General features: G+C 40.2%; 106 protein-coding genes, 2 tRNA genes and 1 riboswitch (1 of these 109 running past the window's edge). Of the genes, 60 read left to right on the plus strand and 48 right to left on the minus strand.

Annotated features, from left to right (window positions below; translation table 11 throughout):
• The first annotated feature begins 386 nt into the window (after positions 1-386).
• The 5 genes from V6C71_22175 to V6C71_22195 all read left to right on the plus strand — a co-directional run bounded on the left by V6C71_22175 (position 387) and on the right by V6C71_22195 (position 3916).
• Positions 387-566, plus strand: a complete 180-nt coding sequence (locus V6C71_22175) for a hypothetical protein (GenBank protein HEY9771166.1) — start codon at positions 387-389, stop codon at positions 564-566.
• A gap of 21 nt (positions 567-587) precedes the next feature.
• Complete coding sequence (locus V6C71_22180; GenBank protein HEY9771167.1) at positions 588-1304, plus strand: AraC family transcriptional regulator; 717 nt, start codon at positions 588-590, stop codon at positions 1302-1304.
• 293 nt (positions 1305-1597) lie between these two features.
• Positions 1598-1999 carry a Rid family hydrolase gene (locus V6C71_22185; GenBank protein HEY9771168.1) on the plus strand — a complete coding sequence of 134 codons (402 nt, stop codon included), beginning with the start codon at positions 1598-1600 and terminating at the stop codon, positions 1997-1999.
• 306 nt (positions 2000-2305) lie between these two features.
• The gene (locus V6C71_22190; protein ID HEY9771169.1) at positions 2306-2860 is read left to right on the plus strand and encodes a hypothetical protein; all 555 of its coding nucleotides are present in this window, start codon (positions 2306-2308) and stop codon (positions 2858-2860) included.
• A gap of 222 nt (positions 2861-3082) precedes the next feature.
• The gene (locus V6C71_22195; GenBank protein ID HEY9771170.1) at positions 3083-3916 is read left to right on the plus strand and encodes a hypothetical protein; all 834 of its coding nucleotides are present in this window, start codon (positions 3083-3085) and stop codon (positions 3914-3916) included.
• A 226-nt stretch (positions 3917-4142) separates the two neighbouring features.
• Here V6C71_22195 and V6C71_22200 read toward each other — a convergent pair.
• Together V6C71_22200 and V6C71_22205 are read right to left on the minus strand one after the other, a co-directional pair.
• Positions 4143-4215, minus strand: a tRNA-Arg gene (locus tag V6C71_22200).
• Positions 4216-4366: 151 nt separating this feature from the next.
• On the minus strand, positions 4367-4750 hold the full coding sequence (locus tag V6C71_22205) for a phage holin family protein (protein HEY9771171.1): 384 nt from the start codon (positions 4748-4750) through the stop codon (positions 4367-4369).
• Positions 4751-4999: 249 nt separating this feature from the next.
• On the opposite strand from V6C71_22205, the gene V6C71_22210 reads away from it, so the two are divergent.
• Complete coding sequence (locus V6C71_22210) at positions 5000-5179, plus strand: YqaE/Pmp3 family membrane protein (GenBank protein ID HEY9771172.1); 180 nt, start codon at positions 5000-5002, stop codon at positions 5177-5179.
• A 103-nt stretch (positions 5180-5282) separates the two neighbouring features.
• Here V6C71_22210 and V6C71_22215 read toward each other — a convergent pair whose 3' ends face one another.
• On the minus strand, positions 5283-5987 hold the full coding sequence (locus tag V6C71_22215; GenBank protein HEY9771173.1) for a M15 family metallopeptidase: 705 nt from the start codon (positions 5985-5987) through the stop codon (positions 5283-5285).
• 231 nt (positions 5988-6218) lie between these two features.
• On the opposite strand from V6C71_22215, the gene V6C71_22220 reads away from it, so the two are divergent.
• Positions 6219-9218 carry a plasmid replication protein, CyRepA1 family gene (locus V6C71_22220; GenBank protein ID HEY9771174.1) on the plus strand — a complete coding sequence of 1000 codons (3000 nt, stop codon included), beginning with the start codon at positions 6219-6221 and terminating at the stop codon, positions 9216-9218.
• A gap of 144 nt (positions 9219-9362) precedes the next feature.
• Positions 9363-9575 carry a hypothetical protein gene (locus V6C71_22225; GenBank protein ID HEY9771175.1) on the plus strand — a complete coding sequence of 71 codons (213 nt, stop codon included), beginning with the start codon at positions 9363-9365 and terminating at the stop codon, positions 9573-9575.
• Between the two features lie 200 nt (positions 9576-9775).
• Here the strand turns inward: V6C71_22225 and V6C71_22230 are convergent, their stop codons facing one another.
• The 3 genes from V6C71_22230 to V6C71_22240 are packed head-to-tail and all read right to left on the minus strand — an operon-like array spanning position 9776 to position 12840.
• The gene (locus V6C71_22230) at positions 9776-10327 is read right to left on the minus strand and encodes a cupredoxin domain-containing protein (protein ID HEY9771176.1); all 552 of its coding nucleotides are present in this window, start codon (positions 10325-10327) and stop codon (positions 9776-9778) included.
• A 5-nt stretch (positions 10328-10332) separates the two neighbouring features.
• Complete coding sequence (locus V6C71_22235; GenBank protein HEY9771177.1) at positions 10333-12618, minus strand: heavy metal translocating P-type ATPase; 2286 nt, start codon at positions 12616-12618, stop codon at positions 10333-10335.
• 24 nt (positions 12619-12642) lie between these two features.
• Entirely contained in the window at positions 12643-12840 is a 198-nt protein-coding gene (locus V6C71_22240) for a heavy-metal-associated domain-containing protein (GenBank protein ID HEY9771178.1), read from the minus strand.
• Between the two features lie 543 nt (positions 12841-13383).
• Here V6C71_22240 and V6C71_22245 point away from each other — a divergent pair.
• The 4 genes from V6C71_22245 to tkt all read left to right on the plus strand — a co-directional run bounded on the left by V6C71_22245 (position 13384) and on the right by tkt (position 18358).
• Entirely contained in the window at positions 13384-13962 is a 579-nt protein-coding gene (locus V6C71_22245; protein HEY9771179.1) for a hypothetical protein, read from the plus strand.
• A gap of 334 nt (positions 13963-14296) precedes the next feature.
• A complete protein-coding gene (acpP, locus tag V6C71_22250; protein HEY9771180.1) occupies positions 14297-14542 on the plus strand; it encodes an acyl carrier protein in 246 nt (81 codons plus the stop codon).
• Between the two features lie 230 nt (positions 14543-14772).
• Complete coding sequence (gene fabF, locus V6C71_22255) at positions 14773-16023, plus strand: beta-ketoacyl-ACP synthase II (protein HEY9771181.1); 1251 nt, start codon at positions 14773-14775, stop codon at positions 16021-16023.
• Positions 16024-16330: 307 nt separating this feature from the next.
• Positions 16331-18358: a transketolase gene (gene tkt, locus V6C71_22260; GenBank protein HEY9771182.1), complete on the plus strand. Its 2028-nt coding sequence runs from the start codon at positions 16331-16333 to the stop codon at positions 18356-18358.
• A 132-nt stretch (positions 18359-18490) separates the two neighbouring features.
• Here the strand turns inward: tkt and V6C71_22265 are convergent, their stop codons facing one another.
• Positions 18491-19567, minus strand: a complete 1077-nt coding sequence (locus V6C71_22265) for a saccharopine dehydrogenase NADP-binding domain-containing protein (GenBank protein ID HEY9771183.1) — start codon at positions 19565-19567, stop codon at positions 18491-18493.
• Positions 19568-19643: 76 nt separating this feature from the next.
• Between V6C71_22265 and V6C71_22270 the strand changes: the two genes are divergently transcribed.
• Together V6C71_22270 and V6C71_22275 are read left to right on the plus strand one after the other, a co-directional pair.
• Complete coding sequence (locus V6C71_22270; protein ID HEY9771184.1) at positions 19644-20567, plus strand: glycosyltransferase family 2 protein; 924 nt, start codon at positions 19644-19646, stop codon at positions 20565-20567.
• A gap of 98 nt (positions 20568-20665) precedes the next feature.
• Positions 20666-21601, plus strand: a complete 936-nt coding sequence (locus tag V6C71_22275) for a glutathione S-transferase family protein (protein ID HEY9771185.1) — start codon at positions 20666-20668, stop codon at positions 21599-21601.
• Positions 21602-21821: 220 nt separating this feature from the next.
• On the opposite strand, the gene V6C71_22280 is transcribed toward V6C71_22275, so the two are convergent.
• The 3 genes from V6C71_22280 to V6C71_22290 all read right to left on the minus strand — a co-directional run bounded on the left by V6C71_22280 (position 21822) and on the right by V6C71_22290 (position 23655).
• Entirely contained in the window at positions 21822-22091 is a 270-nt protein-coding gene (locus V6C71_22280; protein ID HEY9771186.1) for an orange carotenoid protein N-terminal domain-containing protein, read from the minus strand.
• A 264-nt stretch (positions 22092-22355) separates the two neighbouring features.
• The gene (locus tag V6C71_22285) at positions 22356-22910 is read right to left on the minus strand and encodes a type 1 glutamine amidotransferase domain-containing protein (protein ID HEY9771187.1); all 555 of its coding nucleotides are present in this window, start codon (positions 22908-22910) and stop codon (positions 22356-22358) included.
• Between the two features lie 208 nt (positions 22911-23118).
• Positions 23119-23655, minus strand: a complete 537-nt coding sequence (locus V6C71_22290) for a DUF6658 family protein (GenBank protein HEY9771188.1) — start codon at positions 23653-23655, stop codon at positions 23119-23121.
• Between the two features lie 360 nt (positions 23656-24015).
• On the opposite strand from V6C71_22290, the gene V6C71_22295 reads away from it, so the two are divergent.
• Positions 24016-24165 carry a hypothetical protein gene (locus V6C71_22295; GenBank protein ID HEY9771189.1) on the plus strand — a complete coding sequence of 50 codons (150 nt, stop codon included), beginning with the start codon at positions 24016-24018 and terminating at the stop codon, positions 24163-24165.
• A gap of 116 nt (positions 24166-24281) precedes the next feature.
• Here the strand turns inward: V6C71_22295 and V6C71_22300 are convergent, their stop codons facing one another.
• From V6C71_22300 to V6C71_22310, 3 genes are all read right to left on the minus strand, one after another.
• Complete coding sequence (locus V6C71_22300; GenBank protein HEY9771190.1) at positions 24282-24980, minus strand: Crp/Fnr family transcriptional regulator; 699 nt, start codon at positions 24978-24980, stop codon at positions 24282-24284.
• A gap of 575 nt (positions 24981-25555) precedes the next feature.
• Positions 25556-25942 (minus strand): response regulator, encoded by a 387-nt coding sequence (locus tag V6C71_22305; protein ID HEY9771191.1) that lies wholly within the window; start codon positions 25940-25942, stop codon positions 25556-25558.
• A gap of 448 nt (positions 25943-26390) precedes the next feature.
• Positions 26391-27860: a carotenoid oxygenase family protein gene (locus tag V6C71_22310; GenBank protein HEY9771192.1), complete on the minus strand. Its 1470-nt coding sequence runs from the start codon at positions 27858-27860 to the stop codon at positions 26391-26393.
• Positions 27861-28398: 538 nt separating this feature from the next.
• Between V6C71_22310 and V6C71_22315 the strand changes: the two genes are divergently transcribed.
• The 5 genes from V6C71_22315 (at position 28399) to V6C71_22335 (ending at position 34599) form a co-directional block, all read left to right on the plus strand.
• Positions 28399-29271: an SDR family oxidoreductase gene (locus V6C71_22315; protein HEY9771193.1), complete on the plus strand. Its 873-nt coding sequence runs from the start codon at positions 28399-28401 to the stop codon at positions 29269-29271.
• 14 nt (positions 29272-29285) lie between these two features.
• Entirely contained in the window at positions 29286-32021 is a 2736-nt protein-coding gene (locus V6C71_22320; GenBank protein HEY9771194.1) for a UPF0182 family protein, read from the plus strand.
• 18 nt (positions 32022-32039) lie between these two features.
• Positions 32040-32864, plus strand: coding sequence for an alpha/beta hydrolase (locus V6C71_22325; GenBank protein ID HEY9771195.1), 825 nt, complete (start codon positions 32040-32042; stop codon positions 32862-32864).
• On the plus strand, positions 32848-33273 hold the full coding sequence (locus tag V6C71_22330; protein HEY9771196.1) for a hypothetical protein: 426 nt from the start codon (positions 32848-32850) through the stop codon (positions 33271-33273). The genes V6C71_22325 and V6C71_22330 overlap by 17 nt, the downstream gene beginning before the upstream one ends.
• A gap of 129 nt (positions 33274-33402) precedes the next feature.
• Positions 33403-34599, plus strand: a complete 1197-nt coding sequence (locus V6C71_22335) for a sensor histidine kinase (GenBank protein ID HEY9771197.1) — start codon at positions 33403-33405, stop codon at positions 34597-34599.
• A 352-nt stretch (positions 34600-34951) separates the two neighbouring features.
• Here V6C71_22335 and V6C71_22340 read toward each other — a convergent pair whose 3' ends face one another.
• Positions 34952-35587 (minus strand): transposase, encoded by a 636-nt coding sequence (locus V6C71_22340; GenBank protein ID HEY9771198.1) that lies wholly within the window; start codon positions 35585-35587, stop codon positions 34952-34954.
• A 7-nt stretch (positions 35588-35594) separates the two neighbouring features.
• The gene (locus V6C71_22345; GenBank protein ID HEY9771199.1) at positions 35595-35978 is read right to left on the minus strand and encodes a helix-turn-helix domain-containing protein; all 384 of its coding nucleotides are present in this window, start codon (positions 35976-35978) and stop codon (positions 35595-35597) included.
• Between V6C71_22345 and tnpA the strand changes: the two genes are divergently transcribed.
• Positions 35977-36447: an IS200/IS605 family transposase gene (tnpA, locus tag V6C71_22350; protein HEY9771200.1), complete on the plus strand. Its 471-nt coding sequence runs from the start codon at positions 35977-35979 to the stop codon at positions 36445-36447. The two genes, V6C71_22345 and tnpA, sit on opposite strands and share 2 nt — an antisense overlap.
• 60 nt (positions 36448-36507) lie before the next feature.
• On the plus strand, positions 36508-37311 hold the full coding sequence (locus V6C71_22355) for a DUF6544 family protein (protein HEY9771201.1): 804 nt from the start codon (positions 36508-36510) through the stop codon (positions 37309-37311).
• A 102-nt stretch (positions 37312-37413) separates the two neighbouring features.
• On the opposite strand, the gene V6C71_22360 is transcribed toward V6C71_22355, so the two are convergent.
• Positions 37414-38244 carry a carbohydrate ABC transporter permease gene (locus tag V6C71_22360; GenBank protein ID HEY9771202.1) on the minus strand — a complete coding sequence of 277 codons (831 nt, stop codon included), beginning with the start codon at positions 38242-38244 and terminating at the stop codon, positions 37414-37416.
• A gap of 178 nt (positions 38245-38422) precedes the next feature.
• Between V6C71_22360 and trpS the strand changes: the two genes are divergently transcribed.
• From trpS to V6C71_22385, 5 genes are all read left to right on the plus strand, one after another.
• Positions 38423-39433 (plus strand): tryptophan--tRNA ligase, encoded by a 1011-nt coding sequence (gene trpS / locus V6C71_22365; protein HEY9771203.1) that lies wholly within the window; start codon positions 38423-38425, stop codon positions 39431-39433.
• Positions 39434-39484: 51 nt separating this feature from the next.
• The gene (locus V6C71_22370; GenBank protein HEY9771204.1) at positions 39485-40393 is read left to right on the plus strand and encodes a methylenetetrahydrofolate reductase; all 909 of its coding nucleotides are present in this window, start codon (positions 39485-39487) and stop codon (positions 40391-40393) included.
• 329 nt (positions 40394-40722) lie between these two features.
• Complete coding sequence (locus tag V6C71_22375; GenBank protein HEY9771205.1) at positions 40723-44106, plus strand: GAF domain-containing protein; 3384 nt, start codon at positions 40723-40725, stop codon at positions 44104-44106.
• Between the two features lie 243 nt (positions 44107-44349).
• Positions 44350-44952 carry a DUF4126 domain-containing protein gene (locus tag V6C71_22380; GenBank protein HEY9771206.1) on the plus strand — a complete coding sequence of 201 codons (603 nt, stop codon included), beginning with the start codon at positions 44350-44352 and terminating at the stop codon, positions 44950-44952.
• A 171-nt stretch (positions 44953-45123) separates the two neighbouring features.
• Positions 45124-45939, plus strand: a complete 816-nt coding sequence (locus V6C71_22385; GenBank protein HEY9771207.1) for an SDR family NAD(P)-dependent oxidoreductase — start codon at positions 45124-45126, stop codon at positions 45937-45939.
• A 25-nt stretch (positions 45940-45964) separates the two neighbouring features.
• Here the strand turns inward: V6C71_22385 and V6C71_22390 are convergent, their stop codons facing one another.
• Entirely contained in the window at positions 45965-47056 is a 1092-nt protein-coding gene (locus V6C71_22390; GenBank protein HEY9771208.1) for a mechanosensitive ion channel family protein, read from the minus strand.
• Positions 47057-47323: 267 nt separating this feature from the next.
• Between V6C71_22390 and V6C71_22395 the strand changes: the two genes are divergently transcribed.
• The gene (locus tag V6C71_22395; GenBank protein ID HEY9771209.1) at positions 47324-48406 is read left to right on the plus strand and encodes an AI-2E family transporter; all 1083 of its coding nucleotides are present in this window, start codon (positions 47324-47326) and stop codon (positions 48404-48406) included.
• 94 nt (positions 48407-48500) lie between these two features.
• Here the strand turns inward: V6C71_22395 and V6C71_22400 are convergent, their stop codons facing one another.
• From V6C71_22400 to V6C71_22410, 3 genes are read right to left on the minus strand one after another with little or no spacing between them, the layout of a single operon-like run.
• Positions 48501-49478 (minus strand): alpha/beta hydrolase, encoded by a 978-nt coding sequence (locus V6C71_22400; protein HEY9771210.1) that lies wholly within the window; start codon positions 49476-49478, stop codon positions 48501-48503.
• Positions 49479-49535: 57 nt separating this feature from the next.
• Entirely contained in the window at positions 49536-50102 is a 567-nt protein-coding gene (locus V6C71_22405; GenBank protein ID HEY9771211.1) for an HPF/RaiA family ribosome-associated protein, read from the minus strand.
• A 14-nt stretch (positions 50103-50116) separates the two neighbouring features.
• A complete protein-coding gene (locus V6C71_22410) occupies positions 50117-50470 on the minus strand; it encodes a hypothetical protein (GenBank protein HEY9771212.1) in 354 nt (117 codons plus the stop codon).
• 219 nt (positions 50471-50689) lie between these two features.
• Here V6C71_22410 and V6C71_22415 point away from each other — a divergent pair, with 219 nt between their 5' ends.
• Positions 50690-51472 (plus strand): DUF1206 domain-containing protein, encoded by a 783-nt coding sequence (locus tag V6C71_22415; protein ID HEY9771213.1) that lies wholly within the window; start codon positions 50690-50692, stop codon positions 51470-51472.
• A 28-nt stretch (positions 51473-51500) separates the two neighbouring features.
• Here V6C71_22415 and V6C71_22420 read toward each other — a convergent pair whose 3' ends face one another.
• The 3 genes from V6C71_22420 to V6C71_22430 all read right to left on the minus strand — a co-directional run bounded on the left by V6C71_22420 (position 51501) and on the right by V6C71_22430 (position 53153).
• Complete coding sequence (locus tag V6C71_22420) at positions 51501-51890, minus strand: TIGR02588 family protein (protein ID HEY9771214.1); 390 nt, start codon at positions 51888-51890, stop codon at positions 51501-51503.
• A 39-nt stretch (positions 51891-51929) separates the two neighbouring features.
• Positions 51930-52844 (minus strand): TIGR02587 family membrane protein, encoded by a 915-nt coding sequence (locus V6C71_22425; GenBank protein ID HEY9771215.1) that lies wholly within the window; start codon positions 52842-52844, stop codon positions 51930-51932.
• A gap of 105 nt (positions 52845-52949) precedes the next feature.
• Positions 52950-53153, minus strand: a complete 204-nt coding sequence (locus tag V6C71_22430) for a hypothetical protein (GenBank protein HEY9771216.1) — start codon at positions 53151-53153, stop codon at positions 52950-52952.
• Between the two features lie 320 nt (positions 53154-53473).
• On the opposite strand from V6C71_22430, the gene V6C71_22435 reads away from it, so the two are divergent.
• On the plus strand, positions 53474-54415 hold the full coding sequence (locus V6C71_22435) for a DUF2382 domain-containing protein (protein HEY9771217.1): 942 nt from the start codon (positions 53474-53476) through the stop codon (positions 54413-54415).
• Positions 54416-54499: 84 nt separating this feature from the next.
• Positions 54500-55381, plus strand: a complete 882-nt coding sequence (locus V6C71_22440) for a DUF2382 domain-containing protein (protein ID HEY9771218.1) — start codon at positions 54500-54502, stop codon at positions 55379-55381.
• A gap of 103 nt (positions 55382-55484) precedes the next feature.
• Here the strand turns inward: V6C71_22440 and V6C71_22445 are convergent, their stop codons facing one another.
• From V6C71_22445 to V6C71_22465, 5 genes are all read right to left on the minus strand, one after another.
• Positions 55485-56372, minus strand: a complete 888-nt coding sequence (locus tag V6C71_22445) for a sigma-70 family RNA polymerase sigma factor (GenBank protein HEY9771219.1) — start codon at positions 56370-56372, stop codon at positions 55485-55487.
• Between the two features lie 654 nt (positions 56373-57026).
• The gene (locus V6C71_22450; GenBank protein HEY9771220.1) at positions 57027-57836 is read right to left on the minus strand and encodes a glucose 1-dehydrogenase; all 810 of its coding nucleotides are present in this window, start codon (positions 57834-57836) and stop codon (positions 57027-57029) included.
• 243 nt (positions 57837-58079) lie between these two features.
• Entirely contained in the window at positions 58080-58304 is a 225-nt protein-coding gene (locus V6C71_22455) for a hypothetical protein (GenBank protein HEY9771221.1), read from the minus strand.
• A gap of 309 nt (positions 58305-58613) precedes the next feature.
• Entirely contained in the window at positions 58614-59783 is a 1170-nt protein-coding gene (locus tag V6C71_22460; protein ID HEY9771222.1) for a hypothetical protein, read from the minus strand.
• 298 nt (positions 59784-60081) lie between these two features.
• On the minus strand, positions 60082-60954 hold the full coding sequence (locus V6C71_22465) for a DUF2267 domain-containing protein (protein ID HEY9771223.1): 873 nt from the start codon (positions 60952-60954) through the stop codon (positions 60082-60084).
• A 647-nt stretch (positions 60955-61601) separates the two neighbouring features.
• On the opposite strand from V6C71_22465, the gene V6C71_22470 reads away from it, so the two are divergent.
• Complete coding sequence (locus V6C71_22470) at positions 61602-61874, plus strand: DUF1816 domain-containing protein (GenBank protein HEY9771224.1); 273 nt, start codon at positions 61602-61604, stop codon at positions 61872-61874.
• Here V6C71_22470 and V6C71_22475 read toward each other — a convergent pair.
• Both V6C71_22475 and V6C71_22480 read right to left on the minus strand, forming a co-directional pair.
• Positions 61846-62934: a hypothetical protein gene (locus V6C71_22475; protein HEY9771225.1), complete on the minus strand. Its 1089-nt coding sequence runs from the start codon at positions 62932-62934 to the stop codon at positions 61846-61848. The two genes, V6C71_22470 and V6C71_22475, sit on opposite strands and share 29 nt — an antisense overlap.
• Before the next feature lie 40 nt (positions 62935-62974).
• A complete protein-coding gene (locus tag V6C71_22480) occupies positions 62975-63538 on the minus strand; it encodes an HVA1 family protein (GenBank protein ID HEY9771226.1) in 564 nt (187 codons plus the stop codon).
• Positions 63539-63783: 245 nt separating this feature from the next.
• On the opposite strand from V6C71_22480, the gene V6C71_22485 reads away from it, so the two are divergent.
• Positions 63784-64326, plus strand: a complete 543-nt coding sequence (locus V6C71_22485) for a hypothetical protein (GenBank protein ID HEY9771227.1) — start codon at positions 63784-63786, stop codon at positions 64324-64326.
• A gap of 75 nt (positions 64327-64401) precedes the next feature.
• On the opposite strand, the gene V6C71_22490 is transcribed toward V6C71_22485, so the two are convergent.
• The 4 genes from V6C71_22490 to hisH form a co-directional block, all read right to left on the minus strand.
• Entirely contained in the window at positions 64402-65466 is a 1065-nt protein-coding gene (locus V6C71_22490) for a hybrid sensor histidine kinase/response regulator (protein ID HEY9771228.1), read from the minus strand.
• Between the two features lie 57 nt (positions 65467-65523).
• Positions 65524-66810 carry an ATP-binding protein gene (locus tag V6C71_22495; GenBank protein ID HEY9771229.1) on the minus strand — a complete coding sequence of 429 codons (1287 nt, stop codon included), beginning with the start codon at positions 66808-66810 and terminating at the stop codon, positions 65524-65526.
• A gap of 47 nt (positions 66811-66857) precedes the next feature.
• A complete protein-coding gene (locus V6C71_22500) occupies positions 66858-67289 on the minus strand; it encodes a response regulator (protein HEY9771230.1) in 432 nt (143 codons plus the stop codon).
• A gap of 384 nt (positions 67290-67673) precedes the next feature.
• Positions 67674-68321 (minus strand): imidazole glycerol phosphate synthase subunit HisH, encoded by a 648-nt coding sequence (gene hisH / locus V6C71_22505; protein ID HEY9771231.1) that lies wholly within the window; start codon positions 68319-68321, stop codon positions 67674-67676.
• 358 nt (positions 68322-68679) lie between these two features.
• Between hisH and V6C71_22510 the strand changes: the two genes are divergently transcribed.
• Positions 68680-69078, plus strand: coding sequence for a hypothetical protein (locus tag V6C71_22510; GenBank protein HEY9771232.1), 399 nt, complete (start codon positions 68680-68682; stop codon positions 69076-69078).
• Positions 69079-69108: 30 nt separating this feature from the next.
• On the plus strand, positions 69109-70143 hold the full coding sequence (locus tag V6C71_22515; protein HEY9771233.1) for a folate-binding protein: 1035 nt from the start codon (positions 69109-69111) through the stop codon (positions 70141-70143).
• A gap of 559 nt (positions 70144-70702) precedes the next feature.
• On the opposite strand, the gene V6C71_22520 is transcribed toward V6C71_22515, so the two are convergent.
• Positions 70703-71014, minus strand: coding sequence for a photosystem I reaction center subunit IV (locus V6C71_22520; GenBank protein ID HEY9771234.1), 312 nt, complete (start codon positions 71012-71014; stop codon positions 70703-70705).
• A 283-nt stretch (positions 71015-71297) separates the two neighbouring features.
• Between V6C71_22520 and V6C71_22525 the strand changes: the two genes are divergently transcribed.
• Positions 71298-72245, plus strand: a complete 948-nt coding sequence (locus V6C71_22525) for a cation diffusion facilitator family transporter (GenBank protein HEY9771235.1) — start codon at positions 71298-71300, stop codon at positions 72243-72245.
• A 56-nt stretch (positions 72246-72301) separates the two neighbouring features.
• On the opposite strand, the gene V6C71_22530 is transcribed toward V6C71_22525, so the two are convergent.
• Positions 72302-72451 carry a hypothetical protein gene (locus V6C71_22530; protein ID HEY9771236.1) on the minus strand — a complete coding sequence of 50 codons (150 nt, stop codon included), beginning with the start codon at positions 72449-72451 and terminating at the stop codon, positions 72302-72304.
• Positions 72452-72509: 58 nt separating this feature from the next.
• On the minus strand, positions 72510-72734 hold the full coding sequence (locus V6C71_22535; GenBank protein ID HEY9771237.1) for a hypothetical protein: 225 nt from the start codon (positions 72732-72734) through the stop codon (positions 72510-72512).
• A 985-nt stretch (positions 72735-73719) separates the two neighbouring features.
• Here V6C71_22535 and V6C71_22540 point away from each other — a divergent pair.
• The 10 genes from V6C71_22540 (at position 73720) to V6C71_22585 (ending at position 90153) form a co-directional block, all read left to right on the plus strand.
• Positions 73720-74427 carry a response regulator transcription factor gene (locus tag V6C71_22540; protein HEY9771238.1) on the plus strand — a complete coding sequence of 236 codons (708 nt, stop codon included), beginning with the start codon at positions 73720-73722 and terminating at the stop codon, positions 74425-74427.
• A gap of 6 nt (positions 74428-74433) precedes the next feature.
• Positions 74434-75555: a HAMP domain-containing sensor histidine kinase gene (locus V6C71_22545; GenBank protein HEY9771239.1), complete on the plus strand. Its 1122-nt coding sequence runs from the start codon at positions 74434-74436 to the stop codon at positions 75553-75555.
• Positions 75556-75807: 252 nt separating this feature from the next.
• Entirely contained in the window at positions 75808-76614 is an 807-nt protein-coding gene (locus V6C71_22550; protein ID HEY9771240.1) for a 2OG-Fe(II) oxygenase, read from the plus strand.
• Positions 76615-78068: 1454 nt separating this feature from the next.
• Complete coding sequence (locus V6C71_22555) at positions 78069-79859, plus strand: SLC13 family permease (protein HEY9771241.1); 1791 nt, start codon at positions 78069-78071, stop codon at positions 79857-79859.
• 69 nt (positions 79860-79928) lie between these two features.
• Positions 79929-81968, plus strand: a complete 2040-nt coding sequence (locus V6C71_22560) for a cation:proton antiporter (protein HEY9771242.1) — start codon at positions 79929-79931, stop codon at positions 81966-81968.
• Positions 81969-82063: 95 nt separating this feature from the next.
• Entirely contained in the window at positions 82064-82669 is a 606-nt protein-coding gene (locus tag V6C71_22565) for an exopolysaccharide biosynthesis protein (protein ID HEY9771243.1), read from the plus strand.
• Between the two features lie 18 nt (positions 82670-82687).
• A complete protein-coding gene (locus V6C71_22570; protein HEY9771244.1) occupies positions 82688-85483 on the plus strand; it encodes a cation-translocating P-type ATPase in 2796 nt (931 codons plus the stop codon).
• A 258-nt stretch (positions 85484-85741) separates the two neighbouring features.
• The gene (locus tag V6C71_22575; protein HEY9771245.1) at positions 85742-87145 is read left to right on the plus strand and encodes a hypothetical protein; all 1404 of its coding nucleotides are present in this window, start codon (positions 85742-85744) and stop codon (positions 87143-87145) included.
• A 31-nt stretch (positions 87146-87176) separates the two neighbouring features.
• Entirely contained in the window at positions 87177-87971 is a 795-nt protein-coding gene (locus V6C71_22580; GenBank protein HEY9771246.1) for a transporter, read from the plus strand.
• A gap of 157 nt (positions 87972-88128) precedes the next feature.
• Complete coding sequence (locus V6C71_22585) at positions 88129-90153, plus strand: cation:proton antiporter (GenBank protein HEY9771247.1); 2025 nt, start codon at positions 88129-88131, stop codon at positions 90151-90153.
• Positions 90154-90157: 4 nt separating this feature from the next.
• Here the strand turns inward: V6C71_22585 and V6C71_22590 are convergent, their stop codons facing one another.
• Positions 90158-91657, minus strand: a complete 1500-nt coding sequence (locus V6C71_22590) for a sulfatase (GenBank protein HEY9771248.1) — start codon at positions 91655-91657, stop codon at positions 90158-90160.
• Between the two features lie 1072 nt (positions 91658-92729).
• Here V6C71_22590 and V6C71_22595 point away from each other — a divergent pair.
• From V6C71_22595 to rimK, 9 genes are all read left to right on the plus strand, one after another.
• Positions 92730-94058: a CmpA/NrtA family ABC transporter substrate-binding protein gene (locus V6C71_22595; protein HEY9771249.1), complete on the plus strand. Its 1329-nt coding sequence runs from the start codon at positions 92730-92732 to the stop codon at positions 94056-94058.
• Positions 94059-94135: 77 nt separating this feature from the next.
• Positions 94136-94969, plus strand: coding sequence for a nitrate ABC transporter permease (gene ntrB, locus V6C71_22600; protein HEY9771250.1), 834 nt, complete (start codon positions 94136-94138; stop codon positions 94967-94969).
• 38 nt (positions 94970-95007) lie between these two features.
• Positions 95008-97011, plus strand: a complete 2004-nt coding sequence (locus V6C71_22605; protein HEY9771251.1) for a nitrate ABC transporter ATP-binding protein — start codon at positions 95008-95010, stop codon at positions 97009-97011.
• 89 nt (positions 97012-97100) lie between these two features.
• Positions 97101-97943 (plus strand): nitrate ABC transporter ATP-binding protein, encoded by an 843-nt coding sequence (locus tag V6C71_22610; protein ID HEY9771252.1) that lies wholly within the window; start codon positions 97101-97103, stop codon positions 97941-97943.
• Between the two features lie 139 nt (positions 97944-98082).
• Positions 98083-98226: riboswitch (cyclic di-AMP (ydaO/yuaA leader) on the plus strand.
• A 162-nt stretch (positions 98227-98388) separates the two neighbouring features.
• A complete protein-coding gene (locus V6C71_22615; protein ID HEY9771253.1) occupies positions 98389-98625 on the plus strand; it encodes a hypothetical protein in 237 nt (78 codons plus the stop codon).
• A 118-nt stretch (positions 98626-98743) separates the two neighbouring features.
• A complete protein-coding gene (locus tag V6C71_22620; protein HEY9771254.1) occupies positions 98744-98992 on the plus strand; it encodes a hypothetical protein in 249 nt (82 codons plus the stop codon).
• Positions 98993-99186: 194 nt separating this feature from the next.
• A complete protein-coding gene (locus tag V6C71_22625) occupies positions 99187-100530 on the plus strand; it encodes an ArsB/NhaD family transporter (protein ID HEY9771255.1) in 1344 nt (447 codons plus the stop codon).
• Positions 100531-100778: 248 nt separating this feature from the next.
• Positions 100779-101273 carry a hypothetical protein gene (locus tag V6C71_22630; protein HEY9771256.1) on the plus strand — a complete coding sequence of 165 codons (495 nt, stop codon included), beginning with the start codon at positions 100779-100781 and terminating at the stop codon, positions 101271-101273.
• A 98-nt stretch (positions 101274-101371) separates the two neighbouring features.
• Positions 101372-102373, plus strand: coding sequence for a 30S ribosomal protein S6--L-glutamate ligase (gene rimK, locus V6C71_22635; GenBank protein HEY9771257.1), 1002 nt, complete (start codon positions 101372-101374; stop codon positions 102371-102373).
• Positions 102374-102627: 254 nt separating this feature from the next.
• Here the strand turns inward: rimK and V6C71_22640 are convergent, their stop codons facing one another.
• The 5 genes from V6C71_22640 to V6C71_22660 form a co-directional block, all read right to left on the minus strand.
• Positions 102628-102879: a hypothetical protein gene (locus V6C71_22640; protein HEY9771258.1), complete on the minus strand. Its 252-nt coding sequence runs from the start codon at positions 102877-102879 to the stop codon at positions 102628-102630.
• A tRNA-Val gene (locus V6C71_22645) sits at positions 102846-102919 on the minus strand. The genes V6C71_22640 and V6C71_22645 overlap by 34 nt, the downstream gene beginning before the upstream one ends.
• Before the next feature lie 105 nt (positions 102920-103024).
• The gene (locus V6C71_22650) at positions 103025-104188 is read right to left on the minus strand and encodes an NDP-sugar synthase (GenBank protein ID HEY9771259.1); all 1164 of its coding nucleotides are present in this window, start codon (positions 104186-104188) and stop codon (positions 103025-103027) included.
• Positions 104189-104262: 74 nt separating this feature from the next.
• Entirely contained in the window at positions 104263-105057 is a 795-nt protein-coding gene (locus V6C71_22655; protein ID HEY9771260.1) for a ScpA family protein, read from the minus strand.
• A gap of 67 nt (positions 105058-105124) precedes the next feature.
• Positions 105125-105550 (minus strand): hypothetical protein, encoded by a 426-nt coding sequence (locus tag V6C71_22660; GenBank protein ID HEY9771261.1) that lies wholly within the window; start codon positions 105548-105550, stop codon positions 105125-105127.
• 248 nt (positions 105551-105798) lie between these two features.
• Here V6C71_22660 and pdxH point away from each other — a divergent pair, with 248 nt between their 5' ends.
• Entirely contained in the window at positions 105799-106446 is a 648-nt protein-coding gene (gene pdxH, locus V6C71_22665) for a pyridoxamine 5'-phosphate oxidase (protein HEY9771262.1), read from the plus strand.
• A 47-nt stretch (positions 106447-106493) separates the two neighbouring features.
• Positions 106494-107270, plus strand: coding sequence for an iron export ABC transporter permease subunit FetB (fetB, locus tag V6C71_22670; protein HEY9771263.1), 777 nt, complete (start codon positions 106494-106496; stop codon positions 107268-107270).
• 27 nt (positions 107271-107297) lie between these two features.
• On the opposite strand, the gene V6C71_22675 is transcribed toward fetB, so the two are convergent.
• Positions 107298-108485 (minus strand): amino acid ABC transporter permease, encoded by a 1188-nt coding sequence (locus V6C71_22675; protein HEY9771264.1) that lies wholly within the window; start codon positions 108483-108485, stop codon positions 107298-107300.
• 98 nt (positions 108486-108583) lie between these two features.
• Here V6C71_22675 and tsaB point away from each other — a divergent pair, with 98 nt between their 5' ends.
• Positions 108584-109237, plus strand: coding sequence for a tRNA (adenosine(37)-N6)-threonylcarbamoyltransferase complex dimerization subunit type 1 TsaB (gene tsaB / locus V6C71_22680; GenBank protein HEY9771265.1), 654 nt, complete (start codon positions 108584-108586; stop codon positions 109235-109237).
• 132 nt (positions 109238-109369) lie between these two features.
• Positions 109370-110659: a pitrilysin family protein gene (locus tag V6C71_22685; protein HEY9771266.1), complete on the plus strand. Its 1290-nt coding sequence runs from the start codon at positions 109370-109372 to the stop codon at positions 110657-110659.
• A 37-nt stretch (positions 110660-110696) separates the two neighbouring features.
• On the opposite strand, the gene V6C71_22690 is transcribed toward V6C71_22685, so the two are convergent.
• Both V6C71_22690 and V6C71_22695 read right to left on the minus strand, forming a co-directional pair.
• Positions 110697-111377, minus strand: coding sequence for a rhomboid family intramembrane serine protease (locus V6C71_22690; protein ID HEY9771267.1), 681 nt, complete (start codon positions 111375-111377; stop codon positions 110697-110699).
• Between the two features lie 126 nt (positions 111378-111503).
• Complete coding sequence (locus V6C71_22695; protein HEY9771268.1) at positions 111504-111701, minus strand: DUF751 family protein; 198 nt, start codon at positions 111699-111701, stop codon at positions 111504-111506.
• A 236-nt stretch (positions 111702-111937) separates the two neighbouring features.
• On the opposite strand from V6C71_22695, the gene V6C71_22700 reads away from it, so the two are divergent.
• Positions 111938-113320 (plus strand): HAMP domain-containing sensor histidine kinase, encoded by a 1383-nt coding sequence (locus tag V6C71_22700; GenBank protein ID HEY9771269.1) that lies wholly within the window; start codon positions 111938-111940, stop codon positions 113318-113320.
• A 136-nt stretch (positions 113321-113456) separates the two neighbouring features.
• Here V6C71_22700 and V6C71_22705 read toward each other — a convergent pair whose 3' ends face one another.
• Both V6C71_22705 and V6C71_22710 read right to left on the minus strand, forming a co-directional pair.
• Entirely contained in the window at positions 113457-114656 is a 1200-nt protein-coding gene (locus V6C71_22705; protein ID HEY9771270.1) for a phosphoglycerate kinase, read from the minus strand.
• Between the two features lie 152 nt (positions 114657-114808).
• Positions 114809-115343, minus strand: partial view of an ankyrin repeat domain-containing protein gene (locus tag V6C71_22710; GenBank protein ID HEY9771271.1) — the 3' portion only. It continues 320 nt past the right edge of the window; only the last 535 of its 855 coding nucleotides appear in the window; its start codon lies off the right edge, out of view — the gene reads right to left on this strand; the stop codon is at positions 114809-114811.

The following is a 115343-nucleotide window of genomic DNA, read 5'->3' on the forward strand; positions in this document are numbered from 1 at the left end:
GTTTGAGCGAGAAATAAGAAATTAGTATTCCCATTTCTTATAATGTCGATCGCGATCGTGCGGAGCGAATTTTATTGGAATGTGTAGAACACCACACCGAAAGCATTAACCAAATGAGTCGGGAAGCTTTAATAATTATGCGCGATCGCTATTTTTTACATCCCCATGACTTGATAATCTAAAGTTTACTATCGCATTACTAACAATTGGTTAGAACTTACCGTTCGTTTTGTCGTTAGAGAACGGGCTATTCGCGATCTCAAAGATGCAGTCAGTCGAGATCTTCTTAAAGCCTTTGACAATGCAGAAATTGAAATTGCAACTACTAGATATAATTTTAAACACAACCAATTTAAAAGTAGCATTAAATAAACTAGATAAGCCAAATGCTGAAAACCAAATCTGTGACAGAGAACCTTCTCAAACCAAGCGAACTCAGTCAACGGTTGAAGGGAACTTCAGTGTTATCCAGTCAGCAGATAGGCTGGAATGGAATCTTGGTCGAGCAGTATCAATATTATCCAAGTCCTGGCAAAACAGAAGAAAAAGAAATTCCTGGTCTTTGAGATCACTGGCTAATCTTACCCTTGGGACATCCAAGTCATTTGAGCCAAAAGTCTGATAATCGCTTGCATGAATCTCTCTTTCAAAAGGGAGACAGCCTTTTAGTTCCTGCCAGAAAACCAACCTACTGGCGCTGTCCGGGAAGTCAGTTATCCTCGACAGAACTACATATTCACTTACAGCAGGAGTCGATCGCCAAAGTTGCTAAATCATCTGAAATGCATACAAAGCAGAGCGACCTCGCCAATCATTTTCGCAAGCAAGACTTACAACTTCAACATATCGCCATGCTGTTTTTAGCTGAATTGCAATCGGGTGGCATAATGGGGCGATTATATGTCGAATCCTTAACTCAAGCGTTAGTCATTCATTTGCTGCGACATTATTCTGAGGTGGCACAGAGTGTTACACACCAAAACACACGTTTAACTCATACTCAGTTGCAGCAAGTAATTGACTATATTCACACGAACCTCGATCGCGATTTATCCCTCTCTCAAATTGCCTCAGTTATCAATATCAGTCCGACGTATTTTGCTAGTTTGTTCAAACGTGCTACGGGTACTTCGCCGTACCAATATGTGATTCAACAGCGAGTTGAACGAGCGAAATTGCTATTGTCGAAAACGGATTCGGAGAGCGCCGATATTGCCTTACAAGTAGGTTTCTCCAGTCAAAGCCACTTGACGCAACAGTTTAAGCGATTGACTGGAGTAACCCCAAGACAGGTGCGTCTTTAATCATAAGAATTTGACAAATTATTGTAAGAATCTGAAAGCGTTTAAACATTGGAACTCAGTATATTTGCGATAGATAGAAAATTTAATCGGTTTGGGAATGACTGAGAACCCAACATCGATCGCTTACAGTACCCACTATCTAAAACCAAGAATGGATTATTACCCTAAACTCGACCAGGAAAGCACTATGTCACAAAAACTCTTAGGAAAAGTTACGCTTGTTACTGGCGGCACGTCGTTATGCCTAATTGATTGAGACTTTCAAAAATTTAACGAAGAAAGGAGATGAAGTCATGCAACCGCAATGGATCGAAACCAATCATCACCAAGCTAATTACAAAGCCTTTAATTATGTTCCCGGTGCGATCGCATCTGGCAGATTCGCCTTTATCTCTGGTCAAGTTGGAGTGGAAGAAGATGGCAGCGTGAGTGAGGATGCGGAAACACAGATTGCGCGTGCCTTTGCTAACTTAGGAGAGATCGTTAAGGCAATTCCCGCTAGCCCGCGGGATGTTGTTGACATCACAACCTATCATGTCGGCTTGCAAGAACATTTCTCGCTGGTAAGTACAGAGAAAAAGAAGTTTTTCGGCGATTGGGACCCAGCTTGGACAGCCATCGGTATCACCGAACTGGCTCTTGAAGGGCTGATTCTAGAGATTCGCGTCGTTGTACTTTTGCCGTCTATCGATTAGGCGATCCGATAGTATTGGTCTAGTTTCAAGTTATGTAGTTCGACAGTTCGACATCCTTGCAAGCTCATGATGCCAATTAAGACGCGATCGCGGTACGAAATCTAGGAACAGATATAGGAACAAATATTTGAAGCAGTGCAGCACGCTTTTCTTTTGAGTCATAGCCATTGTCCGCAGCTAATACTTTTAACTACTTGTAATCAATCTCTCTGAAGGGGGAGGAGACTCGATCGATCTCGCGCCATGATTGAAGAAACAATTTAAGTTATTGCAACTTATAAAATTCTTAATTTGGAGACAACAGCGATGGCTGACATGACAAATCTGGCTACAAAGCTTGCCGATCTAAAGCTTATGCAAAACGTTCTGATTGAAAGCGGTCAAAAATTAATGGCAGCTACAAATGACGATACAATCCGCGAACGGTTAGAAAAAATGGTAACTAGCGATCGCGAAAATCTTAGCTCTATCGATGAAGCTATTGCTAAATCTGGTCAGAACGCAGAACCCCGCGATATCACTCAAAAACACGTTGAAAAGATCGCTCAAATGATGGATGGCTCCGAGCTGACGGTGTATGATAAATTCTTTCAGTTTGAGTTGCTCAAACACCAACAGACCATGACTGGCTTAGTAATCCACAAAGTCGCACAAAGTTTAGATGACGAGCTTCAAGATGCAGTGAAATCTTTGAACAAAGTCAACTTTGAGAATCGCGCTCATCAAGAAGTTCTCAAAGGGGTGCTTTATTTTGTCGGAACAAGAGAAATAGCTGGTAAAGAGCCTGACATGGGACTTTGGGGTAGCGTAGAACAAGGCATTGCAGCTCTTAAAGGTGCATTAGGCAGCGCGGCTAGTTAAGCAATTGTGTTTTAAGTACTGCTGTTAGCAAAACAAAGCGATCGCATTTTTATTAAAAGTGCGATCGCTTTTGTCTTAATGATTTAAGACAAAATATTTAAAATTTGCTGCCATTGCTTTTATTGAACTAAACTTAATTACCCCATTCAAAATTAGCCAAAACTGAATTTTCAGTCAATTTTAAGTAATTATAATTACCACTAAATAAGAGGAATAGCCACAGTGAATCTAATTATCAGTCTTTATTTCGGTCTATCAATCTCTTTAATTATTGGTGTCAGTTTTTTACATTTACTTCCCCGTTTAGGTAAGTTAGGAGATCGCATTTCTGATTGGTTTTGTTATGCTCCTGGTATAGATTTAGCCTTAGTCTATTTGATGTTGATGCCGATTACAGTTGGGGCGATCGCTCTAGGATGGCTGGGAGTGGGAACAGCTTTGTTAGCACAATTAAGTACCTTATGGCTGTGGATTATTATTCATGAACTGACTCATCGAGAACAACTGCGTCAGGCGAACATTCACCGTACCTTAGGTGCAATAACAGGTAAATGGCAAAATCATTTAGCCGTCTGGATTACAGCTTTGGCTGTTCCGATTTTTTGGCTAGTTCGTTTGGCTGAAGTAGCTGTTTATCCTTTCCTAACTAAACTAGTTAAGCTACCAAAATACGCTGCAAAAGATTGGGTAAATGTTTCACGACATAAGTTTGAAGGCTTAGTCGGTTACGATTTGATCTGGTGTCTATACTGTGACTGGATGACTGGTGTTTGGTCTTTAGGTACGGAAATGCTACGTAATGTTGAATCCTTTTGGTGTCCAATCCGTTTTTATTCGACTAAAAAATGTGAAAACTGCCAAATTGATTTTCCCGATGTAGCTAATGACTGGGTTGCTGCTGATGGAAAAGTTAAAGATGTCACTGTATTACTAAACTCTAAATACAGTCAAGAACAAAATGAACGATCTTGGTTTGGTCATCCAGGAAGAGAACAAGAACCACAAAATAATGCAGAAGTTGAAATTAAACAGTCAGAGATTACTCCGCCGTCCTAAAGGACGACGCGAAGCTAGTGCTTTAGCATACCGCTCCGCATATAAAACGACGGAGCCTGCTCTGACCGTTGGTAAAAACAACAGCGTTAATTAAGCGCGATCGCTTCTGATTGTTGAAATATACTTCAAATATATTGGTCGTAGCTAATTCTAATAATATTAATAGAAAGAGCCGTAGAGACGATAGTATCATCTACAACCCTTATTTCAATTGGCTTTCATTCTATGAGCGCGGCAGGACTTGAACCTGCGACCTACAGGACCGGAACCTGTTGCTCTATCCGCTGAGCCACGCGCCCTCAACAACCATATAAGCTAATTTATCTAGTTACGGTGCTTCAATAATGATCTTACATTAAGTTCCAAAGCATTGACCTGTTCTTAATGATTTGGAACTTAATTTTTACTGCTAGATACAGCAATACGTATAAAAGTACAGTTGCAAGCGCCTTAATTATTGGTTATTTTATTGCTTGTTGTTAATTTGGGATATTTCTCACCAAAGTAGTTACTAATGAAGGTATTAACGGAAGATAGAATTACAGGAGCAACTAAGAAAGCTAGTAGACCATGAACTTGAAATCCTGGTACGAAGAGAGAAGCTAACCAAAAGCACAAACCATTGATCACTAAGGTAAATGTTCCCAAACTTAAAACATTAATCGGCAAAGATAATACAGATAAAACAGGTTTTACACCGCTATTAAAAAGACCAATAGCTAGCGCAGCTACTATAGCAGCCGGAAAGTTAGCTAAAATGACTCCAGAAAAGATAATATCCACTACCAGAAGACTGAGAGTAGTTGCTAATAAAGTTAAAAGTGTTCCTAGCATTGTTTGTTTTCTCCTGAACTTAAATATGCTGTTGTTTTTATTAAAATGAGATTAACTCCGCTTTTAATAAATAATAGTTATATTATTATTTGTTTGTAGCTAGTTGTGACTCTCTTAAAAGATAGATTTTTAGTTCGATAAACTAAAAAATAGCCTGTATTGTTATATCTCAAGATAGAAGATTTATTTTTAAATACTTGTAAACATAAGCAATGTAATCAAAAATTTATTAAACCCATTGTTATAACCATGAAGCTTTTACAACTAATTACCTGTATTTTATTGCCTCCATTGGGAGTTTTTCTAACTGTGGGTGCTGGTCCTACTTTGCTGATTAATATTTTGTTGACAGTATTGGGTTTTATTCCAGGAATTATTCACGCACTCTGGATTTATTCTAAGCAGGCCGAAGGTAAAGTTAATGTTTAGTAACAACTAACTAAGGAGAAAGATAGTTTATTATTTTGCTCGTGTCTTTCTCTTAGTTAGATTTGCCATTAATAACTGCGAGCAAAGCTAAGAAAATTGTCAGCTAGACCCTACCATAGCGAGCTGTGATTTTAGGCTGTGAATTATTTTGGTTCTTGAGCCAAGCCCACATTTGATCTCCTAATGAGAAATGCCACCACTCTTCAGGATGTCTAATAAAGCCAGTATTGCTCATTATTTTATTTAGCAGTTGACGATTAAAATGATATTGCTGACTATCTCCGTCCTTATTACTCAGGTAGTAGTCAGGTCGCGATCGCTCTGAAAGCTCGTCAATTTCTCCTCCCATGTCCAAGTTTCTGCCCCGTTCGTTAACAATGGTTACGTCAATTGCTGCTCCAGTGCTATGAGGCGGCGGCATTTTTCGATCTAAACTAGGTGCTGCCCAAAGCCGATAAACTTTATTCCACAGATCCTGTCGTTGTTGGGCAGATAGCTGTCGTTCCTGTAGCTCAAGGTCATTTAGAAGCGAATTAAAAGTATAGTTGACCATATAGTGCTGTACCCCCACAGGACGATAAGCATCGTATATTTCAATCTTCCATTGAGGGTAACGTTTTTCTAATAAATATTGTGCTTCTAATAATGCTCGTACAACTCCTTGTCGCAGACAATAGGGAGATTTGTTACCATATTCTGCTCCCAGCTTGACATAAGGATGGGGCAATTTTATGGAAAAATTGTCTAGCGGGATCGCGATCAGACGTTCACCACAATCTTGAATCGGAATTTGATGGTAGGGTTTCATTTAAATTAAATCTTTAAATTAAATAAAAGTCTTTTGGCACAGCCGAAAATCCTTGTTGGTATTTAAAATTTTTACTTACGTTTACCCTAAACGACTACCCTAAAATTCCAGTCAATAAAGGCACTCATTTAATCCAACCCTATATATAGAGTATTTTAAAGAAATACTTGCTTTACTACGCTATAGATAGTGGTATGATACTAATCCCCTAGAAGTAAGTAGTTAGCAGAAATGGATCATATACGGGAATGGAAGGCAAGTGGTGTGGATGAAGAACTAACTCGTCTAAATGTTGTTTCTCTCCAAGGCACTTCTCCCACCGAGTATTTACTTTATTCAGATTCTATACCGAGAAGAAATGACGGTAGAGTTAGCGAAGGATTTCTGCAACGTTATGCCCATACTGATGCAGGAGGATGGTGGTGTTCGGGAATTGATATTCTTAGTGGGAATGAAGATATTTGGGGCTGTTTTAAACCAGATCGACCCCGTAATAGTCAGCATAAACTAATTAAGTATGAGCATCCACCCAAAACCGCTACAGGTGTATTCGCTCTAAAAGTTCCTTTTAGTCTATGGCAAAAAATTGCCGCTCGCGCTGGAGTTGAATTAGCTGTTGAAGATATTGACCGTGAAAGTGTAGATTTAGGTTTTTGGCAGTGGTTACTCGCCCATCGAGAAGTTCCTCTGTGTATTACCGAAGGGGCAAAAAAGGCAGGAGCATTGTTATCTACTGGATATGCAACAATTGCCCTACCAGGAATAAATAATGGTTATCGTACACCCAAAGACGAAGCGGGTAAACGAATTGGCAAGTCTCATTTAATTGCTCAACTTGCTAAATTAGCTACATTTGGGCGAAAAGTATATTTAGTTTTTGACCAAGATTCCCAACCGAACACGATCAAAGCAGTTAATGCAGCGATTCAAAAAACTGGCTACTTATTACAGCAGGCTGGTTGTCAGGTAAAGGTTGTTACCTGGGATGGTTCATTAGGTAAAGGAGTAGACGATCTAATTGCCAATCAAGGTCAAGAATGCTTTGCTCGAGCTTATGATGACGCTTTAGACTTGTCAACTTGGAAAGCAAAGTCTTGGACAAAATTAACCTATCCTACCGATATTGAACTCAATAGTCGTTATCTTCCTGAGTTAAATATTCCCCCAGATACAAAGCTGATTGGGATCAAATCTGCCAAGGGTACAGGGAAAACTAAGTCTCTAACTCAAATTGTCGCACGCGCGATCGCACAGTCGCAAAAAGTTTTGGTAATTGGACATCGAGTGCAGTTAGTTAAGGAATTGTGTCAAAGATTTGGCTTGAACTATGTTACCGAGTCAAGACGCTCCGAGCGCTCCGCTTTGGGCTATGGTCTTTGCATTGATTCGCTTCATAGCTCATCTCAGGCGAAATTTAATCCTGATGAGTGGACAAATAGTCTGGTAATTATTGATGAAGTAGAGCAGGTATTATGGCACGCCTTAAATTCTAATACCTGCAAAGATCGCCGAGTCGAGATTCTCAAATCTTTAAAAACCCTGATGCAGAATGTTTTAGGCAGTCAGGGACAGCTATATGTAGCCGATGCAGATCTCAGCGATATTACACTTGACTACTTGATTTCTTTATCGGGACTAGAGATTAAGCCCTGTATTGTTCAAAACACCTGGCAAAGCGATCGCACTCTGGCTTGGCAAGTCTATAATTATTCAGGTAAAAGTCCGAAAAAACTGGTTAGTAATCTAGAGGCGCATATCCAAAGGGGAGGAAAGCCGTTTATTTGTCTTTCGGCTCAAAAGTTGACGAGCAAATGGAGTACTCAAACTTTAGAAGCTTATTTACAGCAAAAGTTTCCTCAAAAACGGATACTCAGAATTGATTCAGAATCCCTGACCGAACCTCAACATCCTGCCTGTGGCTGTATTTCTAAGTTAGAGCAGGTGCTAGAGCAATTTGATATTGTCTTAGCCAGCCCATCAATCGAGACAGGAATATCGATCGAGCTAAAAAATCACTTTACTTCGGTTTGGGCGATCGCGCAAGGGATTCAGGCAGAGAATGCCGTTCGTCAGACTCTAGCTCGCTTGCGCCATAATGTTCCCAGACATCTATGGTGTGCCAAATATAGCTTTAATAATATTGGCAATGGTGCAACTTCCATTCCTGCCCTGCTTACCTCTAATCAACGCTTTACGCAGTTAAATATCCGTTTATTACAACAGTCAGATTTTGCCTATTTAGATGATTTGGATACAGGTTTTCAAGCCGAATCTTTGCTGTGTTGGGCAAAAATGGCGGTAAGGTTTAATGCAGCAGCAATTAACTACCGAGACTCGATCTTAGCTGGGTTAAAAGCCGAAGGACATCAAATTATTGATGCAGCTAAATATAAACAGTCTCAAATTAAAACCGAGTTCAACACCGATAATTGTCTGGTTGCGGCAATTACCGAAATTAGTAGCCAAAATTATTTAGCAGAATGCGGTGAGATTGCTGCTGTATCTAGTTTAGACGAGCAGCAGTATCAAACTTTAAAAAAACGGTTAATTAAATCTTTGAGCGATCGCCGTCAGCTTCGCAAATACGAACTTCAACAGCGTTATCATCTTTCTATTACTCCTGAGTTAGTCTCTTTAGATGACGAAGGATGGTATCAAAAAATTAGACTACATTATTTTCTGACTATTGGTCGTCCTTATTTAGCAGATCGAGATACTCAAGTTGCCCGCAAGCTAATCGAACAGGGTGATGGTAGTCTATTTTTACCTGACTTCAATAGTTCTCAATTAGGCGCAATTGTCGGGACACTAGAAATTTTAGGGATTCCTGTGCTGCTGCAAGATATAACTAGACAATTGCGCAATACAGATTCTGACTTGCAGTCTCTTGCTGCGATCGCTCATGCTAATCGTCGGGAAATTAAAACAATTCTTAATATTGGCCTTGCCAAAAACTATAGTCCCATAACTATTATTAGCCGACTGCTGGGTAAAATTGGCTGTAAAATTAAGTGCTTGCGATCTGAAAGTCAAAACCAGAAAAGAGTCAGGGTATATCAAATTATCTCTCCAGAAGATGAGCGAGAACAGGTATTTAACCACTGGCTCAATATAGATCGCCAGCGTCCAGGCAATTCTCTATTTTGGTCAGGCGATCGACAAACTAATTCGTCTCAATCCCCACATAATGCTGAAGATCATAATTATCTGCAATTGAGTTTGGATCTTTAATTAAATTTCTCTTGACTAGTCTGCAATCTTTCAGTTAACAGATTCCTAACACTGAAAACTGTAGAATTTAAATTAAATTTGAATCTGTTAGAAAAAGCAGTTAATTGGGAACTATAATTACAATCTCATATTTTATAATCAAAGATGAAAATTCAACCTACAGCAGCTATCGATGGCTATAAACTTTTCGTTCAACATTTGTCCAACAATTTATATCATTTGAACATCGTCGATCCAGATAATAAACTGCATCACTTTGAGGGAATCTACTCCAGTCCAAAAGCCGCCCGTGAACAAGGAAAGTTTGTAATTCAAAACTTTAAGTTTTGGCAAGAAAAATCTCTCAAACACAGTTAATTACAGTTAAGGCAAATCTAATTAAAAATTTCCAATTAGGTTGAAGATCTAGCGTAAATTTAGCTCAAACATTCTTGACCGATTAGCCGTCAGGAAAAGCTAAAACTTCAACCTTTTTTCTCTGGCTCTATATTTATACCCGTTGCTGATACTGAATACTTTTTCAGGGTCAAAGATTTAAGCTTACGATTACAGATTGACTACAGATTATCAAGATTTGAGGCGTTATTTAATTCAGCTTTAACTACACCGCGATACATATTCATTCCACAGGTAAAGATATATTCTCCTGGATTTTCTGGCACAATCTCCACCGAAGTAGTTTGATTTAAGGTTAAATCTAAGGCTTGATTAAAATCTGGTAATAATACCTGTTCTAAACAACTACGAGGATCTTTACGGTAAAAGTTCAATTTAACTGGTTTGCCAGCAGTTACTTCGATTTTGTCGGGTTTATAACCGCCATCCACCACAATGTCTACTTCTTGAATTCCTGATTCCACCCGTGCTTTTTGAGATTTAGTTTTGCTAAACATAAACCACCAGAGTTCTGCACCAATTAAGCCCAAACCACCTAAAGCAACCGCTAGTTTTAAGCTTAGAGGCTGTTCTATTTTCTGAAACTGGCTCTTTTGTTCTCCATTAGAGGCAGGCATTTCTACTTCCATTTGCGCTAATGCGCTACTGATAGTTAAAGTTAGAAAAAATCCCAATCCAGCAAGGCTGCTTAAAATTTTAGTTTTGTTGAACATTTTAATTACGATCGCGATCGCGATGGACTAAAATTTCGTAGACGCAAAGCATTAGTTACCACCGAAACCGAACTAAATGCCATTGCCCCTCCCGCAATAATCGGATTGAGCAACCAGCCAAAGAAAGGAAATAAAATACCTGCTGCGATGGGAATGCCTAAGACGTTGTAAATAAAAGCAAAGAAGAGATTTTGACGAATATTATTAATTGTCGCCTTACTTAACTCGATTGCCGTAATAATGCCCTGTAATTCTCCCGAAATCAAGGTAATGTCACTAGCAGCGATCGCCACATCCGTTCCCGTACCAATAGCAATCCCAACATCTGCTTGAGCAAGTGCGGGGGCATCATTAATGCCGTCTCCCACCATGGCTACAGTTTTACCTTCTTGTTGTAATTCTCTTATCTTGGCAGCCTTTTGTTCGGGGCGTACTTCGGCTTCTACTCGAACTATCCCTACTTGACGAGCGATCGCTTCGGCGGTTTTTTGATTATCTCCCGTCAGCATTACTACTTCTAAATTTAGCTTGCGTAATGTCTTGACTGCTGCGGTAGAAGAAGGTTTTACAGCATCGGCAATCCCCATAATGCCTGCTAGTTCGCCATCGACGGCAATTAAAACTACAGTTTGAGCTTCGGCTGACCAAATATCTTTTTGTTGCTGTACGGTATGGGTTTTGATATCTAATTCAGACATCCAGCGTTGAGTACCAATCTGGACTAAATTATCTGCAACTACACCCTGTACTCCGCTACCGGCGATCGCTTCAAAGTTATCACTTTCTGGGACATCAATGTTTTGCGATTGGGCGTATCTGACAACGGCTTCAGCCAGAGGATGTTCGGAGTTACGTTCTACCGCTGCGACTAAACGCAGTAATTTAAGTTCGGCATCGTTACCAGTAGCTTTAACAGTAGTGTAATTAGTTACGGTAGGTTTTCCTGCGGTAATCGTGCCAGTCTTATCGAGGACAATAGTTTGTAGTTTATGGGCGAGTTCTAAACTCTCTGCACCTTTAATTAAGATACCGTTTTCTGCACCTTTACCCGTACCTACCATAACAGAAGTAGGAGTTGCTAAACCCAAAGCACAAGGACAGGCAATGATTAACACTCCGACTGTAGTAATTAAAGCCAGGGAAACATTACCCATGATCGTAAACCACAGAACAAAAGTCGTAATGGCGATCGCCATTACGACAGGAACAAACCAACCTGTTACTCGATCGGCCAGTCTTTGAATTGGTGCTTTTGAACCTTGGGCATTCTGTACCAGTTGGACTATCTGCGCCAATACTGTATCTGTACCGACTCTGGTAGCTTTGAATTTAAAACTACCTGTTTTATTGATGGTTGCGCCAATTACTTCATCCCCTGGCTGTTTTTTAACAGGTATACTTTCCCCCGTTACCATCGCTTCGTCGATAGTAGAACTGCCGCTGATTATTTCACCATCAACAGGAATCTTTTCTCCAGGGCGCACTAAGATGGTGTCGTCAATCTGCACTTCATTAATCGGTAGATCTATTTCTCTGCCATCCCGAATTACTCTAGCATCTTTAGCCTGTAAGCCCATCAGTTGCCGAATAGCTTCTGAAGTTTGTCCCTTAGCGCGATTCTCAAACCACTGTCCTAAGAGGATTAAAGTAATAACTACGGCTGCGGTTTCGTAATACACTTCTGGCATCAAGCCTTGATTGAGAAAGAAATCTGGAAAGACAGTAGCAAATAATGAATAAAAGTAGGCTGCGCTTGTTCCTAGTGCAATCAGAGTATCCATCGTAGCAGCATGGCGTTTAAAAGCTTTCCACGCACCGATATAGAATCTGTAACCACACCAAAACTGTACGGGGGCGGTCAAAATTAACTGTAGCCAGGGATTATGCAACCAGGCGGGGATAAAGGGCAACTGTAAGCCCGTCATCATCGGTAGCGAACCAAAGATCACAATCAAGCTAATTACACCACCGACAATTATTTTTAGTTTTAAATCGCGAGATTCTTCCTGACGGGCAGCTTTTTCAGCATCATCTTCTCCTGTCACCATTTTTTGTGTTTGCAAAGAATATGACGAGTACCCTGCTTGTTGTACTGCATCTTGGATATCCTCAATGCTAGTTCGGCGAGGATTGAATTTAATCGCAGCTTGTTCGGCACCGAAGTTTACGTTACACTCGGCTACTCCAGGTACATTGCTAATCGCCTCTTCAATACTGCCAGCGCAAGAAGCACAACTCATCCCCCTGAGTTTAAGATTGATGCTTTCTACATTATTTGTAGTTGGATTCATGATTGTTAGGGAAAAAGTGTTTATTTAAGCAGGGGGATAGCCAGCAGCAGCGATTGCTTCTCTGACAGATGATTCCGAGGCTTTGCTTTCTACCGTTACCTGTTTGGTTTTGGGATCGGTTTGTACTTCTGCCGTCGGATCGATTGATTGAATCGCTTTGGTAATAGTTTTGCCACAAGCGGCACAAGCCATATTCGGAACTTTGAGTTGTATAGCCATCATGTTTAATTACTTAGTTTATTTGTTGCTCAATTTAGCTTAAACTCTCTGGTCAACTATAGAGTCAAGTGTTAATTAAATTAAGAAAACAAAAACCCCGAGCGAGCAAAACTAAGAATTAGTCGGTAAACAGGACGGACGCGAAGCTATATGCGAAGCGGTATCCTTTAGGAGTACTTTAGTGAATCATGCACGGGCATATCTTTTAGGAGGACGCTTTTTTAATAATCTTTAAAAGGTACCAGGTTCGACTTTTCAATTAATTTTTGTAAAGTATGATTGCGGTAGGTTTATTTTTCTGGCTTGATAAGAATAGCCAAAAATTATATATCGTGTTTTATAGCTCGTTCTGTTCAAAGGGAGCAAAAAGATAAGCAAAATACGATCGCAGTCTCTCAAAGCGATGAGGATGGTTCAATTTAGCTGTGATAACGCATCAATCAGTTAGCGATCGATCATTAACCATTCGTAGGTGAGAGTATCAATCGTCATTATCTTCATTTAGCATCGATCTTTTAATTTTATTGATAGGAGTAAACCTGACTTATGCAAATGCTCAAAAAGCTGTTTAATTCTAATAGTAAATACTATCTGGAATTAGACGAAATCAAAGAATCAGAGGTAGTACAAACTGCGGTTAAAACTGCCGAAAAAGCTGTTGAAGTTGTCAAGGAAAAAGCATCAGAGGTAGCTAACTCTGAGCCTGTAAAAGAAGCAGTTAAAACTGCTGGGGAAGTTCAGGACAAGCTGTCATCTGGGATAACGGAAGAAAAGCCTGCTGAAACTAAATCAGCTAAGTCAGCAAAACCAAAGGCTACGGCAAAAACCAAATCTAACAAATCTAAGCAAAATGGCAGAGTAGCTGAATCTAGCGAAGAAACCAAAGAAACCAAAAAGACTGCGCCTACCTTAGAAAAAGCGGGTGCATCTTCTTTCGAGCAGCCATTTTGGGTGGCTGCGATGTACAACAATAGTAGTACCACAAATAGCAACGGTAAAGTGGGAGAACAAACCTTTGCTACCGATAATTTGATGCCTACAATGACTAAATATCGTCGTCGTCCTGGCGGTAGTTTGAATCAATTTAAAGCTATGGCAAAACAAGCTAAAAGTCGCAAGGGCTAAATCTGTGACTGTCGCTAAATTCTCTGGGTAAACGGCATCAAGACTGTTCTTAAGCGTTAAAGCAACGCACGTAGACGGAAGAATTATCTTCACAAAGGTAGCCTTCCGTCTTAGTTTTTATAGTTTATAATTTCAAAGCTCAATCCGAATTCGATCTGGGGTCAGGCAATTGTAGATTTGCAATTAACTTTGTCCCCCTTTCAGATAAGATGGGAGTTGCCGCTTTTTATTGAAGCCAGGGTTTAGTTTGATTAGGGAAAAATCCCGTCTAATTTTACTGAACATATATTTTATTTATTTTTGTTGAAACGGGTTACTTAATAGGAAAGAATTAATGAATCAAGAAATTTTTGAAAAGGTAAAAAGTATTGTAGTAGATCAACTAGAAGTTGAAGCAGATAGAGTTACGCCAGAAGCCAGCTTTGCTAACGATTTGGGTGCTGATTCTTTGGATACGGTAGAATTAGTCATGGCTTTAGAAGAAGAATTCGATATTGAGATTCCTGATGAAGCAGCCGAACAAATAGATACAGTTGGTAAAGCAGTCGATCATATTAGTGCTGAAACTGCTGCTGCTTAACTCAATTGATTTTCTAGCTTGAGTTCGGGTTTGCTAGGGCTGCTGAAAATGGTGCCGAACTAATCCTTAAAAAAGCAAATTAAACCAATGACAATTTGCTAACATCACTATTATCACTGACGAGGACAAGTATAGTGAATATAGGGAAAGTGAAGCTGAAAACGCCAAACGGCAGCCTAAAAAATCTCAAACAATAGTAGTGCCATATCAAAAGCGTAAAAAGAGCAAAAATGACAAATAGGCAAAACAAGCGAGTTGTAATTACAGGCTTGGGTGCAATTACTCCCATCGGCAACAATTTGGCCGACTATTGGGATGGTTTATTGCAGGGGCGCAATGGAGTGGGTGCGGTAACTCTATTTGATGCTTCAGAACACGCCTGTAAAATTGCCGCGGAAGTCAAAGAGTTTGACCCTCATCAGTATCTAGATAAAAAAGATGCCAAGCGGATGGATCGTTTTGCTCAGTTTGGCGTGTGCGCCAGCCAGGAGGCGATCGCTGATGCTAAATTCGTCATTGATGAGCTTAATGCCGATCAAGTAGGAGTGCTAATCGGGACAGGAGTTGGTGGTTTGAGGGTAATGGAAACCCAAAACGAAAACCTAATTACTAAAGGACCGAGAAAAGTTAGTCCCTTCACTATTCCGATGATGATCGCCAACATGGCAGCGGGTTTGACGGCAATCCATACAGGAGCTAAAGGTCCTAATTCCTGTACCGTAACCGCCTGTGCAGCAGGTTCTCATGCTATTGGCGATGCTTTTAGACTGATTCAGGGAGGCTATGCCAACGCCATGATCTGTGGTGGTGCAGAAGCAGCGGTAACTCCTCTTTCTTATGCTGGTTTTTGTTCGGCAAAGGCTCTTTCGACTCGTAACGATGACCCCACCCACGCCAGTCGACCCTTCGATCGCGATCGCGATGGATTTGTGATGGGAGAGGGCTCGGGCATTTTATTGCTCGAAGAATTAGAACATGCCTTAGCTCGCGGGGCAAAAATTTACGCTGAAATGGTAGGCTATGGCATGACCTGCGATGCTTACCACATGACTTCTCCCGTACCAGGAGGACAGGGTGCTGCTCAAGCAATTGAATTAGCTCTAGCAGATGGCAATTTTAGTCCAGAACAGGTTGATTATATTAACGCCCACGGTACCAGTACCCAAGCCAACGATTCTAATGAAACCAAAGCGATTAAAAAGGCTTTGGGAGCAAGAGCCAAACAAATTGTAGTCAGCTCAACTAAATCAATGACTGGTCACTTGCTGGGAGGCTCAGGCGGAATTGAGGCCGTAGCGACAGTAATGGCGATCGCTAAAAATAAAGTGCCACCGACGATTAATTTGGTAAACCCAGATCCTGATTGCGATTTAGACTACATACCCAACTCCAGCCGCGACCATCAAGTTAATCTAGCTTTATCTAACTCTTTTGGTTTTGGCGGTCATAATGTTACTCTAGCTTTTAAAAAATATAGCTAAAATTAAATTATTTATTGGTAGATTTTTAGGCGGCCAATTCGCTGGATTAAAGTCGACAAGTACAGCCTATAGTTTTGATTTGCTGCTAATGAATCATAAATTGGCCAATTTATGGTAAAGAGCAATACAGTTTGGCTAATTTTAAAGATGTTTGAACTTGCTAGCTGTTGCTAAGGGATGAGAAGATAACAATTAAAGACTTGTTAGCAGCTTTTAAGATTTAACTTTTAAGCCCAAGCACCTTCTTTGGTACGTTGAACCACCCTCAAATTTTTTGTTTTATCGTAGTTTATTTTAAATAACAAATATGGTAGTTGCCACCCGCTCGACAAAATCAGTTGAAGAACTTTGTATTAATTCAATTCGTTTTTTAGCAATAGATGCAATAGAAAAAGCTAGCTCTGGACACCCAGGATTGCCAATGGGGGCTGCTCCGATGGCTTTTGTGCTATGGGATCAGTTCATGCGTTTTAATCCGAAGAATCCTCAATGGTTCAATCGCGATCGCTTTGTGCTTTCTGCGGGTCATGGTTCAATGTTGCAGTACGCTCTCATGTATCTTGCTGGTTACGACAGCGTATCTATCGAAGACATCAAACAGTTCCGTCAGTGGGGTTCAAGCACTCCAGGACATCCAGAAAACTTTGTCACCGAAGGAATTGAAGTAACTACAGGGCCTTTGGGTCAAGGGATTGCTAACGGTGTGGGTTTGGCTGTGGCAGAAGCTCATCTAGCAGCTAAATTCAACAAGGACGATGCTAAATTAGTTGACCACTATACCTATGTGATTCTGGGTGACGGCTGCAACATGGAGGGAATTTCTGGTGAAGCCTGTTCTTTTGCAGGACACCAAGGATTGGGTAAATTAATCGCTTTTTATGATGATAACCATATCTCGATTGATGGTTCGACTGATGTGGCATTTACCGAAGATGTTTCCAAACGCTTTGAAGCCTATGGCTGGCACGTACTTCATGTCGAAGACGGTAACACAGATTTAGAAGCGATCGCCAAAGCAATTGAATCGGCTAAATCGGTCAGCGATCGACCCACCATGATCAAGGTGACAACTACCATCGGTTATGGTGCGCCCAACAAACAAGATACCGCTGGCATTCATGGCTCTGCTTTAGGAGGAGACGAAATTAAGCTGACTCGCGAGAACTTAGGCTGGACTTGCGACTCGTTTGAAGTTCCTGAAGAAGCTATTAACCATATGCGTAAGGCAGTTGAGCGTGGTGCTAGCCAAGAGCAAGAATGGAATCAGGTTTTATCCAACTATAAATCTAATTATCCTGAAGAAGCAGCGGAATTCGAGCGTTATCTTAGTGGTAAACTACCTGATGGCTGGGAAAAAGAACTGCCTACCTTCACTCCTGAAGATAAAGGATTGGCAACTCGCAAGCATTCCGAGGCTTGTTTAAATAAACTAGCTCCTGTATTACCTGAATTGATTGGTGGCTCTGCGGATTTAACTCATTCCAACCTAACTGAGCTTAAAGAGTCTGACGAATTTCAAAAAGGTGCATACCAAAACCGCAACATCCATTTCGGCGTTCGCGAACACGCCATGGGAGCAATATGTAACGGTATTTCTTTACATTCTTCTGGTTTAATCCCCTACGGTGCAACCTTCCTAATCTTCACCGACTATATGCGGGCTGCCATTCGTCTATCGGCTCTTTCTGAAGCAGGGACGATTTGGGTAATGACTCATGACTCTATTGGACAGGGAGAAGATGGGCCAACTCACCAGCCAATCGAAACTTTAGCTTCTTTAAGAGCAATTCCTAACTTGACCGTGATTCGTCCTGCCGATGGTAACGAAGTTTCAGGAGCATATAAGGTTGCGATCGAGAACGCCAAACAACATAAGCCTACTTTGATGGCATTTACTCGACAAGGTGTACCTAACCTAGAAGGAAGTTCTATGGAAGATACTACTAAAGGCGCATACGTCATTTCCTGTGGTTTTGAGCCAGCAGAACTAGACCTAATCTTAATAGGTACTGGTAGTGAAGTACAGCTTTGTATTGGAGCAGCCGACCAACTCAAGGCTGAAGGCAAAAAAGTGCGCGTAGTTTCTATGCCTTCTTGGGAACTATTTGAAGCTCAAGATGAAGCCTATAAAGACTCTGTTTTACCAAAAGTTGCCAGAAAACGCCTCTCAGTCGAAGCTGCTAGTAGTTTCGGCTGGCAGAAATACACTGGTTTTGAAGGTGGCTCTGTCAGTATCGATCGCTTTGGCTCTTCTGCTCCTGGTGCAGTTTGTTTAGAGAAATTTGGCTTCAGCGTCGATAACGTCGTGGCAAAAGCTAAAGAAGTAATTGGCTAATTTTACTAAGCAGAATTAGTTAGATAAATCAAATAATTAATAATTCAATTACTCAGCCCTGTGTAACAACAGGGCTTTTTTCTTAGATCCAGATTGTCAGCGCAAATTCGCGACAGTCCTAAAGGGGACAATTTAATCGACCACAATCTTAATCTGGCGACTGTCCATCGCTTTGACAAATAACTCGGTTGGTAATGCTTGCTCTACGGGATAAATACCTGGCTGGTTTAACTTACCCTCTAATAGTAATTGCGCGATCGTACCTGTACCTGCTCCTGCTGCGATCGCCGTATCTTGATGTACCATAGTGCTGCAATAGGTATAAGGCTTACCCGCTTTTTGTCCTGTAAGTTCGGCTCGCATGGCTACTCCGATTCCGCTAAAGCGATCGCTAACTTTGGTCATAGCATAGCTAACGCGCGCAAAGAACTCAATTCCTTTAGGAGTACTTACCCAAGCTTCAGGAAAGATATGCGCCGTAATCCAGGTTAAATGGTTGTACCAGTCAGGGATTGAGCCAAATTTAGTAATTACCGTATCTACAGCAAAAGAATCAGCAAAAGTATAGGTTTCTGGCATATCAAACCAATATACCCCTGTTTTACCGTAGGGTTGAGGAAACTCAATGATTTCGCGTTCACTGTATGGCGATATTTCCTGCCACTTACCGTCAATCCAGGCAGAAAAGTTATTTTTCAATCCTAAAAAGGTAGTCCGCATGACGGTTAATCCCGCGCCACCCGAACCCGCGACTATATAGCTCAAATGAATCTTTTCTGGCCGATCGAACTGCTCTATTCCCTGTTTGACCATGCTGTTAGAAATACCAGGAAATACCCCCGTATTTAGAATAGCCGTAATTCCTTTAGAGATCGCCCGCTCCTGCTGTTTAATTACTCGTAGATAAAAAGAACGATGATCGCTGACATCGATATAGTTAACTCCCCGATCGATGCAGGTTTCTAAGACGCTACCGTCTCGATAATGAAATGGCCCTGCACAGTGTACTACTAGATCTCGATCGGCGATCGCTGCCTGTAGCTGCTGGCGATCTGCCAAATCTAAAGCGATAAATCTTAAAGGCAAATCCACCTGTTGCGTCTTACGCGAGCTTATGGTAACTTCGGCATCAGTGTGGTTGATAATATCTCGTGCAACACTTTTACCAATTCTGCCATAGCCGCCAATCACCAAAACTTTTTTTGTCATACCACCTACTTTCTCAGTTGGATTTATGATACCAAAGTTAAGCTGGTTATCGATCATGCCACATTTTAAATCGACTGTGAACCCAAATTATTTGTATTTTTTAATCGTCAATTATAATTCCAGTGAACTAGTTGCTCGTCTAATTGATTCTTTTGAGCTTAGTTCTCAAGTTGATTATCAAACAGTTATTGTTAATAATTCTCCTGGCGAGCAAAATATCTATAAATTAAAGAGCGAGCGCACAAAAATAATTGAAGCTACAGAAAATCTTGGTTTTGGTAAGGCCTGTAACTTAGGTTTAACTTGGATTTACGAGCAAAATAGTCAGGCAATTGTTTGGTTGATTAATCCTGATGCCTATTTTGAATCAGATATAGACCAAGCGATGTCTTCTAGCGATAAAACAAGCCAAACCGAGTTTGGGGTTTGCAGTCGCTCTAACTTGGCGATCGCTTTTTTCCATCGTCATCCCCAAATTTCCATTTTAGGCACAACTGTTTATAATTCTCAAGGACAAATTACCTCGGCTGGCGGTATTTTTACGCCTAAGACTGCTGCACTAGCTACTATCTATTCATTACCCAAAGATCTAAAGCAAGACTATATTAAAACAGATTGGGTAACTGGCTGTAGTTTATTAATCAACTTGGCTAATTTCGATCGATGCCCTCAATTCGATCCGCGCTATTTTTTATATTACGAAGATTTGGATTTTTGTCTGCGCTATGGTCAACAGGGACATCAAATCGCCGTAACTCATTTATTAAAAGTGATTCACGATACCTCTTCTATTACCGATCGCCACATCTTGTCAAAGTATCAGCACATCACCCACAGCTATCTAATTCATCTAGAAAAATATGCTGGTTTGCTGGCTTTCGGGCTAACAAATATCCGAATGCTGCTCAACACTTTGAGACTGCTGACGATCGAACCCCAGCAAGGTTTAGGAAAATTATTCGGTATTTATAACTATTGGCGAATTAGATTGCTAAAGTAAAGGTGCAGTGCCTTGTCTCTATTTATCTGACTTGGGAAAGAGAACGATCGCCTACGGGAATTGCTTAAATAAAAGATAATGACTATATTGGGGGAATTATGGCTACGGGAATGATGATCGATGGGAAATGGAAAGCCGAAGGTTACGAAAAAGATCAAAAAGGGCGTTTCCAGCGAAATCCGACCACCTTTCGCGATCGCATTACTGCTGATGGAAGTGGTTTTCCTGCGGTTGGCGATCGCTACCATCTTTATGTATCCTATGCCTGTCCCTGGGCGCACCGTACGCTAATTATGCGCAATTTAAAGGGCTTGAGCGATGCTATTAGTATTTCAGCAGTCGATCCTTTAATGGCAGAAAACGGTTGGTCATTTTCAGATTTTCGGGGGACAATTCCCGATACTGTCAACCAGACTAAGTATTTAAGAGAAGTATATGCGATCGCCGACCCCAACTATACAGGCAGGGTTACAGTACCGATTTTATGGGATAAAAAAACCGCAACTATTGTTAATAACGAATCCCGCGAAATTATCCGTATGTTCGATACTGAGTTTGCCGATATAGCAAAAAATGAAGTCGATTTATATCCCGAATCAATACAAGCAGAAATCGACCAGGCGATCGACGATATTTACGAGCCAATTAATAACGGGGTTTATAAAGCAGGATTTGCTAAATCTCAAGAGGCTTATGAAGAAGCAGTTCAAGAATTATTTGCTGCCTTAGATTATTGGGAATACATCTTAGCGCAACAAGACTATCTTTGTGGGGCGAGTTTGACCGAGGCCGATATTTGTATGTTTACTACCCTATATCGTTTTGATGCAGTTTATTACGTGCATTTTAAATGCAACTTACGTCATATCTGGGATTATCCTAACTTATGGAATTATTTAACCAGAATTTATCAGCATCCTGGAGTAAAAGAAACCTGTAATTTAGAACATATTAAACTGCATTATTATCAAAGCCATCCCCACATAAATCCTAGCGGGATTGTTCCTTATGGACCTCTGATAAAATTTGAGTAAGTTTTACGCCCTGCGTTTTATTGCTTGGTTGTGCTATAGCCTATTTGGGACGTGGTTTTAGCCAACGTGAAAGCTTTAACAAAATCGCACCGAAAAATTGAATTAGCTTTTGAATTGTGCCTCTTCGTTCTTCTATTGTTGTTAACATAATTGCTTTTTAATCGAGCTTGAGATTAATTGGCGATCGCACATGCTGCGATTGCTTTAAATTATTTAATATTTAAACATTGCTTTGCAAAGTTTGGGCGGCACCAAGACCGACTACATCCCTAATGAAAACCAACTTTTGAGAAAATTTGAATTTTCTAACGGCATCTAATAGCTGCTGTGCGTCGGGAGATAAGCGATAGTCATTGGGTACTTGTACTGCATTCCCCTGTTCCATTTCTTGAGCCAGACAATACCAGAAAAAGAGTTTTTGATTGGAAGAATATTCTTTATAGGTTGCAAATTCTGTTCTATCTTTACCAGCGAGCGGAGCTTTTTGCACCTATAATCGATCCTCGGGCGACATTTGCTTAACCTGGTCAACTAATGTCTCGAATTTTTCTAAATTTTCATCACAAGGGAATTAAAGTTGTAATTAACCAAAAGCTATATGCCCTAAAGCACTAGCTGAGTCTTCGACTTGCCCTAAAGGATTCACTAAAGTACTAGCTTCGCGTCGCCCGTGCATGGTATATCCGAAGGTGTATCCGCATAGAGAAACCTTCGGACGATGCGAAGCTAGTCTATTAGGAAAAGCTAATAAGAGCTAAAGCTTGGCTTCCTGTCTGGCAAATAAAGCGATCGCCGCTTCAATAAATGCGGGAATATCGTCGGGGTTACGACTAGTAAGCAAATTGCCGTCTACTACTACTTGTTCATCAACCCAACTTGCGCCAGCGTTTTCTAAGTCAGTTCTTAAAGAAGGCCATGATGTAACTTTGCGTCCTTTGACAGCTTCGGCTTCGATCAAAGTCCAAGGTCCATGGCAGATCGCAGCAACGGGTTTTTCAACGTTAAAAAAGGCTCTGACAAACTGAACTGCTCGACTCTCAGTTCTTAACTGGTCTGGATTAGCAACGCCACCAGGAAGCAGTAAAGCGTCGTAACTATCAGGATTTACTTTATCTAAAGGTACATCGACCTGAAAATGATCGGCTTTATCAAAGTGATTCCAACCCTGTACCTGTTCTCCCGCCGAAGAAATAATATAAGTACTTGCCCCCGCATCAATAAATGCTTGACGAGGTTCGGTCATCTCGACTTGTTCAAAACCATTGGTAACCAAAATGGCAATGTTTTTACCCTGTAATTCTTGTGACATAATTAAATTTTCTTTTTTTTTTGGCTATTTTTCTATTTACGTAAAACAAATTTGACGCGTTACTTAATTTAGCCGACGATCGCACACATACAGAAATTACCCTTTCTTCCCCTAAACGAATCGTTCCAAAAGAGTTGAAAGCTATTAGCGCTTAGCTAATAGCTTTCAACTAAACAAATTAGAACTAATCCAATTCACATCACAGGTATTAGTTAGGTGAAAAATCAGCAGCATCATCAAACATTTGTCCGACTTTTTCTAAAAGTTTATTATCAGGATCGGAGCGATCTATGTTTGTTTGCTGCTTGGCGGGAATTTGCGTCGGATCTAACAATTCTTGCCGGTTTTTGGGACTGTTAAAATCATTTTTACTGTCTAAAGATTCAGCTTTGTTATCTGAATAGAGTAACCCTTCTACGTGTTTGTCGTCTGTAGGATAGGTAGTTTCGCTTTTATTGGCTGCTGCTAGATAATTTGTGCCTGGCAAGCTAGCGCGATCTTTATCTTTGTTCAGTCTCGAATCGTTAACAGGAGATTTGTATTGGGCCATACCGTCTCCACCTGCTTTATGAGGATTATTCTGTCCGCCTAACTGGACTGGTGAAACGTTAGGACGCGCACCTAACTCATCACCATTGTTACAGGCCGTAGTTACTATCAAGACTGTAGCTAGTAAAAAAGCCGTAGCAATCTGATTAAGCTTTAGTTGTTTAAAAAATTTGGTTAATTTGTGTATTTGTTTCATTAGAAAATTTTTGATCGTAGTTTGTAGCTTATTTAACATTTAACTTTGAGCAAATTTTGAAGTATATTTATTACAAAACTCGCTCAAAACTAAGTTTTTTATTATCTACAACCTATCTCGCTTCTTAGTAAATTGCTTCCAACTAAAGTCATATTTTTGTAGCTGTTAGCTTTTAGCTCATAGACGCTAGGGAAAGACAAGACAGTTTACGCGTTTGAGCAAGTATTTTTTGTTTCAACCAGACGGATTAATTTGTTTAATAAATTTGATCTCTATCAAATGATTGATGTTTATGATTGATATTTCAATAACATTGGATATGATAAAGCCACAATAGCTTACATATAGGAGAAAAAATTAATGAAAAGCTCAAATTGGAAAAAGAGAATTGGTCTTGGATTAGGCGTTTTTGCTCTACTTATTGGTTCTGCTGGTATAACTGGTTGTGAAACACAAGGAGGAGGAGGAGGAGAACAACAAGAAGTTCCTCCTGCCGAGCCAGCACAATAGGATTATTGATATTTTTTGGTTAATTAAGAGTTTGGCGATCGCAATATTATAGCGATCGCAAATTCAACTTGAATTTTTAAACTTTTTAAAGCTAAAAGCTAAGAGCTAATCTATAATTATTGCCCATAATAGTTTTCGTGAAAAAGCTGATAGCATTCGCAGGAAGTATGTTCCAAAGCTTCTCGGTCTAAAATGGTAATTTTACCACGGGCATAACGAATCATTCCCGCTCGCTGTAATGTACCTGCGGTTATGGTCACGCCCGAACGGCGAACTCCCAGCATATTACCAATAAACTCTTGAGTCAAAGGAAGCTCGTCACCTTCAATTAAATCTTGAACCGTCAGCAGCCAACGGGCAAGCCTTTCTTCAATTGTATGATTGCGATTGCAAACTGCTAATTGAGAAACCTCTCTGAGTCTGGCTTCAGTGTAGAGCAGCAATAGCCTTTGCAGTTCTTCTCCCCGCTTAAACTCATTTTTCACAACCTGAGCCGAAATTTTCATTGCCCCATCTGGTACCTGAACCATGGCGCGATTATAGCTGCGGTTCCTGCCTAGAATAAATGGAAGACCGATAATTCCCGTTCTGCCAACAATACCAGTTTCAGTGGTCATACCATTTTCTAGGGTACTAACTAAGGAAATTAAGGCTTTCTTGGGAAAATAAATTGTATCAATTGGCTGATCTGCATGGTAGAGAACTGTTCCAGAATTAAGAGGAATAGGCCTTAGGTAAGGCTCTAAACGTTGGTATTCTCTTGCAGGTAAAGCTAACAGAATATGATTAACACAACTTGATTGTTCTTGAAACATAGTAAACTCCTGATTATTTGGTGCTGCTGTAAAACAGTCAACGGCACAAAAAGGAAAACCAGGTTTTGAGTCCTATGTCGTTAAATATTTTTGGGTTTTATACTATTGTAACATTTATTAAAAACGTTAGTAATTAAATGCATGACGCACAAAATGTGGTTGTTTGTAAGCTTTTTAGGAATTACTAATTACCAAAAAAAGTTAAAAGCTTTCATGCTAAAAGCTTTTAGTCAATCAAGATTACTTAGGTACATAGCTAATAGCTAATAGCTAGGGCGAAGCCCTTTACTTTACTGTCATACCCAAATTCACCAACGCCTTATTATATAGTAGTAACCAAGTTAGACTTACGCATTCATTAATTAGTAAAAATTAAATTGAAGATTCAAGGATAAAAGGTAAATAATTGATTAATTAGCTATCGTTAATCAAAGATGTTTGCACTCTCTTTGTTCAGAAAGAGGTAAAACTTTTAACTTGTGAATGCGTAAATCTTATAAGTATAAAATCTAACTGTTAACAACCAGAAATAGATATATAGTTTTTCTGCCGATCTAGAGTTATTTATACCTTAATTAGCTAACTAAGCTAAAACTACAGAGTTTTATAATTTGAGTATCCAAAGTAATAACATCAAAAGGCTTGATGATTATCCCTTCAGCCAATGTATCTTCCAAGCGAGCGAGGACTTTTTCTTGAGTCATCGCTGTCATAAAAATGACGGGAATCGAACAGGTAAATAGATTCTTCTTGAGGATTTCACAGACAGTCATTCCGTCTATGTCAGGCATAATAAAATCTAAAAGAATTACATCTGGTCTTTCCATTTCCGCTTTGGTAATGCCTTCTATCGCATTTGCAGCAGTCAATACTTCCCAGTCTGGGTTATTCCCTAGAGCAAACTCGACCAGAGTTCGGTTATCTTCATTATCGTCAATAAGCAAAAGCCGTTTAGTAGCCATATCAATTTCACTCGACAATACTTAACTAACTTTATTTTGATTAATTTATCACTTTACTTCTGTGCGTTTTCAAACATAAGCCTAATTATTTTAGCTATTAGCTTTTAGCTGCACCAAGCGAAGCTGGGAAATATCTACCAAGGACGGATAGTCGCAACAGAACCATGTCCACAGCCCCTTGTAATCGTGCTATTATAAGCAAAGGATGTGGGCGTAATGGCAACGAGTTTAGTCGTTTTCTAGAGCAGCAAGCTTTGCTTGCAAGCGTCGCTTAGACGCGACTTGGGCGGTACTCCGCCCTGCGCTTAAGGTAGTCCTTTTGAAGTAAAATGCCAAATATTGATTGCCAAAGATTTGGCATATATACATCTCAATAAATCTCAGCTTTTGACAGATAAAATAAACGAAGTTTCAAGAATGATAAACTTTCTAAATCAAAAGCTAATAGCTAATAGCTAACAAAACTACCGTGCAATCCATAGGGCAGATGATGCTTTAAATGGAGTTTTGCTAGAGGTTCAGAGTTAAGATTTTTGCCATCGAGAATAACTACATCACTGCGATCGCTCGCAGCGTCGTAAACTATTGTTAGTACCCAACCATCATCTTCTTGAGTGCCATTGGGACGGGGGACAAAAACGGGTTCGCCAACAAACCCTTTGGGCGCAGCACTCCATATTTGTTGTTCGCCAGATGCGGGATCGATCTTGAGAATTGCCTGTAAGGGTGCGTTACCTTCTGGCTGATGGACTGCACCGATATAAATCCAGCGATGCTGTTTGCCAATATAATTAGGATGGATATAAGGGAAGTCTACGGTACGAGAATCGAGCAAACGTCGTTCGGTGGCTTTAGTTTTAAGGTTAAGACGATAACGCCACAGTTGTCCTGGGGGAACAGATTCAAAACGCACATTGTTATAGTCTAGTTCGTGATCTAGTGCAGGAAAGTCTTGATAAGAAACTGAATCGACGATGATTTCGTCTCCTTGTTCAAAAGCATTGGCATGATGGAAAATAAAGCCAGATTCGATCTCTAACTGCTGCACCGGTTGAGAGGAGTCTCTGGGAATTAACCAAATTTTAGTCGGTTTATCAGACAAAAACTTAATACATTCGGCTGCACCCTTCAAACCCAAAGCAAAAGGAATGGGATTAAATAACAAGGGGTTTTGAAACAGTAGGCAATAGTTGGGGGTAATCGCGAAGTCGTGAACAAAGGTGAATCCTGGAATGGAATGCTGATGCTGTTCGACAATTTCCCCTGCCAAATTTAGTTCATAAATCGAGACAGTGGTAGATAAACCAACCTTTAAACCAAAGTTAACTAAACGGGGTTCTCTCCCCTCGCCACCAGGATCGATCGCGGGATGAGCCGAAAAAGGTGTACCCTCAGACAATACGCCATTAAAAGTCGCAATACCCTGAGTTTCTAAAGTATGAGGATCGAGACTATGAGGATGAGAAGCTTCCCATAGTGCCAATAATTGACCGCCCCAATAAACAACGTTAGTGTTGGCAACATTTTTCAGCTTAAAGTCCAAGGCGTTGTTTAACCATCCTCCTACTTTTTCCGTACCAAATACGCCACGATGGAGAATTTTACCTGCCTGTTGTTCGGCGAGATATCCTTCTGTCCGCACATAGCGATTGCGAAAATGAGCCTTGCCTGACTCAAAAGAAATGGCACAGATATTACCATCGGCATCAAAAGGATGATGTAATCTTTGTCCGTTAACATCCAACATTGCTGGAACGTTGCGATATAAAGTACCCGTTAATTCAGGGGGAATTTCGCCTTCGATATCTTCAATGGGATAATCTAATTCAGCTTTAAAAGCTTTATTAGCCCCTTGCCAATCTTCAATATTATAAGGTTTAGTTTTAGATTGATTTTCAGAATGTGCTTCGGTTTTCATAAGTTATTTGTTACAAGTCAAAAGCGCAATCGCGCTTGGAAGTAATGTCTAGATTTAAAATTTGGGCAATCAGCGGTGTATATTAATTCTGACAAACTAAGAGAAGCTAGTATTTATAACCACTGATAGATATTTAATTTGCTTTTGCTGCCGACGAACCATTTATTTACTTCTAATAGCAGAGATGAAAATCTGGAATTTTGATGAGAATGTAGCTAATTAGAATTTGGTGTTGCTGAATTACTGCGTTTTTGGGTTGAGAAGAACACATAACGACTAAGGCTAAAAAAGCTAATAGCTAATAGCTAATAGCTAATAGCTCAAATTTAAATACTTTTTAAATTGATTAATGTCCCCTTCGGGTGGGTGTGGAATAAGCTTCTTAGCCAGAAGCATTTCCACCCACTCTAAATCCACGCCAGTTCCTCCTCGACGGAAACCGCCAAGATCGGACTGGCTCCCCAAACTTGGTAGCAGAATCATTCAAATCAGCAACACTCAGAATTTTTATCGTTGGTAATTTAGAGCAAGTTTGATTATGAGACGTTTTGAAGATAAAGTGGCAATTGTAACGGGTGCTGGTACGGGTATTGGCGAGGCGATCGCTCATAAGCTAGCTAAAGAAGGGGCAAAGGTAGTAGTCAACGGTTTGCCAGACGATCCTGTAAATGATGTAGTTGCTTCAATCAATGATTATGGTGGCGAAGCGATCGCTTTTGGTGGAGATATTTCCGAATCAGAACAGGCTTCCGAATGCGTTAAAATTGCCATCGATCGCTATGGTAAGTTAGACATTTTAGTTAACAATGCAGGAGTATTTCTGGCAGTAGCTGAAACCCAAGACTATCCACTTGAAGCCTTCGATCGCACTCTAAGAATGAACTTGCGATCGGCTTTTTTAATGACTAAATTTGCTTTACCTCATCTGCAAAAAAATCGAGGCAATATTGTCTGTACGGGTTCGGAAGCGGGTTTTAATGGCTTGGCGGAAAATACGCCCTATGGCGGTACAAAAGGCTGGATGCACTCGTTTGTTAAGGGAGTAGCGGTAGAACAGGCAAAATATGGGGTGCGGGCTAACTGTTTTTGCCCAGGGGCAATCGATACAGCTTGGACACATAAAGAAACAGGACCGATGGATGCCCAAATGGAAAAAATGTTAATTAATGCTACGCCGATGGCAAGAAGGGGGACACCAGAAGAAATGGCAAACGTCTGTGCTTTTTTGGCTTCGGATGAAGCAAGTTACGTCACGGGGGCATTGTGGCTGGCAGATGGCGGGGTTACTGTAGGTAAAGGTGGAGTCGGCGAACAAACACCCGAAGAACTACGTGACCTACCTCAAGGCGAATTACGTTTGGATCATTCCCAAGAAGGGTTAGATAATAAAGAAACACAGACAATTATCTAAGCTAAGCCAACGATATGCAACTTCGACATAAAGCGATCGCCACCCTGGTTCTTATCGGAATAGTCGGTTTAACCCTTGTATCTACCCTGGTTCATTTACTGACTGAATCCTGGTGGTTTGATGCGACGGGTTTCGCGGAGGTTTTTTGGACGAGAATTACCTGGCAGATCGCGATCTGGGCTGCTACTTTGGCTATTTTTAGTTTGTTTCTCTGGTTCAACTATTGGTTGGCTAATCGCTTAACCCGCGATCGCTCTTTTGGCTTTTTAACGGATACAGCACTAGAGCCATATACTAAAACTATCTCCAGACTGTGCGCCTTCGTGCTTATTTTTATCGTTGCCATTGGTGCTGCGGGTGATAGTGCTAAATTTTGGTCAACGAGTCTTAAGTTTATCAACGCCACAGACTATAACCGTTTCGAGCCGATTTACGGTAAAGATGTGGGATTTTATTTGTTTAAACTGCCCTTTTACGAAGGTTTGCAGACTTGGTTGTTTACTTTATTAGTCTCGGGGTTAATAATTGCGATCGCCGTTTATCTGCTCAAGGGTGCAATTAGCTTAAACTTTACCATACCAAATCTACAAAGACAGGGACTTACGGCACAAAAGCTCAGATTAGAACGTCAGTGGCAAAATAATTTCCAGGGTAAACAAAAAGTTCATATTATCTCGTTATTGGCTGCGATCTCTATAACCATGGCGATCGACTTTTGGCTCAAGCGTTATGATTTGCTTTATGCCTCCAATGGAGTGGTTTGGGGTGCAGGCTATACCGATACTCACGCTAGGTTATTTTCCTATTGGGTGATGAGTATCGGCGCGTTAATGTTAGGGATATTTTTAATCCTGGCGGTATGGTTACGTCGCACAATGTTACCGATTTATGGCATTGCTGCATATCTGTTAATTCTATTTTTGGTTAATGGCGTTTATCCCGAATTGCAGCAGCGGTTTAGCGTTGAACCCAATGAACTCGACAAGGAACTGCCCTATATCAAGAATAGTTTAGAATTTACGAGAGAAGCCTACAGCCTAGAGGCAATTAATACCCAGAATTATCCTGTCGTCAATAACTTAACCGCCGAGGTTCTTCAACAGCAACAAGGTACGATCCAAAATATTCGTCTGTGGGACTATCGCCCACTGCTGAGTACCTACCGTCAACTGCAAGAAATTCGCCCCTATTATCAATTTAACGACGTTGATATCGATCGCTACACTCTTGATGGCAACTACCGTCAGCTAATGCTGTCGCCACGCGAATTAAACTACGAACGAGTTCCTCAAAGAGCCAAAACCTGGGTCAACCAGCGTCTTAAGTATACTCACGGTTATGGACTGGTAATGAGTCCTGTCAATCGAGTTACCCCTGATGGCTTACCCGTATTATTTATAAAAAACATTCCTCCCGTCTCTGAGGTAGATGTAGAAGTTAAAGCCCCCGCGATCTATTATGGAGAAGCAACAGACGACTACATCTTTACAGGTACTACTACTCAAGAGTTTGACTATCCCCAGGGTGACGAAAATGCCTTTACCAACTATGATGGTGCAGGGGGTGTCCCAATACCTAATTGGGGGCGGAAACTGGCTTATGCCTATGATTTTAGTAGCTTAAAGATTTTAATTTCTAATTATTTTACTGCTGATTCTCGCATCCATTATTATCGCCAGATTAAAGAGCGTGTAAGTCATGTAGCTCCTTTCTTGCAGCTCGATCGCGACCCCTATATTACTTTGATTGATGGCAGGTTGCAGTGGATAATTGATGCTTATACCAAGAGCGATCGCTTCCCCTATTCTGAACCAGTCGAGCCAGGAATTAACTATATTCGCAATTCCGTTAAGGTTTTAGTAGATGCCAAAGATGGAACAATGCAGTTTTTTGTCGTTGACGAGAATGAACCTATTTTGGCTACATATCGCAAAATATTTCCCAGTCTCTTCCAAAGTCAATCCAGCATTCCTCCCCAAGTCAAAGATCATTTCCGCTATCCTTTGGATTTATTTAAATACCAGGCGCAGATGTATCTGGCGTACCATATGAACGATCCTCAAGTATTCTATAATCGCGAGGATCTCTGGCGTTTTGCTACCGAAAACTACGAAGGAAATCAACAGGCGATCGAACCCTACTATCAAATCATGAATCTGCCAGGGGAATCAAAAGAAGAATTTATGCTGATTTTGCCCTTTACTCCCGTCAACAAGGATAATATGATTGCCTGGATGGCTGCCCGTTCAGATGGCGATAATTACGGCAAAATGTTGCTGTATGAATTTCCCAAACAAAAGCTAATTTATGGTCCATTCCAAATTGAAGCCCGAGTTGACCAAAATCCCGACGTTTCTCAACAGCTAACTCTTTGGAGTCAAAAAGGTTCGCGGGTTATTCGCGGCGATCTGTTGGTAATTCCCATCGATGGTTCATTGCTGTATGTCGAACCAGTTTATTTGCGCGCCGAACAAGGAGAACTGCCAGAGTTAAGACGAGTCATTGTCGCTTACAACAACGAATTAGTGATGCGTCCCACGCTTGAAGAGGCCTTAACCGCACTATTTGGCAATGAGACATCGCCCCAGATAGCACCACCATCCACCCCGATAAATGCCGATTCTAATTTAATTCAACAGGCGGCAGATGCTTTTGAGAGAGCAGAAACAGCACAGCGCGAGGGTAATTGGGCAGAATATGGTCGCTACCAGCAACAGCTCAAACAAATAATTCAACAGCTACAGGAATAAGCAATAGCAGTAAAAAAGATGATTCCAGATTCCAGCTATGGTCAATGGACGCGAAAACAAATAGATTTTAATGGCTTTAGTCTTTCTTATCTAGAAGGGGGCAAAAAATCATATTCTGGCGATCCTGTTTTGTTTATACATGGCTGGAGTATATCTACAGAGCCATATCAAGACAGTTTAAACGCTTTGGCGCAAAAATATTGGGTTATCGTGCCAGATTCACCTGGTTCTGGGCGATCGCAATGCGCTCTCTCTTTGCTCAGCTATCAAACTTATGCGAACTGCATTGTACAACTGATCGAGCGGTTGAACTTAGACCGCTTTAAACTAATCGGACATTCCTTTGGAGGCGGAGTTGCTTTGGCATTGGCTGCTGCTATTCCCGACCAAGTTAGTAGCCTAATAGTAATTAACAGTACAGGAATGCCTTTAATTTCTATACCTGACCTGATTCAAAGAAGATTTGCCGAACTACCTCAACAAATAGCTCAATTACGCTGGACAATCTGTTTAAAAATTATTCAAGCTTTTGGGTATAACTCAATCTTTCATGGACAACACTTAATTGAAGGGGCGCAAATTGCTCTCTATGAAGATATTAGACCGTGGCTAAAAAATATTAAATCCCCTTGTTTAGTTCTGTGGGGAGAACGAGATTACTTTACACCTATAGAAATTGGCTATTGCATAGTAGAAGCAGTTGCTAACTCCAAATTACAGATTGTTCCAGGTAGATATCACGAATGGTGCATAATGCAGCCAGAAACTTTTGCAGCGATCGCATCTAAGTTTTTCAACCAAGTAGAATTAGAAACTCAAATCAGCTATGAATCAAGCAAATAATTTATCTAGCTCAATTTTATTAATCATCAGTGCAACTATCTTTGCCTGGACGAATCCCTTAAATTCCCCTCTAGCCATTGCTCAAACTAGCTTAGTTCCCGCCCCTAGTTTACAGAACGAACAGCCTAAATTATTAACTTCCGAGACAAATACCTTACCCACTGAAGTTCAAAGTGCCGTACTCAATGATGCTGTGAAGCGAACTAGTAAAACTGTTGCGGCTTTAAAAATCATCGAAGCTCAATCTCAGGAATGGTCGGATGGCTGCTTAGGACTTGGTAAACCAAATCAACTTTGTACTCAAGCGATTGTTCCAGGTTGGCAGGTGGTAGTTACCGATGGTTTAAGAAATTGGACTTACCGCACTGATAATACGGGTAATACAGTCAGGTTGGAACAGCTCGATTGAGCAGGCATTTTCTGGTCACAAGTCAACAGTCAACCACTATTTTTGATTCTAAACTAAAACCTTTTGACATTTATATCACAGAAAGATTAATCTACTAATATCTAAAAATGCACAAGCTAACGATTTTCTGTGAGCAAAGATATTGGTAAAGTTCTTTTGGCTAAAACTGACATTATAGTTGAATGCTGGGTTGAGTCTATTCGCGAAGATGAAGAGATCGAGAGTTCTAAGAATATGGCATACACAGCCGTACGTAATAGTATTCCTTTAGTAATCAAAGCTCTTGCTAGTTTGCTTTCCGAATCTGTAAGCTTTCGAATGCAAAAATTAAAAGAGAAAAGCTGGGAACACGGACTTGTTAGAGCCGAACAAGGTTACGATATGGCTGAAATCGTACGCGAGTATAGTTTATTACGCAAAATCATTTTTATTACTCTTAAACCAGACTTACTGGAAAATTCTGGGGCGGAAATACTAGAAACGGTCGAACTGCTCGATGCGGTAATCGATCGCGTTGTCACTTTATCTTTAGAAAGTTATGTTGCAACCAAATTAAACGAACTAGAGCAGGTACGGAGTCAGTTAGTACTTACTAATCAAGAATTAACTCGCCTCGTGTCAACGCAAAAAGAAGATGTATCTCATATGGCACACGAATTAAAGTCTCCCCTCAACGCTATTATGGGTTTTTCTACCTTGTTACTACAGCAACAGCGCCAAGCTGTACAGGGGAGCGATACATCTTTGAGTCTACAAATGACTGAAAAGGTAATTAGGAATAGTAGACAATTACTGAGTTTAATTAACGATATCCTGGAAATTTCTCGCTATGAAACAGGAAAAGTACCTCTAAAAATTCAGTCAAGCGACGTGCATTCGCTTGTTCAATTAGCAGTAGATACCTTGGCAATATCTGCCGCTCAAAAAAATCTGGAAATAATCCTCAATTGCGATCGCGCTCCTCAAGAAGTACAAACAGATTCGTTAAGGCTACAGCAAATTATTATTAATTTAATCAGCAACGCAATTCGTTATACCGAGTCGGGAACTGTTACGATAACCTGCCTAACCCAAGAGAGCGATCGCTGGTCACTTGTTATTGCCGATACAGGCATTGGTTTGACTCCAGAAGCTCAGGCGCAAATTTTTGAACCTTACTATCGAGTTGGCTCAAAAGGTGTTTACTCATCCGACAGTACTGGTTTGGGATTAGCGATTGTCGATAAGTTGGTTAAACTGCTCCAGGGAAAAATCGACCTAATTTCTAAACTGGGAGAGGGTTCTACTTTTAGCGTAACTTTTCCGCTAACGATTACCGAACAGTGATCTGTCTTTTGATGTCTTGGCATCCTGCCGTCGGCAGAGCCAAGAGTTTCCAGCAGGAAGAAAGATGATTGACATACTCCCTCACGGGACGTGAAGGATTCTCCTCAACTTAACAAATCTGTTAAACTCGGGAGCTTTTTATCCTGACTGCTGCCCACAGCCAGCTTCTTAATGAGCAAAGCGCTATTGTAGTCACGATCGCAGCTAAGGAAGCAGGCATCGCATTCATGCCAACGGTCGGATAGTGTTTTACTTACTCTATTTAAACATCGGCTGCAATGCTGACTGGTCCCGAAGGGACTGACTTTAACTATTCTAGTTCCGTACTTTTGGGCTACAGCCGCCAGTATTTCTAGAAACCGCCTACTCCATTGTCAGTCCATGACTTGTTCATTCCTGCCGATGCTGCTTGTCCATTAGGAACGAATACACCGTCTACTTTCTTAGGCTTGTTCCTACGCTTCAAGTTGCGAATCTTCAGATCTTCAATAGCCAATACTTGACAGTTTTTAGCTAACTTATGGGCTTCGTTATAGTGCCAATGTTTTCTTTGCCTAGCTATCTTTTGATGAAGTCTAGATATTGCCCGTCGCACGAGTCTTTTCGCCTTCAGTGTTCGGTTTTTGTCTTCCAGTTTTTTTTGCAGTTTAGCTAGCTTAGGTTCAGATTTTCTTAGATGTTTTTGCGGGTTAGCTTGATTATTTTGAGAGTCTACATATAGTTTCTCAAGACCAATATCTATTCCAGTTGTATTTGATTCAGTAGCAATTGTATCTATCTCTATCTCAGGGACAGTCTTGTCTTCTACCGACAAATTAATGTAGTAACCATCTGCTTTTTTGGTAATAGAAACAGTCTTTAATTTGAACCCTGGCTCAATATTTCTGGACTTGATGAACTTCAGTACGCCTAACTTTGGTAATTTGATTTTGCAACCGATTAGATTTTTATCTGGTACTTTTGGGAACGTGAATGTTCGATACCTCATTTTGTTTTTAAACCGAGGTCGTCCATTTCTCTTGCCTTTTGAGTCTCCGAATACGAATACTATCGAACGCTAGTTTTACCCGTTTTACGCAGTCTTGAAGTACCTGAGAGTATATATTTTTGTACCAAGGTCGCTCTTGTTTGAGTTGAGGTAAAGTAGCTGATTGGCTATGCCAACTGGGATTGTTCCTTAACTCTCCACTTCCTATTTCGCACCAACGCAAACAATAATCTCCTTGAGGGATTACCAGATTGCAACGATTCATTTGCCACCAGCGAAATCTATCAGCCAACAAATAGTTGTATTGATGTCGCAACATATCTAGCCAGCGATCGATTTCTTGACGCTGACTAGCTGTTGGGTTCAATTTATACTGATAGGTTTTTCTCATGGTAAGATACAGTTTATTACTAACCGTACTTAAAACTCAATCCTTGAAAACTAGTTATCGCAGTACTCGTAGAGCAGTATTTAACTTAACCGTTCATATTGTGCTGGTGACGAAATACAGACGCAAGGTTATAGATGCCCAAATGATAGAACAGCTATCTCAGGTCTTTGATTCGGTGTTAAAGTCCTGGGACAGCGAACTAATTGAATTTAATTGCCAAGCCGACCACGCCCACTTAATCGTGTCCTATCCCCCGCACAAACTATTAAGTAGCTTAATAGCCAATTTAAAAGCCACATCTTCTAAAAGAATGTGGCTTCATCATGAGTCTTTGCTGTCTAAGGTGTATTACAAGAAGCGGGTATTTTGGACTGGTGCGTATTTCGTTGCAAGCTGCGGAGAAGTTACGATAGATGTACTGAGAAAATATGTTCAAAACCAAGATTCTCCTCCTCCCAATAAACCCTGACTGGCTTTTATCCCTCACGGGACATGAGGGTCTTCAGCCAGAAGAAAAGATAAAAATTTAGTGACTATAGTTACATTGGCGATCGCTATTTTATTAATTTTGTTGCTGATTCGTCTGAGATACGATCGCTTAGTTAGACAAATATGGCGATCGCTAAAATCTGAGCCGACTGGGACTATTTTTACCGCAGATCTGGTTGCCGATTTGGCTGAACCAGTACAACGTTATTTTTTACACGCTATTAAACCAGGAACACCTTTGGCTTCTTACGTCGAACTAGAAATGAGCGGTAGTTTCCGACTGAAACCTGATGCAGACTGGCTCAGTCTGCAAGCATCACAAATTATTTCTACAGCTTCTGGCTTTATCTGGAAAGCAAATATCGGTAAAAGTTGGCTGAAATTTAGCGGTGCAGATTATTACGCTCAGCATCAAGGTAGAGTAAGATTTTCTTTGTGGGGCTTGATTCCCATGGTTGATGCCCAAAATAAAGATATTAATCGCTCTGGTGTTGGTAGATTATCTATTGAGTATGTCTGGTTGCCGTCGGCTTTATTACCTCAAAATAATGTAGCTTGGCAGGCTATTTCTGATAATACTATTCAGGCTAATTTTCATATAGACAATGAACCCATCGCTCTGACTTTAAACATCGATACCAATGGCAAATTACTCAACGTATCTTTGCCACGTTGGGGAGAGAGAAAAGATGGTCAGTGGCAATATCTTCTTTTGGGCGGAGAAATACAAGCAGAACAAACTTTTGGCGGATATACTGTTCCTGCCAAGATCGATGCTGGCTATTGGTTTGGCAATAAATATTGGTCATTTTTTCAGGCAACTATTAAACAAGCAATTTATTAAGTTATTAGGTCATGTTTACTGAAATAGGATGAGTATTTCTCCTATACTTAGCCTTAGCGTTTGTTTGCACCGAGACACGAGCGAGTAATTTTGGCTGGCTGGTTAATTTTTAATTCCTGTTGAGCCAATCCCCTGAATAAACTGTTTCTGACCAATTAAAAACAGCACTAATACGGGAATAGTAGCAATTACCACCGCTGCCATCAGTAATGACCAATCACTAGTAAACTGCTCTTGAAACTCAGATAATGCTAACTGTACCGTTCTCAATTCAGGGCGGGTAGTAAACACCAATGGCTTAAACAAATCATTCCATTCTCCAATAAAGGTAAACAGAAATAAGGTAACTATAGCAGGACGAGATAAAGGTAGCATGATGCGCGTAAGAATCTGTAGACGATTTGCACCATCCAATGCAGCAGCCTCTTCTAATTCAATGGGAATACTGGCAAAATATTGACGCATTAGAAAAATGCCAAAACCACTGGCTGCGGTAGGCAAAATCAGTGACCAATAGCTATTGATTAAATGCGTCCACTTTAAAATAATAAAAATAGGTATTACTAATAATTGAAAAGGTATTACCAAAGTAGCCAAAATCAACAACAGCATGGCTTGTTTACCTTTAAATTTAAGTCTAGCTAAGGCATATCCTGCCAGGGCAGAAGTAACTATTTGAAAAGCAGTAACTCCCAAGGCAACAATAGTAGAGTTAGCAAAAGCCAGTAAAAATTTTCCCTGATGCCATGCTTGCTGATAATTAGCTAGGGTAAAATGATTATCGGCAGTCGTAAAAGAGCTTTGAAGCACAACTATTAGAGGAAATAAAACAATTATTACTCCAATAATTAAGCCAATTAAAGTTAATAGTTTAGACCAAGAAAGAGGGAAAGTGGCTAAAAGCGATCGCGGTTTCATAAAATAAGCTGGCACTTAAAAATAAGTAACAAACATAATTGAATCGGTTATCAATGTCGCATTCGGGATGCTTCATCCTTCATCTGTTGGTTAGTTAATCAGCTAAAATCATGTAATACTAATTTTCATAGGTATATTCCTCTTTTTGTGAGGAGCTAAGAGAAAACTCAGGAGCGAAGTTTTTAGACATAACATGAGCAAAAAGCGGGTATTATCAGGGATTCAAACTACTGGCAATTTACATTTGGGTAACTATCTGGGTGCGATTCGCAACTGGGTAGAAATACAGCAGGACTATGATAATTTCTTCTTTTTTGCCGATCTTCATGCTATTACTGTACCCCACGATGCCAAATTATTAGCAGACAATACTCTGAAAATGGCAGCGGTGTATCTAGCTAGTGGTATTGATTTACAATGCTCGACTATCTTCGTTCAGTCTCATGTATCTGCTCATAGTGAGCTTGCTTGGTTACTCAATTGCGTTACGCCCCTTAACTGGTTAGAAAGAATGATTCAGTTTAAGGAAAAAGCCGTTAAACAAGGCGAAAATGTAGGTGTCGGACTACTAGACTATCCAGTGCTGATGGCAGCAGATATCTTACTTTATGATGCTGACAAAGTACCTGTTGGCGAAGACCAAAAGCAACACCTGGAGTTAACCAGAGATATCGCAGCTAGAGTTAACGATCGCTTTGGCAACAAAAAGCAGCCAGTTTTAAAAGTGCCTGACCCCATGATTCGTAAAGAGGGAGCAAGGGTAATGAGTCTTACTGATGGTACTCAAAAAATGTCCAAGTCCGATCCTTCCGAACTCAGCCGCATTGAGCTACTCGATCCTCCTGATGCGATTAAAAGAAAGATTAAAAAATGTAAAACCGATCCAGTAAAAGGACTGACTTTTGACGATCCAGAACGTCCTGAGTGTCACAACTTGCTTACTCTGTATCAAATTCTGGGTAACAAAACCAAACAAGAGGTTGCAGTAGAATGCCAGGATATGGGGTGGGGTCAATTCAAACCGCTGTTAACTGAAACTGCTATTGAAGCTCTCAAACCTATTCAGAACAAATATCATGACTTAATGGGCGATCGCGATTATCTTAATTCCGTGTTGCGCGAAGGTGCAGAACAAGCTAGTAATGTGGCTAACCAAACATTATCTAGAGTTAAAGATGCTTTAGGATTTTTACCACCCTGTTGATTCATCATCAATCAATTTTTTAACACTTATAAAAATTAGAGTATATATTCAATGAGTGATAATCTTCAACAAGCAGCTCTCAATAAAGATTTTCTAGTCACAGCGGAAGTTGCTCCGCCTAAAGGGGGAAACCCAGCGCGGATGCTCGAGGTAGCATCAACATTAAAGGGTAGGGTTCATGCCGTCAACGTCACCGATGGTAGCCGTGCAGTCTTGAGAATGTCATCTGTGGCTGCTTCAACAATTCTGCTGCATCATGGTATCGAACCACTATGTCAGGTTGCCTGTCGCGATCGCAACTGCATTGGATTACAGGCAGATCTTATGGGTGCTTATGCTTTGGGTATTCGTAACGTTCTCGCCCTTACAGGAGATCCAGTTAAAGCAGGAGATCACCAAAAATCTCGATCGGTATTTGAATTAGAATCTGTCAGGTTACTCAAGCTGATTAGCAAGCTTAACAGTGGAGTTGATTTTAACGATAAGGCAATGCCCGATGAAGCCTTAAATTTGTTTGCTGGTGCTGCTGTCGATCCACAACTCAAAAGCTGGTCTAGTCTACAAAAAAGATTCGAGAAAAAGCTAGAGGCGGGAGCGCAATTTTTCCAAAGTCAAATGATTACTGATTTTGACAAAATGGATAAATTTATGAGCCAAATTGCCTGTGTTAGCGATAAACCGATCTTAGCGGGAATATTTCTCTTAAAATCTGCTAAAAACGCTCAATTTATCAATAAATACGTGCCTGGCGTTAACATACCCGACACCACTATCGAACGTTTAGCCAACGCTGAACAACCGCTTCAAGAAGGAGTTAAAATTGCAGCCGAACAAGTTAAGCTGGCTCAAACTATGTGTCAGGGAGTACACCTGATGGCAGTTAAGCGTGAAGACTTAATTCCTGCAATTTTAGATTTGGCAGAAATTAAACCTATATCTACATCGGTTCATAGCTATTAGCTCTTAGCTATTAGCTAAAAAATAGTTAATTAACAATATAGTTTATCGAGCATATAAAACTGCTGTAATTCACCTCAGACGTAATTAATCAATCACGATACAGCAAGATGTCTCAAGCGAATCTTGAGCTTTTCGTATTTGGTATTCGCTAACAATTTCTTAAAACTAATGTAATATTAAAAGTTAAGTAAAAACACGTACATATCTGGAAATTTTTTAGTAGCTTTTATCAAAAGTAATTTGCTTACCTTGCGCTTTCTTATTCTTGAATAATTTACGCTCAACACCCAATTTAAAAAGGGTGTATTTAATGTTAATGAATAGCCAAAATGTCTGTAAATAAAACCAATAAAGGCAATGAATTTAGTTCTTGGGTAACGGAAACTAATACCAATTCTGAGACAACTTTAACTCATATCTCCCAGAATTCTGCTATATCAATTGAAGCCTCTACATTAGCTATCTTTGAATTAGAAGCAGAGCAAGTTAATTCTCATTCAAAGAATGTCAACCAAAAAGACGAATTAATTGTTGAAACCAAATCAATTTTTCAACGCTTAAAAGCCAAAACAGCAGCTGCTTTAGTCGGCAGTGCGGTAATGCTGCCCATATTAGCAGTAGGGACAGCAACATATTACTTTGGTAGTCAAGCTATTAATAAACAAACAATCTTGGCAAAACGAGCTAATATTGATTTGGCTGAAACAGAGTTAGGACGACAACAAAAACTACTAGCGGTCTTGTTAATTGGCACTGGAACAACAGCTTTACTGGCAGGTGCTGTGGCTGCTTTAGGCACGAATCGGCTGTGGAATGCGTCGAAAAGATCCAGAGAGGAAACCGCCGCCGAAGCGGAAGCTCGATTATATAGAGATTCTATTGATAATTTAAGCCAGTCAGATTCACAAAAAGATATTGTCAAAGCCATTGTTGAAGAGGCACGCACCTATCTAAATTGCGATCGCGTTATCGTTTATAGCCTCAATCGAGATAAACAAGGCGTGATAGTAGCAGAATCAGTAGTTGCTGGCTACCCACAAGCATTAGGCAAAACGATAAAAGATCCTTTTGAAGCTAGAGATCTCCACAAGTACCGCGATCGAAGAGTTAAGGCGATTAACGATCTTAATCAAGTCGAGATGACTTTCGATCATCAAGAACAGCTAGAAGATTTAGAAGTCAAGGCTAATTTGGTTACGCCGATCATTAATGACGGGAAGCTCTTTGGTTTACTAGCTGCGCATCAGTGTAGTCAACCGCGCCACTGGCAGCAGGAAGAACTAGAGTTTTTATACCAGCTAGCTAAAAAAGCCGCTTTAGCTCTGGAAAATGCTCAGTTGCTGGATGATCTGGTTCGTTTTCAAACTCAGGCAGAAAGAGAAAGAAAATGGACGCATTACTTTAACGATGCGATTCAATACATCCGTCAATCAATCAAACAAGAAGACATCCTCGAAATCAGTGTCGAAGAAGTCAGAAAAGTCTTAAACTGCGATCGCGTTATCGTTTATAGTCTTAATCAAGATAACTACGGGGTAGTGGTGGCCGAATCAGTGACAGCGGGTTATCCCAGAGCCTTAAACCAAACCATTGCTGACCCCTGCTTTGAAGCCAGATATCTCGACAAGTATCGCGATGGCAGAGTTAGCGCCATCAATGACATCTACGCAGCCAGAATGGCTCAATGCTACATCGAAAAGTTAGAAGAGCTAGAAGTAAAAGCTAATTTAGTCACGCCAATTCTCAACCAAGGGAAGCTATTTGGTTTACTAGTTGCACATCAGTGTAGTCAACCGCGTCACTGGCAGGATTACGAAATTCGCTGGGTAACTCAGATTGCCACTCAAGTAGGTTTTGCCCTCGATAATGCCCAAGTATTAGCAGCCTCAACGACAATCCAAATTCAGGCAGAAAGAGAAAGAAAATGGACGCATTACTTTAGCGATGCGATTCAATACATCCGTCAATCAATCAAACAAGAAGACATCCTCAAAATCAGTGTCGAAGAAGTCAGAAAAGTCTTAAACTGCGATCGCGTTATCGTTTATAGTCTTAATCAAGATAACTACGGGGTAGTGGTGGCCGAATCAGTGACGGCGGGTTATCCCAGAGCCTTAAACCAAACCATTGCTGACCCCTGCTTTGAAGCTAGATATCTCGACAAGTATCGCGATGGCAGAGTTAGCGCCATTAATGACATCTACGCAGCCAGAATGACTCAATGCTACATCGAACAGTTAGAAGAGCTAGAAGTCAAAGCTAATTTAGTCACGCCAATTCTCAACCAAGGGAAGCTATTTGGTTTACTAGTTACACATCAGTGTAGTCAACCGCGCGACTGGCAGGATTACGAAATTCGCTGGGTAACTCAGATTGCTACTCAAGTAGGTTTTGCCCTCGATAATGCCACACTACTGAGAAAATTTAAGAATGATGCTTTACCAACGCAACTATTGAACAATTTTAGTCTAGGTATTAGTCCAAGGGTGAACCAATCAAAACTTCTGGAAATTGCCGTCGAACAAGTTCGTCAGGTAATTCAGCTCGATCGCGTTATGGTCTATCAGTTTGAGGCTAACGCTCACGGAAATATCGCAGCCGAAGCAGTTGCACCTGGTTATCCTAGAGCCTTGAATTGTCATTATGAAGAAAAATATCATAATGCTAGAATTGAAGCGATCGCTAATATCGATCGGGCTAATTTAACTAGCGATCGCTTAGAACAGTTAGAAACGTTAGCAGTCAAAGCTAGTCTGACAGTACCAATTTTGCAGGACGAGCAATTATTTGGTTTACTAATTGGACATCAATGCCAACAGTCTTACTTGTGGTCACAGTCAGAAATAGATCTATTTGCTCAATTGGCTCTCCAGTTGGGATTTGCCATTGAGCGAGTTAAGTTAAGAGAAGAATTAGCTCTAGCCCAAGATTCCCGAAGCAATGAGGTAGATAAACAGCAGCTAGAACAAACGAGTCTCAATCAACGGGTATGGCAAGTAATAAGAGAAAATCAGGCTACGTTGCCAAGTCTCAAAGCAGCCAAGGGCGATTTTCTCAATCAAGGGTCAGAAATTATCAATAGCGATTTAGCACGCCAGCAACTCAATGATGGAGAAATAATACTTCAACCAAAAAATATTCAGCTAGAAGATAATTTAATTTCTACAAAACTGGCGATCGCTGAAGCTACTGATAAAGTTGAGGTCTTAAAACAGTCTCATCAAAACCTTGACGAGATGGTAAATCTAATCAACGATCTCAAAAAAGAGATCGATCGCCCAGTCAGTCAAACAAAACCAGTCCAGTTACCGACGGGAGAAATTATCGTTGAAACAAGTGAGAGATTATCTCGATCCCGCTTGACGGGATTCTATCGTCCTGACCAGCAGGCTAGACCTGCTGAAGCTGGCTTAAGGTCGGTGCGCGCAACGCATCAGCTGGCTTGGTTAGAAGATACAACGACCGAGTCAACTCTGACCGTTGGTGAGATAACTTTAAACCCAGTAAACAAGCACATTTCTGAACTAGATTTTATTAAAGGACAACTTGTTGAAAAATCCCAATCAGCACCGAGTTTAATCTTGATAAATCAATTTGTGGGAGAGATTACCAATTTATCAGAACAAATCTCACAACAATCTCTAGTCGTTACTGAATCTTTTCAAAAGCTAGCTACATTTGCCAAACAGCTATCAGATCGCGAAAAGCTCTAAGAGTTTGTATTTATTAGCTTTTAGCTTTTTAAGAACGCAACCAAGATAATAACTTTACTTTTCACGTTGTACCCTTGTGGTATATCCCAATTTAGCAAAGTTATATTTATGCTTACAGGGAATTTTAGTTGAGTATAATTTATTACTTAGACAAATCAATGTGGTCTACCCAATCCAAAACTGCTGTAAATTATCTACCCTATTTAGTAAATAGTTATAGATTGAACACTACTTCATAGATTAATGGAAATTATTGTTGCTTTGTGCTTAGGAATAACTCTTAGTGCTGCCTGTGGCTTCCGCGTATTTGTCCCGCCATTGGCGATGAGTTTGGCAGCTATGTATGGACATTTTCCCTTATCATCAAATTTTGAATGGTTAGGCACAAAAGAAGCGGCGATCGCTTTATTGTTTGCGACTATTTTGGAAGTCTCGGGATACTATATTCCGATTGTAGATAACTTGCTCGACACCGTTCAAATACCCCTTGCTGTCGGTATTGGGACAATAATAACTGCTGCTACCTTAGGGCATACCGATCCTGTACTGCAATGGACTTTAGCAGCGATCGCGGGAGGCGGAACAGCAGGCATTATAAAAACACTAGCTGGTTTGACTCGGTTGGCTTCTACAGGAGTAACAGGAGGTTTGGGTAATTTTATAATTGCCACCATTGAAGCAATTGGCTCAATTTCTTTATCTATATTGGGTCTGACTTTTCCGCTTTGGACTGGCGCGATCGTTCTGGCTATATTGATTATTGGAATTGTTAAAATACTAACCAATCCCCCAGCCTTGTTTAACAAGCTGAGGGTGAGTCAGGATGAGGTAGTAAGTAGCGAATGATTATATAAGCACTCGAAGCAAAGGTTAGACACGTCGATCAAAAGCTATTAGCTCGTTTTATAACTAACGTCCTAATCTATAGTTCACTGGCTATATCTTTCTATTGATGCCAAAATACCTTGCCAATTACTAGAATTTAATCAGCAATAATTACCGATTACTTACTAAAATATGTCTCCAACTGCTTTTATTACTGGTGCGTCTCAAGGAATAGGCAAAGCCACCGCTTTATTATTTGCCAAAAATGGTTACGATCTGATCGTTACGGCTCGTACTCAAGATAAGCTAGAAGCGGTTGCCGAAGAGATTAAAAATTTAGGTAGACAAGTAATTGCGATTCCTGCTGATATAAGCGATCGCTCAGCTACAGAAGCAGTAATTAACCAGGGTATCGAACGCTTTTCACAGATTGATGTTCTGGTGAACAACGCAGGTATATGTATGAGTGCGCCAATGTCTCAAACTACTATCGAAGATTGGGAGAAAATCATCAACACCAACCTATGGGGCTATATTTACACGCTCAACGCGCTGTTACCCCATTTTATCGAGCGCAAGCAGGGAAATATTATTAACGTTGGTTCTTTTGGGGGTAAAGTTCCCTTACCGAAGATGACGGCATACTGCACTACCAAATTTGCCATAACTGGTTTGACTGAAACCCTGCGTTTAGAATTAGAACCTCAAGGTATTCATGTTTCAGCAGTTCACCCTAGCATAACCAATACTGACTTTTTGGAACGGGCTGTCTTTAAAGATCGCGATCCTGAAGCAGAAGCAAATCGGCGCAAGTCGATGGAACAAGCGTTAACTACTCCCTTAGTCAGCCAACCAGAAGACGTAGCTAAGGCAATTTGGCGTGCGGTTAAACATCCTCAAGGCGAGATAGTTGTGGGTTCGGCTAAAGTCCCCGCTTTGTTAAATCGCCTCTTTCCTGGGATTACGCAAGGAATGATCGGGTTAACTACCAAATCTAATTTAGTTTAGAGCGCGATCGCGCTACTAATGAAAGTTAATCCCCGAAAACCGCATTAATTGGCGCATCAGTAGATAAGCCGTTGAAGTAATTGATCTGAGTTGGATAAGCAAACTCGATGCTATGTTCGGCGAATTTAGCCTTAATCGCCAGGTTAATTTCTTGTTGAGCATTCATGTAGAGGGTATAGTCGCTGGTATTGATAAAATAGACTACTTCAAAATCTAAGCTATATTCACCATAGCCCGAAAAATGAGCACGATCGCAGGTGACATTTTCCGTCTTCTCAATAATTTCTTTAATCAAACCAGAAATTTTGACCAACTGTTCGGAGGTAGTTTCATACACTACGCCAAATTTAAACACGATTCGACGTCGCTGCATTCTTTTAAAATTGCGAATTCTTGAACCTGTCAAATCGGTATTGGCAATAATTATTTGTTCACCGTTAATACTTCTCAGCCTAGTGGTTTTAATTCCCATATATTCGACTGTGCCTACGTAATCACCGACAATAATAAAATCTCCCAGTTCAAAAGGATGATCTAATAGGATTGAAAAATAGCTAAACACATCCTGTAACACTCCTTGAGATGCCAAAGCGATCGCTACACCGCCAATTCCCAAACTAGCTACCACCGCTGAGATATCAAACCCCAGGTTGTCCAACAAAAAAACCGCCCCAATTAGCCAAACAACTACTCTCATTGCGGGAATTAAGGCATTAATACTCTGTTGGAGATTAGCATTATCTCGCTGATAGGTCAGCCAATAAATCTTAATTAGATGCTCTAGGGAGGCTGTAAATAGCCTAATGGCAAAGATGGTTGAAACGATCACCATCATAACTTTGACGACTCGCTCTAATATTGAATGCAGAGTTAAGTTGCTAATAGCGAGGTAAATACTTGCTATATATGCAATCGGAATTAAGTCTCTTTCTACGATGCTAACAATAGCATTATCATATATATTTTCGGATTTGGCTGCCCATTTTCTTAGGCTGTTAAATGTGGAACGTCTAAATATCTTAATTAGCAAGATACAGCATCCTAAAGTTATTCCCGCTATTAAATAGTCACTGAGTTTGTTGCTTAAAAAATTTAGGGACAGAAAGTTAAAATTCATATATCAATTAGACTATATTTTAAGATAGGCTCGAACAGGTAATATCAATACCCGCACTATTATTACCTCTACAATTACGATTTGGCATCTTTAAAACTGATGTTGGGAAATATTTAATTACAGCCTCTAAGCAGCAATCTGTATACTTTTTCCCAGCTCAAACATTTAACTTTTTGGCGATTTAATAAAACAATCTTTAGGCAGATGACTGTAATTAAATAAACTACTAAATTAAGACATTCGGGATTGGAGATAAAAACTTTGCGTTTGGGTACATTAATTGGATTTTTAGCGATCGTTACTTCCCTATATATTCTGTGGCGAATTAAGCAGGTACTATTACTAGCTTTTGCTGCGGTTGTCTTTGCCACTGCAATTAATCAGTTGGTCAAAATATTACAACAAAAATTTAAATTAAATCGAAAAATGGCGATCGCGATCGCCGTTACGGGAATATTAACTTTTATTATTGGCTTTATTGCATTAGTCATACCGCCATTTATCGATCAATTTCAGCAACTGATAGATTTAGTTCCCGTTGGTTTAGAACAGATTAATAGTTGGAATCGAGGGCTGCGCAATCTATTACCAAATAATTTGCTTAATGAAGCTAGAGGATTAGACTCTTTAACCCAAAATCTTCAGTCTTTGCTAGACCGATTAATTGGCAACTTCTTCGACGTGTTTTCCAGTACTTTAGGTGTATTTATTAATTCCCTGTTAGTCATAGTAGTAACAATAATGTTGCTATCAAATCCGACTCCTTATAGGCAGATATTCTTTTTGATGTTTCCCGCGTTTTATCGCCAGCGAGTCAGAATGATTCTCAAAAAATGTGAAAAGAATTTGGGAGGCTGGGCAATTGGCATCTTGTTTAACATGGCGGTTATCGCCATATTAAGCGGGATTGGGCTACTAATTTTGGGGGTTAGACTACCCTTGGCTAATTCTTTATTGGCAGGTATTCTAACTTTTATTCCCACTTTAGGGCCTATTTTGAGTGTAGTTCCACCAGCAGCCATGGCATTATTAGATGCGCCTTGGAAAGCATTAGCGGTAATTATTTTATATATTGTTATTCAACAAGTTGAGAGTAACATTCTTACTCCAATTGTGATGGAGAAACAGGTGCATTTGTTGCCTGCGGTTACACTTTTGTCTCAAATAGCTTTTGCAGTATTCTTTGGTATTTTGGGATTGTTTTTAGCTTTGCCGATTACGGTAGTTGCTCAAGTTTGGCTGAAAGAAGTTCTAGTTAAAGATGTATTAGATCGTTGGCAAATAGACAATGATGTTAATAGATTTAATTCACGTAAGTTAGGTATGAAAAAGAAGATATCAACTAAATAATTTTGGCTTTGAAAAAAGTAATAATATTTAGTAAATTTTAAAATATTTAGTTTGACCTAAAGACTTATACAATAGCGCGATAACAGGCATATAATTAAATACTCATTATTGCGTTAACATAACCTGTAACCTTCTCAAAAGCTGGTATGGCTTGCCTACAGAATACAGGAAAACTCATAAAGCCATGTATCATTCCCTTGTAGTCAACCAACTCCACAGGAGTTCCTGCTTCTTGCAAACGCTGGGCATACATTTGTGCCTGATCGTGTAGAGGATCGTACTCGCAAGTGATAATCAAAGCTGGGGGGAGATGACTCAAATCTTCTGCTAGCAGTGGCGAAAAATAGGGTTGCGAAATATCAGCCTCATCGCGGGCATAATAATTAACAAAACATTCCATGCGAGACTTGGTTAGCAAAGGTGCAGCAGCGTGTTGTTCCATAGAAGGTTGATCGAGTTTGCCACTGGTAACAGGATAAAGCAATATTTGACTGGCAATTGATTTATTTCCCTGTTCTTTAGCCATCAAGCACACTGCGGTGGCTAAATTTCCTCCCGCGCTGTCTCCCATAATTATTATCTGTTTTGGGTTAGCCTTAATACTAGCGGCATTTTCGCTAGCCCATAAAAAAGCATCATAGCAATCTTCTAAAGCTAGGGGATATTTAGCAAAAGGTGCAAGACGATAACCTACAGCTAGAACGATCGCGCCTGTATTGTGAGCAATACGCCGACACATTTGCTCATAAGTCTGAAAGTTTCCATAGACCCATCCACCACCATGAAAGAAGAGAATTAACGGTAATGATGTCTTAACTGAAGGATAGTAAAGTCTAATTGGTATTTGTCCGTGACGACCGGGAATATTTCTTGAAATTACTTGTGTTAGCTCAAATTTCTTGCCCGCAAAAATGCTCTGTATAATTGAGGGAATTGGTCTTTCAGATAACAGACGAAGTTCTTCCAGACTCATTTGCTCTATTGGTTTAAACAGATTCAGTAAGCGTTCGAGCAGACTAATCCGCCAATCAAGTTTATATTGGCTTTTATGTGCGATCGCTTCGTTATTCATAATTTAAACAAAATAGATCATTTTGAGATCGACAGCGCCAATATTTTTAGCATATTCTTAACCATGAGGATCTAAAAGCTGGACTGTGGTGGCTTGGGGACCCATTTCGCCCATAGTTTCTTTATATCTAACCCCGCTACCTACTGCAAGTCGCTCAAAATCATCGTTAGTTACGCTATTGCGATGAAAATATATTTCTTTTCCCGTACTGATTTCTTTAATGAAACCATACCCTTGTTCGGCAAATAGTTTGGTTACCATTGCGCTTACTTGCTGTTCTGGATGTACTTTTCTTTCTCCTTTTTGTTCTGTAGTAATGCTGATTATCTGACGGCGTGCAGCGTCAAAAGCATCGCGAATTACTGCTTCTAAGGGTGGATATTGTTTACCAATATGCGGATTTTGCACCACAGCTATTTCCCGACCGTGAGGGATTGTAATATCAATGCTTACCCGATAGGGTGAACCGCTACTAGGATGATCGTTATTTTTTTCTATTACCACGCGACAGCTATTCATATAGTCGCAAAACTGCTCGAGCTTGGCTATTTTTTCTTCAACTAAGTTTTGGATTGCGCTGGTTTTTTCTAGGTGGCGGTAAGTAATTTCTGGATTAATTTTCATTTAGTTTATCTCGTTTATGCGTAAACAATCTGTTTTTTTTCAAACTGTAATTCAATTAGTTTGCGATAAATCATGGCAAAGGCATCGGCGATCGCGCCCTCCACAGAGTCTTCTGCCGCTGGTTGAGGTAAACGTAAAGTGTATAGATCGACTCCCTCAGGCAAACTTAAATTAATACTAACTAAATAAGAATAGTTGGTTTCTGTTGCTTTATATTTAGCAATATTTGCTACCTTTACCTGACAGTTTTGAACCTCATGACAAACCTGGATTAATCTGGTAAATTTATCTTTAATAATTGAGTCAACTTCTGACGTTTCTTCAAGTGCTAAATAGTTAATTGTTAAAGGATTTGCTAATGTTTTCACGAACTAAAATATTGTTTATTATAGGTGCAAAGTACCTCATAGTATATACTTGACCATATTTGCGCTACATCTGTCTCCAGTAACAGCTAATAGCTGAAATTCAGCTTGTCTTTAAAAATAACCCTAATTGGGGCAAATTGATCCATATATTTAGATAGATTTCAAAAAATACCCAATTACCTACACTTAAGAAAATTTAAGTAATCTATTTGATTTATTATGGAAACATTAGCCAGGTTTGGTTATGTCGCTAAAGGTTTTGTCTATGCAGCGATTGGAATTCTGGCATTACTAGCAGCATTTAGTGTCAATGGTGGCAAGACTACAGATACTACGGGAGCTTTAAATGCGATCGCCAGACAACCTTTTGGAAAAATATTATTAATTTTAATTGCTATTGGCTTAGTCGGATACGTCATTTGGCGACTGATTGAGGCAATTAAAGATCCTGAAAATAAAGGGAGTGGCGCGAAAGGGATATTTGCTCGATTGGGATATTTGCTCAGTGGATTAGCGTATATCGGGGTAGCTGCTAATGCAGCCTCCCTCGCTTTTGGTAGCAGTAGTGGCGGTGGAGGTAACTCTAAACAAGACTGGACGGCTATGGTTATGCAACAGCCTTTTGGTAGATGGTTGGTTGGTCTGGCTGGTGCAGTTGTAGTCGGCATCGGTTGTTACCGAATTTATGAGGCTTACAAAACTAAGTTCCGCAAAAAGCTCAATTTAAAAGAGCTTAGTAATCAACAACAAAAATGGTTGGTTAACATCAGTCGTTTTGGTATAGCTGCTAGAGGTGTAGTCTTCATCATGATTGGCTTCTTTGTTTTACAAGCTGCCAAAAACTACGATCCAAGTCAAGTGAAAGGTTTAGATGGAGCATTGCTAACCTTAACACAACAACCTTCTGGTCAAATTCTGTTGGCTTTAATGGCTTTAGGCTTAATCGCATATGCAATTTATCTCATGCTACAGGCGCGCTATAGTCGTATTAAAATAAATTAAACTTAATCAAATGCTCAATCACAAATAACTACGGTTGTTGATAACTGGCCACCCTAACCGTTAATTCTCCCTGTTGTGGATTGCGACTAAAAATAAACTGCCCAGATCTTTTTTCGTGGCGAGAGAGAAAATCTATTTGTTGATTACCAGTTTCCACAGTCTCTTCAGCAATAGAAAGTTCGCCCACAACTTCTACTGCGTTAGCAGCTTCTCCCCCATAGTTGCTCACCGTGAAAGGTACATAATACTGCTGCTTGATCTGGCGAATTTCCGAGGTGGTGACTGATAAGATCGGCGGATTAGTATCTCCTGTAATCCAAATGTAGCATACTAAAGCAACAATAATACTTACTATAAATAGAGAAAGACCAAAGCTAACTCTTTCAGCTAGCGATTGCCTACCAGGTTTTTTTGGCATTAGTTTATCGATCGATTAAAATTCAATGATTTAACCAGTTTACACTGCTAAACGCCCCGCAGCACCACCAATGCTGGCAGGTAAGCTTAAAATTATGCCGTAGCGCAACCAGAGAAACCAAGGATCGCTAAGGGAAATCTTTTGAAAAAACCAGAGCATCATCATTCCCACAAACAATGACAATATATAAGAGATAATTGTTTCACTTTGAGGAGTCTGAAATAATCCTGATTGCTGGCGACGCTGTTGGTAGTTGGTAATTGTTGAGGCAAAGACAATAGCATAAGATATCAAAAGAGAGGCAGCCATAATTAATAGTAGCCACGGAGAAGTAGCAGAAGCTGCCAACATGGTTACTTCATCGGTAGGTGCAATGCTAAAAGCGACAAATAAAGCGCCAATTATGGTTGCACTGCAATCGGCTATGGCATCATGCCAGACTCTGGACTTCTGATTACGAGAGGAAGATGAAGAACTGTTGCTTTGGTTATTAGCTTCTGAATCACGTGGATTTCCACTTATTAGCGATCGCGAAAATGCTACCCCTACAGAAAAAGGAACACTTTCAAAGATAATTTGGCCTAATGCTTCGCTTAAAGATGTTTGCAAATCTATGCGTTTTAAGATGATTAACATCAAGGCAGAACAAACAATGCCAATAGCTAAAGTTTCAAACGTTTCGGCGATCGAGCCAGGCCAGGTTTCGCTTTCTCGTGGTCGAAAACCTTCAATCCGATTAATTAACAACACGATAATAAAAGTAATGGCCAAGATGCCTAGTAAAACAGGCGGTTGAACATAAGCTCCAATAAACCAGACTTCCATTGTATATAGTAAGGGAATGCCAAAGAGAAAGCCTCCTGAAGCACCACCAATTATTTCTTGAATTTCTGATTGCCAATCATCGCCATATACACGGCGGCGATCGTTTAAAGATTGATTACGATTACTCACTATGACTAAAGCCAAACCCAATAATTTTAGACAGCAAAAAGGTCGGTAGACCTATTTTTAGTTTACAATCTGCTACCAACCTTCTATGAGCGACAGAAACTTTATTTAACGAGCATCTGTACCCTGGTTAGGAGCGCCAGGTTTACTCTCTTTTGCTCCTGGTGCTTCTGCTTGCGCGCCTTCACGAGTATCTTGATTACTGTCCATACCTGTTTGACGATTCGCTGAATCGACGTTGGTTATGTCTTCATTTAATTCTTCATTGCTAGCGGCAGGAGTTTGGTTTTCGTTTTCTGGTTTGTTATCCATAATCTAATTTTTTAGTTATTTAAATTGGTTCTATGTTCAATTATTGAGAAGGAACGAAACAAATCAACCTATCTTTAGATATAAAAAGTTAAATCACAGATTCACTGCCTTAAATCTAAAATTTAGAGGATCAATGCTCATATCGGTAATACTTCAAAATTAATTGAGTCAAGTAAATTGGAACTTTAATCTTGCCGTATATCTTTAGCTGTACTTGTCGTTTTAATCATCTATCTCATTAGTAGGATGAAAAATAATTACATTTTAAATAATCTTAAATAGATATAAATAAATCAAGTACCTTCAGGAGTTATTTACCTATGCCTTTAGCTAAAATCGCCGATCTATATCCTAATTATCAAGAAGATATTTTCGGCGGCGAAGATATCAAGAATTTTTCTGTTTATGACTATTCTAATGACAAGATTGGTTCAGTTCATGACATTATCGTTGATGAGTCGGGACGATTCCGCTATTTGGTACTTGATACAGGTTTCTGGATTTTTGGCAAAAAGGTATTGCTACCCGTCGCTAGAGCCAGCATCGACTATAGCCAACAGCGAGTCTACGCTAGAGACCTAACCAAAGAACAGGCAGAGAATTTGCCTACGTATGATGATGATATGACCATTGACTATGACTACGAAGAACAAGTCAGAAGAGTTTATCGTGGTCGAGACTATGAACCAGACAACAGCGTATATGCTCAAGAGGCTGGCGGTTCTGACAGTGGGGCGTACCAAACTACAGGTGTTTATGAGCGCGATACATATAATTACGATCGCGAACCAAGCCTATATACTCACCAAGAAGTAGATACAAACGATCGCCAAAACCTCAAGCTATACGAAGAACGCTTGATTGCTAATAAACACCGTTTCCGCGCTGGTGCAGTTAGTATCGGTAAAAGAGTAGAGACTGAAACCGCCAGTGTATCTGTTCCTGTAGAAAAAGAAAGAGTGGTTATTGAACGTACTACTCCGACAGAAGGTACTGTTGTTACCCCTGGTACAGATGCTTTTAGAGAAGGCGAAGTTGCCAGAGTAGAAGTCTATGAAGAAACTGCTGATATTGAAAAGCAAGCTTTTGTTCGCGAAGAAGTAAACATACGCAAAGAAGTTGAGCAAGAAACTGTACAAGCTCGCGATACAATCCGTCGTGAAGAATTAGAGATTGAAACTGATGGAGATGCACTTATCAACGGCGAGCGCGACATGAACCGCGATGTCAACCGCGATATCAACCGCGACCGTAACATTTAAGTCAAGAATTAATTAGCTAGAGCATTAATGCAGGTAGGGTATCATACTCTACCTGTACTTATTTAAAATAGAAATCCTGATATTATGACTTTAAGTGACAATAGCGATCGCTCAATGGCTCGAGGAGCAAAGCCCGATCGTTCGTCTTATTCTGCTTCATCCCAAGCTAATTCCGGATATGCGAGCGACTCTAACTCAAACACTCGGTTGTCAGAATTAGATCGAGAATTAATTTCTTATCAAATAATTGATTCCCAGGGAATACCCAGGGCTACAGTAGCCGATCTTTATTATGCCGCTGACAATTCGCTTAATTTGTTAATTAAGCTAGATCGAAGTACCGACCTAGATCGCTTAAGCCTTAAACGATTAGCAAGCAGCGATATCCGCCAAATTGATCGAGCTAACAAATTAATTTTAAGCAGCTTATCCTATCAACAGCTAGAAAATCTACCGCTCTATCAAGCTTTACCGACTCATTTACAAGAAGCAGTAGCCGAATCTTCATCTGATGATTACGAGATGAATCCTACCCATAATCAGAATTTAACACCTAGCTCGCAAATAGAACGAATTACTTTACTAGAAGAAAAATTACAGGTAAAGCGTCGCAAACAAAAAGTTGGCGAAGTTGTCGTTCGCAGGCAAGTAGAAACGCGAATGGTACAACTACCGCTTCGGCGAGAAACATTAATCGTCGAAAGAATTGGCAACAATCCTGAACGGTTGACTGAGGTTGTAATCTCCGAAAATCAGGTTAATGGCTTTAAATATGACGAGTTAAGCGATCGGGCTCAGCTTAATGCTTCTCGCAGTAACTACCTCAATCTGCAAACAGCACAAGAGTTATTAGAAGCGATCGCCCATCTTGACTCTGCCAACAATGCCAAAGTTCGTGTCGAGATTGTTACTGACAGTTCTGAAGCTAGAATACAGCATCAAAATATCTGCGATCGCTATCTGTAAAGAAAACGAAACACGCCTGAAATCTTTATTTAACAGCTAATTTTTACTCTTAGAGATTACTCCATTAGGAAACGACGGAGTAATCTCTGTGTAATTTTATACTCTATCCAGCGAGCGCTGAAAGCTTGATAGCTTTTTTCTTGAGCTGCTTCATCGCTTTATTTTTAATTTGTCGGACTCTTTCTCTACTAATACCGCAAACGTCGCCAATTTGCTCGTAAGTCATAGTCTTGCCATCTTTTAGACCATAGCGCAGGATGATTACGTCTCGCTGCTTGGGAGACAGAGTATCTAACAGATTTTGAATCTTAGTAATAGTTTCTCTTTCAGCCACAAAATCTGAAGGAGAACTCGAATCATCAGGCAAAATTTGCCCTAATTCGGTTTGATTCTCGTCGATAGTTGCATTAAGACTTCTGGGTCTGGTCATTCTTGAGGCTTCAGCCAAAGATCTTAGTTTTTTAACGTCGATATCAAGCTCTTGAGCAACTTCGAGATCGGTTGGTTTGCGACCGAGTTTTTGAGATAGCTGACGATTAACTTTCTTGATCTTATTTAGATCTTGAGTAATATGAATCGGCAAGCGGATTGTCCGAGCATAGTTAGCGATCGCTCTGGTCATCGCCTGTCTAATCCACCAGTAGCTATAGGTAGAAAACTTGTATCCCTTGCTCGGGTCAAATTTTTCCGATGCTCGCATCAAACCAATACTACCTTCTTGAATTAGGTCAAGCAGAGATAGACCCCGGTTTTGGTATTTTTTGGCGATCGAAACAACCAAGCGCAAGTTTGCCTGAGTCATCTTTCTTTTTGCCCTTTGACCTTGACGAACAATTGCCTCTTCTTCTGGGGTCAAGTTTTCCTGCTCTAATAAAGGCAGCATTGCTTGAATTTGATTAGCTAGCTTTACTTCTTCTTCTGACTTTAATAAAGGAGTACGACCTATTTCTTTTAGGTAACTAGTAACGCTGTTGTTGTTGGTGCTTGCCATGATTAGTTTTACTATATTATTTGTTGGTGGGTTTACTTTTTTTGTTGGTTGGTTATAAAGCTTATATTTAGCTTTGGTTTTGACGAGTAACGCTGTTGTTGTTGCTCGCAGGGGATAAAATCTTTAATAATTTCAGCATTGGTCTGTTGAGAAATCTCTACTTGGCAATAATTTTCGTTCGCTTTAAACAAAAACTTTTCTCCTGGTCAAATAACTCGTTCACCATGTCTGTCAAAATGTTTGTCAACCAGACCACTAATTTTGGCGATAACAATTTTCTGAATGTTATTGGTGCAGCAATACAGTTTTTGGCAACTGACATTTCGATCCAAAGGAAAAAATAATTGAGTCATGTTTATAGAAAACCGAACAAGTAAAGCAACAGGATCGGCGAAAAGCAGATCTTAATTAGTTTTTTAGCTTGACTCAATTATTTCAATAAACAGGGTCGCTCGGAATCACTCGCAAGTTAGAAAGCAATGTTGCTAGCCGACCAAGTTTTGCTATTTTTTGGTCTGGATCAATAAGCGCTAACTTTTTTCTAGTATGATCTTTATTTAGCAGGTATCGCAATGCGGGTTTCCTACCTTTCGTTATTTTTCGGTTTTGTGATAGTGGTGCGCATCATAAGACAGCAAGGATTTAATAACTAAATCACTCTCCAGCCGACCAAGGTTTGATAAAATCAGGGTATAAAGTGAGGCCGCCATCGACAAATAACGTTTGACCTGTAATATATGCAGCATCATCCGAGGCTAGGAAAGCAGTTATGGCTGCCATCTCTTCAGATGTTCCAACTCTTCCCATCGGAATGTGGCTTTCTACCTCTTGTTTCTTTTCAGTATTTTTAGTCCAGCTATTAATTGGTGTGGCAGTAGCACCAGGCGCGATCGCATTAACTCTAATATTTTGCGGTGCATATTCTAATGCTAGGGTTTTAGTCATATTTTCCATGCCACCTTTACTAATCGCATAGCTAACGTATTGGGGGCGGGGGATAATTTCATGAACGCTAGAGACGTTAATAATAATGCCACCTTTCCCTTGCTGCAAAAAATGCTTAATCGCTTCTCTGGCACAAAGATAAGCACCCCGAAGGTTAACATTAATTACCCGGTCAAAGTCTGATGTGGCTAACTCATGGGAAGGGGCAGTGGTTTGTATCCCCGCGTTGTTGATTAAAATATCGATGCTGCCAAGCTGACTTGCCACTTCATTACACATGCGAATGATATCTGTTTCTTCTGAAATATCTGCTTCTACAGGTAACTGCTTGCCGCTACATCCTTGAGCTTCGGCACACATTTTCTCAATTAATTTTTTCGTACTATCTAGCTTCTGGATATCCTTGCGGTAGTTGAGAGCAACGTTTCCACCAACTGAAACGAAATAAGCGGCAATCGCTTGTCCAATACCAGAGGTTGCTCCTGTAACTAAAACATTTTTGCCTTGTATACCCTTCATAAATTACTTGTTTCCATTTATGTTGCTCACCAACAAGTATCTAACAGCTAAATCGATCGATGCATCTTTCTAAGGCTGTAAATTAGTAGTTTTTAAACCGATGACTACGTAAAGGTTACAGAAATGTCGAGATGAGTAGGTACTTTAACTAGGATCTACTGAAAATATAAAATTACTTAAAAATTACGAGTCGAAAGCTACAAAAAGTAATATTTCATAGCTCATTACCCGAATCAACAACGCCTAAATTACTTTTGTGCCAGAATTAATCAATAAATTTTTATCGATCGCATTGCGGTAAGATAAGCGGGACTTGATGTTTTCTGGATAAGAAACTTCTTTTTGTAAATACTTCCAGATTGACTCACAGGCTTCATAATTGCCCACAGTCGCTAGTAGTCGATTGTCTTGGTATATACCCCACCTCTGATTTTCCGTCTGTTTAATTTCGTACTTTAAATTTATCATTGTTGCAAAACTTAACTATTTTTATTAATTGTTTAGATATATTAAAAAGATATTTCTTGATAAATAAATCTATCTAAAGACTAACTATAGAGTTGAAATTATGCTTAATAAAAATTTACACTATAAATCTTAAGCATTTGCGAAAGAATGTAAGTTATCAAATTATGACAAAATCTCTAAAATTTAATTAGGGGATAAGCGATCGCCTACCCCCTAATTAATCAATATCAATAAATTAAACCTTCTGCTTGCCTTGAAAGACTAAGGCCGATAAACATCTCCAAAATCAGCAAATTTTAGCTGAAAAATTCAGGCTGTTGCTTTAGTTGGCTGAGCGTAGACAGGATAACGAAATATAGCGATCGCCGATTGATTGTCAGGCATCTGGGATCGTTCCCAAGTATAAACATTACCACCCTGTAAATAAGTCTGGGTAACGGCAAAATCTAGTAAATCCATGCTGTCTTCAGTTGCTTGAGAATGAATTTCTACTTGGTTGGTTTGACGATCAAACTGTCCCCAATGATCTGCATTTTCAACGATAAATAAAGTATCAACCTGTCCGTTAGCAGCACCCGCGACTATTTCTTCTAGCTGAGAACTAGCTTCACCAGTACCAGATAGTTGATGATAGCGATCCATCGCCGATTGTTTAGCTGCCATTAGGTGGGGTTCAATAATCGACCACGCCTGCTGATGTAAATCTTCAGGATCGATGTTTTCAGGATTGCCAATAATTCCTGGTTCTAACAAGCTGCCATAAGAATTTGCTTGATGGTAGATTGGCAGAAGATACTCCACACCAGCCAGAATTAGCGGAGTTTTTTCTGCTTGTAAAACAGATGTCAAACCATTGTCGATCTGATCGAAAAAACGTTTGATTTCGTCTTTATTGTCGGTAGTGCCTGATCCCTGACCATGATATGTATGATTGCCCGAGCCGCCACCGTGATATTGTAGCTGCTGTTCAAGATCGTCATATTTCAAAGCTTCGGCTAAGCTAGCGGGAACGCCTTCGGGTAGCATTATTTCCTTAATGTTGTAATGACTACCAAGAAAAAACCGTACCTCATTTTGTGACAGTGCCAACAAATAAAACTTATTATCGTTAGTAAGCACGGGCAATAAAGGCTTGAGATAAAAGCGATCGCTTACCTCGACAGACTCTTCAAAACTATGAGGAAGACGATAATATTTAACCCCATCTCGACCGATAAAAAATGCTAAGCCGTAGTCTTGGTGTTGCCAAAAATCATAGTTGTCAATATATGCTTTGGCTGATGCCAAGGCATCATTTAGTTTGGAGGTTGATTTATTTAAATGGGCAATTTTTTCTTCAGCTTCTCGAATTGAATTTTTGAAACGAATCGGATTTTGGCGAGTTTCTGCCCCTGCTTTCTCGGCTGGCATATAGATAGAAACGCAGGTAGAATTTTCTTGAGCTAAAGTTTGAAAATCCGAGCGTGATAATTCAGTCATACAAAAGATATATTTTTTTATTATTAGTAACGTCTATTCATATGGCAACAAAATACCATCGCGATCGCATCCTTCTCTAGATAGTCAAACAGAAATAAGCCCAAAAAATAAGGACGCTAATCTAACGTCCAATAAATTATTCTGATTAACTTTTTATCAATAAGTCGATCGAGGTTAAATTTTAAATGCCAAATAATTTAGGCTGATGAGCACATATCTTTAATTTTTCTTGGTAAGAATTGAGCAATTTCACTAACTTACTTTCTTTGACGATAATTCTTCTTTAACCAAGACTAAATTACGCTTGTTGCCAAAGTTCCTTGACCCTTCCTTCTGGCATCCAACTACCAATCTCTTTAATTCGTTCTTCTGACAGTTCTTCTTTAGTTGCCGAAAATACAGCATCAACTACTTGCTCAACATTAGCTTGTTGTGGCATCCCACCTTCATTCTTTACTCGGAAAAGAAAACGGTCTGAATCTATTTTAAAGATGCCAGGACCTTGCCATGGTGGACGTACTCGACTGAGAAGGCCAACAATCGGATTGGTATCTTTCCACAGATCGGCTATTTCTTGCTGTAAAGCTTTTGTGTCGGTCGGTTCAGCAGGCTCGTGCAGTTCTTCGGCAACTCGATCGGCTGCTTCTGTTGTCATTAAATCACGCATGACGCGGAACACCATTTCTGTTATGTCTCTAGCATCGAATATATCTTCTAATTCTCCTTTGAGCATAACCTTTTCTAAAAATGGCGTATGTTCAGTAGCAATAGGAGTAGTAGGACCTTTTTTGATGGCATCTGGGGGATCTTTTTCCATGTTTGCTAACATTTTTTCCCCTTTTTCAGTTAATTTAGCTTTTTTAAACTTAATTAAGTGAGGCAAAGGACCATCGGGTGCGCCAAAGGTATTAGCAATGCGAAAGTCAACTTCCTCTTCATCAATTAAATCGGGTACGTCTTCTTGATTGGCGTAGGCATTTCCTGAAAAGTCGGCCTCAATATATTGTTTCTGATTAAGATAGTCAAGATGCCCCAGAAAGTCCGAGATGCTTAGATTGCGACCGGTAAAGTCTGTAGCCTCGAAATTCACGGAGTGTTTGCCGTTGCCATCTCCCTGCTTGATTTTTCTGAGTAAGATGTACATAATGTCATCTTTTAAGCCTATAGGCATATATTTATTCTCTTTACTTTTCTTATAAAAAGAATTATATAGAAATCATTTAACTCTCACATCTACTATTGGGATAAGATTAGGTTCTATCTGTAGCTAGATATATTTTTGTCATGAACGATCCGTGGTCGCTTATTGAATAATCAATCAACAAAAAAAGCAGTTACAATTAAACGACAGTGCTGTATTGCCGTTTTTTCTTGGTCAGCTTATTGACAACTATGTTGTTATCTATAACTTATGAATTCCTGCCCAAGAAGGATGATCTCATGCCATCTGTTGCGTAGGATTGTGATAATTTAACTTGAAGCTGAGGGGGCTAATCTCTGTTTGAGATCATACGGCACAAATTATCTGCCGACCTTAGGATATACTTAGCATCAGCTTCAAACCTCAAGCTTGAAAGAAAAGATTGCAGCAGGCTTAGTTCGAGCGGATTTTTTTATTTTCTAGCTGGCGATTTGTAGCTAAAAGACAACTACTCTTTTGCTTCAATCTCAAAATCTAGCTTTTTTTCACTAAGCAGTCAGATTCATGTCCCACTTCAACAAGCCTGCTAAATGTGCGCGAGATATCCATCCATTTTCAAACTTAAAATATAAGTTTGATTATTGCTCAATTTGAATAAAATTTAGGTCAAAGTAATTATGTTAGTCGAAATTGCCGATCGCCTTAAGACAGTTGCTAGTTCGATTATCGGGAAAAACAACAGTCTCCCATATTGGATTGAAGTAACCACCATGCAGCCACACTGTATTTATTATTTTGGTCCTTTTGATAATTATCGTGAAGCCAAAAGATCGCAAGGTGGCTATATTGAAGATCTAATCGAGGAAAAAGCCAACGGGATCAGCGTCAAAATTCAACGCTGTTTGCCAACCAATCTAACCATTACGGAAGAGGAGTTTCTTGCTGGATAATTTCTAAGACCATCTGTTCTTCGGGATTTAACTCGTCAGGGGCTGATTCCGACGCTGTCTCAGACATCAATGAAAACAGCAATCCATCGTAATAAGCCTCAATAACGGCAGGATGAATGTAATATTTACGACAGGTTGCTGGACGATTTCCTAGTTGTCTAGCGACATTTTTGATTGCCTGAGTCACGTTTTGTTGGGCTTGTTTTTCCGAAGCGAATTTACCCAAATTATCTAACTCGATCGCCGCTAATAAAGTACCATACCAAGTACGAAAATCTTTAGCGGTAAAATCTTGTTTGGTTATTTGCTGTAAGTACTCGTTCACGTCTCCCGAATCAACAAAATGTCGCTCGCCAGCTTCATCGTAGTATTTAAAAATTTCATAGCCAGGAATCTCTTGACACTGTTTAATCACTCTAGCTAATTTGCGATCCCTTAGCTCTATTTCGTGTTCTACGCCACTTTTGCCGCGAAACTCAAATTTGATCTTATCTCCTTTAGTTTCAACATGGCGATCGCGCAGAGTAGTTAAGCCATAAGAGCGATTTTTCTGGGCATATTGACTATTACCTACCCTGATTAAAGTATTTTCTAGTAGCTGCACCACCGTTGCCAAAACCTTTTCTCTAGATAAATCATGCTGACGCAAATGCCGTTTTGTAGTTGAGCGAATTAACGGCAGGTGTGCGCCAAACAGCAGCATTCGATTAAACTTATGCTGGGATCGAACTTTACGCCACTCAGGATGATAAAAATACTGTTTGCGTTTTTTAGTATCTTTTCCCGTCGCCTGAAGATGCCCATTAGATAAATGGCAAAGCCATACATCCGTTAACGCAGGAGGTATAGACAAAGATTTTAAACGTTTCAACTCTGTTTCGTCGGTAATGCGATCGCCCTTAGCATTTAGATATTTAAAGCCACGACCAGCTTTTTGACGCTTAATTGTTAAACCATCTGCCCTAACATACTGTAAGCCTGCCATTTTGGCCGACTTCTCAGGCTCTAAATCTAAAGCTTTAAGGACTTGGCGATCGACTATTTCTTCTACTGCAAACATCGCTTAATAATCACTGATTTGTACAAGGCACAGCTTTGCCCTAACTAACTTCTGACTTCATCGGATCGTTGCCCCAATTCATCAACGAATATCGCCAACGAGTCTCTTTAATATCTCCAGAGGGCTTTTGCGCGAGGTGACGATGAACATAGCCGACAACTTTCTTCATGTGTTTAAAGTCTTTTTTCTTATAGTCTGACTCCTCTTTTTGCAGAATTTTAATAATTTTTTTACCAGATTCACGTCCTTTAATCTTGCCTTGTCGATCTTTTTGCCCCACGGAATGACTTTCTTCTGTCTTGAGCCACTGCTTTATTTCCGAGGCTTTCATGTTCACCGCTTCGCAAAAATCAGCCAAAACTTTTTGTTGCTCTGGCTTAAGCTTAGCTTCATTAGCTAGGGGAGATAAAGACTTGGCTGTATAGGTAGAAACATTGCCTGTATTGTCGTTTTTGACTAAATAACGAGGTTTACTTTTCGTAGCGGTAATATATTTTCCTTCAACTGTAGTCGGTTCAGTTATCTTCTGAGTAACTTTTCCTGTGGTTTCTCCTCTGCCAACTTTCCACTTAACGCGATCGCCTCGCTTCAACTTAGTTGCCATAAATTCAATATATCTGTAACTTGTTTGTAACTTAATTTATTGAAATTAATTTGATTATTTAATTATTGTTAGTTTGTTGATACAAATGCCTCCCCTTTAAGATTGATCTTGAATAATTCTTAAGATTTAAAATAGTTGCTATTTTGCCCCTTTGGCTGTTTTAACTTGATTTTACATCCGTAGTAGGATGTATTTTAAATTTAATTTTGGCAAGATAGAGGGAAAATTTCCCACAATTTTTATTTATGGTTAATAAAGCGCAAAAACGTGCCGTTGGCACATTTCCCACTCGTCAAGATGCCGAAATTGCACTCATCGAATTAAGAGATTCTGGCTTTAATATGGAGCAAATATCAGCGATCGCCCAAAATCCGCCAGACGAAAAACAATTAGCCGATGTAGAGGTAAAGTCTAGTTCCGAAAGAGCTAAAGATGGAGCAGAAACAGGAGCAATTATGGGGGCTACCACAGGAGGAATGTTGGGCTTGATTGGTAGTCTTAGTGTGTTGGCTATTCCAGGGGTTGGTTTAGCCACCGAGGTGGCAATATTATTGGGCAATGCTCTTTTGGGCAGTGGTTTTGGGGCTGCTGGAGGAAGCCTAGTCGGAGCTTTGATTGGCTGGGGGATTCCCGAAGAACAGGCTAAATACTATGAAGAGCTTCTCTCCCAAGGAGATTACGTGGTTTTGGTTGAAGGAACAGAAGCAGAAATAAAAGGAGCAGAAGCAATCTTGCTTAATCGTAAAATTCGTAACTGGAATACTTACGATACTCAGTGGCAACCGTAAGGTTTAATTACATTAAGATTTATCAGCTTCTAGCTTTTTGAACAACGAGTCTAAACGTTATTATTTATTCCTACCCTAAACCGACTTGGATAAGAGCAAGGTGAAAGTCGATCCCTTGCCCACTTCCGATTCAACCGTAAGTTTTCCCTGGTGAGCATAAATTATTTGTTGGCAAAGGTATAGCCCTAAGCCTTTGCCCGCCCGCCGATGATTTCCTTGATGATATCTTTGGAACACGGTTTGTTGTTCTTGGGGCGAGATGCCGATTCCTGTGTCTTCGATTTGGACTATTACCTCAAACTCATTTTGCGTCAGCGATACTTTTACTTTTCCTTTGTCGGTAAACTTGATCGCATTGCCAATTATATTAGTTAACACCCGCCGTAATTCTAGGCGATCGCCATTTACAGGTACAACTTTTGACAAATTTGCTTCTAACCGAATTTCTTTTTCGGCTGTTAAGGGTTTAAGTTCGGTAACTACGTCGGTAATTAGCTGCTCAAGATCTACAGGAATAAAGCTGAGAATTTTTTGCCCCAACTCATAATGATGGGTTTCTAGCAGCTTATTGAGCATTTCTAGTAGGTTCTGATTGCTGCTAATAATATTAACAATCGCCTCTTGCTGTTCTCCTGTTACATTTCCAAAGGCTTCTTGCTTGATTAGATCTAACATCCGATTAGCGGCTACTAAAGGAGTACGCAGATCGTGAGTCAGGCAAGAAACAAAACTTTCCCGCTGATCGATAGTTTCTTTGAGACGCAGCATCGATCGCACTCTTGCCTGTAATTCATCAATTTGAAAAGGCTTGCGGACAAATTCATCTGCTCCCGCATCAAGCCCCTCTACTAGGCTAGATTCTTCCCTAGCAGTGACTAACAGGATCGGAATGAAGGGAATATTTTTGTCTTGGCGAATTCGTCTGGTTACTTCGTATCCATCCATGCCAGGCATCATCACATCAAGTAAAATCAGGCTAGGAGGAAATAGTTTGATTTGCTTTAGTGCAGTTTCTCCATTATGAGCTAAAACCACATGATGACCTTCTTGTTCCAAAGCTAGTTGAACCAACAAAAGATTGTCGGGAATGTCGTCAACTGCCAAAATATAATGATCTTTAATAGTTTTCGTATCAGACATTTCTAATTAGAAACAAAAATATATACCAGCTACCTTAGATAACTACTATCTATATATTTAAACATCATACCTACGAGGGATTTCTATAATAAAAGTAGAACCCGCTCCTAATTCGCTTTCCAGGGAAATTTTGCCTCCCATCATTTTGACTAGAGATTGAGTAATAGCCAAACCCAAACCCGTTCCTGAATGCTGTCTGGTAAAACTTTGATCTGCTTGACGAAAAGCCTCAAATACTTTGTCTCGATCTTCTGGAGCAATGCCCACGCCTGTATCGCTAACGGCGAGCGCAATTTCTTTTTCGTTTAGTGACCATACTTTAATAAGTATCGAGCCAGATTCAGTAAACTTAATCGCATTAGATAATAAATTAGTCACAATTCGCTTGACAAAGTTTAAATCTTGAAATACGCAAGGATCTTCTAGTTCGATTTGCGCTGACAAGGATAATTGTTTCTGCATCGCTAAAGAATTCAGTTCGTTCATGGTCAAATCTACTAAATGAGCCATATTGAACCTTTGCGGATTTGGTTTGAGTTTCCCTGCCTCAATTTTAGAGAAGTCCAACATTTCGTTAATCATCTCTAGCAAACTTTTACTATTATTAAAAATTCGCTCGATTAAACCTTGTTGTTGATTAGAGAGGGGATCGGGATACTGACGCAGTAGTAACTGAGAAAAGCCCATAATAGCGTTCATTGGAGTTCGCAGTTCATGGGACATAGTGGCTAAAAATTCTGACTTTAGCTTATACGTTTTTTGAAGCTGAATATTTTGTAATTTGATTTGCTGCTGTTGTTCTTCTAGCTCTTGGTTTTTTGAGATTAATAATTCGTTGCTGGCACGAAGACGCTGGTTGGCTAACTCTACTGCCTGTTCTGCCTGATGAAGGCGAATTGCTCTGTCAATCGACTTGGCTAAGTTGTTCGGTTCAATGTTTGATTTTGCGATGTAATCTGCTGCTCCCGCCTTCATTATTTCAACGGCAATTTTTTCATCTCCTTGCCCCGTTAAAACAATCAAGGGCAAATCCAAGTTTAAAGCTTTAATATCGGCAATCAACTCTAAGCCATCAATATCTGGCAAACGATAATCTAACAGGATTACGTCAAGATGATTTGTGTAGTGTTGTGCTGTATTAGTAGAGGCTAAACTGCTGCGCTCGAGGCTAAATAAATTACCTAAATTAGCAGACCAATTTCTTAATAGGGTAAGGGCTTGAGTACCGTTTTCTACCTCAGTTAGCTCGATGGCGACGCTGGCTTTTCTTAAAGCACGTCTGACAGTCAGGCGATCGACTTCATCATCATCAACTAATAATATTGAGAATTGCTCTACGCTCATTGTAAATTGCCATTTATATTGCTTAATCTCCGATCATTTGGTTAGTACTAAGGCATCTCGCACAAAGTCCAATACTTATTTAAAGCAACCATTACCTCAGCAAAATTACCAAAGGTTACGGGCTTAAGGATATAACCAGCAACGTTTAAATTATAAGCTTCAATTCTATCTCGATCTTCATCTGAGGTAGTCATAACTATTACTGGGGTTCGTTTGAGAACATCATTTTCTCTTATTTCATAAAGGAACTCTAAGCCATTCATTTTAGGCATATTAAGATCTAACAATATTAACCTTCTGGTTTCGGGGACTTGAGGAGGCTTGCCATTGCGCGAGCGCAGCATTTCTAAAGCTTCCACACCATTTCCCGCCACATATAAAGGGTTAGTAATTTTATGTTTTTTAAATGCTCTTTTGACGTTGATTACGTCAACTTCGTCATCCTCTACCAACAAAATATTGATTATTCTTTCGTCCATATTTTTGAATTTATGTCTTAGACATTACTTAAATTCTCTTTACATTAGAAAATGTTGCACAACAGAATACCATCATAGGCTTTTTAGGCTATTCAGCCCTCAGCTAAAGGTTGTATGTTTTAAAAAAGTAAGCTATAGAAAATAACTTTTACTAAAATAGAGGTAAATAGCAGTTATCACCGCATTTATTAGTTATATATGCTCAAGTTTAGCTAAATTTTGATTATCGTCGATACTCAGGAATAATGAGTAATAAAAATATAAGAGTTAAGGCTTTGTGGATTAACTCTCGATCTACATCGGCTTGGATTCTTTAATTACTTTTAGCAGCTAACTAATTGTCATGGATCGAGGCGATCGCGCTTAGTTCCATACCCGATTTAATTAGAAACTAGCTACTACATTTTGCTGATTTTGAATGAGAGTGACGAAGTTAGATAAAATTTGTAGTCCGTTATCAGAAGATTTTTCAGGATGGAACTGTACCGCCATTAAATTATCACGAGCGATCGCTGCCGTTACCGTCTGTGAGCCGTGAGTCACCGTAGCAGCATTAATACTTTTGTCTAAAGGATCGACGTAATAAGAATGGACGAAATAGACGTAAGGATCGGCGGGTAATTGTTGCCATAAAGCAAGATCAGATTGAATTATTGCTAATTTATTCCAACCCATCTGGGGAATAGTAATTCCTGGTTCACTTTTAAAACGACGCACGATACCAGGAACAATGCCTAATCCTCTTTCTGTTCCTTCTGCCGAACCATCAAATAAAATTTGTAGACCTAAACAAATCCCCAAAAAAGGTTTGTTTATAGCGATCGCCTTTTTGATAGTTTCTTCTAAATTGCGCTCTCGAATATGTCGCATCGCTGGATCGAATGCTCCCACCCCTGGCAACACAACCGCATCAGCCGTCAAAATATCTTGAGGAGAATTAGTTATTTGAGGAAATGCACCTGCTTTCTCTAAACCTTTACAGGCAGAATGAAGATTTCCCATATCGTAGTCAATCACGGCTACGTTGACCATATTGTTTTCTTCAGATTTAATGACTTCTCATCAATATCTTAAACAACTTCGGAGATTACTGATGATTAGATGTTGGTTACTAATTATTCGTGAATTTTAAGTTAATTCTCAATTACGTAACTAAACAATTCAACTCTTTATTATACGTAGTAGCTTAAAGCTAAGCGCGAAGTTGCCCTCATGGTTAAGGGTAAACGTTGCGGGGGTTCACGGTCAAGCCCGTGCATGATTAGCCCTAAAGGATTAGCTCCTTACGTCGCGTCCTCCTTACGTCGCGTCCTGCGCGTCGCAAACTTCGTAAAAAGAGCTAACAGCTTTTAAATATATTTGAACTATACTAATTTCCCTGAACCCTATAATGAAACCAACTTTTAAAAATAGACTGGCTTGGGAACAAGCTCAAATATTAATGCAGCCTGCAATGTTAAGGGTAGTAGATAATATTCGTAAAGAGATCGAAGCTTCCAACTGGAAAGGAACATACAAAGAAGTAACCGAACCTATTCCTGGTTACCATCTTTGTCTATCTCACTCTAATTACCAGGTTGAGGTGGATGTTTGGGAACTTTGTTACAAAGTTTGTTTTTTACAATACGAGCCAATCCAACATATATTTAGTCAACAAGATGAAGCTGCTTATCCTGTAGAAATAGATACTCGTCTAATCGATGATTTAGGCGAAGTAGACTGGCAACTATTAGAATCGAAAGCGCAGCAGTCTGTGAGAAAAGTTTTTAGTACTCTTCCAGAGTCATAAGTAGCAAGTATCAGGTAGTAAGTAACAGTTATGGAATTAAGACAGGTTCAGGAATCAGCAGGAGCAATTTTTGATGAAACAGGAGTTGCTTTGGATTTTAACAATCAGGAGCGAGTTAGAGAAGCAGTTAATTACGGGGTAGCAATATGCGATCGCTCTAATTGGGGTTTGCTTAAAATTACGGGAGAAGACCGTTTACGCTATTTGCACAATCAAAGTACTAACGACTTTGAAAAGCTCAAGCCAGGACACGGCTGCGATACAGTATTTGTCACCTCTACGGCACGTACCCTTGATTTGGCAACGGCTTATGTCACCGAAGATGCAGTTTTACTCTTGATTTCTCCTAGCCGTCGTGAACAGCTATTGTCATGGCTAGACCGCTTTATTTTTCCCTTTGATCGAGTTGAATTAACGGATATCTCGTCAAAATACGTAGTATTTAGCTTGCTTGGGTCACAAAGCAGCACTCTATTAGCTAAACTAGTTGGCGATCCTGTTTCTTTAACTAATTTGGCAGAACATCAAATAGTAAGCATCGCCGATGTTCCTGTCAGGGTGGCAATGGGTAGCGGTTTGGCAACCCCTGGCTATACGCTAATTTTAGAGCGCGATCGCGCAGGAACAGTGTGGTCAAAATTAACTGATAGTGGAGCAGTTCCCTTTGGCGATCGCTTGTGGGAAAGTTTAAGGATCGAACAGGGTAGACCTGTTCCTAATCGGGAACTAACTGAAGATTATAATCCTTTAGAAGCTGGATTATGGCAGACCATATCTTTTGACAAAGGTTGTTATATCGGTCAAGAAACTATTGCTCGCCTGAATACTTATAACGGAGTTAAACAAAAGCTTTGGGGTATTAAATTAAGCCAACCTGTTGCGCTCCAAACACCGATTATTTTGAACGATAGTAAAGTCGGCGTACTAACAAGCTATACCGCTACATCATCTGGTTACTATGGCTTAGGTTATGTTCGTACTAAAGCTGGTGGAGCAGGATTAAAAGTTAAGCTAGGTGACGCTCAGGGTGAGCTTGTGGCTGTTCCTTTTATAAGACATCAATAGCAGGCAGCAAATGACAACTAGCTAATGGCCATTGGTGACAAGTTAAGGTTGTGTGTTGTTTGTCAATTGGTTTGTAGCGCACAAAGCGAAGCAATGCTGCGTCGTCGTAAGACTCGTCGGCTTTTGGGTAAGAATATTCTTACCCAAAACACGACGGGACGATCTGCGCGGGGCGTATAAAGGAGGACACGGGTGGCGAACTTGGTTCGCCACCGTGAGATGTCCGTGTCGCAGCAAAGCTACGACCATATGCGAAGCGGTATCCTTTAGGACAGCCCCTTGCGTACGCGCTGCGCTAATAGCTAATGGCTAATGGCTAATAGCTCTAATAACTAACGACAACCAGTAAATCATATTTATCCCAATGGCTCAAAAAAAATAATCCCTCAGAAATTAAACTACTCTAAGGGATCGATAAAAAGCGTAATTAGTATGTATGTATGTATGCTTGCTTTCTTTTACTGCGCTTTTGGGTTGAGTAGACCACACCAGTTTAATCTAAAAAGCTAAGAGCTAAGAGCTAAAAACTAGTTAAATTAGCCTTTGTCTTTTATCCTAGTTACTGGTTTTCTGGCGATGGCTTTTTGTCCGTGTTGGCAGCATCTTTATTTTGAGCTGCGGGAGCTTTGATCTCATTAGCGGGGTTAAAGGGAGGGGATTTTTTAGCAGCTTTTTTAGCAGCAGGGCTTACCTCCTTTACTTCTGTTTCGGCAAAGTTGTTAGTATTCACGCCAGCGTAGTTAACTTTCTCAAACCGCACGACCACAGGGTAACGAATACCGCTGGGATCTACTGATGCGACTGAGCCAACTTCGTTATACCAATAGGATTCTGGACGAAGAATTCTGACCTTAGAACCTCGTTGAACCATGATTGATTAGTCTCCTGAAAATAAATTTTTAATTGTGTTTTAGTTAAGAAAAATACCACGGGCAGCTTTCTTAATTTCCTTGGTTTTTGGCTAGATAAATCATTAACCATTAAACTTCACTGTCAAGTTTATCAAACCTAGTTGGCGATCTATTCTTACGAAACATAACAATTAACCTTAGAGGTCGAATTTTAACGTATTACACTATGTTGTTTTGCGCTTACGTAAAAAGTAGATTTAAGATAATGGCAAGGTCTATTCTTAATAACCATTTAAAGATTTAATGTCTGGTTCAGCCAAAAAAACCATTTATGTAGCAATGGCTGCGAATTTTGCGATCGCTGTCACAAAATTTATTGCAGCTTCGATTACAGGAAGTTCAGCCATGCTTTCAGAGGGGATTCATTCTGTAGTTGATACAGGAAATGAACTATTACTGTTGTTAGGATTACGCCTCAGCAAAAAGCCAGCAGACGACAGCCATCCTTTCGGTTATGGACACGAGCTTTATTTCTGGACGCTAATTGTGTCGCTATTTATTTTTGCTATTGGTGGTGGAATGTCGATTTATGAAGGGATAAATCATCTTCAACAACCAGAACCTTTAACCGATCCTTTCTGGAATTATGTAGTATTAGGGCTAGCAGTAATTTTTGATGGCTATTCTTGGAATATAGCTCTACAACAGTTTTTAGCCAACAAAAACGAAGATAGCTTTTGGACGGCAATACGAGCTAGCAAAGACCCGACTATATTTGCCATTTTATATGAAGATACCGCAGCTCTAATCGGCTTGTTTGTCGCATTTTTGGGTGTATTTAGTGGACATCTGCTAGATAATGTTTATTTAGACGGCGTTGCTTCAATTGCGATCGGCGTTATTTTGTGCGGCGTGGCAATTTTATTAGCAACGGAAAGCAAGGGTTTATTAATTGGGGAAGGTGCGACACCAGAAACCGTAGTGAGCATTAGAAAAATTACCAACGGCGATCCCTCGGTAGAGAAAGTAATCAAAGTCTTAACGCTCCATTTTGGCCCTCAAGAGATCTTGCTTAACTTAGAAATAAAGTTTGTTGACAATCTAGAAACCGAAGAATTAGCGATCGCCGTTGAACGCTTAGAGAATTCGATCAGCAGCCAACATTCAGAAATTCAAAACATTTTTATTGAAGCTAAATCTATATCTGCCAAGCGTAAAGCTTCGGATATTGCTACTAATATCAGCACTTAATTAAAGCTAAGAGCTAAAAGCTAGAATCACCGATTTTCAGCTCTAAAGTAAATATGTCAATTTTCGGTTGAGGATGCAAACATGAGCAATACCTCTTCTCCCGTCATGTTCTTAGTTTTATTAGCAAAAGAGTAATATTCAGGTTTTTCGTCAATAAAAATTTGATGATCGAAGACAAAATCTTCACTATGATCAAAAATTCCCACTGGTATGTAATGTTGATTGTTTTGTTTCAATCTATAAAATAGATGGCTGCCACACTTTTTACAGAATCCGCGCTCTGCTCCCATACGAAGACTGATAAATACCGATATTTTCTTCACCCTTAAAACTAATCTCGCTTCCGCACTCAACTACTAACAAAGAACTTCCACCCCATTTACGACACATACCACAATGACACGCTCCTACCTCATTGTTCTGACTGGTTGTCGAAACCTTTACCGCACCGCACAAGCAGCTACCTTTCATAACACTTAGTTCAGACATATTTTCTCTTCCTTGAGTCACAGATTACTCCGCCGCTTGCCCGTGAATGCTCGCCAAGACACGACGGAGACGGCACGGACCGTTGGTCAATGTTACACTGCCTTCGGTGGTAACAAATATTGCTGTGGAATCGGGCGATCGCCTAAACAATTATAGTCATTCCAATTAGTTTCCTGATGATTGACTGGTTTTAAGTCAGAGATTACTCCGCCGTCCTAAAGGATACCGCTCCGCATATAAAACGACGGAGCCTGCTCTGACCGTTGGTCAACGTTACACCGCCGCTTGCCCTAAAGGACTAACTTCGTGTCGCACCCATCGCATTGGGGTGCTTGCACCGCATAGTTTGGTGTAAAAGCGGCGAGACCCACAGCTTGCTTCGCAAGCAAAGTCCTGCGAAGCAGGACGATGGCACGAATAGTGCCGTTCGACGTAAGGCGCAAGGGCAGGAGTGCGGTTTAACCGTGAATGCTCGCCAAGACACGACGGTCCTAAAGGAAGACGCGAAGCTAGTGTGACCGAAGGGAATCCTTTAGGGCTTTAGCATACCGCTCCGAGACCGAAGGGAATCCTTTAGGGCATATGCCTGCGTTGACCGCGGAAGGCGGTCAGAAGTAGAGACGTTCCATGGAACGTCCGTACAGAAGTCAGAAGTACCCCTATTCGAAGGCAAGCCACAAGGGGATAACCTCAAAAGAGTTTAAAGCACTTATTACATCTTTTATTTTTCATACGGTTTCTATTTAGAATGACTATACTTTCAATTTAGAAACTTATTGTAGTATACAATAGTTTTTAATCTAAAGCATTAATTTTTAAGTCAAATTGACTGATAGATATACAAATTTACTATGTAGGTATTGCAGCGATAATAACGGTTTTTGCCTTAATTAGCTGAATTTTGGCAAGCGGTAAAATAGTTGCCAAGCGATGAGAAAAATTTGGGGACGCGTTTGGCGATCCCTTTTAGTTACTAGCTATCAACATGAAAATTTTAATTGTCGAAGACGAACTAGAAATAGCCGAAATCATTCAAGAATGCCTGGAAGCCGAAGGATTTTCTTGTCATGTATGTCATGATGGTCGTTCTGCTATACGACTTTTTGGCGAACAACAACCCGACTTGATTATCCTCGATATCCGACTGCCTGGCGGCATGGATGGATTAGAAGTATGTACTCAAATCCGCCAAAAACCAGTGGCTAACGATCCCTACATTTTGATGTTGACTTCTAGGGGTGAAGAAATCGATCGCATTATTGGTCTATCCACGGGAGCAGATGATTATTACATTAAACCCTTTAGTCCTAGAGAATTAGTCGCCAGAGTACGGGCTTTGTTACGCCGTCGTTTACGGATCTCTAGCGATCGCTCTGGCTCGATCCGAACTAAGTCTTTTACCATCGATCTAGAACAGCACTCTGTCACTCGTCATCTTGATGCCGACTCAGCCGAAGAATTGGATTTATCTTCTTCTGAGTTTAAATTAATGGCTTTGTTTGTTAAACATCCTGGCAGGGTATGGGAAAGAGGACAGCTAATTGACAAGCTTTGGGGAGATGATTTTTTTGGTGAAGAGCGAGTTATTGATACTCACATTGCCAGATTGCGCAAAAAAGTTGAACCTTCTACTAGTAAGCCAAAATTTATTCAAACCGTCGTGGGCGTAGGATACAAATTTGAGGATTTATAGAAAAAAATGACCAAGCTCAATCTGCAAATCCGACTATTTCTGTCTCATATTTTAGTCACTATCGTCGGGGTGACGGCATCTTCGGTAGTGGGTAATTTTTTTTCGCCCCGATTTTTTAAATTCCAGCTCAGAAATATGCAAGGAAGAGGCTTAACTATTAGTACTGCCCATACTCAACTGTTAGAAGTATTTGAGACAGCTTGGACGAGGGGAAATTTTTGGTCATTTTTAATTGGTACACTAGCAGCAGCAGTTCTTAGCTATTGGCTGGCTAAACGGATTGTCCAGCCTTTAAATCAAATCGAGACTATGATCGATCGATTCGCCAACGGTAAACTGGATGAGCGAATGGGTCATTTAGAAATTCCTGAATTAAATCGTCTGGCAATGGGTTTTAATCGCATGGCATCTTCTTTAGAAGAAGTAGAATCAAGAAGGCGAGAAATTATCGACGATCTTACCCACGAATTACGAACTCCCCTAACTATTATTCGCGGGCGTTTAGAAGAAATCGCCGACGGCATTATTGTTGCCAAACCGCCAATCTATTCCCGATTAATTTTGGAAACTAAGCGGTTACAACGTTTGGTTAATGACTTACAAGAGCTTTCTCAAGCCGAAGCAGGTAACTTAACCCTCAAAAAAATGTCTACTAATCTGCGCTATATCCTCGAACCCTTAGTCGAAAGGTTTAGCGATCAACTACTCGAAAGCGATCGCCAACTTATTTTAGACTGCTCCATTAATTTACCCTACGTCATGGTCGATAAAGATCGTCTGGAGCAGATTTTGATCAATTTGCTTAGTAACGCTATACGCCACACCCAACAAGGTTCAATTACTCTCAAGGCTTGGTCGGAAATTGACCGAGTCTGGATATCAGTTATTGATACAGGCTCAGGAATTGTCGAAGCAGAATTACCTCATATCTTTAAACGCTTTTGGCGATCGCAAAAATCTCGCTCTCAAAAATACAGCGGTACTGGAATTGGCTTGGCAATCTGTAAGCGTTTAGTGGAACTACATGGAGGAACTATACAGGTTGAAAGTAAGCTCGGACAGGGAAGTACTTTTAAGTTCTGCTTACCAATCAATAAAATGCTCGCTTTCGATGCCAGATCTATTTAGTGATTTGTCCGAATTCACACATATGACATAACTTTGCCAAACTGTTTTAGTAGCGTATTTTATCTTGCAAAAAACTTAATTGAGCTATCTATTCGCTATTGAAATTTGCCAAAAACCAGACAAACTAAACTGTTATAACTTGATTACGATGGAACTGTTAAATTAAGTTTTGTCCAAATTGACATAAAACTGTCATCACCATGTCATGACTAACTGATAAGTTTTTACAAGTAAAACATTTATTAAAAATCTATGACCGTTAGTTTATCTCAGTCCAATACAGAAAATAACGTCCTACATTTAAATGCTTTTGCCCCTGCGCTAGACCGTTTACGCAATGAATCAGAACTTTTACGCCAGTCTTACGCAGCAGCGAAGCCATATCCTCATTTAGTTATTGACAATCTCTTCGATCCCGCATTACTCGATCGCGTAGTAGCAGAATTTCCTCAAGCTAAAGGCAGAGATTGGCTAGTTTGGGATACAGCCCATGAGCTAAAAACTACTTCGCGAGGCATCGATGGCTTATCAATATTTACCCAAATGTTCTGTTTGTGGCTAAATTCTAGCGATGTCATCAAAGCGATCGAACCAATCGTTGGAATCAATAACTTGGTAGGAGATCCTCTGTTTCATGGTGCAGGTTTACATGAAATGTATCGCGATGGATGGCTAGAAATGCACGCTGACTATACTAGGCATTTTAGTTTGCCTTTGATGCGTCGTATCAATATTTTGATTTATCTCAATCGAGATTGGGATGAGAGCTGGGGCGGTGAATTGGCGCTGCAAGACAACCAAAATAAACAAGATCGAATTAGCTATCCTCCCTATTTCAACCGCACGATTATTTTTCCTACCACCGCCAAAACCTTTCATGGCGCACCTAATACTTTGTCTTGCCCGTTAAACCGCAGTCGTAAACTACTGTCAATTTACTACTGGACGCCAATTCCTATGCCTCTTTGGGCAAAAGCTGGAACTCCTTTACTTTGGGCATCCGATCATAAGAAAAAATTAAAAAGTTGGCTGAATAAGACCTCGTCCGATCTAGACTAATTTGAAGGTAAATGATCGGAGTAAACAGACATAATTAAACTAAATTAGGTCAAAATTGACATTTAACTGTCATAGTTAAGCACTAACGGCTTGTTGAGTTAGAAAAACGAGCCGATTTTAATTGTATGGCGATTAGAGTCGAGTGTCTTTGCCAGAGAAAAGATATTTGATTTATTTACCCAAGATCAAGTTTATGGTTGGTTAATCTATTGCTTCAGTTAATTGTTTTCATCGTGATTACGCTCAATATATTGATTCTTTCTCGGCTTTTTCCGCTCAAACGCGATCGCCAAATAAGCTCAAAGCCTAAAAAGATTTAAATTTACATAATTAGAAACTTAACCAAAACTATTTTTAATTTAGATACTCCCCGATTGCTGAAAATTTTTAATTTTGAGTATCTTTATTGTATTCAGTAGTTATAGGCTGGGAATGAGAAACCTAGAATCGATTTGAGGCAGACGGTAATAAATTGCGATTTATTACCTGTTCTCCGTATTTATCTTGAAAATCGAGTATAACTATGAATCAAAAGTCCAAACAGATGATTCGCAGTTGAATTATGACGACCAGATTTTGGCAAAATAACTAAAATAATACCAATTTTCAGGCATTAACTGGAGAGATAAAATTAAATTGTAATAGCACATCTAGGCTAAAATGCTGGGCTGAATTAATAAGTAATGAGTTTCTTGCATTATTACTTATTACTTAGACAAATTAATGTAATCTACCCAATCAAAAATTGCTGTAAAAGACTTTGTTGGGTTTCACGCTTTGTTCTAACGCCACTTGCAGAAGACGGAGGATACCTCCGCGTTCTAAAGGATTCCCGTGCATGGTATATCCGTAGGTGTATCCGCTATAGACACCTTCGGACGATGCCCGTGCATGACTAGCTTCGCGTCGCGAAGCGAGTGTGACCGAAGGGAATCATGCACGGGCTTTAGTATAAGCTAGCGCGTCACACGAAGTTAGTCTATCACGGATAAGCTTCGCCCTAAAGGATATGCCAATCACGGATTCACGGATAAACCGCACTCCGCCCTTCGGTCTCGGAGCGGTATGCTTTAGGGCAAGGGCAGGAGTGCGGCTATCGAGTGAATGCGCGAGAAAGGGTTAGGAGGCTGAAAAAAATTTTCAATACCCAACAAATTAATCTGGACGCGCTACTACCAAGTTTATTCTTACTTTTGAGAAATGATATAACTATTAATTGTCAATCATGCCATTCGGTTTAGATGTTGCCAGATTATTGCAAGAAGAGCTATTGTTTGTATTTTGACTGGTACATTTTTGATTGAATTACCGTTAGTTTAATCGCTTTATTATCTACAAGATTTAACTAGTCCTAATGAACCCATGACTAAAACTGGTGTTCGATGGTCTGACATAGTAATATGAACAATCAAAGCCACAGCATCCTAACCACAGCTAACCACCAATAAAAATCTATGACTATATTTCTCACCTTGGGGGTGGTCGTTGCTGCCCTAGTCTGTTTTATTACTGAGTGGCTACCTGTAGATATTACAGCTCTTTGTGTGGCAGTAGTATTGATTCTGCTAGGGTTAGTTACTCCCGAGGAAGGCATAGCGGGATTCGGCAACTCTGCTACCATTACCGTTATGGCAATGTTTATTCTCAGTGCAGGTATTAGCCGTACTGGAGTAATCCAAGTCTTTCGAGATTTACTGCTCAAGTGGGGTGGTAAAAGTATTACCCGTCAGATTTTAATCATGGGATTACTCGTCGGACCAATCTCTGGGTTTATCAACAATACAGCGGTGGTGGCTATATTTTTGCCCATTGTCGAAGAATGGTGTAAAAAACGCGGCATATCTCCCTCTAAACTTTTGATGCCCTTATCGTTTGTCACTATTTTAGGCGGGATGATTACCCTAATTGGCACGTCTACCAACGTTCTTGCTAGTGGCATCGCTAAAGATTTAGGTTATGGAGAATTTAGTTTATTTCAGTTTACGGGTTTAGGAATCCTGACATTTTTGGTTGGCTTAGGCTATCTAGCTTTTATTGCGCCCCGTTTGTTGCCTAATCGCAAAAATCCAACTAGCGATGTAGTCAGTGAAGATTATGGTTTGGAAGATTATGTGACCGAAGTTATTGTTACCCCCAGTTCTAAGTTAATTGGCAAGACGCTGCGTTCATCGCAAATACGACGAGATTTTAATGTTGATGTTCTAGAAATAATCAGAAATGGCGCTCGCCAGGCTCAACCAGTATCTAGTATTCCTTTTAGTGCGGGAGATATTTTGCTAGTACGAGGCAAAACCGAGGATGTCTTAAAAATAAAAACCGAACAGAGCTTAGATATTCTGCCAGATCTAAAATTTAATCAAAAAAATCTGGCAAGTGAACTTAGTTCAGAGGATGAAGGTATTGCCGAGGTTTTGATTCTCTCTAACTCTCGTTTAATTGGCACAACCCTCAAAGACTTGAGATTTCGCCAACGCTACAACTTAACTGTGCTAGCGGTTCGTCGAGGCGAAGAATTGATTAGAGATAGACTAGGCAAAGTTAGTCTCAGGTTTGGTGATTTGCTGTTGGTACAGGGCGCCAAACAAAGTTTACTCGGTTTACAAACCACTAGAGAATTACTGGTGATGGAACAAAAAGAACCAGAATCAATCCGTCGAGATAAAGCTTGGATTGCGGTGGGAATTATTCTGGGAGTAATCCTTCTAGCTGCCTTTGACTGGTTGCCGATTTTGGTCAGTGCTTTGGTAGGGGTTATGTTAATGATCATCACGGGCTGCCTAAAACCAGGAGAAGTATATGGTGCAGTGCGTTGGGACGTAATTTTTCTCTTAGCAGGTTTAATTCCTTTGGGTACAGCTATGGAAAACTCTGGCGCAACTAAGTGGCTAGCAGATAATCTCCTAGTAGCAGGGGGAAACTTTAGTGGCTATTGGATTTTGTTATTCTTTTTTGTAGTTACCTCTCTACTAACAGAAATACTTTCTAATAATGCCTCGGTAGTTTTACTGATACCCATTGCAGCAGAAGTAGCCACATCTCTTAATCTCAACCCGATCTCCATGATGTTTGCCGTTACCTTCGCTGCTTCTAATAGCTTTATGACTCCCATTGGCTATCAGACAAACACGATGGTTTATACTCCTGGTGGTTATAAATTTAGCGATTTTTTCCGTGTGGGCGCGCCTTTAAATCTGATCATGGCGATCGTCACACCACTTTTGATTGTGTGGCTTTATGGACTTTAGAAAGATGTCAAAAGTTCAAAAATAGGTCAGAATTTCGTGTAGTTTTAACTTGTAATAATTATTGCCAGCATGGAAACATTTTCAGAGACGATACGTGAGCCTATTTTCACCTTTGCGCTTTTGTTGGCAATTATTTTCCTGGTACCCCCGATCTTTGAGAAATTAAAGTTGCCTGGATTAGTCGGCCTATTAGTTGCTGGGGTAGTTTTTGGTAGCAGTGGTTTAGGTCTGCTTGATAGTAAATCAGAAACTATGGTGCTACTGGCAGATATTGGCAAGATTTACCTGATGTTTGTGGCGGGGCTAGAAATTGACCTGGAACAGTTTAAGCGCACGAAAAATCGCTCTTTAGGCTTTGGTTTTGCCACTTTTGCTGTACCCATGATTGCTGGCACAATTGTCGGGCAATCGTTTGGTTTTAGCTGGAATACTTCGATTTTAATCGGTTCGCTTTTGGCTTCCCATACTCTGCTGGCATATCCCATTGTCAAACGCTTGGGGGTAGTCAATGACGAAGCAGTTACGGTAACCATTGGCGCGACAATTTTTACCGATATCGGTGCCTTGTTGGTGCTGGCAATTTGTTTGGGAATAAATAAAGGAGATTTTACCGCCCTCGATCTGGCCATATTACTAGGCTCTTTAGCTATTTACACCACAGTCGTTTTAGTTGGCTTAGACCGTTTGGGTAAAGCTTTTTTCCGTCGCTCGCGAAACGACCAGAGTAATCAGTTTCTCTTTGTACTTCTTGCTCTGTTTGTAGCTTCGGTGGGGGCAGAAGCAATTGGAGTCGAAAAAATTGTCGGAGCTTTTTTGACTGGGTTGGCGGTTAACGACGTAATCGGCGAGGGTCCAGTTAAAGAAAAAGTGGAGTTTGTCGGTTCGGTTTTATTTATTCCCATTTTCTTTGTGGATATGGGCTTATTGCTCGATCTCAAAGCGTTTGAAGATATTTTTCGCTCCATTGGTATTCCGCTCTCAATTTTAGGAGCGTTGTTTTTAAGTAAGTTTATCGCAGCTTGTCTGGCTAAACTTGCCTATCGCTACAGTTGGCAACAAACCATAACCATGTGGTCTTTGTCCTTGCCCCAGGTTGCTGCAACCCTAGCTGCGGCTTTAATTGCTTTTCAAGCCCAAATTATCAACGAGAATGTATTTAACAGCGTTATTTTACTGATGCTAGTAACTTCAGTAGCAGGACCTTTGATTACTTCCCGCGCTGCTGCTCGATTAAATAATAAAGATTTACCTGTAACTGAATCAGAAGAAGAATCTAGTTCTGTTGCTCCTTTAGCCAAAGGTTTACGAGTTGTTGTTCCTGTTTCTAACCCTCAAACAGAGCGATATCTTTTGGAGTTGGCATCTTTGTTGACTAAAAAAAATGAAGGGCAAATTATTCCTTTAGCGATCGCTAAAGCCGAATCTCGTTTAGATTCTCCTCAATTAAACCTAGCTGTAGAACGTTGTCAAGGATTACTTGCCCAGGCCTTAACAGTAACTCAAGAACTTGATATTCCTGCTCAGCCAGAATTAAGGGTTGAGTACGATATCGCTCAAGGCATAAGTCATGCAAGTCGGGAAGTTGACGCTAGTTTAATTGTCTTAGGCTTTAACAACCTCAACAGCTTTCGTTCTCGCTTCTTTAGTTCGATTACCGACAGCGTACTCTGGTCAGCTCATTGCTCGGTAGCCGTGGCTCGTCTTTTAGATTCTCCTTTAAAAATTAAACGTATTCTGGTGCCAGTAGAAAACCTTTACCCTGCTGGTTTACGTCCCATACGTTTTGCTCAAAATTTGATGGCAGAAGGCACAGAAATCACCCTACTTCATGTATGTCCTGCTGGTACTTCCAAAGAACGTAAAAATCACCTGCATAAAAAATTAGAAACAGTAGCTAAACATTTCTTGACAAAAGCAACAGTAGATATTCGCGTTACAGCCCATAACAACTTCGTTAAAGAAGTTGTTAACGTTAGCTCAACCCATGAACTAGTAATATTGCGATCGCAACGCCAGCGTGTCGGCGTAGATAGTTTGGCTCTTGGCGCCACCACTAAACCTCTGCTACAAAACTTAAAATGTTCAATTGTTTTGTTAGGAGACTTATGACGCAACTATTAACTTAAAATCTTTTTCAATTTATAATTGATATTTACTTGAACTTTAATTGGCTTGTCCATCATGGTCATAGCTTTTTACGCTTAATGTCTCTCAAATTTACTCAGGATATTCAGCTTTTATTAACCAAACTAGCGACTCAACCAGTAACGCTAGCTGAAATTCTTCAGGAAACTGCCGAGGGAGGTTTTAGTTTAATTATCGGCTTATTAGTTTTACCTTTTTTGTTTCCTATGCCGCCTGGTTTATCTGGGGTAATGGGTACGGGCTGCTTGGTATTGGGAATACAAATGGCATTTGGTAGAAAGTCGCCCTGGCTACCCAAGCCAATAGCTCGGTTCCAATTTCCTAGCGGCTTGAGCCATCATTTACTTAAGAATGTTCGACGTATTACGGTTAGGCTAGAAAAAATTGTGCGCTCGCGTTGGAAGCGAGTCGCCAATAATCCTTATACCTGGAGCGGAAATGGCTTCTGTATAACCTGGCTATCTATCTTGCTGATGTTACCGATCCCTTTTACCAATCCGCTACCTGCCGTGGCAATTTTACTGTTGGCAGTAGCTACTTTAGAAGCAGATGGTTTATTAATGTGCTGCGGCTACCTCTTGACTCTAGTTAATACCATATTTTTCGGTTTTATCGGCTATGCTCTCTGGCAAGCTCCTGATTTATTACCTAATTTATTTAAATAATTACACTTCAAGAAAGCGATGAATTTTCCTAGTACTTCTGATACGGCTACCATGCCTCAGACTGATGAGCCCTGGCACTCACTAAGCCATGAAACAGCTACCGAATTATTGCAAAGCGATCGCGATCGCGGCTTGAGTGCCGAACTTGTTTACGAAAGACAGCAATATTTTGGTACAAATGAACTAGAAGAGTCTGGAGGGCGCAGTCCTTTAACTATTCTCTGGGATCAGTTTACCAACATCATGTTAATCATGCTGATTGCCGTGGCGATAGTTTCAGCTATTTTAGATTGGCGTCAGCAGAACTTTCCCAAAGATGCAATCGCCATTTTTAGCATCGTAATTTTAAACGGTATTTTAGGATATTTCCAAGAAAGTCGCGCGGAAAAAGCCTTAGCTGCCCTCAAAAGTCTTTCTTCTCCTCAAGTGAGAGTAATTCGCGATGATGTTACTCAAGAGATTGAGGCTAAGGAACTAGTCCCAGGAGATATCATGCTGCTAGAAGCAGGAGTACAAATTGCTGCTGATGGGCGTTTACTAGAAACCCGTAACCTACAAATTGCCGAGTCTACCCTGACAGGAGAAGCTACTGCCGTTGCCAAAGATGCTGCTGCGGTATTAAGCGAAAATGCTTCTTTAGGCGATCGCACTAATTTAGTCTTTCAAGGTACCGAAATCGTCCAGGGCAGAGCCAAAGCGATCGTCACCAAAATAGGGATGGAGACAGAGATCGGGCGGATTGCTTCGATGATTCAATCTGTGGAAACCGAACCTACCCCTCTACAGCAGAGAATGACCCAACTAGGCAATGTGCTGGTTAGTGGTTCATTGGCATTGGTGGCTTTAGTAGTTATTGTTGGGGTATTGCGCTCAGGATGGTCAGCTTTTGCTGAACTGCTGGAAATATCTTTAAGTATGGCGGTGGCTGTTGTCCCAGAAGGATTGCCTGCGGTAGTGACTGTAACGTTGGCGATTGGCACGCAAAAAATGATCCGTCGTCAGGCTTTGATCCGTAAACTGCCTGCGGTGGAAACTTTGGGTTCGGTAACTACTATTTGTTCCGATAAAACAGGAACTTTGACCCAAAACAAAATGGTGGTGCAGAAAGTTTATACAGCTTCTTATCACTTCAGCGTTACGGGGGAAGGGTACGAACCATCGGGAACATTCTACTGTCAAGATAACAACCAAATTGAAATTGAAACTGAAGTCAAAAAGTTATTTTTGGCTTGTGTACTGTGCAACGATGCTTTGCTGCAACACTCGCGCAACCTTGCTGAAAGAACTACAGAGTGGTCAATTCTGGGCGATCCAACTGAAGGTGCATTATTAACCTTAGCTGGCAAAATAGGCTTGTTTAAAGAAGAAGTCAAGGATACAATGCCTCGCCAGGAAGAATTTCCCTTTGATTCTGAACGCAAGCGAATGTCAGTCATTGTGGCTAATGACCAAAATAATGAATTACCCTACTTGATGTTTACCAAAGGCTCGACAGAGTTAATTTTAGAACGGTGCGAGCGCATTTTTATCAACGATAGCCCCCAATTAATTAACGATTCCCAGAGGCAACAGATTCTCGAAACCAATGACCATCTAGCAAGCATCGGTCTGAGAATATTGGGCTTCGCCTACAAACCCCTGGCGAAAATTCCCGCTGCCAGTACAGAAAACGAAAGTGAACAAGGTCTAATCTGGTTAGGACTAGTGGGAATGCTCGATGCACCCCGCGTTGAAGTAGAATTAGCCGTACAACGGTGTAAACAGGCGGGTATACGTCCCGTGATGATTACTGGCGATCATCCTTTAACCGCTATGGCGATCGCTGCTAAATTAGATATTGCTAGCCTTAGCGACTCTTCTTTAATCGGACAAGAATTAGAAGCAATGTCTACAGAAGAGTTAGAACGAGTAGTAGAAAGGATTAGCGTCTATGCCCGCGTTGCCCCCGAACATAAATTACGCATCGTCAAAGCCCTACAAAAGCGTGGTGAATTTGTGGCAATGACGGGGGATGGAGTGAACGACGCTCCTGCCCTCAAGCAAGCTGACATCGGTATCGCTATGGGTATTACGGGAACGGATGTTAGTAAAGAAGCTAGCGATATGATTTTGCTAGACGATAATTTTGCCACTATAGTTGCCGCCACCGAAGAAGGTAGAGTAGTTTACGATAACATCCGTCGCTTTATTAAATATATTTTGGGTAGTAATATTGGTGAAGTGCTGGTTATTGCAGCAGCTCCCTTGCTGGGCTTGGGTGGCGTTCCTCTTTCTCCTTTACAAATTCTCTGGATGAACCTAGTCACCGATGGTTTACCTGCCCTTGCTTTGGCATTAGAACCAGCCGAACCTAATGTCATGCGCCGTACTCCCTATAACCCTAAAGAGAGTATTTTTGCTCGTGGTTTGGGGTGGTATATGGTTAGAATCGGGATTATCTTTGCCATAATTACCATAGTGCTAATGGTTTGGTCTTATAACTACAGTAGGATTGATGGGAATCCTGAGCGCTGGAAAACTATGGTCTTTACTACCTTATGCCTAGCGCAAATGGGTCACGCTCTGGCAGTTCGCTCAAATACCCGGTTAACTATTGAAATGAATCCTTTTTCTAACCTGTATGTCTTAGGTGCGGTAACTTTGACTACTGTTTTACAACTGCTGCTAATTTACGTTGAACCACTACGCAATTTCTTTAACACTCATTTACTTAGCCCTACAGAGCTAGCAATTTGTTTTGGTTTTAGTATGCTGATGTTTGTCTGGATTGAAATGGAAAAACTTTTCCAACGCTGGTTTTTATCTCGCAAATAACATTAATGCGGATTAATTGACTTAGGATTCTGGTGAGGCTGGCTAAAAACTAATTAAATTTATTAATTAAAAAAATTTCATTCTGATTTAATTTTATCGTGTAAAGCTTAAAGATAATCTCTGACCGTTGGTCAATTAATCGTTTCTAATACAGGTAACTTTTTATTAGTTAACTTCTCAGACTTATCAATAGATTAGTCTGTTGATTGTCAGCTCTACAAATCGCTATGTTTGGCAATATTTTTGGAGTACATAATCATGTTCAATAATTCTATCGTTGCTTCTATTTTGGCGAGCGCTACTTTTCTCGTCAACGCGGGATTATCAAGTGCGATCGCGCAAGAGCATCACAATCATCAACATCAAAATACCCAAGGAAAAACTCCAGCAGCAGGAGTTCGAGATTTACCTGCTGTGCCGACTAATTTACCCAAATGGATGAATAACAAGGAGAAAAATCATATTTATCGCAAGCGGGGTAAATATAACGACAATATTTACAATATTCGTCCTTTGGCTCTAGATTTGAATGGAGTTGCTGTCGGTCATGCTTTTGCCTACGAAGATTTAGTAACGGGGAAAGCTCAAGAACTAGAAACTCAAACCTTTGCTAAGATCGACAAAATTTTAAAAAATCCGCCCCCCTTAATGCCCGATGAAGCTAATATTTCGCCTACCTTCGGACGCAAGTATGGTGTATTAGAACAAGTATTTGATTGGGCGCATATTTTCCATGCTCAAACAGTAGACGTATTGGCGAGTACGGAAATGACTGAGGCAGAAAAAGAAGCCGAAATCGAGGAACTCTATCAGTTTTATCTCGACAACGTACCCTACGCTATTACAGGATTGCCGATGAACATGGGTTATCTCGATTCTCAACCCTACTCCAAAGCCTTTCGGGAAAAATATCCCAAAGTAAACGGCCTGTTTTGGGGTTATCATTGGCTACAAGGTTCGATGTATGATTTACTCTACGGCAAAACTTTAGAAGAACAACTGCAAGCCTACGAGGAAATGGGCGAACAATATCACGAGCTAGAACTTTATCGCACAGATCGCGCTTTTATGCCGATGTTTGCGGAAACTAGCCCCCGTTTTGCGGCTCGGTTTCCCGAAATAGCTAATACTTTTGATAATCTGCATATGCTGCACGATCTGGTCAACGATGCTCTCGCTTCGGAGTGGATGAGTGAAACCCAGCAGGAAGAACAAATTCAACGGGCGATTTGGTTAGTCATGGCGGCTAATCATGAAGGAATGGAAGCAGGAAAAACTTATGGTGCAGATAAACTACATGACCATCGATTTATGGCAGGAATGCCAGGAATGGGCTGGATGGGAGATCTAGAAGGTGTCGAACATCTCAACCACAAGCAAAATAATCCCGAGATGAAGGATCATCAGATGAACCACGAAGACAATCCTGAAATGATGAATCATCAGATGAACCACGAAGACAATCCTGAAATGAAGGATCATCAGATGAACCACGAAAATAATTCTCAAATGATGAATCATCAAATGAACCACGGAGACAATCCTGAGATGATGAATCATCAGATGAACCACGAAAATAATTCTCAAATGAAGGATCATCAAATGAACCACGGAGACAATTCTCAAATGAAGGATCATCAGATGACTCCTTCAGAAAACTAAAGCGATCGCTAATTACTTAATTAAAACCTCTATGCAGTTATCAAAAATTCCTTCCTTAGCGTTGCTAGGTGCGATCGCTATGGTCATTTCGTCAAGCGATCGCGTCCTAGCTGTGGATCATAATAATATTGATGCTAATCGTCCTCTTAATTTCGATGATGCCGACTCCATTGGTTTTCGCGAACAAGCAATAGATTTAGGCGCAGCTTTAATTATTCCCGAAGGAAAATCTGTTGGGGGTGAATTTGAAATCGAGTATCTTTATGGTTTTGCCCCCAACACTCATTTCAATATCGGCATCGATCCTAGTATTGAAGAAGAGGACAACGAAACAGAATTTAATATCGGCGATCTCTCCGTAGGAGCTTTACATAATTTTAACCGCGAATATAATAATACTCCTGCTTTGGCGATTCGAGGCGACGCTGCTTTTCCTACGGGAAGAGATTCTCGAGGCGTAGATTTTCGTCTGCGGGGTATTGCGAGTAAAACTGTTGGGCAATATAACCGTTTACATCTTAATTTAGATGCTAATTTTACTACTGCTACCGAAGACAATGAACGGTCGTTTGTGCCTGGGGCGATCCTGGGTTATTCTCGACCAATAGGTTATCCTGAAAACTTTACCCGTACTTTTTTAGCCGAAGCCGCAATAAGAGCTAGTGAAGTAGAAGATGATGATGCAGTAGTTTCTTTAGGAATAGGATTGCGTCAACAAATAGGTTATCAAAGCGTTCTCGATCTGGGATTGCAGGGAGACATTGCAGGAGAAGAAGGCGATCGCAACGAATTACGTTTAGTGGCTGGTTATTCCTTTGCTTTTTAAACTAAACAAATAAAAAAAAACCTAGATTAAGATGATGGTTGATCGGTCTAATCGTAGCAGCCATTTGTTGTTAGTTGACTTTCAATAAAGGTATTTTTTGGCCATTTGCACCAGACAATTGCTATGAGTAACTAAACAATTTAATTTAATCTTACCTATGATAATTTTTGCGGTTTTTTCTCAGGGTTTTGAACCAGTTAAGGACCCTGTGGCCGTTTTTTTAATAATTTTGGCAATTATGCTAGTTGCACCTCTAGTATTTGAAAGATTGCGTCTTCCTGGTATTGTTGGCTTAATTTTAGCTGGAGTAATCGTCGGGCCAGAAGGTTTGGGATTATTAGAAAGAAGCAGCAACATTATCTTACTAGGTACGATTGGTCTATTGTTTTTAATGTTTATGGCTGGTCTAGAAACCAGCCTGGACGATCTCAAAGACAATGGAGATAAGGCGATAGTTTTTGGTCTGGCTACCTTTGTTGCCCCGATGGTTTTGGGTACGGCTGCAATGATGCTGTTGGGATACGGTTGGTTAGCAGCGGTACTGGTGGCTTCTTGTTTTGCCTCTCATACTTTGCTGGCTTTGCCTGTGCTGAGCAAATTAGGGATTATGCGGGCTTCTGCGGTCAACGTTACCCTCGGGGGAACTTTAATTACCAATGTTTTAGCCTTATTAGTGTTAGCAGTAGTAGTTAAAGCTTATGAAGGACAGCTTACTCTAAGTTTTTGGTTGTTTCTCATTCCCGCTTTGGCTCTCTACACTTTTGCTACCCTGTGGGGTGTCCCCAAAATTGGACGGTGGTTCTTTCATAAATTTGGACATGATGAGAGTGCCGAATTTATCTTTGTTCTGGCAACTTTGTTTGTGGTTTCGTACATTGCCGGTTTAATTGAAGTCGAGCCAATTATTGGGGCATTTTTAGCAGGAATTGCTTTAACTCCTCTGATTCCTCAATTAAGCCCCTTGATGAATCGAATTCAGTTTATTGGCAATACTTTATTTGTGCCATTTTTTCTGATTTCGGTAGGGATGTTGATCGATCCTCTAATCTTAATCCGTGAACCCAGATCTTTAGTTATTGCAGCGGTGATGATTGGGGCAGAGTTAATTAGTAAATTTGTTGCTGCTTGGGGTGCGGGGAAATGGTTTGGCTATAAATTCGAGAGCGTTATGGTCATGTTTGGACTATCGCTCGCTCAGGCTGCTTCGACTTTAGCTGCTATTACTGTGGCCTACGAAATAGAACTGGTTGACCGTACTACGGTAAATGGTATTGTGGCAATGATTCTTTTTACCTGTATTGCTTCTCCTTTGGTAACACAAAGGTGGGGGCGGCAAATTACAACTGCCGAAAAAATTCCCGACTCGCAAAACCGAACCAAAGTTTTAGCCCAAAGGGTTTTAGTTCCTGTAGCCAACCCTAATAACGAAGATAATCTGTTAAATTTGGCGCTCATTTTAGCTAAAACAGCTGATGGAACTTTATTACCTCTAAACGTTTTGAGCGATCGCGAGGGAACTGTTTCCCCAGAAGCAAGAATACAACAGCGACAGCTACTAGAAACAGCCGAAACCCTAGCTCATGCTGCTAATGCGAGTGTAGAAACCATTGGTAGAGTAGACGATGCCATCTATCGCGGTATCGTACGTACGGCGATCGAACGGGATGCTAGTCTGGTAGTCTGTGGTTGGAAGGGTTATTCTACTTATCAAGACAATTTCCTCGGTAGTACGATCGATAATGTGGCATTGCAATTATCAATCCCCGTTTTAATCGCTCACTTTGTTCAACCCATTGCCAACTCTGAAAGGGTATTTTTAGCTATCACCAAAAGGCAAGCACTGTCAGAGGAATTTGAGCAAACTTTGAGTATTGCCAAAATGCTAGCTAGCGAACTTAAAACCAGTCTCGAAGTATTAATCGTAGTTAGCAAAAAGCAAGCTCAACTGTCTCCCCAAGAATTAGCGAACCTAAATTCTCCAACTTTAATTGGTCAAGCCCAAGGCAACTTTATTAAAGAAGTTTCTCAAAAGATTTATAAAAACGACTTACTACTCTTACCAGTCAAAACTGCGCAGGCAAGAATTCGCGGTCGTTCAGTTGTTGGCACTATCCCCACAGCGATCGCCCGTTCCCATGAGGATATTTCGGTGGTGATCGTTCACTTTCCTTTGAGTGGTTAAAAGCTTATGTCGGAGTAGTGCAATCTGGTAAGGGTTGAAGCTCTACCTGGCGACAGGTGTTTTGTTGACACTTACTCAGACGAACCAGTTGTCGAGCATATTGTTTGATGATTTTGGGCTGAATTACTTTAGCTAAATTTTGCAGCTGATCGGGATCTTGTCTTAGGTTGTATAATTCTTGCTCGCCATTGCCATATTTAACATAAGTACAGTGAGAAGTCCGTAGACCTTTGTAATCAGGAATAAAATTAGCTGATTCTTGGTTTAATTCGGGGTTTCGTCGGTGTTGCAGAAAAAGAGCTTGTCTCCAAGCAAGAGGAAAAGAAGCGTGACGACGAAATAATCCAACTAAAGAACGACCATCCACGAAATTTGGCATTTTTGCCCCCGCAAGTTCAGCAAAAGTTGGCGCTAAATCAACATTACTAACGATTTTATTAATGATTTTACCAGCCCGAACATCTGGTCCTCTTATATAAAGAGGTAAATGAATATCCTCTTCGTAGGCTGTCTCCTTTGCGGGGTGTAAACGATGTTGACCGAGGTGAAAACCATTATCTGAGGTAAAAATGATATAAGTGTTTTCTAATTGATGATTAGCTTCAAGAGTATTGACTAGGGTAACTAAACCTTCATCTACTGCCTGGAGCGATCGCAATCTTCGCTGGTAAAGTCGATCGATTTTATCTTGTTTTGGCTGGCTTAAAAGCGGTAAGTTGCGAATATATTCAGGTTTATCACTAACATCTGCTTCATTAAAAGAGGGAGTACGAGGTGCAAACGCTTCAGGAAATAATTGGCTATGACGGGGTGCAGCAATTGCTGGTTGATGAGGTGCAAAATAGGAAATATAAGCAAAGAAAGGTCGTCGATCTTTAGCTGCTTGAGTAATAAACTGTTGGGCTTTATGGGTATAGACATCCGCACTGTAGTCCTCAGGGCGATCGCCATAACTAACTAAAGTGCCATTTTCATTGAGATTATAGTTGTAACCTAAATAACCACTATCATAAATCGGACTGTACCATTCATCCCAACCTGGGGGTACATAAGTTTTGGGTGCCTGACGAGGATAGCCATTAAAATATTTGCCAATGTATGCATTGCGATAACCTTTTCGTTGTAGCCAGGTGGCGATCGTCGATTTATCTAAACCGTGTCGGTATAGATAAATAAAACTACCATCAAGCTTTCTATTCGTATAAACTCCCGTATTATGAGCATACTGACCCCTTAAGATAGTGGCTCTAGATGGGCAACAAAGAGAAATATTGACAAAATAGTTGCTAAAGCTAGTTCCTCCATCAGCAAGCAGAGATTTTACTTGGGGCATATAGTCAACCGCAGCAGCATCGAGATCGTCGGTCAGAATAAATAAAATATTTGGCGGAGTTTGTAGGGCTACATTAGCTTTAGTTGGGATAAAAATACCATTAACAAATATTAAAAAAATCAAGCTAAGACAAAAACTAAATAAATGCTTCAATTTTAATAACTTGCTCAAGACTGTTGCTCTCCACAATGGCAAATTACATTAGAATATATTACGCTTCAAAAGCTAACTTTATCGGTTTTAACACCACTGAGCCAGAATTGGGCGTAATCTAAATAAGCCTAATCATAGCCGATTTGCTTACTCAACTTTTCTGTATTACTAATAATTACGGCTGCTTGAGCAATAGATAGTAAGTTTCTTGGCGATCGCTTGAAGCAAATTATTTCCTATGTCAATTAAATATTAGTTAAATATATCTGAAGCCAAAGCTAATTTGAAGATATCAATCAATTCATACAACTGCTCGTCCTAAAGGACGACGCGAAGGACGCGATATGCCCTAAAGGACTAACTTCGTGTCGCGGAGCGGTATCCTTTAGGACGTAAGGAGGACGCGACGTAAGGAGCTAATCCTTTAGGGCTAATCCTTTAGGGCTAGTCATGCACGGGCATATAGCTATCAGTAATTTTGGTTCATATGCTCTCATGAAAAAGGTATGAATATTCTCAATGAAGCCATTTTTGATAAATTTACCAGTTTTCTCGTACAAAGATTTTATACATACTATATTATGCATAAAATACATTAAATTTATGCATTAAATACAAAATAATAAATCTTATGTAACATAAGCTACAAAAAGTTAATTATTTCAATGTGATTCTCTTATTTAACGTATACAAGTAGCAACCGCTAAATACTTTAGTCAAAGCTATTAATTATAAGTTCGATCCATTTTAATTCTAAACATTTTTATTTGTTTTCTTAACAAGGAAGGTAAGACTCAATTGAAAAACACTATATTTTGATTCAACGTATGCATTCAATTTCTCTGTTTAAAATTATCAATCTCAATCAAACATCCTAAATCTTAATGATGATTTATTGTTTTTTGAGCATTTTTAAATGCTAATTTCAGACAAATTAACTACCAAACAAATTCAATAAATTTGCTAGTTAAAATATTAAACTATTGATGATTACTTATGAATTTTAATCAACAATACTCAATTGTTAGCAAATTTATCGCCTTAACGTCTATTTAACGCCTATTTTCTCTTTTGCAATTTACGGTTTATTATGTCCAAACTGTCTCGTCGCAAATTCATTTTTACAGCTGGTGTAACTGCTGCTGGTACTTTGTTGGTACATGGTTGTAGTTCATCTAATGAAACTGCCGAATCAAGTTCTACCACCGATCCTGTAGCCCAACCAGTAGCCAATCTTAGTCCTGAAGAAACTCCAGAAGTAACTACCGCAAAACTAGGATTTATTGCCCTTACTGATGCAGCACCTTTAGTAATTGCTCAAGAAAAAGGATTATTTGCTAAATACGGTATGTCAGAAGTAGAAGTTCTAAAACAAGCTTCTTGGCCCGTAACCAGAGATAATATTGAGCTGGGTTCAGATGGTGGCGGAATTGATGGGGCGCATATTTTAACTCCTATGCCCTATTTAATGACATTGGGGACGATTACGAAACAGCCTGTACCCATGTATATTATGGCAAGATTAAATACTAACGGTCAGGCAATTTCTGTAAGTGAAGACTATTTGGATTTAAAAGTTGGACTCGATAGCTCTAAAATGCAACAGCTTTTTGCTCAAGCTAAGTCTAATGACAAAGAATTAAATGCAGCTATGACTTTTCCTGGTGGAACACATGATTTATGGATGCGTTATTGGTTAGCTGCTGGGGGTGTCGATCCCGAACAAGACATTTCAGTAATTCCTGTACCTCCACCCCAAATGGTTGCCAATATGAAAATTGGGGCAATGGAAACTTTTTGTGTAGGCGAACCTTGGAACGCGCAGTTAGTTAACCAAGAGCAAGGTTACACTGCTTTAGTTACTGGAGAAATTTGGAAAAATCACCCCGAAAAAGCTTTTGCTCTACGGGCTGATTGGGTAGATAAAAATCCTAAAGCTGCGAAAGCCTTGACCAAAGCTGTATTGGAAGCGCAACAATGGTGTGATAAACCAGAAAATAAACAAGAAATGTGCGAGATTGTTTCTCAAGATAAATGGTTTAAAGTGCCAGTCGAAGATATTATTGGCAGAATGCAAGGCAAAATTGACTACGGCGATGGACGCACTATTAATAATCCCGACATATCAATGAAATTCTGGAAAGATAATGCATCTTATCCCTACAAGAGTCACGATCTTTGGTTTTTGACAGAAGATATTCGTTGGGGTTACATTCCTGCTGATACCGATACCAAAGCTTTAGTCGATAAAGTTAATCGTTCTGATATTTGGAAAGAAGCTGCTAAAGCAATTAAAGTAGCTGAGGCTGAAATTCCCCAGAGTGATTCTCGTGGTGTTGAGACTTTCTTTGATGGTGTCAAGTTCGATCCTGCAAATCCTCAGGCTTATTTGGACAGTTTGAAAATTAAAAAAGCCTAATTTTTTAGCTAAAAGCTAATAGCTATTAGCTTTTCTTTCTAGCCTACTTCACTACTTTTTATTTGGGTTAATTCATCATGACAGTTAATCTCGACAATTCTGTTAAGAAACCTAATTTCTTCGTTTCCCTAATTAAACAACCACCCAGAAAATTATTAGCTCCTATTTGTGCGCTGCTATTTATTTTGACTCTTTGGCAGGCTTTATGTAGTAGTCCTGATGCTAATTTGCCCAGTCCTTTAAAAACTTTTCAAGATACTTCCAATCTTATTTTCGATCCATTTTTTGATAACGGAGGTACGGATAAAGGCTTATTTTGGCAGATACTAGCTAGCTTACAAAGGGTAGCAATTGGTTATAGTTTGGCTGCAATTGTCGGGATTGGTTTGGGCATTTTAATTGGTTCTAATGCTTTTATGTACGATGCAGTCGATCCCATCTTTCAGGTATTGCGGACTGTTCCACCTTTAGCTTGGTTGCCGATCGCTCTAGCTGCTTTTGAAGAAGCTAACCCCTCAGCAATTTTTGTGATTTTTATTACGGCAATTTGGCCGATCATCATTAATACTACGGTAGGGGTGCAGCAAATTCCCCAAGATTACAAAAATGTTGCCAAAGTGTTGCGTTTATCGGGAACTAAATACTTTTGGGAAATTATGTTTCCTGCTGCTGTTCCCTATATTTTTTCAGGGTTAAGAATTGGCATTGGTCTTTCTTGGCTAGCAATCATAGCAGCAGAAATGCTAGTTGGCGGTGTGGGAATCGGCTTCTTTATTTGGGATTCTTATAACAGTTCTCAATTAAGCGAAATTATCATTGCTTTGATTTATGTCGGTGTCGTCGGTTTAATTCTCGATCGCTTGGTTAGTTCGATCGCTTCTTGGGTCGTTCCCTCAGAACAACAACAGTAGCAAGTAGTAAGTAGTAAATAACTATTCCCTCAAAAATAATGACTGCATTTCTTGAAGTAGATCACGTTGATAAAGTGTTTCCTCTGGCTAACGGAGGCAAGTACATTGCTTTAAAAAACATTAATCTAGAAATTAAGCAGGGAGAATTTGTTTGTCTGCTGGGACATTCGGGCTGTGGTAAGTCGACTCTGCTCAACATAGTAGCGGGACTAGACAAACCAACTCAGGGCGGAATTATCTTAGAAAATAAGCAAGTCAAAGATCCTGGCCCCGATCGCATGGTAGTCTTTCAAAATTATTCTTTACTACCCTGGAAAACGGTCAGACAAAATATTGCCCTGGCGGTTAATCAAGTTTATGGTAAAAAATCTTCTAAAGAGCGTCGTGCCATCGTCGAAGAACATATCGATATGGTTAACCTGCGTCAGGCAGCCGACAAAAGACCAGTAGAACTTTCAGGGGGAATGAAACAACGTGTGGCGATCGCTCGTGCTTTGGCTATTCGTCCTAAGTTACTCTTACTCGATGAACCTTTTGGAGCGTTAGATGCTTTAACCAGAGGTAGTTTGCAAGAGCAGTTGATGAAAATCTGCCAAGAACATCAAGTTACCTGTTTAATGGTTACTCACGATGCGGATGAAGCTTTGTTACTAGCAGATCGCATTGTCATGTTAACCAATGGTCCTGAATCCCATGTCGGTCAAATTCTAAACGTTCCCATTCCTCGCCCCAGAGAACGTTTAGAGGTAGTTAACCATCCCAGTTATTATGCTTTACGGGGAGATATTGTTTATTTTCTTAATCAACAGAAAAAAGCCAAAAAACGCCAGCTTAAAGCCCCGGCAATTATTTCTGGTAGAGGCTTAGAAAAAATTAATTTAGAAATTGGCTTTATTCCCTTAACCGACTGCGCCCCTTTAGTAGTTGCCAAAGAAAAAGGCTTTTTTGCCAAACATGGTTTAACTCAAGTAAATCTAAATAGAGAACCTAGCTGGAAAGCGATCGCCGAAGGAGTTACTAGCGGAAGATTAGACGCAGCCCAAATGGTAGCAGGAATGCCTTTATCCCTTTCTCTGGGTATGGGTAATAAGCCCCCCTCACCTACGGTTACAGCTTTGACTTTATCCCGCAACGGTAACGCGATTACTCTTAGAAAAAGTTTTTACGAACAGGGGGTGAGGAATTTAGCAGATTTTAAAGGTGCGATCGCACAAGATCGAGACAGCGTTCATACTTTGGGTATGGTTCATCCTTCTTCCATGCATAACTTAATGTTGCGGTATTGGTTGGCTTCTGGAGGAATCGATCCCGATCTCGATGTCAAGCTAACGGTAATTCCACCACCACAAATGGTAGCTAATCTTAAAGCGGGAAACATCGATGGCTATTGTGTAGGTGAACCTTGGAATTCTCGCGCTGTTTACGAAAACCTGGGTTTTGTGATTGCCACTGACTTAGATATTTGGCAGAGTCATCTGGAAAAAGTTCTAGGGGTGAAAGAAGAATGGGCAAATAAATATCCTGAAGCCCACGTTGCTTTAGTCAAAGCTTTGATGGAAGCCTGTGAATATTGTGACGATCGCCGTCATCGCGAAGAAATTTTGCAATTAATCTGTCAACCTCAATATGTAAATTCTGCACCAGAATACACCCGTCCTGGTTTTATCGATCCCTACAGCCGAGGAACTGACGAACCTCCTCAAATGCTTTTGAAATATAACGAATTTTATGTCAACAAAACCAACTGTCCTAGTCGCGTTGAAGGATTATGGATTTTAGTCCAAATGGCACGTTGGGGAATTGTTCCTTTTCCTCGCAACTGGATTGATGTTTTAGACAGAGTGAGAAGAAATGATGTTTATTTTGAAGCAGCTAGACAGTTAAATCTCCCGGGCTTAGAGCCAGAAAGAAATTCTTTTCAGCTATCTGATGGGAGTATTTTTAGTCCTGATAACCCCATTGAATATTTGCAAGGACTAAAAATTAAACGGGAAATAAAAATAGAAGAAGTTTCTCTTGATTCATTAGCAGTCAGTGCGTAAGTCTTGCGTTTGTCAACCCGTCATTAGTCCTCAAACATAATGAAACATCATGACAGACAAAAACAACATTCATCATTTATCCTTTCTTTATGCAAATTTATAACAGCACTTTACCCGCTCAGATTTCCGCTACCAATTCTGCAACCTTTTTAGAATTTGATGGCGTTGCCAAAGTTTATCCTACGGCTAAAGGTAGTTACACGGTTTTGGAAAATGTAAATTTAAGTATTCGAGAAGGTGAGTTTATCTGCGTTATTGGTCATTCTGGTTGCGGTAAATCTACTCTTTTGAGTATGGTATCGGGATTAAATAAACCCAGTCAAGGGGAGATAAGACTCAAAAATCAACGTATTACCGAGCCTGGACCCGATCGCATGGTAATTTTTCAAAACTATTCTCTGCTACCCTGGAAAACCGCCTATGAAAACGTATATTTAGCTGTAGAACAAGTTTATAAACATAAATCTGCTCAAGAAAAAAAAGATATTACTTTAGAACATTTAGAATTAGTTGATTTAACCGAAGCAATTAATAAAAAACCCGCTCAACTCTCAGGGGGAATGAAACAGCGAGTGGCGATCGCTCGTGCCTTGGCAACTCGTCCTGAAGTTTTAATTATGGACGAACCTTTTGGGGCGTTAGATCCTATTACTAGAGAAGAAATGCAGGAAGAATTGCTCAAAATCTGGCAAGCTCATCGCGCAACAGTATTAATGATTACTCATGATATCGATGAGGCTTTATTCTTGTGCGATCGCTTAGTAATGATGACCAATGGTCCAGCGGCTAATATTGGAGAAATCTTAGATATTCCCTTTGCTCGTCCTCGCGATCGCCAAAAGATGATGGAAAATCCTCAATATTTTGAATTGCGTAATCAGGCTCTCGATTTTCTCTTTCGCCGTTTTGCCCATGATGACGCTTTAGAATAATTAAGTTATTTATCTCAGCTTAATAAAATGTAATCATTTATCAAAATTGAGCTAAAAAAAACACACAAAAGACATATCAGTTGTGTTAGCATATTAGCCAAGAAAATCAAAAATATATCAGAGTTCAGTCAGCCTAGTCTATAGTGGTGTGCTTGTTTTAATCAAGCTCTACTAGGGAGCGGGGGAACCATTTGTGGGGCTTATTTCTACAGATTTTTGTAGTGAAGGACATCTCTCAGTCCTAGCCCGTCAGCTAACCTCGTCGGCATTGAGAGGAGATTGAAGAGAACTTATTTAATAATAATTTTATTATTGTTGTTCTTGTCAGTATCCTTAGTTACTAACTGCTCTCTACATTCAGTTGCTGAGGTTGCTAACATAGGAACTTAATTTTTCCTTAAAGCGATCGCAGCATCATAACTAGTCGCCAAGGAAAAGTGCAATCATGTTTAACGTTAATGATATTGTTCAGCACCGAAGAACAGGAAAAATCGGCAAGGTAATTGCTTACGGATGCCAGTTATCTGAATCTACTTATTCTTTAACTCTCAAAGTACGAGGGTTAAAAAACGTTTCCATACAGCCAATTACTGAAGACACAATCGATAAGTGGTGTTCTTGGCAGAAAGACTCCCCAAGATTTTTGTTGCCAAAATCGCCAGGTAATCAAGTCGCAGCTTAAATCAAATTAATACTTTTAATTATTGTCTCTAACTAAAGCTGAGAGAAGTTTTGAGTTGGAGATTAATTGAGATTAATGAGATAGCAACTATTAAATTAATAATGGGGAAAATAAGCTTATGTCTGTGCTTAATATCGGAGATATAGTTAAACACCAGAAAACTGGTAACATCGGCAAAATAATCGATTACGGGTATCAAAGAATCACCGACAGTTATTATTTAACAACTCTGAGAGTTGAACTTTTTACCTCTAGTCCAATCATGCCAATAGTCGAAGACTTATTTGAACAATGGCAAATTTGTCAAGGCGATCGCCATATTTGGTCTTTTCAGCAATGCTTTAATCGACTGAGCAATGTAGGGTAAATCACAAAATTAATCGATGATAATCTTGTCCCACGATCATCGATTAATTTTGTTCAAATTTCATCAATTAAGCCCAACTCCAAAGTTGATAGTTTAATATTGCCAGCAAGTTTGTCACTGATTGCTTTAAGTGCCAAATATCGATCTTAATTCCAACAATTATAAATAATTGAATAATTGAAATTATTATGGAAATGACATCTACTAATCTACCAGCAATAGTAGCAGCACTGACTTTCACTACGGTAATTGTCTTAATCTTAACTGAGCGATTGCATTTAACCATTGCTGCTTTTTTGGGAGCATTGGTACTAATCTTTGCTCATGTAATGACTCTTGGTCAGGCAATTGGCTATATCAGTCAAAGCCATGCCACTTTAGCTCTATTTTTCGGAGTTATGGTCTTAGTCAGAGCTTTTGAGCCGACCAATATTTTTGCTTACTTAGGTACGCAAATGGTGGTAATGGCTAAGGGTGAGGGTAAGCGTCTGGTATTAGCAGTTATTGCTATTACTACTCCAATATGCGCTGTTTTACCTAATGCAACTACAGTGATGCTACTAGCACCTTTGCTTCCGCCGATCGCTCAAGAAATAGGTATAGACTTCGTGCCTTTGCTGATTTTGATGGTTTTTGTGGCTAATAGTGCAGGATTGTTAACTCTAGTTGGCGATCCTGCTACTTTTATTGTGGGAGATGCCATAAATCTCAGCTTTAACGATTATCTCATGAGATTGAGTTTGGGTGGCGCGATCGCTGTAGGTGCAGTTCTAGTTTTAGCTCCTTTTTTGTTTCGTGATATCTGGAACAAGAAACTGGATGACATGAATACTCTGCCTCATCCTAAAATTAATCACCCAAGAGTATTGATGTTAGGTGGAGCACTGATAGCAACAGTTTTACTGTTTTTTGTGATTGGGGAAAGTTTACCAACTCCTATTCCACCTGCTTCAGTGGCTTTATTAGGGGCAGCGATGGCTTTATTGCTGGCTAATCAAAGCAAAATCGATACGGTAAATAATATACTCAGAGACGTTGACTGGAGTACTTTGTTATTTTTTATGTCTACCTTTGTCTTAATTGGCGGACTTGAAAAAACAGGGGTCATAAATGGTATTTCAGGATTATTAGCAGTTCTTTTAGGTAAAAATATTGCCCTTGGTTCGATTTCTTTACTATTTTTAGTGGGTTTATTATCTAGCGTTGTTCCGAATATTCCCTTAGTAGTAGCAATGGTTCCTCTACTCAAACAATATCTGGTTAATGTTGGCTTAATCGGGGCAGAATTCTTAAATCCTGGCTTCCAAGGGCAATTTCCTCCAGAAGTCTTGCCTTTGTTCTACGCCATGATGTTTGGTGCAACTTTAGGTGGTAACGGCACGCTGATGGGAGCGTCTTCTAATATTGTGGCAGCAGGGGTAGCAGAACTACACGGTGGTCGTATTTCGTTTAGTAAGTTTTTGAAATATGGTATTCCCGTAATGATTGTGCAGCTAGTAGTTGCAGCTTTATATATTACCGTTGTTTTTCTCTTTTAATTTTGAACAAGGTTGAATCAATTAACGTCGTACCTGAGGAATCGAACGTCAAACTTGTTTGACGTTATACCGATAAATTAGCTGGAGAATGTGATTCTTCTTTCTTAATTGCTTTCATCAGAAACAGCCAAGAGACATTAGATTTGCTCTAAGATTAACTATAAACTAAGCAATTTGTAACTTTATTTAAGGTTACAAGAAGTCCACATTATTTTCCCAACTTTTCAAAACTGTCTGAACTGTTGATTATGATTCAAACTTTTTTGTGTCTATTAATTTGTTTTTTGTCATTCTGGAATTACAATGCTCAAGCAGCAACAGCCAGACAAGTTAAGCCAGAAGCTACTCCTGCAATAATTTCTTGTTTTTCAGGAGGTAGAGAAATTTTAAGCAAAGAGTTGGTTTCAGGTCCTTTTGCTGATGAATATAAGTTTGCTCACGAAATCAAAGTTAAAGATGAGACAGGAGAGCATAGCTTAAATTTTGCTGGAGGGCTATGTATTATCGATCGCGTTGCATCATCTGTGCCGAGGGATTTAACTAGATCTGATCGATTAACTTGCTATTCGGGAGTAGATGAGATTGTCACCTTTGACGTTTACGGTAGAGAGACAACAGTAGACGAATATGTTGAGGGCAGGACTTTCTTAGCAAAGGCTCAGGGTAAAGTTTTTAATTCCGATTCCTTACATGAATATTTAGTGTTTGGTAGCGAAGCCTGTATTGGCTTAGAAACTAGCTAGAGAATTAGGTTTCGTTATTTATTAAACATAAATAACGCTAAAAAAAGTCTAACAATTAGCGATAATTAATTGACGAGAAATGCTGGCATTGTCATTAAATGTCGATTCTCGTCAATTTTTTATTTAAAGTGATTAAGCGATCGCTAATATTAGGTATTGCTACTAATCATCGAAATTTAATTCAGGAAATAATTCAGATGAAAATTGCTATCTTGTCTCAAGATGCTTCGTTGTATTCAACCAAAAGATTGAAAGAAGCAGGAGAACAACAAGGACATCAAATGCGCGTAATTCCTTACCTGCGCTGCTATATGAATATAACTTCCTGTCGTCCTAGCATCATGTTTAATGGTAATCTGCTCGAAAATTTTGATGCCGTCATTCCTCGTATTGGTGCTTCTCGAACCTTTTACGGTACTGCGGTGGTACGTCAGTTTGAAGTGATGGGAGTATTTAGTAGTAACGAATCCCAAGCGATTTCCCGCAGTCGCGATCGGCTACGTTGTTTACAAATTTTGGCAAAAGAAGGAGTTGGTTTACCTGTAACTGGTTTTGCTCACGCCACCCAAGATATTGATGGTTTGATTGAAACAGTCGGAGGCGCGCCACTAGTAATTAAGCTTTTGGAAGGAACTCAAGGCATTGGAGTGGTTTTAGCCGAAACCTATCAGGCTGCCAAATCAGTAATTGAAGCGTTTAGAGGTTTGGATGTCAACATTTTAGTACAAGAATACATTAAAGAAGCGGAAGGGATAGATTTACGCTGTTTTGTAGTTGGAGGCAAGGTAATTGCTGCCATGAAGCGTCAGGGAACAAGAAAATTTCGCTCCAATCTACATCGCGGCGGTAAAGCCGAAAAAATTACTCTTTCTTTTGATGAGAAAACAACGGCAATTAAGGCAGCAAAGGCTCTGGGATTAAGTGTAGCAGGAGTAGATTTACTCCGTTCCAATCATGGCCCGGTAGTCATGGAAGTAAATTCTTCACCTGCCTTAGAAAGAATTGAAAAAGCGACAAAAATAGATGTGGCAGGAAAAATTGTTAAATATGTGGTGCAAAATGCTGTTCCAACTAATATTAGCGATCGTGTTAAATATTAATTGTTGGCAATTTTTATCTAGTTGGCGCATTTTATAGTCATTCCAATTAATTTTCTTATGGTATTTTTGTATTAATAATGTAGGGAAAACTATGTATTACTTTCACACAAAAGCATCTTAACGATCGTAATCTAAAGTCTACAGTTTGCATGGGTGCAAAATTTGCCAATATGTAATCTCTTAACACTTTAACGTATTGCTATAACTAGCGTTATTGAGACTATAGCTGAAAAAGCCAATACAGTAGGAGTTGATTATGGAGAAGATATTAGTAAAGCGATCGCTGTAATTACCAAAGTTTGAGATAACATCGAAGGATTAGAAGCAACCCCAACACCAGACATATTGGTTTGCGAACTGGCTGCTAGTACGGTTAATTTAGAAATTCGCTTTTGGGTCGACTCTCGCCGTTCTGGGTTTTTGGCGACTACTTCTAAGATCACAATTAAGGATACCGAGGCTTTGCTAGGTATTGGGCTAGGCGGACTCGAACCGCCGACTTCCACAATGTCAATGTGACACTCTAACCAACTGAGTTATAGCCCATCGAGACTTTGTAATTATATCAACAAAAGTTGAAAAATTGCTGAAAAAAAGTAATTTAGTTAAAACCGCCGCGTCCCCCGAGATTGAGAATGCTTAGGTGCCTGCCTAATTATCTTCTCGCAAAAAATCTTTAATTACTTTATGTTCATCTAATTCTTGTTCGGAAGGATTGCTACGAGCATCAGTAATCAGCCAATCTAAAGCTGCTGCTTGTAGATCGATTGCTGCGCCAGTTTTATCAACGCAATAACGTCCAAACACGAGCTTGTCCACCAAGCGAATACCTTCTCCTAAGCGAGAATATTCAAAAATCACGCTGTTGTCTACGGTTGCTCCACTACATATATAACAATTTGGACCGATCATCGCTGGACCGATAATTTTTGCTCCATCCTCAATCTTAGTCATTCCGCCAATGTATACAGGACCAGTAATATCTACTTTGTCCCAATTGACTGCAATATTTAATCCCGTATAGATGCCTGGAGCCACCTCAGTACCTGGAATGTTGACATTTTTAATTTCTCTAGTTAACACTGCGCGAACAGCGTGCCAGTAATCAGGAACTTTACCAATATCTACCCATTCAAAATCCATTGAAACGGCATAAAAAGGTGCTTGCCTGGCGACTAACTTCGGAAATAGCTCTCCACCAATGTCAAATTCTTGCTTGGGTGGAATGTAATCAAATATTTCTGGTTCAAAAATATAGATTCCTGTATTGATGTCGGTGCTTAAAGCTTCTTCTACGGAAGGTTTTTCTTGAAAAGATTTAATCCGTCCTTTATCGTCTGTAACTACTACACCATAACTCGAAACATCCTCTTCGGGTACTTTTTTGGTGATTACTGTAGCGATCGCACCATTGGCTCGATGTTGTTTAACGGCTGCGGTTAAGTCTAAATCGATTAAGGCATCACCACACATGACTACAAAAGTATCATCGAAAAAAGCATTAAAGTCCTGGATCTTTCTTAAGCCTCCAGCCGAACCCACTGCCTCACCCACCAACTCACCATCAACAATGCTACCTTCAAAAGAATAGCCAATATCGACCCCAAAACGCTGACCATCACGAAAATATCCTTCGATTTCGTGAGCTAAATGGCTGACGTTGACCATAATCTGATCGAAACCATGTTGCCGAAGCAGTTCTAAGAGAAACTCCATGACTGGTTTCTGTAAAATCGGAATTAGGGGTTTGGGAATCGTATATGTTATGGGACGAACGCGAGTGCCTTTACCAGCCGCCAATATCATGGCTTTCATGAAAGATTCTCCTCAACCAGACTTATAGTAACTATCTAAACTATTCCAGTGTATCAACAATGTCTACCGAAGACTCAAGTTTGGCGACATGAATTTAAGGGACGAATGCTTAAATCCTGATAGAATTCTTCTTGAAATAATTCTACTTTTGATTGTGCCGAAAGCAACAGCAGTGCCCAAAAGATTCCTGCTCGATCTGAATTTAAGTGTTTTGTCGCTTCTGTTTTTGCTGATTCTTCAATCTGCCATTTTTTTAATAGCTGTTCCCAATCAACATAGTCTTGACCTGGAGATAGATTCGGCAAATTAAGATGGAGAAAACTCTCTAACTGTGCTGCTAACTCGGTTAGATTTTCATTGTGGGCTAGTTGGGCGATCGCCTTAATAGCTGCACTACGAGAACTTTGTAAACGACGGGGAGTACCATCACTTGCCGCTGCTTCAATTTCGGCTGCAATGTGTTCTAGCTGCTCGATCAGTTCCTGTAGGGTGACACGGCGTTTACCAACTGGCTGGACGGAAGTACGACGACGCAAGTGCTGTTCTAAGTTAGCTGGAAGCGATCGCCTTTGATCGAGGTAAATTTCTGCTTCCAAAAATTCCTCTTCTTCGATTTCTACTAAGTCTTCTGGTAATAAATGGAGGCTGTCGGCTTTAAATAGCACTAGCATTGATGCCCAAAGAAACGCTTGACCCGAACGAGGAAGATCTGCCTCTTGTTGGGGTGTTTCAGTTTCGCCTATTAGCCCAAGTTCGGCTAAGAAACGATCGATAATACTAATTACGGGAACATCCCAAGGATCGATTTCCCCTCTTTCTGCCAGGTTGATTAAATTGGCGATCGCTTCTTGTGCAGGAGTTATAGTCATAATTCATAATTTATAATCCATAATTTATAATTTTTACAACTATTTTTCCAAGATTAAGTAGCGAGAACTAAGGATTAGCTGTGCTTTGTTGTTCAATTTTTGTCAACCGCTGGTCAATATTTCTGACGTCTTCTTTTAGTTCAATTAACAAAGTAGCGAAGCGTTCATATAGGGGATCGCTATTTCCAATTGCTTGACCATTAACCACAGGTGGATTTGTGACATTTGGAATTGGTGGATTAGGAGTAGGCTGGTTTATTCTGCTAGGGCGCGAGGGGGAATTAAAGTTAGAGCTTCTTAAGTTATTTACTTCTTGCTCTAAACGACTAATTCGCGCCTTGAGGGAAATAATATCAGAACTGAGATTGAGATTTGATTGAGCCAATACTGGTTGGTTCACTATAGTTCCCAACCCAAGCTGAATTAAGCTAATTAATACGCAACTCAGGCATATCTGGAGCGCAAAAACTCGCCATTGAGAAATTTTATTCATATTTGTAAATTTGTTTAATAATCGCTGGTAGCAAGACAACAGCTTTAATTTAATAATGAATTATTAATTGTTTCTTCAGCATCTTTCTCAATGTGTAATTTCGCGTTTTTGTTTTGCTTGTATTATTTATGTTATACAAAATAGCTAAATAGAAAATTGGCGATCGCTCTTGAGAAATTAATTTGAGTCATCGACTATAGGGCTAATGCTGTTAAATTGATAACTGTTGGTTTATTGCTCACAAAACAGTGGATTCATCGATCGCCGATCTAAGACAAAACTACACCCTAGCAGGATTATCCGAAACTGATATCGAGCCAAACCCAATCGAGCAGTTTAATACTTGGTTTCAACAGGCTTTAGACGCAGACTTAATTGAACCAAACGCGATGACTTTGGCTACTGCTACCTCTGATGGTAAACCCACTGCCAGAATTGTCTTACTTAAGGGAGTAAGCGATCGCGGTTTTGTCTTCTATACCAACTATGAAAGTCAGAAGGGACAACAGCTAATTGCCAACCCCTATGCAGCCCTGGTCTTTCTTTGGGATAAACTAGAACGACAAGTACGTATTGAAGGTAAAGTCGAGCAGTTACAGTCAGAAGAATCAGCTAAGTATTTCCATAGTCGTCCCAAGGCTTCTCAACTAGGTGCGTGGGCATCAGATCAAAGCCGAGTCATTCCCAATCGCGAAGTATTAGAACAAAAGCTAGCTGATTTGCAAAAAAAATATAGTGGTGATGCAACTGTGCCTCTGCCTCAACATTGGGGGGGATTTCGCGTAATACCCAACCATATAGAATTTTGGCAGGGTCGTTCTAGTCGTCTTCACGATCGCTTAGTATATGATTTACAAGCCGATGGTAGTTGGTCAATCAAGCGATTATCACCATAGTAGGGGCGATAATCAGATCGCTCTTGAAGAAATATTAGGGTAATAATGTGGATGATTTAATCGCCTTAGATACGGTTGATTTAGTTTTAAGCTTGGGCTTGATTGGGATGGCGATCGCCTTATCTCTGTGGCGTAAATTGGGCTTAGAAAAGCAGTTGGTTTATAGTTCGGCGCGTTCTTTAATGCAGCTAATTGCCATTGGCTACATCCTAGATATTGTCTTTGCTATCGACAATTGGCTGGTGGTTTTGGGTATCTTGGGAATAATGATAATGATTGCCTCAATTGTTACCCGTAATCGCATCGATCAGAAGTTACCAGGACTACTACCAACGGTAATTTTGTCTCTTGTCGCTAGCAGCGCTTTTACTCTAGGCTATGTAATTCTTTTAATCGTCCAGCCTGATCGATGGTATGAACCTCAGTATTTGATCCCTTTAGCGGGAATGTTGTTTGGCAATGCCATGAATGGGGCTTCCTTGGCTGGCGAGCGCCTTTTAAATTCGATTAATCAAAACCGTTTAGAAATTGAAACTCATCTAAGTTTGGGTGCTACAGGGAAACAAGCTATCTCTGGTTATCAACAAGAGGCGATTCGCACTGGTTTAATTCCGACGTTAAATAATATGGTGGTAATCGGTTTAGTGAGCCTTCCAGGTATGTTTACAGGACAGGTATTAGGCGGTAGTAATCCCCGCGATGCAGCCTCTTATCAAATTTTGATTTTATTTGCGATCGTTCTAGTTAACCTGATAACTACGATCTTGATTACGGAAGGAATCTACAAACGGTTTTTTAATCAAGATGAGCAGTTGGTTATGTAGAGTAGAAACGTTTATCCGCCCCGTCTTCTACTGTTCTAATCTTCTACTGGCTAAGGACATAGCGTAACAACAGATAAAATAAATTGCTGCCACAAAGAGATATACCTCCCCGTAGCGTCCGAGATATTTGGGATTAGCAATAATCGATTGCGACATTCCCAATAAGTCCGTCAGACCGACGATCGCCAGCAACGAGGTATCTTTAAATAAGGCAATAAACTGTCCTACCATACTAGGTATCACGGTTTTGAGTGCCTGGGGTAAAATAATAAACCACAAACTATAAACCGAATTTAAACCTAAAGCTTTTGCTGCTTCGGATTGTCCGCGAGGAATCGACTGTAGGCCACCTCGGACATTTTCTGCCAGATATGCAGCACTATAAATTATAAATCCAGCGATCGCTCTAATAATCCGATCTGGACGGACATCCGCAGGCAGTACTAGAGGCAACATTACCTGCGCCATAAAAATAATGGTAATTAAGGGAACACCGCGAATTAATTCAATGTAGGCAATAGAAAGCCAACGAATTACAGGCAGATCGCTTTGCCTGCCCAACGCCAGCAATACGCCAAAGGGGAAACAAAGCACAATACTAGTAATAGCGACAGGAATAGTTAGCATCAAGCCACTAACGCGGTCTAATCTAACATTATTTCCGTTTAACAGCAGCCAAATATTTAAGCTAAAAGCTAACAACCACAGTAAAGGTAGCCAGCTACTAATGTCAGGAAACCTTTTGCCGATTTGCTTACCAGCTAGGGCAGTAATAATTAGCAGCAGCAACATCCCAATTAAGATGGCGCTGGATTGAATTCCGCCTGGTATGGCGACGAAGAAGCAGGTGACAGCAACCAGACTGAGAATTATCAGAATCCGCCGATTAAATAACTTCGCAGCATGATGAGCGAAGATTCCCCAGGAAATTCCTCCCAAGCCGACAATGACTCCTAATGTTACCCAGGCGCGCCACAGATCATCAACAGGATATCTACCGACAAAAAACAGCCGAAAATTAGCTTCAATTACCTGCCACTGCGCCTGATTAAATGCCCAGATAGTTAGGTTGGAAACTGCCCAATAAACTAGCCACAGACTAAGAGCGGTTAGAACGTAGTTAGACCAGGAACTTAAAAGATTTTGCTTAATCCACTGACTGGGAGTAATCCGATTTATAGGAGCTTGACCTGGTTCAATATTTGCTATAGTCATACTGTTTTCGATGGTTCGTTTCCGTCCAGATTGGCTTTGATAAGCTATAGACTGTAAGCTACAAGCGTTGAATAACCGTTTAATAACACTGATCTTTTATGTCCGTTTTAGATAGCCATAAATATGCGATCGCCCTTCATACTAGTACACCACAACTGGGAATAACTGTTAACAATTATGCAGGTGATAGTCGCACTCAGGTTTGGAACTTGGGGCGAGGTTTGGCATCCCAGCTACATCAATATTTAGCAGAAATTCTGACCCCGCAAACCTGGCAGGATCTTGAGTTTATCGCTGTTGCCAAAGGGCCAGGGGGCTTTACGGGAACTCGCGTGGGGGTAGTTACTGCCCGTACTATTGCTCAACAGCTAAACATTCCTTTATTTGGGATTTCCAACTTAGCCGCCGTGGCAGCAGCCCAAAATTACCAGGGCGATTACGGAGTGAACCAAAAGCACCGCCTTTTAGCCGTCCAGATGGATGCACGAGGAGAACAATTATTTGTCGGCATATATCAGATAAACAGTCAGGGACTCCAGACATACAGGTCAGATACGCTGATGACTACGGAGGTTTGGCAGAAAACTCTGGCTGAGTTACAGCTTCCTTATCAATTAATCACCGCCGACGAGCAAATCGCTGATACAGTGACCCAGGTTTTGGATTTAGCTTACGCTGATTGGCAACAGGGAAAACATTCCCACTGGTCAGAAGTCGTCCCGTATTACGGTCAACATCCAGTACAAGCATAGCAAGAGCGATCGCTTTTAATGAACTTATTCTTTTGTTGTTAACACTGCGTAATTCCTCACACCCCGATAAGTAAATAATGATTAGAATAACTATAAGTTTTTTATATACTTGGTATAGTTAAAAATATTTTAATGACTTCAATTATTACGAGACAGTCAAAACTCAACGCTCCAATCATACGCCAGCTCAATAATGGTTTGACTATTGTTGCCGAACAGATGCCCGTCGAAGCAGTGAACCTGAATGTTTGGATTAATGTAGGTTCAGCCAAAGAAAGCGACGAAATTAACGGCATGGCACACTTTTTGGAACATATGGTGTTTAAAGGTACACCCAACCTAGAAATTGGCGAATTTGAACAGTTAATCGAAGAACGTGGGGCAGTAACTAATGCTGCAACTAGCCAAGACTATACTCATTATTATATAACCACTGCGCCCAAAGATTTTGCGGAACTAGCACCCCTACAGCTAGACGTAGTATTGAACCCAAGTTTGGATAATGAAGCTTTTGAACGGGAAAAATTAGTTGTCTTAGAAGAAATTCGTCGTTCCGAAGACAGTCCTCGTCGTCGTACTTTCTATCGTTCAATGGAAACCTGTTTTGAAACTTTACCCTATCGTCGCCCAGTACTTGGCCCTGCTTCAGTAATTGAAAATTTGCGATCGCCACAAATGCGCGATTTTCATGGTGCTTGGTATCAACCGCAGTCGATGACCGCAGCGGTAGTGGGTAATCTTCCTGTAGAAGAATTAATCGAGATAGTTACTCAAGGATTTGAACAGCATCATAGTTCCCGTGATAAGTATCCAAAAAACAGCACTCCATCAGTAACTCCAGAACAGCCGTTTACCAAGATCGTCCGTCATGAATATACCGACGAGTCTTTACAGCAGGCACGTTTGGTCATGGTTTGGCGTGTTCCGGGAATGGAAAATTTAGCCCAAACCTACGCCTTAGATATTTTGGCGGTAATCTTAGGACAGGGTAAGGTGTCTCGCTTGTTTCGAGAATTGCGAGAAGAAAAAGGTCTAGTTAATCAAATTGGAGTCAGTAATATGACTCAAACCCACCAAGGCGTATTTTATATTTCTGCTGCGTTACCGACAGAAAATATTCCTGAAGTAGAACAGGCGATCGCGCAACAGATTAGAAAGATGCAGACTGAACCTATTGCAGCCAAGGACATCGAACGTATTCGTACTCAAGTAGCTAATCGATTTGTCTTTGCTAATGAACGACCAAGCGATCGCGCCAACCTGTATGGTTACTACTATTCTCAGCTAGAAGATTTAGCCCCAGCCCTTAATTATCCCCAGCATATTCAGTCTATATCCGCCGAAGATTTACAGGCAGCAGCTCAAAAATATTTCAATCCCGAAGCCTATGGTGTGGTGGTGATGAAACCAGCTAATCATTAAACAGTACGGGCAAGCAAGTGCCTTGCCCCTTCGTTTTCTATCGGCGATCGCTCATCAAACCCAACATTGGCCCTAAAATAGCCCCAAAGATAAAGCCTCCTGCGTGCGCCCAATATGCGACTCCGCTAGCTTCTGGCATTCCTAAAGATGCCACACTACTAAACGCCTGTTGCACAAACCAAAAGCCGAGAAAATAGATCGCTGGGATGCGTACCGTAGTCCAAATAATCAACAAGGGTAGCAAAGTTAAAATTTTGGCTTTAGGATACTTAATCAAATATGCCCCCATCACTCCTGCGATCGCGCCACTCGCCCCAAGTGTGGGTACGCCAGACTGCATCCCAAAAAACCAGTGAGTTAAACCTGCTAAAACTCCGCAAACCAGATAAAATAGCAGAAATTTGACGTGACCAAGATCGTGTTCGATATTATCGCCAAAAGTCCAGAGAAACAGCATATTTCCGCCAATGTGCATTAACCCCCCATGGAGAAATTGCGAAGTAATTAAAGTCAGAATCTCAGGTACAGGCTGGTTAGTTGATACTCCATCAAAGCTAGCACTTAACTCTTGGGGAATAACTGCATAAAGCTGAAAGAAACCATCTAATCCCGAACCCAAAGTCATTTGGTGCAGAAAAACCACTACATTGATAGCGATCAGGGCATAAACTACAATCGGAGTACTCGGGGTTGGATTGTCGTCATTAAGGGGAATCATAGTTGCTGATTCAATATATTAGACCGCTAGCAATAATGTTTTTGGCTAATAGCAATTAGCAATTGGCAATTAGCAATTAGCTATTAGCTATTAGCTATTAAGTATATATTAACTATATTTATAAGATTAGCTAATACCCAGCATTGCCTCTAGGGTTAGGTATAGTAGCGAGAAACCGCCGACAAAGAAACCAACTAAAGCGATCGCTGTTACGGGATTCTTCAAAAAAGGCTTGAGCTGCTGTAAAAAAAACCAAAAAATTCCTAGACTAAAACTGATTAGATAGCGGGGATAGCGGGAAACGTTTTGAAAAAAATCTTGCATTATTGTAAAAATTTAAAATTGAATGTTTTATTAACTTGTACTTTGCTCTTGTAGCTAATGGCGCAGCGCGTACGCGGACGTGCCTCCAGGCACTAATCCTTTAGGGCAGATCGTCGTTTGACGACGACGCAGCATTGCCTTGCTTTGCGCAGCTAATGGCTAATAGCTAAAAACCAATCCACACTGAACATATTTTATTATTCAACATTGAACAATTAAGATTCAACATTTTGTAAATGAACTTACTATTTCAGTCAACTCGTCGTCGGTTAGCTTTGTGGTATACCACAGTGACGGCTGTTCTCTTGTTGCTTTTTGCCATAGGGGTATATTTTTATGTACGCAACACCCTAATAGATCGCATCGATGATACTTTAAAGCACGTTGTCGAAGTGGTAGACCGCTCTTTGGTCATTCAACCCCTAGCAGAAACCAAGGGAACATATGGCGTAAATGTTGATGCTAGCTTTAGTCAAAAGGTGAATAGCTTAGAAGACGATCGCATTGATTTAGAGTGGTTTAATCCGCAACAAAAGTTACTGTGGTCTACCTTTGAGCAGCCGATAGACTATCCTCTCCATCCTAATCGTAGTGGCGAGACGGTTTATCTAACAGGCGATCGCATTTTGCGTCAAATTGTGCAGCAAGTTGAACTAGATCATCGCGTCTTGGGCTATTTAAGGGTAAGTCATCCCTGGTTTGAAGTCACTAAGCCAATCAATCAACTAACCAGAGATTTAATTATTGGTATTATCATAATGGTGTTTTGCGTCTGGGGTATTGGCTGGTTTTTGTCGGGAATTGCCATTAAGCCAGTGCAGGTTTCCTATTCTAGTTTAAAACAGTTTACCGCCGATGCTTCCCATGAGTTACGCAACCCTATTGCCACAATTCAAACTAATGTTCAGATGGCGTTAGCCTATCCCGAAGCCGAACCTCAACTACAGCAAAGACAGCTACAGATTATTGAACGTTTGACTCAAAAATTGGGACGCTTGGTCAATGACTTGCTGTTTCTTGCTCGTTCCGATAGTGGTATGGTGCAGTTGGATTGGCAACCTGTACCTTTAGATGCTTTGTTGATTGATGTGATTGAAGAACAGAGGATAGCGGCTACTCAAAAAGGATTGTTTCTTTCTTTACATATTGTTGAGCCAAAAATTGAAGAAGATATGAAAGAAGAGGATATTTTTACCGTTCGAGGAGACTGGGACTATTTATCTCGTTTGTTTACCAACCTGATTGCTAATGCGATCGAGCATACAGATCAATCCAAAGCATCAGCTGAAGCTTCAGTAGAAGTTGAATTAGCCTTAATTAAACTTCCGCTCAAAACTATGATTAGAGAATCTCATCGTCAATATGCCTTACAGGTGAAGGTAAAAGACAACGGTAAGGGTATAGCTGAATCTGCTTTACCTCACATCTTCGATCGCTTCTATCGTGCAGATCCAGCTCGTTCTCCTCAGCGACAAATAGATAGCCCTACAGGGGCGGGTTTGGGATTGGCGATCGCCAAAGCCATTGTCGAAAATCATCAGGGACAAATCACCGTAGATAGCACTCTCGAGCAAGGAACAATCTTCTGCGTAACTCTCCCTCAAAATCTTAATTCTTAAATTACCAAGACAATATTTTCTCCAGCAAAAATGCCTGTAGAAAAATCAAAGTTAATCAACAGGCTAAACAAAACTAATTTTTTAGGGTGTAAATTACTTCTTTCCCCTAAATTAAAGCTTAAAGCTAATAGCTAATTTAAGCATCATCTAATGCAACAATACCAGGTAAAGTTTTACCTTCTAGTAATTCTAAGCTGGCACCACCACCAGTAGAAATATGGCTCATTTTTTCAGCAACACCTACTTTTTCTACCGCAGCAACCGAATCACCACCACCAATGATTGTGACAGCATCAGATTTACCTGCTAATGTATGAGCGATCGCTTCTGTACCAGCCGCGAATTTATCAAATTCAAATACGCCCATAGGACCATTCCAAATTACCGCATTACAGTCTGCTAGTGCATCTTGGAATACTTTAATTGAATCAGGGCCAATATCTAAACCCATCCAGCCATCAGGAATGTCATTAATGCTAACAGCCTTAGCATTGGCATCAGGGGCGAAGTTATCAGCTACTACCACATCAGTAGGCAACAGTAATTCAACGCCTTGCTCTTTGGCTTTGGCTTCCAAAGATTTAGCTAGCTCAAGCTTATCTTCTTCAACTAGAGAATTACCAACGCTCAAACCACGAGCTTTATAGAAAGTAAAGATCATCCCGCCACCAATTAGTAGCTTGTCGCACTTGTCTAATAAAGTTTCAATTACACCAATTTTACTTGATACTTTTGAACCACCGATAATCGCTGCTAGAGGGCGCTTGGGGTTGTCAACAGCATCCTGAAGATAATCAAGTTCTTTCTCAATCAGATATCCAGCAACGCTAGGACTCAGGTAATGAGTTACGCCCTCAGTAGAAGCATGAGCGCGGTGAGCAGTACCAAAGGCTTCATTTACGTATAGATCGGCATTGGAAGCTAACTGTTTAGCAAATTCAGAGTCGTTGCTAGTTTCTTCGTTATGGAAACGGAGATTTTCTAACAAAACAACTTGACCATTGCTCATCCCGTTAACGGTAGCAGCTACTTCATCCCCAATACAATCATCGCACTTAGTAACCTCTTGTCCCAACAACTCAGAAAGTCTCTTGGCAACAGGAGTCAGACGCAATTCTTCTTTGACTTCACCTTTTGGACGACCCATGTGGCTACATAAGATTACTTTACCGCCCTTGCCAACTAAATCTTGAATCGTTGGTAGAGCAGCCTTGATGCGAGTATCATCGGTGATGTTGCCGCTATCATCTAAGGGAACATTAAAATCGGCTCTGACTAAAACTTTTTTTCCAGAAACGTCTGCTTCTGTCAAACTCGCGACTGTCTTCTTAGCCACTGTTATCCTCCTTGCTGCTTTTTAAATAATTTAATCAAAATTACCCAAATCTAAAGATAAATTTAAATTTTGGGACTAGGATTAATCTACCAGAGGGACTGCACGAAGGAAAGCACTCTTTACAGTATTTATTTTGGATATTTAGACTGACTTCAATCTTCACTAGAAAATTTGAAAAACATTTCGTCGCTATTGTCTTGGTTATCTATAATCGGGGCAAGAAGCTGCTCGCCTTCGCGAATCAACTGCTGATACTCAGATTTAATTAAGTTTGATGGCGATTGAGTCAAAATCTTACCTAGCTCGACTTGCTGCTGCTGGCTAATACTCTGGCTAATTATATCGCTAGCTTTATTTCCCTGATGATCTGTAATTGTTAATGATGCTCCACTATTAACCAAAAACTCTACTATATTCAGCCTGGAGTTGCCCACGGCATACATTAAAGCAGTTTTACCATCTGCTGCTTGAGCATCAATTTCTGCTCCACTATCTAGCAAATAGAGAATTATTTGTAGCTTATCCTGCATCGGACGAGCATCTTGAATACCCAAAATAGCCGCTTTCATTAAAGGAGTCAGGCTGTTTTTGTCTCTTAAATTAGGATCGGCACCGTTGAGCAGCAGCAGTTTAACAATATCTGGCAGACACCAAACAATAGCTATCTCTAAAACAGTCCGCCCTAAG

It is taken from the genome of Coleofasciculaceae cyanobacterium, assembly GCA_036703275.1.
In the GTDB taxonomy this organism is placed as follows: Bacteria; Cyanobacteriota; Cyanobacteriia; order Cyanobacteriales; family Xenococcaceae; genus Waterburya.

Bases quoted from the DNA above. Each gene is read 5' to 3' on its own strand.
- V6C71_22175 (HEY9771166.1), top strand. From the start codon at position 387: ATGCTGAAAACCAAATCTGTGACAGAGAACCTTCTCAAACCAAGCGAA.
- V6C71_22185 (HEY9771168.1), top strand. From the start codon at position 1,598: ATGCAACCGCAATGGATCGAAACCAATCATCACCAAGCTAATTACAAA.
- V6C71_22190 (HEY9771169.1), top strand. From the start codon at position 2,306: ATGGCTGACATGACAAATCTGGCTACAAAGCTTGCCGATCTAAAGCTT.
- V6C71_22205 (HEY9771171.1), bottom strand. From the start codon at position 4,750: ATGCTAGGAACACTTTTAACTTTATTAGCAACTACTCTCAGTCTTCTG.
- V6C71_22210 (HEY9771172.1), top strand. From the start codon at position 5,000: ATGAAGCTTTTACAACTAATTACCTGTATTTTATTGCCTCCATTGGGA.
- V6C71_22215 (HEY9771173.1), bottom strand. From the start codon at position 5,987: ATGAAACCCTACCATCAAATTCCGATTCAAGATTGTGGTGAACGTCTG.
- V6C71_22220 (HEY9771174.1), top strand. From the start codon at position 6,219: ATGGATCATATACGGGAATGGAAGGCAAGTGGTGTGGATGAAGAACTA.
- V6C71_22225 (HEY9771175.1), top strand. From the start codon at position 9,363: ATGAAAATTCAACCTACAGCAGCTATCGATGGCTATAAACTTTTCGTT.
- V6C71_22230 (HEY9771176.1), bottom strand. From the start codon at position 10,327: ATGTTCAACAAAACTAAAATTTTAAGCAGCCTTGCTGGATTGGGATTT.
- V6C71_22235 (HEY9771177.1), bottom strand. From the start codon at position 12,618: ATGAATCCAACTACAAATAATGTAGAAAGCATCAATCTTAAACTCAGG.
- V6C71_22240 (HEY9771178.1), bottom strand. From the start codon at position 12,840: ATGATGGCTATACAACTCAAAGTTCCGAATATGGCTTGTGCCGCTTGT.
- V6C71_22245 (HEY9771179.1), top strand. From the start codon at position 13,384: ATGCAAATGCTCAAAAAGCTGTTTAATTCTAATAGTAAATACTATCTG.
- acpP (HEY9771180.1), top strand. From the start codon at position 14,297: ATGAATCAAGAAATTTTTGAAAAGGTAAAAAGTATTGTAGTAGATCAA.
- fabF (HEY9771181.1), top strand. From the start codon at position 14,773: ATGACAAATAGGCAAAACAAGCGAGTTGTAATTACAGGCTTGGGTGCA.
- tkt (HEY9771182.1), top strand. From the start codon at position 16,331: ATGGTAGTTGCCACCCGCTCGACAAAATCAGTTGAAGAACTTTGTATT.
- V6C71_22265 (HEY9771183.1), bottom strand. From the start codon at position 19,567: ATGACAAAAAAAGTTTTGGTGATTGGCGGCTATGGCAGAATTGGTAAA.
- V6C71_22275 (HEY9771185.1), top strand. From the start codon at position 20,666: ATGGCTACGGGAATGATGATCGATGGGAAATGGAAAGCCGAAGGTTAC.
- V6C71_22285 (HEY9771187.1), bottom strand. From the start codon at position 22,910: ATGTCACAAGAATTACAGGGTAAAAACATTGCCATTTTGGTTACCAAT.
- V6C71_22290 (HEY9771188.1), bottom strand. From the start codon at position 23,655: ATGAAACAAATACACAAATTAACCAAATTTTTTAAACAACTAAAGCTT.
- V6C71_22295 (HEY9771189.1), top strand. From the start codon at position 24,016: ATGAAAAGCTCAAATTGGAAAAAGAGAATTGGTCTTGGATTAGGCGTT.
- V6C71_22300 (HEY9771190.1), bottom strand. From the start codon at position 24,980: ATGTTTCAAGAACAATCAAGTTGTGTTAATCATATTCTGTTAGCTTTA.
- V6C71_22305 (HEY9771191.1), bottom strand. From the start codon at position 25,942: ATGGCTACTAAACGGCTTTTGCTTATTGACGATAATGAAGATAACCGA.
- V6C71_22310 (HEY9771192.1), bottom strand. From the start codon at position 27,860: ATGAAAACCGAAGCACATTCTGAAAATCAATCTAAAACTAAACCTTAT.
- V6C71_22315 (HEY9771193.1), top strand. From the start codon at position 28,399: ATGAGACGTTTTGAAGATAAAGTGGCAATTGTAACGGGTGCTGGTACG.
- V6C71_22320 (HEY9771194.1), top strand. From the start codon at position 29,286: ATGCAACTTCGACATAAAGCGATCGCCACCCTGGTTCTTATCGGAATA.
- V6C71_22325 (HEY9771195.1), top strand. From the start codon at position 32,040: ATGATTCCAGATTCCAGCTATGGTCAATGGACGCGAAAACAAATAGAT.
- V6C71_22330 (HEY9771196.1), top strand. From the start codon at position 32,848: ATGAATCAAGCAAATAATTTATCTAGCTCAATTTTATTAATCATCAGT.
- V6C71_22340 (HEY9771198.1), bottom strand. From the start codon at position 35,587: ATGAGGTATCGAACATTCACGTTCCCAAAAGTACCAGATAAAAATCTA.
- tnpA (HEY9771200.1), top strand. From the start codon at position 35,977: ATGGTAAGATACAGTTTATTACTAACCGTACTTAAAACTCAATCCTTG.
- V6C71_22345 (HEY9771199.1), bottom strand. From the start codon at position 35,978: ATGAGAAAAACCTATCAGTATAAATTGAACCCAACAGCTAGTCAGCGT.
- trpS (HEY9771203.1), top strand. From the start codon at position 38,423: ATGAGCAAAAAGCGGGTATTATCAGGGATTCAAACTACTGGCAATTTA.
- V6C71_22370 (HEY9771204.1), top strand. From the start codon at position 39,485: ATGAGTGATAATCTTCAACAAGCAGCTCTCAATAAAGATTTTCTAGTC.
- V6C71_22375 (HEY9771205.1), top strand. From the start codon at position 40,723: ATGTCTGTAAATAAAACCAATAAAGGCAATGAATTTAGTTCTTGGGTA.
- V6C71_22380 (HEY9771206.1), top strand. From the start codon at position 44,350: ATGGAAATTATTGTTGCTTTGTGCTTAGGAATAACTCTTAGTGCTGCC.
- V6C71_22385 (HEY9771207.1), top strand. From the start codon at position 45,124: ATGTCTCCAACTGCTTTTATTACTGGTGCGTCTCAAGGAATAGGCAAA.
- V6C71_22390 (HEY9771208.1), bottom strand. From the start codon at position 47,056: ATGAATTTTAACTTTCTGTCCCTAAATTTTTTAAGCAACAAACTCAGT.
- V6C71_22400 (HEY9771210.1), bottom strand. From the start codon at position 49,478: ATGAATAACGAAGCGATCGCACATAAAAGCCAATATAAACTTGATTGG.
- V6C71_22405 (HEY9771211.1), bottom strand. From the start codon at position 50,102: ATGAAAATTAATCCAGAAATTACTTACCGCCACCTAGAAAAAACCAGC.
- V6C71_22415 (HEY9771213.1), top strand. From the start codon at position 50,690: ATGGAAACATTAGCCAGGTTTGGTTATGTCGCTAAAGGTTTTGTCTAT.
- V6C71_22420 (HEY9771214.1), bottom strand. From the start codon at position 51,890: ATGCCAAAAAAACCTGGTAGGCAATCGCTAGCTGAAAGAGTTAGCTTT.
- V6C71_22430 (HEY9771216.1), bottom strand. From the start codon at position 53,153: ATGGATAACAAACCAGAAAACGAAAACCAAACTCCTGCCGCTAGCAAT.
- V6C71_22435 (HEY9771217.1), top strand. From the start codon at position 53,474: ATGCCTTTAGCTAAAATCGCCGATCTATATCCTAATTATCAAGAAGAT.
- V6C71_22440 (HEY9771218.1), top strand. From the start codon at position 54,500: ATGACTTTAAGTGACAATAGCGATCGCTCAATGGCTCGAGGAGCAAAG.
- V6C71_22445 (HEY9771219.1), bottom strand. From the start codon at position 56,372: ATGGCAAGCACCAACAACAACAGCGTTACTAGTTACCTAAAAGAAATA.
- V6C71_22450 (HEY9771220.1), bottom strand. From the start codon at position 57,836: ATGAAGGGTATACAAGGCAAAAATGTTTTAGTTACAGGAGCAACCTCT.
- V6C71_22455 (HEY9771221.1), bottom strand. From the start codon at position 58,304: ATGATAAATTTAAAGTACGAAATTAAACAGACGGAAAATCAGAGGTGG.
- V6C71_22460 (HEY9771222.1), bottom strand. From the start codon at position 59,783: ATGACTGAATTATCACGCTCGGATTTTCAAACTTTAGCTCAAGAAAAT.
- V6C71_22465 (HEY9771223.1), bottom strand. From the start codon at position 60,954: ATGCCTATAGGCTTAAAAGATGACATTATGTACATCTTACTCAGAAAA.
- V6C71_22470 (HEY9771224.1), top strand. From the start codon at position 61,602: ATGTTAGTCGAAATTGCCGATCGCCTTAAGACAGTTGCTAGTTCGATT.
- V6C71_22475 (HEY9771225.1), bottom strand. From the start codon at position 62,934: ATGTTTGCAGTAGAAGAAATAGTCGATCGCCAAGTCCTTAAAGCTTTA.
- V6C71_22480 (HEY9771226.1), bottom strand. From the start codon at position 63,538: ATGGCAACTAAGTTGAAGCGAGGCGATCGCGTTAAGTGGAAAGTTGGC.
- V6C71_22485 (HEY9771227.1), top strand. From the start codon at position 63,784: ATGGTTAATAAAGCGCAAAAACGTGCCGTTGGCACATTTCCCACTCGT.
- V6C71_22490 (HEY9771228.1), bottom strand. From the start codon at position 65,466: ATGTCTGATACGAAAACTATTAAAGATCATTATATTTTGGCAGTTGAC.
- V6C71_22495 (HEY9771229.1), bottom strand. From the start codon at position 66,810: ATGAGCGTAGAGCAATTCTCAATATTATTAGTTGATGATGATGAAGTC.
- V6C71_22500 (HEY9771230.1), bottom strand. From the start codon at position 67,289: ATGGACGAAAGAATAATCAATATTTTGTTGGTAGAGGATGACGAAGTT.
- hisH (HEY9771231.1), bottom strand. From the start codon at position 68,321: ATGGTCAACGTAGCCGTGATTGACTACGATATGGGAAATCTTCATTCT.
- V6C71_22510 (HEY9771232.1), top strand. From the start codon at position 68,680: ATGAAACCAACTTTTAAAAATAGACTGGCTTGGGAACAAGCTCAAATA.
- V6C71_22515 (HEY9771233.1), top strand. From the start codon at position 69,109: ATGGAATTAAGACAGGTTCAGGAATCAGCAGGAGCAATTTTTGATGAA.
- V6C71_22520 (HEY9771234.1), bottom strand. From the start codon at position 71,014: ATGGTTCAACGAGGTTCTAAGGTCAGAATTCTTCGTCCAGAATCCTAT.
- V6C71_22525 (HEY9771235.1), top strand. From the start codon at position 71,298: ATGTCTGGTTCAGCCAAAAAAACCATTTATGTAGCAATGGCTGCGAAT.
- V6C71_22535 (HEY9771237.1), bottom strand. From the start codon at position 72,734: ATGTCTGAACTAAGTGTTATGAAAGGTAGCTGCTTGTGCGGTGCGGTA.
- V6C71_22540 (HEY9771238.1), top strand. From the start codon at position 73,720: ATGAAAATTTTAATTGTCGAAGACGAACTAGAAATAGCCGAAATCATT.
- V6C71_22545 (HEY9771239.1), top strand. From the start codon at position 74,434: ATGACCAAGCTCAATCTGCAAATCCGACTATTTCTGTCTCATATTTTA.
- V6C71_22550 (HEY9771240.1), top strand. From the start codon at position 75,808: ATGACCGTTAGTTTATCTCAGTCCAATACAGAAAATAACGTCCTACAT.
- V6C71_22555 (HEY9771241.1), top strand. From the start codon at position 78,069: ATGACTATATTTCTCACCTTGGGGGTGGTCGTTGCTGCCCTAGTCTGT.
- V6C71_22560 (HEY9771242.1), top strand. From the start codon at position 79,929: ATGGAAACATTTTCAGAGACGATACGTGAGCCTATTTTCACCTTTGCG.
- V6C71_22565 (HEY9771243.1), top strand. From the start codon at position 82,064: ATGTCTCTCAAATTTACTCAGGATATTCAGCTTTTATTAACCAAACTA.
- V6C71_22570 (HEY9771244.1), top strand. From the start codon at position 82,688: ATGAATTTTCCTAGTACTTCTGATACGGCTACCATGCCTCAGACTGAT.
- V6C71_22575 (HEY9771245.1), top strand. From the start codon at position 85,742: ATGTTCAATAATTCTATCGTTGCTTCTATTTTGGCGAGCGCTACTTTT.
- V6C71_22580 (HEY9771246.1), top strand. From the start codon at position 87,177: ATGCAGTTATCAAAAATTCCTTCCTTAGCGTTGCTAGGTGCGATCGCT.
- V6C71_22585 (HEY9771247.1), top strand. From the start codon at position 88,129: ATGATAATTTTTGCGGTTTTTTCTCAGGGTTTTGAACCAGTTAAGGAC.
- V6C71_22595 (HEY9771249.1), top strand. From the start codon at position 92,730: ATGTCCAAACTGTCTCGTCGCAAATTCATTTTTACAGCTGGTGTAACT.
- ntrB (HEY9771250.1), top strand. From the start codon at position 94,136: ATGACAGTTAATCTCGACAATTCTGTTAAGAAACCTAATTTCTTCGTT.
- V6C71_22605 (HEY9771251.1), top strand. From the start codon at position 95,008: ATGACTGCATTTCTTGAAGTAGATCACGTTGATAAAGTGTTTCCTCTG.
- V6C71_22610 (HEY9771252.1), top strand. From the start codon at position 97,101: ATGCAAATTTATAACAGCACTTTACCCGCTCAGATTTCCGCTACCAAT.
- V6C71_22615 (HEY9771253.1), top strand. From the start codon at position 98,389: ATGTTTAACGTTAATGATATTGTTCAGCACCGAAGAACAGGAAAAATC.
- V6C71_22620 (HEY9771254.1), top strand. From the start codon at position 98,744: ATGTCTGTGCTTAATATCGGAGATATAGTTAAACACCAGAAAACTGGT.
- V6C71_22625 (HEY9771255.1), top strand. From the start codon at position 99,187: ATGACATCTACTAATCTACCAGCAATAGTAGCAGCACTGACTTTCACT.
- V6C71_22630 (HEY9771256.1), top strand. From the start codon at position 100,779: ATGATTCAAACTTTTTTGTGTCTATTAATTTGTTTTTTGTCATTCTGG.
- rimK (HEY9771257.1), top strand. From the start codon at position 101,372: ATGTCGATTCTCGTCAATTTTTTATTTAAAGTGATTAAGCGATCGCTA.
- V6C71_22650 (HEY9771259.1), bottom strand. From the start codon at position 104,188: ATGAAAGCCATGATATTGGCGGCTGGTAAAGGCACTCGCGTTCGTCCC.
- V6C71_22655 (HEY9771260.1), bottom strand. From the start codon at position 105,057: ATGACTATAACTCCTGCACAAGAAGCGATCGCCAATTTAATCAACCTG.
- V6C71_22660 (HEY9771261.1), bottom strand. From the start codon at position 105,550: ATGAATAAAATTTCTCAATGGCGAGTTTTTGCGCTCCAGATATGCCTG.
- V6C71_22675 (HEY9771264.1), bottom strand. From the start codon at position 108,485: ATGACTATAGCAAATATTGAACCAGGTCAAGCTCCTATAAATCGGATT.
- tsaB (HEY9771265.1), top strand. From the start codon at position 108,584: ATGTCCGTTTTAGATAGCCATAAATATGCGATCGCCCTTCATACTAGT.
- V6C71_22685 (HEY9771266.1), top strand. From the start codon at position 109,370: ATGACTTCAATTATTACGAGACAGTCAAAACTCAACGCTCCAATCATA.
- V6C71_22690 (HEY9771267.1), bottom strand. From the start codon at position 111,377: ATGATTCCCCTTAATGACGACAATCCAACCCCGAGTACTCCGATTGTA.
- V6C71_22695 (HEY9771268.1), bottom strand. From the start codon at position 111,701: ATGCAAGATTTTTTTCAAAACGTTTCCCGCTATCCCCGCTATCTAATC.
- V6C71_22700 (HEY9771269.1), top strand. From the start codon at position 111,938: ATGAACTTACTATTTCAGTCAACTCGTCGTCGGTTAGCTTTGTGGTAT.